General features: G+C 73.4%; 88 protein-coding genes and 2 pseudogenes (1 of these 90 only partly in view). 40 read left to right on the forward strand and 50 right to left on the reverse strand.

Features of this window, described 5'->3' with window-relative positions:
• From mads5 to ACI78Z_RS04225, 13 genes are all read right to left on the reverse strand, one after another.
• Positions 1–719, reverse strand: the 5' portion of a protein-coding gene (gene mads5 / locus ACI78Z_RS04165; protein WP_457035257.1) for a methylation-associated defense system restriction endonuclease subunit S MAD5. It extends 694 nt beyond the left edge of the window; the window shows 719 of its 1,413 coding nt (coding positions 1–719); its start codon is at positions 717–719; its stop codon lies beyond the left edge, outside the window.
• The gene (gene mads2 / locus ACI78Z_RS04170; protein ID WP_457035258.1) at positions 716–2,890 is read right to left on the reverse strand and encodes a methylation-associated defense system DNA methyltransferase MAD2; all 2,175 of its coding nucleotides are present in this window, start codon (positions 2,888–2,890) and stop codon (positions 716–718) included. The genes mads5 and mads2 overlap by 4 nt, the downstream gene beginning before the upstream one ends.
• 762 nt (positions 2,891–3,652) lie before the next feature.
• Positions 3,653–4,591: a hypothetical protein gene (locus ACI78Z_RS04175; protein WP_457035259.1), complete on the reverse strand. Its 939-nt coding sequence runs from the start codon at positions 4,589–4,591 to the stop codon at positions 3,653–3,655.
• Positions 4,582–5,739, reverse strand: a complete 1,158-nt coding sequence (locus ACI78Z_RS04180) for a hypothetical protein (RefSeq protein ID WP_457035260.1) — start codon at positions 5,737–5,739, stop codon at positions 4,582–4,584. Before ACI78Z_RS04180 ends, ACI78Z_RS04175 begins: the two co-directional genes overlap by 10 nt.
• Positions 5,736–7,079: an HsdM family class I SAM-dependent methyltransferase gene (locus tag ACI78Z_RS04185; RefSeq protein WP_457035261.1), complete on the reverse strand. Its 1,344-nt coding sequence runs from the start codon at positions 7,077–7,079 to the stop codon at positions 5,736–5,738. Before ACI78Z_RS04185 ends, ACI78Z_RS04180 begins: the two co-directional genes overlap by 4 nt.
• A gap of 353 nt (positions 7,080–7,432) precedes the next feature.
• A complete protein-coding gene (locus tag ACI78Z_RS04190; RefSeq protein ID WP_457035359.1) occupies positions 7,433–9,136 on the reverse strand; it encodes a GTPase domain-containing protein in 1,704 nt (567 codons plus the stop codon).
• 5 nt (positions 9,137–9,141) lie between these two features.
• Positions 9,142–10,950: a GTPase domain-containing protein gene (locus ACI78Z_RS04195; RefSeq protein WP_457035262.1), complete on the reverse strand. Its 1,809-nt coding sequence runs from the start codon at positions 10,948–10,950 to the stop codon at positions 9,142–9,144.
• 694 nt (positions 10,951–11,644) lie between these two features.
• A complete protein-coding gene (locus ACI78Z_RS04200) occupies positions 11,645–12,793 on the reverse strand; it encodes an ADP-ribosylglycohydrolase family protein (RefSeq protein WP_457035263.1) in 1,149 nt (382 codons plus the stop codon).
• A gap of 31 nt (positions 12,794–12,824) precedes the next feature.
• Complete coding sequence (locus tag ACI78Z_RS04205; RefSeq protein WP_457035264.1) at positions 12,825–14,786, reverse strand: AAA family ATPase; 1,962 nt, start codon at positions 14,784–14,786, stop codon at positions 12,825–12,827.
• A complete protein-coding gene (locus ACI78Z_RS04210) occupies positions 14,783–15,019 on the reverse strand; it encodes a hypothetical protein (RefSeq protein WP_457035265.1) in 237 nt (78 codons plus the stop codon). Before ACI78Z_RS04210 ends, ACI78Z_RS04205 begins: the two co-directional genes overlap by 4 nt.
• Positions 15,019–15,648 (reverse strand): hypothetical protein, encoded by a 630-nt coding sequence (locus tag ACI78Z_RS04215; protein WP_457035266.1) that lies wholly within the window; start codon positions 15,646–15,648, stop codon positions 15,019–15,021. The genes ACI78Z_RS04210 and ACI78Z_RS04215 overlap by 1 nt, the downstream gene beginning before the upstream one ends.
• A gap of 103 nt (positions 15,649–15,751) precedes the next feature.
• The gene (locus ACI78Z_RS04220) at positions 15,752–17,227 is read right to left on the reverse strand and encodes a sugar porter family MFS transporter (protein ID WP_457035267.1); all 1,476 of its coding nucleotides are present in this window, start codon (positions 17,225–17,227) and stop codon (positions 15,752–15,754) included.
• Between the two features lie 91 nt (positions 17,228–17,318).
• Complete coding sequence (locus ACI78Z_RS04225) at positions 17,319–18,263, reverse strand: ROK family glucokinase (protein WP_457035268.1); 945 nt, start codon at positions 18,261–18,263, stop codon at positions 17,319–17,321.
• Positions 18,264–18,603: 340 nt separating this feature from the next.
• Here ACI78Z_RS04225 and glgC point away from each other — a divergent pair, with 340 nt between their 5' ends.
• The 3 genes from glgC to ACI78Z_RS04240 all read left to right on the forward strand — a co-directional run bounded on the left by glgC (position 18,604) and on the right by ACI78Z_RS04240 (position 23,674).
• Positions 18,604–19,842 (forward strand): glucose-1-phosphate adenylyltransferase, encoded by a 1,239-nt coding sequence (gene glgC, locus ACI78Z_RS04230; RefSeq protein ID WP_457035269.1) that lies wholly within the window; start codon positions 18,604–18,606, stop codon positions 19,840–19,842.
• Between the two features lie 533 nt (positions 19,843–20,375).
• The gene (locus ACI78Z_RS04235) at positions 20,376–21,287 is read left to right on the forward strand and encodes a polysaccharide deacetylase family protein (RefSeq protein WP_457035270.1); all 912 of its coding nucleotides are present in this window, start codon (positions 20,376–20,378) and stop codon (positions 21,285–21,287) included.
• Between the two features lie 44 nt (positions 21,288–21,331).
• Positions 21,332–23,674, forward strand: a complete 2,343-nt coding sequence (locus tag ACI78Z_RS04240) for a penicillin acylase family protein (RefSeq protein ID WP_457035271.1) — start codon at positions 21,332–21,334, stop codon at positions 23,672–23,674.
• Positions 23,675–23,901: 227 nt separating this feature from the next.
• On the opposite strand, the gene ACI78Z_RS04245 is transcribed toward ACI78Z_RS04240, so the two are convergent.
• The 6 genes from ACI78Z_RS04245 to ACI78Z_RS04270 all read right to left on the reverse strand — a co-directional run bounded on the left by ACI78Z_RS04245 (position 23,902) and on the right by ACI78Z_RS04270 (position 30,965).
• Complete coding sequence (locus tag ACI78Z_RS04245) at positions 23,902–24,090, reverse strand: hypothetical protein (RefSeq protein ID WP_457035272.1); 189 nt, start codon at positions 24,088–24,090, stop codon at positions 23,902–23,904.
• A gap of 592 nt (positions 24,091–24,682) precedes the next feature.
• A complete protein-coding gene (locus tag ACI78Z_RS04250) occupies positions 24,683–26,638 on the reverse strand; it encodes a glycoside hydrolase family 2 protein (protein ID WP_457035273.1) in 1,956 nt (651 codons plus the stop codon).
• Between the two features lie 602 nt (positions 26,639–27,240).
• A complete protein-coding gene (locus tag ACI78Z_RS04255) occupies positions 27,241–27,741 on the reverse strand; it encodes a phosphohydrolase (RefSeq protein ID WP_457035274.1) in 501 nt (166 codons plus the stop codon).
• A 715-nt stretch (positions 27,742–28,456) separates the two neighbouring features.
• Positions 28,457–29,365 (reverse strand): NAD-dependent epimerase/dehydratase family protein, encoded by a 909-nt coding sequence (locus ACI78Z_RS04260; protein ID WP_457035275.1) that lies wholly within the window; start codon positions 29,363–29,365, stop codon positions 28,457–28,459.
• Positions 29,366–29,750: 385 nt separating this feature from the next.
• Positions 29,751–30,284 (reverse strand): DoxX family protein, encoded by a 534-nt coding sequence (locus tag ACI78Z_RS04265; RefSeq protein ID WP_457035276.1) that lies wholly within the window; start codon positions 30,282–30,284, stop codon positions 29,751–29,753.
• Between the two features lie 327 nt (positions 30,285–30,611).
• Positions 30,612–30,965, reverse strand: a complete 354-nt coding sequence (locus ACI78Z_RS04270) for a hypothetical protein (RefSeq protein ID WP_457035277.1) — start codon at positions 30,963–30,965, stop codon at positions 30,612–30,614.
• A 418-nt stretch (positions 30,966–31,383) separates the two neighbouring features.
• Between ACI78Z_RS04270 and ACI78Z_RS04275 the strand changes: the two genes are divergently transcribed.
• On the forward strand, positions 31,384–34,095 hold the full coding sequence (locus ACI78Z_RS04275; protein WP_457035278.1) for an ATP-binding protein: 2,712 nt from the start codon (positions 31,384–31,386) through the stop codon (positions 34,093–34,095).
• Positions 34,096–34,742: 647 nt separating this feature from the next.
• Here ACI78Z_RS04275 and ACI78Z_RS04280 read toward each other — a convergent pair.
• The 3 genes and pseudogenes from ACI78Z_RS04280 to ACI78Z_RS04290 all read right to left on the reverse strand — a co-directional run bounded on the left by ACI78Z_RS04280 (position 34,743) and on the right by ACI78Z_RS04290 (position 38,864).
• Positions 34,743–35,543: an alpha/beta fold hydrolase gene (locus ACI78Z_RS04280; protein WP_457035279.1), complete on the reverse strand. Its 801-nt coding sequence runs from the start codon at positions 35,541–35,543 to the stop codon at positions 34,743–34,745.
• 301 nt (positions 35,544–35,844) lie between these two features.
• Positions 35,845–36,195: pseudogene (locus ACI78Z_RS04285) on the reverse strand (WapI family immunity protein); the annotation flags it as partial.
• Positions 36,196–36,971: 776 nt separating this feature from the next.
• Complete coding sequence (locus ACI78Z_RS04290; protein ID WP_457035280.1) at positions 36,972–38,864, reverse strand: DUF4407 domain-containing protein; 1,893 nt, start codon at positions 38,862–38,864, stop codon at positions 36,972–36,974.
• A gap of 241 nt (positions 38,865–39,105) precedes the next feature.
• On the opposite strand from ACI78Z_RS04290, the gene ACI78Z_RS04295 reads away from it, so the two are divergent.
• Both ACI78Z_RS04295 and ACI78Z_RS04300 read left to right on the forward strand, forming a co-directional pair.
• A complete protein-coding gene (locus tag ACI78Z_RS04295; RefSeq protein ID WP_457035281.1) occupies positions 39,106–39,873 on the forward strand; it encodes a ParA family protein in 768 nt (255 codons plus the stop codon).
• Positions 39,870–40,163, forward strand: coding sequence for a hypothetical protein (locus ACI78Z_RS04300; protein WP_457035282.1), 294 nt, complete (start codon positions 39,870–39,872; stop codon positions 40,161–40,163). Before ACI78Z_RS04295 ends, ACI78Z_RS04300 begins: the two co-directional genes overlap by 4 nt.
• Positions 40,164–40,284: 121 nt before the next feature.
• Here ACI78Z_RS04300 and ACI78Z_RS04305 read toward each other — a convergent pair whose 3' ends face one another.
• Both ACI78Z_RS04305 and ACI78Z_RS04310 read right to left on the reverse strand, forming a co-directional pair.
• Positions 40,285–40,932, reverse strand: coding sequence for a response regulator transcription factor (locus tag ACI78Z_RS04305; RefSeq protein WP_457035283.1), 648 nt, complete (start codon positions 40,930–40,932; stop codon positions 40,285–40,287).
• Positions 40,920–42,659 carry a sensor histidine kinase gene (locus ACI78Z_RS04310; RefSeq protein ID WP_457035284.1) on the reverse strand — a complete coding sequence of 580 codons (1,740 nt, stop codon included), beginning with the start codon at positions 42,657–42,659 and terminating at the stop codon, positions 40,920–40,922. Before ACI78Z_RS04310 ends, ACI78Z_RS04305 begins: the two co-directional genes overlap by 13 nt.
• A gap of 160 nt (positions 42,660–42,819) precedes the next feature.
• On the opposite strand from ACI78Z_RS04310, the gene dacB reads away from it, so the two are divergent.
• The 4 genes from dacB to ACI78Z_RS04330 all read left to right on the forward strand — a co-directional run bounded on the left by dacB (position 42,820) and on the right by ACI78Z_RS04330 (position 50,954).
• Positions 42,820–44,424 (forward strand): D-alanyl-D-alanine carboxypeptidase/D-alanyl-D-alanine endopeptidase, encoded by a 1,605-nt coding sequence (dacB, locus tag ACI78Z_RS04315; protein ID WP_457035285.1) that lies wholly within the window; start codon positions 42,820–42,822, stop codon positions 44,422–44,424.
• An 83-nt stretch (positions 44,425–44,507) separates the two neighbouring features.
• Entirely contained in the window at positions 44,508–45,776 is a 1,269-nt protein-coding gene (locus ACI78Z_RS04320; RefSeq protein WP_457035286.1) for a serine hydrolase domain-containing protein, read from the forward strand.
• A gap of 286 nt (positions 45,777–46,062) precedes the next feature.
• Positions 46,063–47,244 carry a serine hydrolase domain-containing protein gene (locus ACI78Z_RS04325; protein ID WP_457035287.1) on the forward strand — a complete coding sequence of 394 codons (1,182 nt, stop codon included), beginning with the start codon at positions 46,063–46,065 and terminating at the stop codon, positions 47,242–47,244.
• Positions 47,245–47,774: 530 nt separating this feature from the next.
• Positions 47,775–50,954: a M14 family zinc carboxypeptidase gene (locus ACI78Z_RS04330; RefSeq protein WP_457035288.1), complete on the forward strand. Its 3,180-nt coding sequence runs from the start codon at positions 47,775–47,777 to the stop codon at positions 50,952–50,954.
• A 247-nt stretch (positions 50,955–51,201) separates the two neighbouring features.
• On the opposite strand, the gene ACI78Z_RS04335 is transcribed toward ACI78Z_RS04330, so the two are convergent.
• Positions 51,202–51,984: an SDR family NAD(P)-dependent oxidoreductase gene (locus tag ACI78Z_RS04335; RefSeq protein WP_457035289.1), complete on the reverse strand. Its 783-nt coding sequence runs from the start codon at positions 51,982–51,984 to the stop codon at positions 51,202–51,204.
• Positions 51,985–52,120: 136 nt separating this feature from the next.
• On the opposite strand from ACI78Z_RS04335, the gene ACI78Z_RS04340 reads away from it, so the two are divergent.
• From ACI78Z_RS04340 to ACI78Z_RS04355, 4 genes are all read left to right on the forward strand, one after another.
• Complete coding sequence (locus ACI78Z_RS04340; RefSeq protein WP_457035290.1) at positions 52,121–52,348, forward strand: hypothetical protein; 228 nt, start codon at positions 52,121–52,123, stop codon at positions 52,346–52,348.
• 395 nt (positions 52,349–52,743) lie between these two features.
• Positions 52,744–54,243 carry a hypothetical protein gene (locus ACI78Z_RS04345; RefSeq protein ID WP_457035291.1) on the forward strand — a complete coding sequence of 500 codons (1,500 nt, stop codon included), beginning with the start codon at positions 52,744–52,746 and terminating at the stop codon, positions 54,241–54,243.
• A 192-nt stretch (positions 54,244–54,435) separates the two neighbouring features.
• Positions 54,436–54,876: a VOC family protein gene (locus ACI78Z_RS04350; protein WP_457035292.1), complete on the forward strand. Its 441-nt coding sequence runs from the start codon at positions 54,436–54,438 to the stop codon at positions 54,874–54,876.
• A 641-nt stretch (positions 54,877–55,517) separates the two neighbouring features.
• The gene (locus ACI78Z_RS04355; RefSeq protein WP_457035293.1) at positions 55,518–56,168 is read left to right on the forward strand and encodes a hypothetical protein; all 651 of its coding nucleotides are present in this window, start codon (positions 55,518–55,520) and stop codon (positions 56,166–56,168) included.
• Positions 56,169–56,290: 122 nt separating this feature from the next.
• Here the strand turns inward: ACI78Z_RS04355 and ACI78Z_RS04360 are convergent, their stop codons facing one another.
• The 7 genes from ACI78Z_RS04360 to ACI78Z_RS04390 form a co-directional block, all read right to left on the reverse strand.
• The gene (locus ACI78Z_RS04360; protein ID WP_457035294.1) at positions 56,291–57,196 is read right to left on the reverse strand and encodes a universal stress protein; all 906 of its coding nucleotides are present in this window, start codon (positions 57,194–57,196) and stop codon (positions 56,291–56,293) included.
• Entirely contained in the window at positions 57,193–57,441 is a 249-nt protein-coding gene (locus ACI78Z_RS04365; RefSeq protein WP_457035295.1) for a universal stress protein, read from the reverse strand. Before ACI78Z_RS04365 ends, ACI78Z_RS04360 begins: the two co-directional genes overlap by 4 nt.
• A gap of 88 nt (positions 57,442–57,529) precedes the next feature.
• On the reverse strand, positions 57,530–58,528 hold the full coding sequence (locus tag ACI78Z_RS04370) for a zinc-dependent alcohol dehydrogenase family protein (RefSeq protein WP_457035296.1): 999 nt from the start codon (positions 58,526–58,528) through the stop codon (positions 57,530–57,532).
• Positions 58,529–58,550: 22 nt separating this feature from the next.
• Entirely contained in the window at positions 58,551–59,555 is a 1,005-nt protein-coding gene (locus ACI78Z_RS04375) for a universal stress protein (RefSeq protein WP_457035297.1), read from the reverse strand.
• Between the two features lie 579 nt (positions 59,556–60,134).
• Positions 60,135–60,761: a DUF305 domain-containing protein gene (locus ACI78Z_RS04380; RefSeq protein ID WP_457035298.1), complete on the reverse strand. Its 627-nt coding sequence runs from the start codon at positions 60,759–60,761 to the stop codon at positions 60,135–60,137.
• A gap of 93 nt (positions 60,762–60,854) precedes the next feature.
• On the reverse strand, positions 60,855–61,325 hold the full coding sequence (locus tag ACI78Z_RS04385) for a hypothetical protein (protein ID WP_457035299.1): 471 nt from the start codon (positions 61,323–61,325) through the stop codon (positions 60,855–60,857).
• 67 nt (positions 61,326–61,392) lie between these two features.
• Positions 61,393–63,846 (reverse strand): heavy metal translocating P-type ATPase, encoded by a 2,454-nt coding sequence (locus tag ACI78Z_RS04390; protein WP_457035300.1) that lies wholly within the window; start codon positions 63,844–63,846, stop codon positions 61,393–61,395.
• A 48-nt stretch (positions 63,847–63,894) separates the two neighbouring features.
• On the opposite strand from ACI78Z_RS04390, the gene ACI78Z_RS04395 reads away from it, so the two are divergent.
• Both ACI78Z_RS04395 and ACI78Z_RS04400 read left to right on the forward strand, forming a co-directional pair.
• Positions 63,895–64,137: a hypothetical protein gene (locus ACI78Z_RS04395; protein WP_457035301.1), complete on the forward strand. Its 243-nt coding sequence runs from the start codon at positions 63,895–63,897 to the stop codon at positions 64,135–64,137.
• Between the two features lie 567 nt (positions 64,138–64,704).
• Complete coding sequence (locus ACI78Z_RS04400; RefSeq protein ID WP_457035302.1) at positions 64,705–65,229, forward strand: DUF4395 family protein; 525 nt, start codon at positions 64,705–64,707, stop codon at positions 65,227–65,229.
• 225 nt (positions 65,230–65,454) lie between these two features.
• Here ACI78Z_RS04400 and ACI78Z_RS04405 read toward each other — a convergent pair whose 3' ends face one another.
• Positions 65,455–66,432 (reverse strand): universal stress protein, encoded by a 978-nt coding sequence (locus tag ACI78Z_RS04405; RefSeq protein WP_457035303.1) that lies wholly within the window; start codon positions 66,430–66,432, stop codon positions 65,455–65,457.
• A gap of 227 nt (positions 66,433–66,659) precedes the next feature.
• Between ACI78Z_RS04405 and ACI78Z_RS04410 the strand changes: the two genes are divergently transcribed.
• The 4 genes from ACI78Z_RS04410 to ACI78Z_RS04425 all read left to right on the forward strand — a co-directional run bounded on the left by ACI78Z_RS04410 (position 66,660) and on the right by ACI78Z_RS04425 (position 70,545).
• Positions 66,660–67,328, forward strand: coding sequence for a CBS domain-containing protein (locus ACI78Z_RS04410; RefSeq protein ID WP_457035304.1), 669 nt, complete (start codon positions 66,660–66,662; stop codon positions 67,326–67,328).
• A 10-nt stretch (positions 67,329–67,338) separates the two neighbouring features.
• Positions 67,339–68,259, forward strand: a complete 921-nt coding sequence (locus ACI78Z_RS04415) for a universal stress protein (RefSeq protein WP_457035305.1) — start codon at positions 67,339–67,341, stop codon at positions 68,257–68,259.
• A gap of 21 nt (positions 68,260–68,280) precedes the next feature.
• Positions 68,281–68,703 carry a pyridoxamine 5'-phosphate oxidase family protein gene (locus ACI78Z_RS04420; RefSeq protein WP_457035306.1) on the forward strand — a complete coding sequence of 141 codons (423 nt, stop codon included), beginning with the start codon at positions 68,281–68,283 and terminating at the stop codon, positions 68,701–68,703.
• Positions 68,704–68,823: 120 nt separating this feature from the next.
• Positions 68,824–70,545, forward strand: coding sequence for a GAF domain-containing protein (locus ACI78Z_RS04425; protein ID WP_457035307.1), 1,722 nt, complete (start codon positions 68,824–68,826; stop codon positions 70,543–70,545).
• 14 nt (positions 70,546–70,559) lie between these two features.
• On the opposite strand, the gene ACI78Z_RS04430 is transcribed toward ACI78Z_RS04425, so the two are convergent.
• Positions 70,560–71,231 (reverse strand): response regulator, encoded by a 672-nt coding sequence (locus ACI78Z_RS04430; protein ID WP_457035308.1) that lies wholly within the window; start codon positions 71,229–71,231, stop codon positions 70,560–70,562.
• 237 nt (positions 71,232–71,468) lie between these two features.
• Between ACI78Z_RS04430 and ACI78Z_RS04435 the strand changes: the two genes are divergently transcribed.
• The 4 genes from ACI78Z_RS04435 (at position 71,469) to ACI78Z_RS04450 (ending at position 75,860) form a co-directional block, all read left to right on the forward strand.
• A complete protein-coding gene (locus ACI78Z_RS04435; RefSeq protein WP_457035309.1) occupies positions 71,469–72,485 on the forward strand; it encodes a hypothetical protein in 1,017 nt (338 codons plus the stop codon).
• 69 nt (positions 72,486–72,554) lie between these two features.
• Positions 72,555–74,978, forward strand: coding sequence for a phosphoketolase family protein (locus tag ACI78Z_RS04440; RefSeq protein ID WP_457035310.1), 2,424 nt, complete (start codon positions 72,555–72,557; stop codon positions 74,976–74,978).
• On the forward strand, positions 74,975–75,442 hold the full coding sequence (locus ACI78Z_RS04445; RefSeq protein WP_457035311.1) for a pyridoxamine 5'-phosphate oxidase family protein: 468 nt from the start codon (positions 74,975–74,977) through the stop codon (positions 75,440–75,442). The genes ACI78Z_RS04440 and ACI78Z_RS04445 overlap by 4 nt, the downstream gene beginning before the upstream one ends.
• 40 nt (positions 75,443–75,482) lie before the next feature.
• The gene (locus ACI78Z_RS04450; RefSeq protein ID WP_457035312.1) at positions 75,483–75,860 is read left to right on the forward strand and encodes a DUF5655 domain-containing protein; all 378 of its coding nucleotides are present in this window, start codon (positions 75,483–75,485) and stop codon (positions 75,858–75,860) included.
• A gap of 345 nt (positions 75,861–76,205) precedes the next feature.
• Here ACI78Z_RS04450 and ACI78Z_RS04455 read toward each other — a convergent pair whose 3' ends face one another.
• Complete coding sequence (locus ACI78Z_RS04455; RefSeq protein WP_457035313.1) at positions 76,206–77,927, reverse strand: RIO1 family regulatory kinase/ATPase domain-containing protein; 1,722 nt, start codon at positions 77,925–77,927, stop codon at positions 76,206–76,208.
• 190 nt (positions 77,928–78,117) lie between these two features.
• On the opposite strand from ACI78Z_RS04455, the gene ACI78Z_RS04460 reads away from it, so the two are divergent.
• From ACI78Z_RS04460 to ACI78Z_RS04475, 4 genes are read left to right on the forward strand one after another with little or no spacing between them, the layout of a single operon-like run.
• Positions 78,118–79,251 carry a hypothetical protein gene (locus ACI78Z_RS04460; RefSeq protein ID WP_457035314.1) on the forward strand — a complete coding sequence of 378 codons (1,134 nt, stop codon included), beginning with the start codon at positions 78,118–78,120 and terminating at the stop codon, positions 79,249–79,251.
• A gap of 41 nt (positions 79,252–79,292) precedes the next feature.
• Positions 79,293–79,610 (forward strand): hypothetical protein, encoded by a 318-nt coding sequence (locus ACI78Z_RS04465; protein WP_457035315.1) that lies wholly within the window; start codon positions 79,293–79,295, stop codon positions 79,608–79,610.
• Entirely contained in the window at positions 79,607–82,000 is a 2,394-nt protein-coding gene (locus ACI78Z_RS04470; protein WP_457035316.1) for a PEP/pyruvate-binding domain-containing protein, read from the forward strand. The genes ACI78Z_RS04465 and ACI78Z_RS04470 overlap by 4 nt, the downstream gene beginning before the upstream one ends.
• Positions 81,997–84,834 (forward strand): alkaline phosphatase D family protein, encoded by a 2,838-nt coding sequence (locus tag ACI78Z_RS04475; RefSeq protein ID WP_457035317.1) that lies wholly within the window; start codon positions 81,997–81,999, stop codon positions 84,832–84,834. The genes ACI78Z_RS04470 and ACI78Z_RS04475 overlap by 4 nt, the downstream gene beginning before the upstream one ends.
• Here ACI78Z_RS04475 and ACI78Z_RS04480 read toward each other — a convergent pair.
• The 4 genes and pseudogenes from ACI78Z_RS04480 to ACI78Z_RS04495 form a co-directional block, all read right to left on the reverse strand.
• Complete coding sequence (locus ACI78Z_RS04480) at positions 84,803–84,985, reverse strand: WS/DGAT domain-containing protein (protein WP_457035360.1); 183 nt, start codon at positions 84,983–84,985, stop codon at positions 84,803–84,805. The two genes, ACI78Z_RS04475 and ACI78Z_RS04480, sit on opposite strands and share 32 nt — an antisense overlap.
• A gap of 412 nt (positions 84,986–85,397) precedes the next feature.
• Positions 85,398–86,180, reverse strand: a pseudogene (locus tag ACI78Z_RS04485) (wax ester/triacylglycerol synthase domain-containing protein); the annotation flags it as partial.
• A 6-nt stretch (positions 86,181–86,186) separates the two neighbouring features.
• The gene (locus ACI78Z_RS04490; RefSeq protein ID WP_457035318.1) at positions 86,187–86,468 is read right to left on the reverse strand and encodes a hypothetical protein; all 282 of its coding nucleotides are present in this window, start codon (positions 86,466–86,468) and stop codon (positions 86,187–86,189) included.
• Positions 86,465–88,060: a DUF4389 domain-containing protein gene (locus tag ACI78Z_RS04495; protein WP_457035319.1), complete on the reverse strand. Its 1,596-nt coding sequence runs from the start codon at positions 88,058–88,060 to the stop codon at positions 86,465–86,467. The genes ACI78Z_RS04490 and ACI78Z_RS04495 overlap by 4 nt, the downstream gene beginning before the upstream one ends.
• 279 nt (positions 88,061–88,339) lie before the next feature.
• Here ACI78Z_RS04495 and ACI78Z_RS04500 point away from each other — a divergent pair, with 279 nt between their 5' ends.
• On the forward strand, positions 88,340–88,939 hold the full coding sequence (locus tag ACI78Z_RS04500) for an Rv1733c family protein (RefSeq protein WP_457035320.1): 600 nt from the start codon (positions 88,340–88,342) through the stop codon (positions 88,937–88,939).
• A 25-nt stretch (positions 88,940–88,964) separates the two neighbouring features.
• On the opposite strand, the gene ACI78Z_RS04505 is transcribed toward ACI78Z_RS04500, so the two are convergent.
• The gene (locus tag ACI78Z_RS04505; RefSeq protein ID WP_457035321.1) at positions 88,965–89,270 is read right to left on the reverse strand and encodes a hypothetical protein; all 306 of its coding nucleotides are present in this window, start codon (positions 89,268–89,270) and stop codon (positions 88,965–88,967) included.
• A 182-nt stretch (positions 89,271–89,452) separates the two neighbouring features.
• Between ACI78Z_RS04505 and ACI78Z_RS04510 the strand changes: the two genes are divergently transcribed.
• The 4 genes from ACI78Z_RS04510 to ACI78Z_RS04525 all read left to right on the forward strand — a co-directional run bounded on the left by ACI78Z_RS04510 (position 89,453) and on the right by ACI78Z_RS04525 (position 93,925).
• A complete protein-coding gene (locus ACI78Z_RS04510) occupies positions 89,453–89,668 on the forward strand; it encodes a PLDc N-terminal domain-containing protein (protein ID WP_457035322.1) in 216 nt (71 codons plus the stop codon).
• Between the two features lie 80 nt (positions 89,669–89,748).
• Entirely contained in the window at positions 89,749–92,160 is a 2,412-nt protein-coding gene (locus ACI78Z_RS04515; protein ID WP_457035323.1) for a phosphatase PAP2 family protein, read from the forward strand.
• A complete protein-coding gene (locus tag ACI78Z_RS04520) occupies positions 92,157–93,236 on the forward strand; it encodes a lysylphosphatidylglycerol synthase transmembrane domain-containing protein (protein WP_457035324.1) in 1,080 nt (359 codons plus the stop codon). The genes ACI78Z_RS04515 and ACI78Z_RS04520 overlap by 4 nt, the downstream gene beginning before the upstream one ends.
• A complete protein-coding gene (locus ACI78Z_RS04525; protein WP_457035325.1) occupies positions 93,233–93,925 on the forward strand; it encodes a phosphatase PAP2 family protein in 693 nt (230 codons plus the stop codon). The genes ACI78Z_RS04520 and ACI78Z_RS04525 overlap by 4 nt, the downstream gene beginning before the upstream one ends.
• A gap of 80 nt (positions 93,926–94,005) precedes the next feature.
• Here the strand turns inward: ACI78Z_RS04525 and ACI78Z_RS04530 are convergent, their stop codons facing one another.
• Positions 94,006–94,509 carry a hypothetical protein gene (locus ACI78Z_RS04530; protein WP_457035326.1) on the reverse strand — a complete coding sequence of 168 codons (504 nt, stop codon included), beginning with the start codon at positions 94,507–94,509 and terminating at the stop codon, positions 94,006–94,008.
• A 168-nt stretch (positions 94,510–94,677) separates the two neighbouring features.
• On the opposite strand from ACI78Z_RS04530, the gene ACI78Z_RS04535 reads away from it, so the two are divergent.
• The 3 genes from ACI78Z_RS04535 (at position 94,678) to ACI78Z_RS04545 (ending at position 97,389) form a co-directional block, all read left to right on the forward strand.
• Positions 94,678–95,547, forward strand: a complete 870-nt coding sequence (locus tag ACI78Z_RS04535) for a hypothetical protein (protein WP_457035327.1) — start codon at positions 94,678–94,680, stop codon at positions 95,545–95,547.
• 116 nt (positions 95,548–95,663) lie between these two features.
• Positions 95,664–96,797 carry an Acg family FMN-binding oxidoreductase gene (locus ACI78Z_RS04540; RefSeq protein WP_457035328.1) on the forward strand — a complete coding sequence of 378 codons (1,134 nt, stop codon included), beginning with the start codon at positions 95,664–95,666 and terminating at the stop codon, positions 96,795–96,797.
• Between the two features lie 58 nt (positions 96,798–96,855).
• Positions 96,856–97,389: a flavodoxin domain-containing protein gene (locus ACI78Z_RS04545; RefSeq protein ID WP_457035329.1), complete on the forward strand. Its 534-nt coding sequence runs from the start codon at positions 96,856–96,858 to the stop codon at positions 97,387–97,389.
• Between the two features lie 68 nt (positions 97,390–97,457).
• On the opposite strand, the gene ACI78Z_RS04550 is transcribed toward ACI78Z_RS04545, so the two are convergent.
• Both ACI78Z_RS04550 and ACI78Z_RS04555 read right to left on the reverse strand, forming a co-directional pair.
• Positions 97,458–99,137, reverse strand: a complete 1,680-nt coding sequence (locus tag ACI78Z_RS04550; RefSeq protein ID WP_457035330.1) for a flavodoxin domain-containing protein — start codon at positions 99,135–99,137, stop codon at positions 97,458–97,460.
• A 44-nt stretch (positions 99,138–99,181) separates the two neighbouring features.
• Positions 99,182–99,325, reverse strand: a complete 144-nt coding sequence (locus ACI78Z_RS04555; RefSeq protein WP_457035331.1) for a hypothetical protein — start codon at positions 99,323–99,325, stop codon at positions 99,182–99,184.
• Positions 99,326–99,490: 165 nt separating this feature from the next.
• Here ACI78Z_RS04555 and ACI78Z_RS04560 point away from each other — a divergent pair, with 165 nt between their 5' ends.
• Positions 99,491–101,920 (forward strand): glycoside hydrolase family 65 protein, encoded by a 2,430-nt coding sequence (locus ACI78Z_RS04560; RefSeq protein WP_457035332.1) that lies wholly within the window; start codon positions 99,491–99,493, stop codon positions 101,918–101,920.
• A gap of 60 nt (positions 101,921–101,980) precedes the next feature.
• Here ACI78Z_RS04560 and ACI78Z_RS04565 read toward each other — a convergent pair whose 3' ends face one another.
• Together ACI78Z_RS04565 and ACI78Z_RS04570 are read right to left on the reverse strand one after the other, a co-directional pair.
• Positions 101,981–104,449, reverse strand: a complete 2,469-nt coding sequence (locus tag ACI78Z_RS04565; protein ID WP_457035333.1) for an HAD-IC family P-type ATPase — start codon at positions 104,447–104,449, stop codon at positions 101,981–101,983.
• A 4-nt stretch (positions 104,450–104,453) separates the two neighbouring features.
• Entirely contained in the window at positions 104,454–104,621 is a 168-nt protein-coding gene (locus ACI78Z_RS04570; protein ID WP_457035334.1) for a hypothetical protein, read from the reverse strand.
• A gap of 426 nt (positions 104,622–105,047) precedes the next feature.
• Between ACI78Z_RS04570 and ACI78Z_RS04575 the strand changes: the two genes are divergently transcribed.
• Complete coding sequence (locus ACI78Z_RS04575) at positions 105,048–105,587, forward strand: flavodoxin family protein (RefSeq protein ID WP_457035335.1); 540 nt, start codon at positions 105,048–105,050, stop codon at positions 105,585–105,587.
• 170 nt (positions 105,588–105,757) lie between these two features.
• Positions 105,758–106,867, forward strand: a complete 1,110-nt coding sequence (locus ACI78Z_RS04580; RefSeq protein ID WP_457035336.1) for an SRPBCC family protein — start codon at positions 105,758–105,760, stop codon at positions 106,865–106,867.
• A gap of 318 nt (positions 106,868–107,185) precedes the next feature.
• On the opposite strand, the gene ACI78Z_RS04585 is transcribed toward ACI78Z_RS04580, so the two are convergent.
• From ACI78Z_RS04585 to ACI78Z_RS04600, 4 genes are all read right to left on the reverse strand, one after another.
• A complete protein-coding gene (locus tag ACI78Z_RS04585; RefSeq protein WP_457035337.1) occupies positions 107,186–108,304 on the reverse strand; it encodes a hypothetical protein in 1,119 nt (372 codons plus the stop codon).
• Positions 108,301–109,053, reverse strand: a complete 753-nt coding sequence (locus ACI78Z_RS04590) for a DUF6544 family protein (RefSeq protein WP_457035338.1) — start codon at positions 109,051–109,053, stop codon at positions 108,301–108,303. Before ACI78Z_RS04590 ends, ACI78Z_RS04585 begins: the two co-directional genes overlap by 4 nt.
• Positions 109,054–109,102: 49 nt before the next feature.
• Positions 109,103–109,906, reverse strand: a complete 804-nt coding sequence (locus ACI78Z_RS04595; protein ID WP_457035339.1) for a hypothetical protein — start codon at positions 109,904–109,906, stop codon at positions 109,103–109,105.
• A 368-nt stretch (positions 109,907–110,274) separates the two neighbouring features.
• The gene (locus ACI78Z_RS04600; RefSeq protein WP_457035340.1) at positions 110,275–110,634 is read right to left on the reverse strand and encodes a DUF4234 domain-containing protein; all 360 of its coding nucleotides are present in this window, start codon (positions 110,632–110,634) and stop codon (positions 110,275–110,277) included.
• An 868-nt stretch (positions 110,635–111,502) separates the two neighbouring features.
• On the opposite strand from ACI78Z_RS04600, the gene ACI78Z_RS04605 reads away from it, so the two are divergent.
• Positions 111,503–113,626: a metallophosphoesterase gene (locus ACI78Z_RS04605; protein WP_457035341.1), complete on the forward strand. Its 2,124-nt coding sequence runs from the start codon at positions 111,503–111,505 to the stop codon at positions 113,624–113,626.
• A gap of 672 nt (positions 113,627–114,298) precedes the next feature.
• On the opposite strand, the gene ACI78Z_RS04610 is transcribed toward ACI78Z_RS04605, so the two are convergent.
• Entirely contained in the window at positions 114,299–115,144 is an 846-nt protein-coding gene (locus tag ACI78Z_RS04610; RefSeq protein WP_457035342.1) for a hypothetical protein, read from the reverse strand.
• Positions 115,145–115,343: the final 199 nt, after the last annotated feature.

The raw sequence follows: 115,343 nt of genomic DNA on the forward strand, positions 1-115,343 counted from the left end.
CAACGGTAATCGATGAGCTCAGGAAGGCCGACGCTGCGAAAGAAGTTCTCGCTAGCGCCCACGAGGCCGGCCTGAAAGGCAGCCCGCAGGTGGGCGCTCTGCTCGACCAAGTTGTGAATCCGCTGCTCCAGCGCCAAATCGAATCGGGGCACCGGCAGGTCAACCAGGTGATGGGGCTCGATGTGCTGGATGATCGCGCCATACGCGGAGGAGACGATCATAGGCACGCCGAAGCGACTACGAAGGAACGTGTAGAGGTAGCCCGACGGGATCTTCGCGGGATCGGACTGCACCTTCATCACATGCTGCGAGGTGCAGAACCCTGCCATGTCGGGCCGCGCATATGCCATCCGCCCAATGGTTCCCGAGCAGGAAATTAGCGAGGTCCCGGGCTCGACTTTCAGGTACTCGAGCGCATTTGCAATGGGCTTGCTAAGCCTGGGCAGGTAGCTGAAGTCGGCCTCGAGCATGTCCGTGCTGCCCAGGAAGGGCACGCTCTGTTCAGGGTCGTCCAGGTACACGCGGCTGAACTTGGGGCCGTTGAAGATGCCGCCGTTGTGGCCAGCCGTGACTTGGTCGAGACGCACCGTGTTCGGAAGAGCTTCCAGTCGCTTACGTGCCTCCAGTGCACCGGACAGATACGGCGATGCGTCGAGTCGGAGGCCTTGGTCGAAGAACCAATCGGCTCTGACTGGATTGTCGATGCTGGCGATTTTCACGCGCCGACTCCCCGCGCCTCGCGGGGGTCATAACCGGGAATCGGGTGGCGCTTTCGGAACTCTGAGTATTTCTGTGCGATCACCGGCAGATCGTTGTCGATGACCTGCCGGCTGCGCTTCACCGTTCGGGTGCGCCGCTGGCCACCGATGGTCAGGTACTCAGTCTCCTCGTACGTCTCCATGATCAGGTCACCGTTGGGTGACCTCTTGTAGAGATCGTTGCCGCGACGGTCGAAGCCAACCTTCTCCGCGACTGCCATGAAAACCGGGTAGGAGACCGGGCCGTTGAGCCGCTCGGCGGCCTTCTCCTCGAACGTCTTCCGCTTGAGGAAGAGCAGGGTGGTGAGGATGTTGACGTTGGCGTCGACAATGAAGGTCTCCACCGGCAACTCGACGCTGGCGAGCACCCAACACTCCCGCAGGATGAACCGGCGGATCCCCTCGTCTGCCGGGCCAGGGTTGGACAGGATGCCGTTGGGCAGGACGATGCCGAGTCGGCCGCCGGGCTTGATCCACTCAATGGCTCGCTGAACGAAGAGCTGCTCGGGTGCCATAGAGCCCGGCAGGTTAGGGCTGGCCACAAGTTCGCCGGTCTTCTTGTCCCGCGACCAAGACTTCGCCACGCCCTCGCGGAAATCGCCGAGGACGGACTCGTCGCTGATCGGGATGTCGGCACCGAAGGGCGGGTTGGTGAGCAGCACGTCAACGGCGCCACTGCGGCCGTCCTTCGCGAGTGGGATCCGCTTGATCGCCTCGGCGACCCCGGAAAGGTGGCCGCGCGGAAAGGCGAGGGAGTCCATGTGGAAGACATTGCCGGGGGTGTCGGCCAAGGTCATGATGTTCATCGAGGTGGCGCGAACGAGGAACGGATCGAAGTCGGCGCCGAAGAGTTGCTCGTCGGCGTACTTGCGCAGCCGGTCACGGTAGCGCTCGCCCTGCTCCGGGGAATCCGGAATGCCGCGGGTGCCGTCCTCGTCCTGCATCTTGTGGTGCAGGTGGGTGAGAGTGGCGTGCAGAAAGCCACCGGTGCCGCAGGTCGGGTCGAGGACGGTCTCGTCCTCCTGCGGGTCCAGGATGTCGATCATCAGCTTCACTGCGCCACGCGGGGTGAAGTACTGACCGCGGTCGCCGCGCAGGTTGGTGCCAACCAACTCCTGGTACGCCAGTCCCTTCGCGTCGATGTCGGTCAAGCCGAGGTCGTAGGGGGCCAGCTCGGAGACTATGAAGGCGAGTGCCCGGTCCGAGAGGGTGATCTCGTCGTTGGCCTTGAAGAGCCCAGAGGAGGCGTACTGCCGCTTGACGTCCTCGAAGAGGTCCGTGATTCGCACCCGGATCGCGGTGCGGCCCTCGTCGTCGTACGGCTCAGCCATCGAGGTATAGAAGCGGCGCGGGCTGCCCCTGCGGACGGCCCGCTCGTCATACATCTTCGCGAAGAGCAGGTAGAGGAACTGCCAGAAGGCGGCGTCCTTCGGCATGCCCTCGTTTCCGTGGACGTAGTTGTGGCAGCGCCGGAAGGTGACCTTGAGCATCTCCGGCTCGGCGCGGCGCAGCTGCTGGGCGGAGACCACCTGGCCGCTGCCAACAGTGCCGTCGGCCAGCGGCCAACCCGAGCGCTCGTGGAAGTCCGCACCCCATCGGGTGGTCTCCTTCTCGATGAAGAAGATGTCGACGTTGTCGGTCCACAGGCCCCAGCAGCGCTCGGGATAGTCCTCCGCGCCGAGCAGGTCCTGGACGAACGCCATTTCGGATTTCATCTGGTCGTAGGTGCGTAGCTTGACGACGTTCTTGCCGCGGTTGGGCTCCCTGTTGACAACCACCACGCGGCGCAGGTTGTCGGCGGTGTGCTCGCTGCCCGGGGCGAAGATCGCGATGTCGACCTTGGCGCGGCGCTTGCCCTTCTCGGTCGCGACCTGGACCGGGAAGTCGAGCTCCATGTCCTCCGGGGCGAACTGGTACTCGTGGAAGAGCACCCGCACAATCCGCTGCCGGACCTGCTCCTTCGGGGTGTCCTTGATCGGCCTATCGGTGAGGAAGTCGATGAGGAAGCCCTCGTCGAGGTGGTGGACCCGCGCCTCAGTCTCCGTGTCGGGCCGGGCTGCGCTGTCCAGCGTCGTCGGGTCAACCATTTCGGTTGAGCTCACCATCACATTCCTGTCCGTTGTGCTCGTCACGGGGCAAGGCTGGGCCGCCCGGGGGCGACCAATGCCAAGAGTTGTCGGGCCACACAGGGGGCGACCAGTGCCCCGAGTTGTCGGGCCGCACCAGGACGACCAGCGGCCCCGACTTCCAGTCCTACCTGGCCAGTGCAGGCTAGTGGAGTGGTCCGACACGAGGCGCGGGTGACACCGAGTCGTGACTGATCCGCCCCCGCTCAACTTGCCTAGAACAGGGGCGCCCCCTTGGCACATGTTCGACACCTGTTCCCAGCCGGGACTGGTCTGGTCTCGGCCGGCTCGGCCGCGCACCAGCGGCTGACCGCCGCGCTGGATGGTCGCCGCTTGGACCGGGCGCGCCACGACCGGCGTCCACCTGTGCGTTGTCAGCTCCGCCCTCGCGGCTCGTCGAGGAGGTGATCGACGCCAGCGGCGCCTCTGGGGCATGCCGGGCGGTCCAGGCGTCGGCCGCATCCTGGCACACGTCGCGCCGAGGTCTCAGTACCCCAGCCTGCCGGCCTGATCTGCGACTGGGGATCCGATCCCACGCGGATGGACGGCCCCGACCCGAGCCGGCAATGGCCATAGGGGGCGGGCTCGAGCGCTCCTCGCTGCCACGCCGTGGCAAGTCGCGGACAACAAAGGGGGATCCTTTCGGGTAGCGGTAACGGTCGCTGCGGTGCCCATAGGAGGGCATGCAGATGTTTCTGGCTACGGCTTGCGAAACGGATGTCCACGCCGTCCCTGGCCGAGCGATGAATCGGGCGCCGGCGACCGAAGTCAGAAGTCGATGGCGATGTCTTCGTAGGCATCCAGTTCGTACTCGACGGTTCTCAAGGCCCCCTCCACCGCGCGAGGGTCCTCATCGCTTAGATCCAGTGCAATCTGGTGGCCTACGAAATGAGTCGCACTGGACAGAGCTGTTCGGACGTCGTCCTGGCTACGCATTCGCGTGGCCACCTCGGCGAAGCCGTACTGTCCCCGCTCCCCCGCTGTCACGTGCGTGAAGCCGTCACGAATGCCCTTGAACTCCTGCCATTCCCGGCGCCACCGTTCGAGAGTGGTTGGAGGAACAACCGACCGCATGTCGCGGATCAAGTGACCCACGCTCGTGAGCAGGTTCAACGCCCCGGGCTGCGGGTGAAGCCCGTCGGCGAGTCCGCAAGCTCGCCACAGGATCGAACTACCGAGCATCTCTGGCCACTCGCCGTCACCGGACGGCAGGTCCATCACGTGCTGGACCAAGCCGTCATAGGCCAGCCTGACATTAGGGTTGGACGGCTCGACGGAAAACGCGACCGGCAGCGTCCGGTCGTAGTCGCCGACCACCTGCCCCAGCGCCCAGGCCACCAGCGCCGGCCGGCTGACGCGATCGACGAGGCGGTGTGGCGCTCCGTGGGCACCGACCTTTGGACGGATCCGCTCCAGAATCTCCGTCTCCAGTTCGATGCACGGTCCTGCTCCCCGCAGGCCCGCTGCTATCCAGGCGGCCAGGAACGTGTGCTCATCCCCAGCCGGCTCGAAGAGGGCGTCGGTGGGAAAAGCCTGCTCGATGCGGAGGTCCCACATCCGCTGGTACCGGTCGATCGTGACTTGGAGCCAGTCCAGGTCGCGTCCGAGGGCATCCAGACGGTCCTCCAGCTGCCGTTGGCAGCGCGCACGCAGTCCCCGGTAGATCTCCGCGTAGACGATGGGAACAAAACCAGGCGCTAGCCCCACAGAACCTGCTCCAGCTTCTCGGCCAGCAAACGGCGGTCGGCTGGTTGGAACCGCGCGGGGGCGGTGAAGGCCTCCGCGGGCACGGGCAGCTCCTCGAGCGCGGCCCTGGTCAATCTGGGGATCATCCCGGTGACCAGCGCGGACCGAAGGGCCTGGCCGGTTTCGCTGCCCAGGTATCGCGCCAGCGGGTCCCCGTACTCGGGGGCGCGCGGCCGCAGCAACAGAACGCCGCTCCCCGCGATGGCCGACTCGCGGACGACCGCGACGCGCCCGCGCACCCCCACCTCGACGACGGCTACGTCCCCTGGCTGCGCCTCGATCCCGGTGGAGGGGTCGGCGAAGCGGGTCACCCCGGTTCCATCGACCGACTTGCCGTTCAGCACCGGCCGCGTGCCCGGCCGTGGCACGGGATAGGTGTCCCGCGGATTGCGACCGGTGACGACGTCGGCGTAGGCCTCCAGGGGCGTGCCGTCCTCCAGTGGGCGCGGGTTGGGGGTCGTCAGTTCAAGTCGCCAGTCGCCGGTGGCCGGCAGCCCGGTCACCCGCCACCAGCTGCGTACGACCGGCTCACCAACTTCCGTGGCCACCGCCAGGAACGGCTCCAGCCGGCGGTAGACATCGGCGTTCACGGGCGGCGGCATGGGCACCGGCATCGCCGCCAGGCCCATCAGTGTCGGCCGAGGCACGGTGCCCGCGCTGTGCCCCTGACGCAACTGAAGCCCGCGCTGCGACGACAACACTGCCCACAGCCACGCCGCCGGAACGCCTGGCATGGGGCGCATCGCGGCGAAGTTAGCGAACGCAAGGCCCGAGTGCTCCGCGGAGAGGAGCACGCACGGACGGTCTCCGGCCAGTGGCACCAGAACGTCGCCGGGTCGGGCGCCGCGCCCTGCGGCCTGCACCCGAAGCACGGGTCTGCTCGCCGACGCACGGCGACCGCTGGCGACGGCACCGGTCCGCAGGTTGACGTCACCGGGCCGGATCAGCGGCTCGTCCTCGACCGCCAGGTCGGTGGGCCCGAAGATCTCAGCGACCTCCCCCAGGCGTCGGACCTCGATGTCGTTCCAGAGCAGCGACACATCGGCGGTCAGCAGCCGTGGCACATCCCACGTTCCCTCGCCCCGCAGGTCGACAAGCTGCGACGTCATCGGGACTCCTCATCCCCCTCGGACGCGTCAAGCTGTGCGCCGACAGACATGTCGGAAGGACCGCCGCGCAGATGCGCCAGGCAGGCGCGCAGCACGTCGCTGTCCTCGTCCAGCTCGGCCGCCCAATTGGCCTCCAGCTGGGCGACGAAGGTCTCCCCTGGGGCGGCTCGATCCACCACCAGGACGACCGACGGGATCGCGGTTCCGCTGAAGGCGCCGCTGGGCAGGCCGATCAGGGCGGCCACTCGCCAGTTCTGCGCGAGGTAGGCCCGGTAACGCGCCGCCTCGCCCCCACGGAAGGTCCACCCGCGGCTCAGGTGGAGGACCGCGCGGCCACCCGGTCGGAGCTGGCTGAGGCACACGTCGATGGCGGCCAAGTCGCCATCTCGGGTCGCGTCGCCGCTGGCCAGCAGGCGAGGTTCGGGCAGGCGTAGCCCCGCTGGAGGCTGAGAGATCACCGCGTCAACGGGAGCCACCTCGGCGGTGAAGCTGTTCCCGAGCTCGAGGCGGAAGGGAAACGGACACAGCTGAGCGATAGCAGAACCGAGTTCGACGAGGGACGCATTCACGTCCATCCCGGAGAGCTCGACGACGCCGCCGTGAGCCGACGTGCGGTCGGCCGCCGCCCACAGGAACGAGCCGAGTCCGGCGAACGGATCTGTCACGCTGGAAGGCACGGTGTCGCCCAGCAGCCTGACCAGTGGCCCAGCAAGCGACGGTGGGCTCAGGAACTCCTCGAAGTGCGGGGCACGCACGAGGAAGTGACGGATCTCGTCCCTTACGACCTGCCAGACGAGTAGTGGGTCGACCGAGACGACCTGGTCGCCGCCCAGCGGAAGGCGGCCGTGGCCGCTCGCCGTCAGGTCCGCGATCAGCTGCCGGACCGCGGCGAGGGTGGGATGAGCCTCCCCGCCACGGAGTTGCTCGCTGAGGGCCCAGAGCCGGGCGCGAAGGATCACCGACAGCAGACCACGGTCCTGGAGGACGCCATCGGTCCTCTCCGGAAAAGGGAGCGAATCGACGTGAGCGAAGCCGCGCAGTCCCGGATCTGCGGCCAGCCAGCGATCTCCGGCCAACACGTAGTGGTGCCGGGTCCCGAGTACGTCTCGAATGAGTGCGAAGCGGTCGAGAAGGCCCTGCTCATCGAACCGGGCACTGCCCTTGACCTCTATCACGACATAGGGTCGCAGGCTGCCGGATTTATCCGACGTGAATCCAACGGCATCGAGCTCGTAACGCCGATCCCGCAGAGTCAACGGCATCCCCGCCAGCACCAGCGGATAGCCAGCGGATGACAAATCCCTTTGAGCCTTGTCCATCAACCCGCGTTCGTTTATCACTAACTCCCCCGTCTTTGTGGAAAGCCGCACAACATCTCATGGCCGAGCCGGTTGGTCAAGCGGCTCACCCGTATGGCCGACGGACGGCCGGCCGTCCGTCGGCTACGTCGACGTGGTCACGTCCGCCGCCGGGTGACTGTGCTGGGCGGTGAACGCCAGACTCGGCGGATCGGGGCCACGGCTAAGCGCCCGGAGGGCGAAGCGGATAAGTTGCTCGCCGTGCTGGCATACAGCGGTCCACGCGGGTGCCGGTTCGCCGCTTCCGATGAGCGCCGACATAAACCGTCTCCCGGTCTCGCGACTCGTCCCGGAAGCCATTGAGGCACCGAGCCGCAGCACGTGGAGCACCAGACTCAGACGATCCTGCTGAGTTGCTGCTCCGCCTCAGCCTGGATAGCGCGCAGCTCATCTGAGACAGCGCCACGGGCCGCAGCGGTGCTCCGGATTTCCGCGATCATCTGGTCGATCTCGGCGTAAGCCTCTCGGAAGGAGGGATCGATGCACTCTCGAAGGTCTTGGGCGGCCTGTTCGGCGATCTGGTCAGCGAGCGACAAGACGTCGAACACGAGTTGCCTTCGCCGCAGTTGGTCGGCTCGCTCCGCGGCGGCGCGTTGACGGTCGTCCTGCCAAGCCTGGAAGCCGTCCACCGCCAGCATCAGGTAGGGCAGCGCGCTGCTCGCATACCTGCCGATCTTGCCGACTGTGTCGGCGAATCTCACCGCCTCCCAAGGCGCGAATCGCTTTCCAAACTTGTGTCCAATGTTCAGGATCACCCGGTGCCCGAAGGTTCCCGAACTGTCCCGCAGACCAGACCCGGCACCCCACTGTTCATTGAACCGATTTAGCCATGGACCAATTTTTCTCAACCAGGGGGCGCCCTCATGGCTCGACCTCGCAGTCGCCTGGGGTCGAACACTAACGTCTCCAACCCGCGGGGAGGAGATAGCAACCTCAGGCTCACGTAGCGCCAGCGCCCGGGGGCTATCGTCGATTTCGGCGACTTCGGACATAAGGTCGGTCATCTGCTGCTCTACTACCGACTGCAGCTTCGTTCCGTACTCATTGGCGAGCGCAACCAATTGTTGCCGCAAGTCATCGGATAGTCGTTGCATCGCCTGCTCAGCGGCTGCCTCGTCGTTGCTCGATTCGGCGACTGCCTCGTCGCAGCGCACGAGATAGTCTTCGCCGACGCGCTGACAGTTGTACCGGAACTTGGCAGACAGGCTGCCAACCTGGTTGTCGATGCGAAGGCGTCGATCGCTAAGGGCCCGACGCTGACGCCCGAGGAGGCCGAGTGCGGCAGCCTCCGAAGGGTCTGCGACCACTAAGGCCTCGGCCTCGGCACATAGCGACTTGACGAGCTGATAGGGCGCAGCTAACGCCGCGAGTTCACCGGATTGTCGACTCAGTTCGTTCAGTACTTGGCGGAGGTTGTCGATGTTGGACGCCTTGCGCATCTGCTCGCCCCGTGCCGGACGCTCTAGAGATCTCAGGTAGAAGTCGGCATCGGTCTCAACGACAGGGAGCTCGAGGCCCGGGTTCTGCAGCGCCTGGCGGACGGCTTCCTCCCGGACCCCGGGGGCCGCTGGCATCGTTCCCGACTTGGTGATCACAACGATCGTCTGCCTTGCACGATTGCCGTCGATCACAACCCGGCGCAGGTACTGCGCACACGCGTCGTCGAACAGCTCGACCGATACCGCAAACACGACAAAGTGCGCGGTCGCCAGCGCCTCCGTGGCGAGATCGTCGTGATCGCGAATCCCCGCCTGGACTCCGGGAGTGTCGGTCAGGAGGACGACGCCGTCCCAGTCATAGTCCTTGACGGCGTCAGTCGCCGGCCTGGCGTCGATGACCACGTCGGCTGCGCCATCGGTCAGCGCCTTGATCAAGGTCGATTTTCCGCTGCTGAACTGGCCAGTGAACACGATCCGGGGGACTGGCCCTGGGCTGCGGGTCGCTCGCTCGGCTAGGTCTGGAGCCGGGATGTCGGCGAGAAGCTCACGCAGTCTCGCAAGCAGTTCGTCAGCTCTCAGCGCGAGCTCGTGCAAGAGCACCTTGGTCAAGACAGCCCCTCCTGTTGTGGGTCGGTCACGAGCACCGGATGTCGCAGGTGCGCCTGCGCTATGTCGCCCCACGCTTGGCGAATTCCAGCTGTGACTTGGTCTTCCAGGATTGTGATGGTGGTTCTGGCCGCCGAGGGCCGGCGGAGCCCGAGCGGAGAGCTGCAGAGGCCCATGATCACCCGCAGAGCATCGACGGCCGGCGCTGATGCGTTGGCGGGCGTGGCTGTGAGTGGCTCGACGGTTGGCCCGACCAGGCAGAGTGCGACCTCGGTGAAGGCCGGCTCGGACAGCTCCACGACCGTGGCGACTCCCTGCAAGCGCGTCGCCCGTTGCACCGAGTCGGCCGCGCGGAAGTGACCATGGGATCGGAGGATCGCCTTGGCGGTCGCGCTGTCGAGCTCGGAGCGCACTTCGTCCAACTCCTGTCCGCAGGACGCCCACTCTGAGAGGACGAGCTGCAGACGGCACAGTTCTGTGCTCAGGACTGCGTGACTCTCGAGAATCCGATCCGTCCAGGCTTTCCGTGAGTCCGCCAGGCTCTTCTCGGATGAACTGGCGAGCCCGTCCAGTGTCTCTGCAGTCCAGCGTTCAATGCGCTCTCGGCGCCTGCGAAGGACCTCTGCTTCTCCATGGATCACCGTATCGATCCATCCCGCCACCGGACGGCTCAACCGGCTTAGCCCGAAGCCAACCGCCGCCAGCGCCACAGCCGGGACCTGGACCGGCGCCAGGAGGATGAGCGCGGGGGCAAGAGCCAGCCCGACCTTCAGCGCCCGGTTGACCCATACGTTCGAGAAGCTGGGGACTTCATCGTCGCCGAGTCCGCCGGTCGGTGCATGCGCCCATTCGGCGTCGACATCCTTGGCGATGTGATCGAGCCGCTGAACGAGGCGCGCGTGTGCGTCGCCGAAGAGCTTCTCCAGTTCGCCTGAGAGTTCTTGGACTTCACGCTTCCACGCGTCGGCTACCTCACCGTCTAGGTCGACATGCAAGTGCCATGAACGACGGAAGGAGATCGCGTCTGCAACGGCTGCTTCAAGGTTCTCCAGCTCCGCGTCGATAGCACGGAGACTGCGGCCTCGGAGGTCGCTTGCCCGCTTTTCTTCGGCTGCGATGGCCGCGAGGAGGGCGGCGTGGGCGCTTCCTACCCCTGTCAGGGCCTCCAGGATCGGCGTTCGCACGGCGTCGACGTCACGGATGATCCGACGCTGAAGGGCCAGTGATCGTCGTTCCCGCTCTAAAGTGGCAAGGAGACGGTTGACTCCGCTGAGGGTTTCGAGCGTGGCCGATTCACTGCGTGGGCGGTTCCCGCACCTCGCGAGGAACGCGGCCTGGGCGTGGATGGCCAGTTTCGTTACTGGCTGCGCGCCCATGCGATTGAGATGCTCATCGAGCATCGCGAAGTGATCGTCCACCTCACGGAAGGCGATGCCTGGTTCCTCGAGAAAGTCAAGGTAGGCGAACTCATGGGTCAGGTCGAAGCGGCAGTTGAGAGCGACGATGATGGGTTTGCCCAAAGCGGCCAGCTGTTGCAGCGCTCTCGCGGTCTGTTCCTGTGTGGGGTCCGTAGCTGCCACCCACAGGATCAGATCCGCTCCCTGCACTGCCCCGAACGCGCGTTCATAGTCGGCCTGGCCATCGAGAGCGCCGACCCCAGGGGTGTCGATGAGCTCCACCTGCAGATCCGCGATGCGCCGGCTGTAAACATCACGCGAGAAGCGCTGCCGGCCGTCGCCAATGCGAGCGCCGTCCCCGCCGGTCAGAGCTTCAAGCAGTGTACTTTTCCCGGCTTGGGTGCGGCCCATTAGGGCCACTCGGAGAAAATCCTGATGCCCGTCGTGCGAACTTGGGGAGGCGCGGAGCTGGTTTAGCCAGCTCGACATCGGAGCCGCCAACTGGTCTAGCCGCAGCTGAAGTTGACCGGCGCCGTCGACTGGCTCGGCAGGCCGCGTTGCCGATGCCAAGGCGCGAGCGAGGCAGCTACTAGCCGTGGCGGCGGCAGCCGCTATTGCTGTGGTGAGACTCTTCCGAAAGTCGTAGGGATGCTCAGGGCCGAACCACGTCTGGCGAATGGTCGCACTCGTCGGCGTTGGGCTACGTCGCCGGATGGTGAGCTGGAATTCGCCTTGCGTCGCCGGCTCCCGTCGGTCCGGGGTGTCAGGCATAGTCGCCGTGTTCGCTGCGCCGCACGGTTCGGCGATCCGAGAGGGCCTCTGGTAGGCAGTCCGTGTACGCCTTCGTCGACGAAGCACCGGCTGCGCTTGCGGCGGGTGCACGGCGCACTGCATCGTGCACTCGCTGGCGAGGACTCACGTTCACCTCATCGGCAGGGAGCGGCAGCAACTGGAAGGCCAACGGTCCGGGATCGTCCGGAAGGGGAGCCTTCGGCCCGATCCCGGTGCTACAGGAGCTCGCTGGTGGCGCCATTGATCTCCAGACGCGCAGAGCAGTGATGGGCCCGGGTTCGAAGTGCTCTCAGCGTTCTCCGTACCGTCCTGCTCACCAGCCGGGGTAACGCTTGGCCCAGTTCGGCTCAGCGCCGTGGGCCCACGTCGTCTCGTACGTCCCCTTCCTGATCTCGTCAAGGGTCTCGTGGCCGCCGGGAGCCTCGGCGAGCTCGGCGATGAGGTCCCGTGCGAGCGTGTCGGTCACCCAGCCGAGGTCCAGGCGACTCACCACCGCTACTGGGAGTGCATCGACGCCGTGGAACGCCCCGAGAAGCGCTCCGCTCACCGCGGCTACTCCCCCGCCGGCCGTTGATCCCGCGAAGTCCAGCGCCTCGAAGATCTGTTCTGGCCGTCTGAAGGAGGTCATCACGTAGAGGGCGGCGCTGAGGGTGCTGATGGCAGTGCGGTCGACGCCATGGCGGCGCAGCACGGCACCGTCAGCCGGTGCGCGGTCCCCGTCGGCGGCCGCTTCGGCGTAGCGGTCCAGATGATGGGAGTCAGGATCGACGACCTCGATCATGCGGATGGCCTGCGCGATCCCAGCAGAGAGATCGTCGGCCGAGAGGAGCGTGGCTGCGATCAGGGCCGCATCGGCCGCCGTGATGAAGCCGCTCGGTGCTCCGTGCGTCAAGGCAGCGACATCGAGGCCCAAGTCGAACGTCTCGTGAGGTGGAGTTCCAAGCGCTCCTACGGGGAGGGCTCGGATGAGGCCGTGGTAACCCATGCTCTGGGTCACCTGCCTCCGCCGGGTGCCAGGCTGCCCCCGCTGCAGCGCCGCGACCGTTGCTGGCGCTGACCCGCGCCGCTCCCGAAGCGCCGGAACCTCAGCCAGCCAGCCGTCGGGCCAATGGCTTGCCGAGCCGGAGCCCCATTCCGCGTACAGGTGCGGGGCAGGGATCCCCTGGCCATAGGCCCACCGAGCGAGGGCGTGCCAGACGACGCCCGGGGGATGACAGATGCCCCTCTCCCGTTGACGCACGGACGCACGGATCAGCCCATCCACCGTGAACAGGGCGAGTTGCGTTCCAACACCGCTGAGCAGCGGGGCCGCTCCGTCCGGGACAGAGTGCCGTGCCCCCAGAGCCTCCCCGACCGCGAGGCCCAGCATCATCCCTCGCACGCGTCGGGCCCGTAGCCCTGTCGTAGCACCCTCCGTCATGGTGATTCCGCCTTCCGCCCTGCCGCAGTGATCGGTCGCCATCGGGCTCCGTGCCTTTCGATGTCAAGGCCGATCAGCGGACGGCTCGCTGCAGCTCATCCGGCAAACGCTTGGTGTGCAGGACGGCCAGACTGCGGTTTGCTCTCGTCAGGCTGGTGTAGAGCAGCCCATGCCGACCGAGGTTCCGGGGAAAGTCGGCCGGGTCAACCACGATGACGGCATCGAATTCCAGCCCGCGGGCGTCGTGCGGCGACAGGCACCGAATGCTCCTGCCGTCCTTGACATAGGTGTCGCTCCCAGCCGACCTAGCTGCCCAGCCGTGAGTGACGAAGGCCCTGCGTAGCACCGCGGGGTCGACGGCGATGGCCGCCAGTGTTCCGTCGCCATGCGTCTGCAGCAATTGCGACGTCGTGGCGACCAGGTCGTCAGCCAGGCTGCTCGGCGTGGTCTTCCGGATGAGGGGTGAGTCACCGTCGACCTGTACGGGGACTCCGGTCCTCTCTCTGGCAGGAAGCAGCCGCCCGGCGAAGCGCTGGATGGCGGCCGTTGAGCGAAACACGCTGCGGTAATCCTCGACTCGGGCGTGGCCCTCGTCGTCTTCGGCGCCGATGGCTGTGGCGATCTGCGCCCATGTGGCGTAGCAGCAGTCGGATCGGCGTTGGTTCATGTCCCCGAGCAGGGTCCATCCCTGACCGTCGTTGAGGCGGGCCAGAATGCGCCATTCCATCGGCCGCACGTCTTGCGCTTCGTCGATGATCATGTGCTCGTAGAGCCGCCCGGGGGATGTTCGCGCGCTTAGGGCGCAGTAGGCGAGCAGCGGCGTGAACCGTGCCTGGGTCCGGGCGACCTTCCAGTCCGGCAGCTGGCGGAGGTACGCGGCCCACTCCCCCGGTGCTGTCTCGTTGCCGTCCTTGAGGGCGGTATAGAGGCGCTGGGCGAGAAGGCTGGGGTCAACGCCGGGATGCAGCTCGCCGTGGGCTCGTAGTCGAGCCGCGGTCTTGTCGACGAGGGTGGCCAGCTCGTCGTCATAGTCGCGATAGTCCTCGCGGCCCGGCGCTGCGGCGTGCCGCAGGTCGGGTAGGAGCGTTCTGAGCAGGCTGTGGAGACTGTGCAGCTCGACCGCGTCCGTCGTCACCAGGCTAGCCAGCGCCTGTTGAGCGTGTGCCACGTAGTTGGTGGTCGGGCCAAGCAAGAGAATCCGTCCGGCGAGTGGGCCCCCATCCCGTTCGTTGTGTGCCAGGTAGGCGGCGCGGTGGATCGCCACAATGGTCTTGCCGGCGCCGGGATGGCCCTGCACGATGAGCGGTCGCGCCGGATCCCACTTGACCAGGGCGTGTTGGCGCGGCTGGAGCGTGGCGAGGACCTGTTGCAGCGCGGGTTGCCGAGGTGCGGCGAGCGCCTTGCGGAGGGCCGTGGAGTGGCGGAGGTTCGCAGTGTCGGTGGGCTGCGCCTTGGCGGGGGCGACAGGTAGGCGGGGCTGTGGTTGCTGGGGCTGCGTGCCAACCGGACGAGCGGCGGGCTGCGTCGCAGCTTCAGCGGAGGCCGCGGAGGGTCTCGGTGCGGGAATCGGGGGGCGACTGATCCGAAGGGGTGCTTTGCGGTCGAACGCCGTCGGTCCCTCCGAGTTGTCGTGGCGCTCGTCGTCGAAATCGATGATCTCGTCGGCCCGGTGCCGGAAGCTTCGGGTGACCTGCACCTTGCCGGCGAGAGGCGCGTAGACCTCGTCGCCGTAATAGGCATCAGCGATGGGCGCAGCCCAGCTGACGACCTGGACGTCTCCGTCATCCATGCGCCAGGGACCGACGTAGAAGGAGTCGGTGCCTAGATCGTCGAAGGCCCCGCTCAAACCGACCCGGCCGACGATGGGCTGCACCGTGGGGCGATCGAGTCGCGGGCGGCCGGTGCCGGTCCACCGGGCGCTGGCGGGTACGGCGATGGGCACTGTCCTGCCGGACCGTTCTTCCAGCCATTGCAGGTAGCGGCGGTTGCGTGCCTGTTCGTCGGTGAGGGCGCCGACGCGCTGAGGGGTCGTCATGGAGTGACTTCCAACAGGCATACGGCCAAGGGGGTGACCGACAGGTTCGGAGAGCCGATGTGATCCAGCTCCGCCATCATCTGCTGATGGCTCAGATCCGCCCGCTGTAGCTGTCGGTCGAAGAGCGTCGCACCGCGTTCCTTGCCTCGCTCGCGCGCCGTCTGACCGCGCCGCCGGATCGCCTCTCGCCGTCGCTTGTGCTGTTCGCCGAGGAGGACCTTGCGGGACTGCATCAGCGCCTCCGCTTCGGCCCCTCGACGCTCGGCCTGCTCAACCATGCGCTGATCCATGCGTGACTGGAGGTCAGCGACGAGGTCGCTGAGCCCCTGAGGCATGTCCCGGGGACCTTCGTGCCAGTCACCGCTCGCCAGCCGGGAGAGCAGGAGGTCGACGTATTCGTTCGACTGACGATCGTGGTGACCGGCAGACCGAAGCGTCGCTCGACCTGGTGCGGGACATCCGAACCGAGCCAGCGTGAGACCCGCTTGGGCAGGGTCGCCACGATGACCTCGTCGAAGTCGTGGTCGCTGAGGGCCTCCTCGATGCCCTCCAGCGGATGGGGACTGCCCAGATGCCCCTCGGCCTCGACACCCAGCTCGGCCAGTTCGGCCAGGATCCGCGACAGTCGCTCCCGGGCCTCCTCGGTCGCCTCCTCGTCGGTCTCGGGCCCGCCGTAGCTCGTGGCCATGCTCGGCATGGGGACGAGGCCACCGGCGGCCGGCACGACGTGGTAGTGCGCCGCCCGGGTGTTGGGCACGAGCACGTAGAACGAGGACTCACCCGCCACCGCGCGCTTTCGGATCTCCTCCCGGAGTTCCCGCCCACCGAGGGTCTGGTTCGCGACGACGAGATATCTGCGCATGTGATCGACCTCCGCCTGTCGACCTAGGGAAGTCTAGGAACCTGACCTGCCGCCGGGCCAGGGATTCGCCCGCCGTGCGGGGAGACGAGCGTCGGAACGGTCGTCAGCCGGAGTGACCACCACCGCCACGGACTGCCGCGGCGTCGGCGTGCATCTCCTCCAGCTCGACGCCCTTGGTCTCCCGCACCCAGCGCAGAACGAAGACGAAGGACAGCACCGCGCACACGGTGTAGAAGCCGTAAGCCAGGCCGAGGGACGCCTCGCTCAGCACCGGGAAGCTGACCGTGATCAGCCAGTTGGCCACCCACTGGCCGCCCGCGGCGAACGCCAGCGCCGCGGCGCGGATCCGGTTCGGGAACTTCTCGCCCAGCAGTACCCAGACCACCGGCCCCCAGGACATGCCGAACGCGACGACGAACAGGTTCGCCGCGAGCAGCGCGATCGGGCCGGTCGCACCCGAGAGCACCGGGTTGCCCTCGGCGTTCAGCGGTGCGGTCCCGAAGATGACCGTCAGGGTGCCGAGCGTGACCGCCATGCCGACCGAGCCGATGAGCAGCAGCGGCTTGCGGCCGAAGCGGTCGACGGTGGCGATCGCGATGAGCGTGGTCGCGATGTTGACCACGGAGGTGATGACGGTGATGACGAAGGCGTTGTTCTCGCTGAAGCCGACGGCCTCCCACAGGATGTTCGAGTAGTAGAAGATCACGTTGATCCCGACGAACTGCTGGAAGACCGACAGCCCCAGGCCCACCCAGACGATCGGCAGCAGCCCGGTCCGCGGGGCGCGCAGGTCGGCCCACGACGGCGGCTTCTCGCGCTGCATGGTCTCCCGGATCCGGTTGATCTTGATGTCGAGACCGCGCTCGCCGAGCAGGGTGCTGAGGATCCGCCGCGCCTCGGGGATCCGGTGTGTGGCGATGAGATAACGCGGCGACTCGGGGATGGTCATGGTCAGCAGGCCGTAGACGATGGCGGGGACCGCCATTGCGAGGAACATCCACCGCCACGCCTCGAGGCCGAACCAGAACGGCTCCCGCGACCCACCGGCCGCGGCCGCGAAGAGGAAGTCGACCAGCAGGGACAGGAAGATGCCGGTGACGATGGCCAGCTGCTGCAGCGAGCCCAGACGACCTCGGATCCGCGCCGGGGCGACCTCCGCGATGTAGGCCGGGGCGATGACCGATGCGACACCCACGCCCACGCCGCCGATGATCCGCCCGATGACCAGGACCACCAGGTTGGGCGCGAACCCGGTGACCAGCGCGCTGATGAAGAACAGCACCGCGGCCACCTTCATGGTGAACAGCCGGCCGAAGCGGTCGGCAAACCGGCCGGCGGTCAGGGCACCGGCCGCGGCGCCGAGCAGGGCCGAGGCCACGGCGAAGCCCAGTGGGCCGGGGGCCGCGTTGAACCGGTCCTCGACGGCGGCGACGGCACCATTGATGACCGCGCTGTCGTAGCCGAACAGGAAGCCGCCCAGCGCGGCCACGGACGCGATCCGCACCGCGCTGCGACCGCTGCCGGTGTCCGTCTCGTCGTAGATGGACGCGTGCTGATCAAACGAACCGTGCTCGCTCACCGGATCCCCCTCCGCCGTCCCCCGCGCTACACCGTGTGCCGCCTGGCCGTGCCGTCTGACAATCCCCGCGCGTCCTCTCCTCCGTACTGCCTCACCGGCGTCGTGCGAGGTCGGCGGCACCGACGATCCCGGCCTCGGGGCCGAACTCGGCGAGCCGGACGGCCGGCACCTGCCGGTACGCGCGCGCCGTGATCCGCTCCTGCAGCGACCGCTCTGCGGGCTCGCGCAGCAGCTCCCCGGCGGCAGAGACCCCGCCGCCGAGGACGAACACCTCTGGGTCCAGGACCGCGGTGAGGGCGGCCATGCCCTGACCGAGCCAGGTGCCGATCACCCGGAACGCCTCCAGCGCGGCCTCGTCCCCGTCCTGGGCCGCGCGCGTGACATGCAGCCCGGTGATCGCCTCCGGCCGGCCACCGGCCAGCTCCAGCAACCGACCGGCGATGGCCGGCGAGACCGTGGCGAGCTCCTGGGCCTCGAGGATGAGCGCCCGGCCGCTGGCGTAGCGCTCCCAGCAGCCGCGGCCGCCGCAGCCGCACCGCCGTCCGCCCGGCTCCACCGTCACGTGCCCGAACTCCGCGGCGATGCCCTGCCGCCCCCGGTACAGCTCCCCGCCGGTCACCAAGCCACCGCCGAGGCCGGTCCCGACCGTGAGGACGACGAGGTACTGCTGCCCCCGCCCGGCACCGAAGCGGGCCTCGGCCCAGGCCGCCGCGTTGGCGTCGTTCTCCACGATGACGGGCAGGCCGCACCGCTTCTCGACGTTGACGCGCAGCGGCTCGTCGCGCCAGGCCAGGTTGGGCGCGAAGACCACGGTGGACCGGGCGGCGTCGACGAACCCGGCCGCCCCGATGCCGACGGCCTCGACCTCGTGGGTGGCCTGCAGCTCCCGGACGACGTCGGCGATGATCTCCTCGATCCTGGCCGGGTCGTGCGACGGCGTGTCGCGCCGGGCACTGGCCACGATGCCGCCCTGCTCGTCGACCAGACCGGCGGCGACCTTGGTGCCGCCGATGTCCACGCCGATCGCGAGTGCCATGGTCGCCCCCCGGTCGTGGGTGCGGTGTGGTCCAGAGCACTGTGGACTCTGCTCCCTCACCGCACCCGGTGCCACCGGAAGCCCGTCCGGCAGAAGGGCGGCGCGGTCGTGTCCTCGGGCTGCCGGTCCCCCGTCTGGTGGTCGGACCGGAGTGCCTAGGACGGCCGGCTCCGGTGGCTCCCACGGTCGTCCCCGGCTCCGGTTCCGATGAGGGGACCCATGCGAGCATGATGTGACTCGGTTCACAGGACGGCCTCGTTCGAGGCTCGGAGCCATACGTGCGTCCACCACGGGGACAACAGGTCGTCGAGGCCCTCCGGGGTGGCTGAGGAGGTGCGGGATGGCGGAGCCGAGGATCCTCGGGATCGTGCTGGCCGGTGGTGCGGGCACACGGCTCGCGCCGTTGACCGAGGACCGGGCCAAGCCCGCCGTACCGTTCGGCGGCCTCTACCGGCTGATCGACTTCGCCCTGTCCAACCTCGTCAATGCGGGCATCCTCAAGATCGCTGTGCTCACGCAGTACAAGAGCCACAGCCTCGACCGCCACATCACGACGACGTGGCGACTGTCGAACCTGCTCGGCAACTACGTCACCACGGTGCCGGCGCAGCAGCGCCTCGGCCCGCGCTGGTACACCGGCTCGGCCGACGCGATCCTCCAGTCGCTGAACCTCATCAACGACGAGCGCCCCGACCTCGTCGTCGTCTTCGGTGCCGACCACGTGTACCGCATGGACCCGGGGCAGATGTGGCGCCAGCACCTCGACGGGGGCGCCGGGGTGACGGTTGCGGGCATCCCTGTGCCCCGTAAGGAGGCCACCGCCTTCGGCGTCATCCAGACGGCGGACGACGGGCAGCGGATCGAGGCCTTCCTGGAGAAGCCCGCCGATCCGCCCCCGCTGCCCGGCCGCCCCGACGAGACCTTCGCGTCCATGGGCAACTACGTCTTCAGCACCGAGGCGCTGCTCGACGCCCTGCGTACGGACGCCGCCGACGAGGACAGCAAGCACGACATGGGGGGCAACATCGTCCCGATGCTGGTCGGGCAGGGTGCGGCGCAGGTGTACGACTTCAACGGCAACGACGTCCCCGGGGAGAAGGCCGGCACCGAGCGCTACTGGCGTGACGTCGGCACGCTGGACTCCTACTTCGACGCCCACATGGACCTCTGCGCGACGATGCCGGCGTTCGACCTCTACAACGAGCGCTGGCCGATCCTCACCCACATCCCGTCCCGACCGCCGGCGAAGTTCGTGCACGACGATGGCGACCGGGTCGGCCGGGCGATCAGCAGCATCGTGTCGAACGGCGTCATCGTCTCCGGCGGCTCCGTCCGTGAGTCGGTGCTCTCCCCCGGCGTCGTCGTGCACAGCTGGGCGTCCGTCGAGCGGTCCGTGGTCCTGGACGGCACGCACGTCGGCCGCCGGGCCGTGGTCCGCGACGCGATCGTCGACAAGAACGTCCGCATCGGCGAGGGCGTCGTGATCGGCGTCGACAAGGACGACGACCGCGCCCGTGGCCTCGTGGTCTCCGACGCGGGCATCACCGTGGTCGGCAAGGGACGGGAGATCATGAAGTGAGTGCAGACGCCGGCGACCGGCCGGAGTTGCGTCACTGACCCGTCGGTCGACGTCCCCGTGGCCGTCGCGGTCCTGGCGATCGGCGCCGGCGGTGCGCTGACCCCGCTCGAGACGACGGCGCCGATGACAGTGGACGAGACCGCGATGCGCAGGGCCCGGCAGATCGGTTGGCCACCGATGGGCTCACAGCGCGCCCGATGATCCAGCGGCCGGTCGTCCGATGCGTGTGCGTATGTAGCGAGTCGCCCCTCGGACACCGAGTTGAACCCCACGGCTCGCAGCCGTGGGGTTCCATCGTTCATGGAGACACCGCGCTGTTCCTGGTGGCTCCAGCGAGCACCTGCTGCGGACCGCGTTCGGACGCAGTAGCGCAGGCGACTACCCAGTGGGCTCTCCGTCCGCAAAGCCCTGGTGACCTTCGCGTTTGCGTGGTGGGATGCCCGGACCAGAGGAGCCGTGCTCGTGCACCGGTACCCCTGCACGAGTGCGCCAGCCGTCGGTGGGTGCAGTCGCCAGGAGGAGCGGAGGCCGTCATGACCAATGGAACAGCACGGGTATCGGTCTGCCTGGGCTTCGACTTCGACGCGATCTCGTTGTGGATCGGGTCGATGGGGTCCACCAGCCCGAGCATGATGTCCAGAGGCGAGTTCGGCGCGGCGGCGATTCCCCGCATCCTCGACCTGCTGAAGCGTTACGACGTGCGGGCGACGTTCTGCATCCCCGGGCACAGCGTCTACGCCTATCCGGACCTCGTTCGCCGCATCCGCGACAGCGGCCACGAGCTGGGTCACCACGGCTGGGTCCACGAGAACCCGCAGAAGTTCGACCGGGAGGGGGAGCGGCGGAACCTGGAGCGTGGGTTCGAGGCGTTCGACAAGGTGGTCGGCGTCCGCCCGAGCGGCTACCGCTCCCCCGCCTGGGACTTCAGCGAGAACACCATCGATCTGCTGCTCGAGTTCGGGTTCGAGTACGACTCGAGCTGCATGGGTAACGACGTCCACCCGTACTACCTGCGGCAGGGGGACAAGGCGTCCCCGACGGAGCCGTACGTCTTCGGTCAGCCGGTGGAGCTGGTCGAGGTACCGGTAACCTGGGGCCTGGACGACTTCCCGCCCTTCGAGTTCGTGTGGGGCAGTAATTCCGGCCTCACCAGCCCCTCCGACATCGAGGAGATCTGGCGCGGCGACTTCGACTACGCCTACCGGCACGCCGACGGGGACGGCGACGGCGCGGTGTACGCGCTGACGATGCACCCGCAGGTGATCGGCCGGGGGCACCGCATGCTCATGCTCGAACGACTCCTGCAGCACATGTCCGGCCACGACGGCGTCGCCTTCGAGACGATCAGCGAGTTCGTGGACAGGTGGAAGGCCACGCACCCGCTCGACCAGTGGAAGACCGAGCATCCCGAGTACGCCGAGCCCGGACTGCGCGGCGCTTCCTGACGCCGCCACGGACGCGGCGTCCCGTCGTCGAAGGGATGGGTGGCGTGACCACCGACGCGGACTACGAACTGCCCGGTCTCGAAGGCCCGGCCGAGATCCTGATCGACCGCTGGGGCGTCCCGCACATGTACGCCTCCACGCTGTACGACGTCTTCCGCGTGCAGGGGTTCAACGCCGCCCGCGACCGGTTGTGGCAGCTGGACTTCTGGCGCCGCCGAGGGCTCGGCCTCCTCGCAGAGGTGTTCGGCCCGTCGATGATCGAGCGCGATCGCGCCTCCCGGCTCTTCCACTACCGCGGGGACATGCATCCGGAGTGGCTGTCGTACGGCTCGGACACCAAGCGGGTCGCGACCGCGTTCGTCGACGGCGTCAACGCCTACGTCCGCCTGGTCCTGCAGGACCGGGAACTGCTACCGCTGGAGTTCCGGGAGCTGGGCTACGAACCGGCGCTGTGGGCGCCGGAGGACTTCGCGCGCATCCGGTCCAACGGGCTGTACTACAACCTCGACTCCGAGATCGCGCGCGCCCTGATCCTGCGCGACCACGCCCCCCGCGTCGAGGACCTGCGCCGGCGTCGTGAGCCGCCCGTCGATCTGGTGGTCCCCGAGGGTCTGGACCTGTCGCTGATCCCGGACGACGTCCAGCGGATCTACCGCCTGGCGATCGACCCACCAGACCTCACCGGCATCAGGGAGCCGGCGCTGCAGGGCAGCAACAACTGGGTGCTCGCCCCTCACCGGACGACGACCGGGCGACCGCTGTTGGCCAATGATCCCCACCGGGCGCTGTCGGTCCCCTCGTTGCGCTACGTGGCGCACCTGTCGGCGCCCGGCCTGGACGTGATCGGCGCCGGCGAGCCCGCTCTGCCGGGGATTTCCATCGGTCACAACGGACGAATCGCGTTCGGCCTGACGATCTTCTCGATCGACCAGGAGGACCTGTACGTCTACCGGACGAATCCGGAGAACCCGTTGGAGTACCGCTACCAGGACCGCTGGGAGCCGATGCGGGTGGTCCGTGACACGGTCAGGGTCAAGGGGAGCGAGGACATCGAGGTCGAGCTGCGGTATACCCGGCACGGCCCGGTCATCCACGAGGACGCCGAGCGCCACACCGCGTTCGCCGTCCGGGCGGCCTGGCTGGAGCCGGGGACGGCTCCCTACCTCGGGAGCATGGACTACATGCGGGCGACGAACTGGGACGAGTTCCTCGCCGCGATGAACCGCTGGGGTACGCCGCCGGAGAACCAGCTTTTCGCGGACCCGGCGGGGGACATCGGCTGGAAGCCGGCGGGGCTCACCCCGGTCCGGCCCAACTGGAAGGGCACTCTGCCGGTGCCCGGCGACGGGCGCTACGAGTGGGCCGGCTTCCGCGACATGGACGAGCTGCCGGTCGCGAGCAACCCGGAACGCGGTTGGCTGGCTACCGCGAACGAGATGAACCTGCCCGAGGACTACCCAGCGCACGACAAGGTGATCTCGTTCGACTGGTACCCCTCGTCGAGAGCCGAGCGGCTCGCCGAGGTCTTCAGGGGCGACCGGCGGTTCTCCCTGGAGGACTGCGTGCGGCTGCAATCGGACTTCGTCAGCCTTCCAGCCCGCCGGATCCTCCGGCGACTGGCCTCTGTGACGGCCGACGACGACCCCCCGAACGGCGCGCTGCGGCTGCTCACGAGCTGGGACGGCGACCTCTCCCCGGAGTCAGCTCCGGGCGCACTGTTCGAGGTCTGGTATCGACGCCATCTCCGGCCCGCACTGATGCGTGCGGCGGTAGCGCGACTGGTACCGCCCGATCAGGTGGACACCGTCGTGAGGAAGGTGACACCCGAGGAGAGCCTCCTGGCCGACCCCCGGACGGACCTGGCGATCCTCGAGCACCCCGTCGACTGGTTGGGTGAGGACGGCGAGGCGGTGCTCGACGAAATCCTGCAGTCGACCCTGGCACCGGCTGTCGCCGAGGTGGAGGAACTGCTCGGCCCGGACCGCGGGACATGGGCGTGGGGACGGCTGCACGTCTCCCGCCTCGCGCACGCGCTGGCCCCGTTGATGAGCGAGGACACCCGGGCGCGCTTCGCGGTCGGACCCGCGCCGCGCGGCGGAAGCGGTGACACCGTCGGCAACACGGCCTACCTCGCCGACACGTTCGTGCAGACCGGCGGAGCGACCTTCCGCATCGTCGTGGACGTCGGCGACTGGGACGGCTCTCTGGTCATGAACAGCCCAGGGCAGTCGGGCGACCCCGACAGCCCGCACTACTCCGATCTATTCGATGCCTGGAGCCGTGGGCAGGCGTTCCCGCTCTGCTACAGCCGTGCGCGTGTCGAGGCAGTGACCGAGCGGCGTATCCGTTTGCGCCCGCTCGTTGAGCCCGGAGAGCCGCAGAGCTGAGCCCCAGCGGTTCGGCTCGCGGACGATGACCGCTGCACCCATGCGTCCCCGGGCGCAGCGGCTGGTGCGCGTGTTCATGCCGAGGTCCTGAGGCGTGTGCGGATGGAGCAAGTCCCCCCTCGGACACTCTCCCGCCCCGGCGTTCCTGCAGGTGAGAAGCCCGGGGCGTTCGCATGGAAGGACTCTCGAGGCCCTCGTGACACCCGCGTGATACTTCGCGCCACGGATCAGCTCTCGAGGAGCGCGGCGAAGCGGTCGGCCGCCTCGCAGCCCATGCCGGGGTGCACGTGCTGGTGGACGGTGAGCGCGAAGGTGGTGCTCGCGTGGCCAAGGGGCTCCGAGACGACCTTGACCGGCACGCCGCTGGCCAGCAGCAGGGTGGCGTCGATGGGGTGGAGGTCGTGCAGCCGGATCACCGGTGAGCGTTCCTCGCCCAGCGCCTCGGCGACTTCGGGCCGGCGAAGCGGCGGGAGAACCACTCCGGGTGCCGTTGGTGCCGTCGCGGTTGCTGAGAACGCGGGCCCCACAGCGCCTCCGCAACCTGCAGGCCGCTGGCTGCGGTCCGGATCAGCGAGGCGTCTTCACGTTGAGTGACGCCTCAGACGTGGTGTACGCGATCTTCGGTCTGGCAGTGTTCGCGCAGCCAGGTGGCGAACTCCCCGGGGTCAGCGGCGCGGGCGTCAGCGAGGTGAGCCCGCCGACGGTCTCGACCGACCGCTGCTCGCTGGCGGTGGTGCGCCTCCGAACGACCTTGATCCCGCCCGGTACTCAGGTGGTGGAGGAAGGAGGTCACCGGCGACCCCAGCGGATGTCTCCGGCGGCCCTTCACCACCCTGGGCACCGCTTCCAGCACGGCAGTCAGCTGATGATGGGTCCCCCAACCTCCGATGGAAGTCAGGCGCTGTGGCGGATTGCTCCAGATACCGCCTCCGCCCTGCGTCCTCCCGTCGGCTTTCAGCATGTGGAACGCCGCCCCACGGCCACCTGGCCGATGACACCGACGGGCCCTCACCGATCCTGGTCGTGGACCTCGCCGGAGGCGTGCACCCCGTCGAGGCCGGTTGTGCCGGGCCCGGAGCTCGTCGGCGGGACAGCGGGGCGGGCCGCGTTGCGGACGACCGCGTCGTTGACCGCCCGGACCTGGTCGAAGTCCATCTTCTCCACCCGCCGGTCATACGTGAGGAAGCCGTTGACCTCGTGCTCGATGTCGGTGATCTGGGTGTAGACCGCGCCGCTGATGCCGCGCTGCTGCGCGATCGGGATCAGCTCACGCTGGTTTTCCACGTACAGCCTGGTGAGCTCGTCGCTGTTCTGCGCCATCTGGTACCCGTGACCGTCCTCGAACCACATGTGGCCGGGTACCTCGAGCCCGAAGCCACCGTGCTCGCCGTCGACGGCCACGCGGCGGTCGTCGGGCGTGGGGTCGGCGGGACCGGTGTAGGCGTGCCAGTCGATGACGTGGCCGCGGCCGCTGTCGCCGTGCGAGGCGCAGCAGTTCACGCCGCTGTGGGCGTTCACGAGCCGGGTGGGGTCCTGGGCCGCGACCGAGTCGGCGATCCGCCCGGTGGCCTCCCTGCTCCACTCGCCCCAGCCCTCGTTGAAGGGGATCCACCCGATCACCGAGGTCCAGCTGTCGTGCTGGTCGATGATGTCGTGCAGCTGACGCTCGAACTCGGCCTGTGCGTCCGACGGCGGGATCCCACCCGCCCGCATGGACGGCATGTCCTGCCAGACCAGCATGCCGAGCGTGTCGGCGTGGTGGTACCAGCGGTCCGGCTCGACCTTGACGTGCTTGCGGATGGCGTTGAACCCGAGACGCTTGGCCTCGGCCACGTCGAACCGCAGCGCCTCGTCCGTCGGTGCGGTGTATATGCCGTCCGGCCAGAAGCCCTGGTCCAGAGTCGACATGACGAAGAAGACCTCGTGGTTGAGCGTGATGCGGAGGCGGCCGTCCGCATCCCGGACGGTCCCGATCTCCCGCATGCCGACGTAGGACCCCACCCGGTCGACCTCCTGGTCCCCGTCCAGCAGGGTCACCTCCAGGTCGTAGAGGAACGGGTCGTCGGGTGACCACAGGTGGGCGTCCGGGACCTGCACGTCCAGGGGCCGGCCGGGCGCTCCCTCCGCGGTCGCGACCTGCACGTCGCCGTCCCTGACCACGGCGCGGACCGTGAGGCCGGTGGCGTCCCCGCCGGTGTCCACGGTCAGCGTGAGCGTGTCGGTGTCGACGTCCGTGACCGTGTCGAGGTCCGCAACGAACGCGCGGGCGGTGACGGGTTCCATCCACACCGTCTGCCAGATGCCGGAGGAGCCGGTGTAGAAGATGCCGCGGTCCGGAACGTTCCGCTGTTTGCCGACCGGCTGCCACGTCGCGTCGGTGCGGTCCTCGACACCGACGACGATCTCCTGGGGACCCGAGGGCGCCAGGGCATCGGTGACGTCGACGGAGAACCCGCTGTAGCCACCGGTGTGCTCGGCGACCTCGGTGCCGTTCACCCACACGGTGGCCGCGTGGTCGACGGCGCCGAAGTGGAGACGCAGCCGCTGACCGTCCCCGACCTGCCAGGACGTCGGGACCTCGAACGTCCGCCGGTACCACATGTGGTCCTCGTGCCGCTCGATGCCGGACAGCGCCGACTCGGTCGGGTACGGCACCAGGATGCTCTCGGCGAGGTCCTCGCCGACGGGTGGTACCTCCCCCGCCGAGGCGCCGGCGAACTGCCACACCCCGTTGAGGTTCTGCCAACGGGCCCGCGTCAGCTGCGGCCGCGGGTACTCCGGCAGCGCGTTGCTCGGCGAGACCTGGTCGGTCCACGGCGTCGTCAGCGGCGGCTGGCCCATCTGCCAGCCGTTGTCGTCGTCCGACGGCTGGGCCGCCGCGGTGAGCACGAAGGCCGACCCCACCATGCCTGCCGCTGCGAGCAGTGCGGCCGCTCTCCGCCGGAATCGCAAGAGAATCGTCATGCCTCTCCCCTGTCGTCTTCGCGCACCGACGTCTTCGACGCCCCGGACGCCCCGTGGTCCAGGGCCGCTACAGAGACCTGAGATGGGCCTGCGAGCCGGACTTCGAGCGCAGGCCACAGGCCGTGTGGTGGTCTGGAGGTGCGGGGAGGTCACCGATCCCCAGAGGGAGGACCGTGCCCGCGTCTTCATCTCCCCCCGTCCGACCTGCTCGACGTCGTCACCGAGCCCGTCCGCCGGCACAGCGGCGGGACTCGGTCGAGCCGATCGTCCTGCGGCAGGCCCTGTCCCCGGTCCCTGATCCGCGAAGACTCGTGCCGTCGTCACAACCTGCGATCGGCCATGTGCGATCCCGACGACAGGTCCGGCACCGGCGAGCGCGACCACAGAGGGCGGACGGCTCCCACCTCACGCCGACGTCTACAACTGCTGCGCCAGCACTGTCCGAGCAGGTCGCTCAGCGAGCGCTCGAGGACCTTGTGCGTGTGTAGCGAGTCGCCCCTCGGACACGGCTTGTCGCACACCTGTCACGGATCAGCTCGTCGATGCTGAGGTCTGCCTGCGAGGTTCCCTCTCGCGGCCACGGGGGCCGGGGCCACGCGCCCTCAGGCGAGGATGCGCTGCGCGTCGGCGACCTCGGCTTTGAGCAGGATGCGCCGTGCCGGGAGGTAGCGGCCCTCGCGGAGGCTGCGGGCCTTGTCCGGGTCGGTTCCGGCCAGGACCAGCGTCTCATCGAGGCAGCGCTTGTTCTTGAGCAGTGCGATCAAGCGGCCGAGCCGGTCCGCGGCGGAGCGCTGGATGACGCCGCCGAGGAACCGTTCGCCTGGACGCGGGGTGACCGCGTCGATGGCTCGGACGACCTCCTCGGGCACTTCGAGGGCGCGCAGCCGCGCAAAGTCGTAGCGGCGGGTGATGTCGGGGTGGTCGCGGGTGTCCTCGACGATGCGGTGCAGGACCGCGGACATCTCGGCGAGCGCTCCGTACGGCCGGGCCGCTTCGGCGAGCGGGACGAGGTGATGCAGGTAGAAGTCACCCCCTTGCGCCTGGACCTGGCCTGCGTGCGCCTCCATGGCGAGGAGGTGGGCCGAGGCCACCGTGAACAGCACGAGTCAAGGCTAGGTGGCGCGGCGGTCCGGGAATCCGTCTTGTTCCAGAGGGAACAGGTCCGACGGCGGCCTGCTCGCGGCAGGCGGCGCAGCCGCGGCACTGCAAGCCGGCCACGACTGCGTGCTCGGGGGGACAGCGACCTGGCCGGACCGAGGCGCGACTCCAGCACGCCCACGCTCTCGTGCCGCCGGGGGCCGACCGCCGCCGGGCCGACCACCGCGCCGGGGCCCGAGAGCCCCTACGCGCTGGGCTCGACCCGGCGCTCCGCTTCGGCGCCACTGCGCTGCGCGGGCAGGCAGTCGTCGAGCTCGCTGCGACCAGGACGCGTCCTCGTCGTCGGGGGATCCCGCCGCACTCCTCCGTGAACACGTTGGTCATGGACCCGTCACGGCCTCGTCAGGTGACCACTGCCCGCGCGGTCACGCGATGCGCCTGGATCGTGTGCGTGCGTTCCGTGTCCCCCTCGGGCACCGACCTGTAGGTCACCGCCGCGTATCGAGCCGCGTGCGCATGTAGCGAGTCGCCCCTCGGACACCGGGTTGAGCGCCACGGCTTCTGAGCCGGTGAGAGGTCGCTCTTCCTGTGTCGGCACGTCCGGTCGATGTCTGAAGGGCCACGTCGGCCAGCCGGCCCGGAGTCTCGGACACCTCGAACCACCCTGTGTCTGGTCGAGGCACTTTCTGCGCCGGTTGTCGCCGGGCGACCCGGTCGCTGTCACGAACGCGTCGTCAGGCCCTGCCGCAACTCGTCCATGGCTCGCGCGAGGTCCACCCGCGGCGCCCAGCCCCACCGGCGCGCGCGGTCGGTGAGCAGCTGCCCGGTCCAGGCCGGCTCGTCGGTCCACTCCGGCGCGACGCCCAGCGCGTCGGTCACCGTGCCGAGGTAGTCCCGCCACGTCGCAGACTCGCCCGCGACGATGACCGGGGTCGTGCCGCCGGCCACGGGGCCTCGCTCCGGGTCGTCGGCGGTCGCGACAGCGCCCGTGGCGACGTCCGCGATCAGGGCCGCCAGGTCGTCGACGTGCACCCAGGCCCAGGTCTCGGCCGGGTTCGCTCGGCGCTCACCGCCGCGGACCCGCTGCGGTCGCAGCGTGTTCCAGACCGACGTGTCGCCGGCGCCCATGATCGCCGGCGGTCGGACCAGCACGGTCGTGAGCCCGCCGACCTGCGCCAGCGCAGCGTCGGTGGCGTTCTTGGTGTCGGGGTAGTCGCCGCTCCCCTCGGGCAGGAGGGCGCCGTCCTCGGCCACGTCCCCGACACCGGCCGAGCGGTCGTAGACCCCGGCCGTGGACACGTGCACGAACCGGGCGACGCCGGCATCCCGAGCAGCCCGAGCGAGGACCGGCGTGCCCTCGACGCCCACCCGGCGCTGCACCTCGCGGGACGAGCCCATCGGGTGGACCGTCGTGACGACCGCGTCGGCGCCCTGGGTCACCGCGCGGGCGAGGCCCTCGTCGGCGAAGTCGCCGACGTGCTCGGTGACTCCGTCGAGGGCAGGCGCGCTGCCGAGGCGTCGGACGACGGCGCGCGCCCGCCCCGACCGCTCGACGAGTGCCCGGCACACCGCGGCGCCCACCAACCCGTTCGCACCGGTCACCACGACCACGGGAGAGGAGTCGGCCATGTCCTCCACACTGCCAGCGACCACACGACGACGCCCCCTGCGCGGCACGTCGCGGGGCGGGGGTGCTCCGTAGCCGACGGCCGGCCTCCCGCGAGCAGGACGGCCAGCGGTCACCCGACGGGCCGGAGCCGTGTGCGGCGCGTCCCCCTCCGACACCCGTACCGGGATGCCTGCCCTGGACACCGGGGACTCCTCCCTCCCCGGCCGGCCCGCCTCGGTCGAGCCGTCCGGTCGAGCGTCGCGGCACTGCGCGGCTCCGCCGGATGGCCGCGCCCTGGTACCGGCGCGAAGACGCTCGCACGGAACTGCGGCCGTGGGCCGCCCAGGCAGCTCACGGCCGCGTCCCTCCAGCGCGAGTGCAGTGGCGCCGGCGTCCGCCGGACCTCTACCCCTGCGTCCGGGAGGGTCTCGGCGCGCCCTCGTCGGCTCGAGGACCCCTGCCGACGAGCCCGGCGGCGGCCGCGCGCAACTGCCGGAGGTCCCACTCGGTGCACCACAACGCCCAGACGACGAACAGGACCTGGAACGGCAGGCGGAGCCAGGGGTACCAGCCGCCGGGCTGCCCGTCGACCTCGATGCCGGCTACGGCGACATACACGTTCGCCGGGAAGACCGCTACGAGATAGGCGGCGAGCGCGAGGCCGGCGCGGCGCCGCCACGGCTGACGGAGGAGGAGAGCGACGCCGAGGCCGATCTCGACCACACCGGTCGCCAGCACGAGGGCCTCTGCGGCGGGCACCCACGGCGGCAGGTGCTGGACGAACGGTGTGGGCATCAGCCAGTGCGCCACCCCGGCGACGATCATCGCGGTGGCCATGCCGATGCGCGCCGCAGGACGCGCGGAGCGCCGACCGGACGAGGGCCACAGGACCAGCGCAGCCACCGAGGTGGCGAGCGCGAGGACGACGAGGAAGATCACGGGAATCACTCCTCACGGGGAGGTCGGTGAGGACGGACGGGGATGTGGTTCGCGCGGGGCCGGCGGCGACAGTGCGTCGTGGGACGGCGACCCGCTGGGGGCACGAACCAGCGGGCACGCTCGGACAGCCTGGCCTCCTCGACGTAGCGAAGCGCGATCAGGGACAGGAGCAGCAACACACCCGCGTGTGCGTGACCGGCGCGCCACAGGTCCTGCCGGAGCGGGTTGTCGCGGTAGCCCGCGTCACCGATCAGCAGGCTGAGCACGCTCACCCCACCGAGGACGACTGTGGGGAGGACGACCCGGCGACCCGGCGAGACTGCGGGCTCATGCCACACCTCCCGCCGAGGAGGCGGCGGGACCCATCAGCCGCTCTGTGGCCTCGTTCCAGCTGACCGGGAGTGCGGATCCGAGCACGGTCCAGGCGGTGAACCGGGTCGGACCCATCTGTGGGCGCAGGTCCCCCATCACGCCGAGATGCGGCATCTGGCGGACGAATGCGTTCAGCGCGCGGCGGTCGGTCCACGCCGACAAGGTCCAGAACCGCTTCCTGGCCGGTTGCGCGAGCAGGCTGTAGCCAACCAACCCGCCGGGGCGTTCCAGTTGCCTGACCACTGACGAGGTCAGGCCCAGGAACCGGGGGATCGTCCGGTAGGACCGCAGCGGCAGGAAGGTGGCCATGGCCAGGTACTCCTGGCCCGGGAGGACGGGCGCCTTGGCACGCCAGGGAGAAGCCGGCACGTCACACCTCCCACTGTCCGTGGGGCATGTCCGTCCCGGCCCGGTGACGACCGTGTGCCGCGTTCGGGCAGCCGCCGTACCGGCGCGCGAGCGTCTGCCGCCCGGCCGCGTCACGTGGGCGCGCCACCGCGGCAACACCTCCTGAGCGGCTGTTCCGCAGGGTCGGTGCCGAGAAGCGGTTCATCGGGGTCTCCTCCCCTAGCGGGATGACGCGACCGACGCTAGGAGGGCCGGGACCGGCTCGTACCGGTGAAATCACCGGGCCGCTCCGACCGCGCAGCCCGCCCTCCGTGACCAGGCCGGGCGCCCCGTCACGAGACCGCCGTCACCGGGCGATCGCGGGCTACGCTGAGCCGCTGTGCTCTTCGGGCGGGACAGGGAGCGCGGGGTCATCGACGCGGTGCTGGCCTCGGCGGGAACCGGAGGCAAGCCGGCCGTGCTCGTGCTGCGCGGCCCGCCAGGTGTGGGCAAGACCGCGCTGCTCGAGGACGTAGCCTCCCGGTGGCCGGACGTGCGGTTCCTCCGCGCACAGGGCCTGGAGTCGGAGTGCGAACTGCCCTTCGCCGGGCTGCACCAGTTGCTGCGCCCGCTGCTCCGTCACCTGGCCGCCCTGTCCCCACCGCAGGCGCACGCCCTCCGTTCAGCGTTCGGCCTGGAGGCCGGCTGCCATCAGGACCGCTTCCTGACGTCGGTCGCCGCGCTGAGCCTGCTGGCCGAGGAGGCGGCCATCACGCCCGTGTGCTGCCTCGTCGACGATGCGCACTGGCTCGACGCGACCTCGGCCGCAGCGCTGGCCTTCGTGGCGCACCGACTCGGCACCGACCGGATCGCCCTGCTCCTCGCTGTCCGGGACGGCCCTGACCGGCGCTTCCCGGCACCCGAGTTACCGGAGTTGCGTCTGGGCGGTCTGGACGAGGAGTCGGCTCACCTGCTGCTCCGTCACGCGGTCGGCATGGACGTGGACCCAGGGGTCGCTGCCGAGCTGGTGTCGCGGACCGACGGCAACCCGCTGGCTCTCATCGAGCTGCCCGGCGTCCTGAGCCCGGCCGCACTGTCCGGCAGGGACACGCTGCCCCATGCGCTACCGATGAGCGAGCACCTGCAGCAGGCCTTCCTCGACCAGGTGCGGCGGCTGCCCGGACCGGCTCGCCGACTGCTGCTGGTAGCGGCGGCGGACGACACTCAGCGCACCTCCGTGATCCTGGCGGCCGCCGAGGAGGCGGGAATCGACCCGGCGGCACTCGGCGCCGCGGAGCGGTCGGGGCTGGTGCGGGTACATGGAGGTGAGCTGGGCTTCCGTCACCCCCTCGTACGCTCCGCGGTCTACCAGGCCGCGACGACGGACGAGCGTCAGGCCGCCCACCGCGCCCTGGCGTACGCCCTGCATCGCGGGGGCGACGCCGACCGGCTGGCCTGGCACCGGGCGTGGGCTGTGTCCGGTCCGGATGCGGCCGCGGCGGCCGAGCTCGACGAAGCCGCCGGGCGCGTTCTCGCCCGCGGTGGCCACGCGGCGGCCGCAGTGGCGCTGGAGCGGGCCGCCGACCTGACCGCCGATCGTGAGGTCCGGGCTCAGCGGCTGGCCGCCGCCGGGGAGTCGGCCTGGCGGGCCGGGTGGCTCGGCCGGGCCGCCGGTCTGTTGGCGACCGCCGGCTCCCTGACCGATCAACGGCTGTTGCGGGCCGACATCGAGCACCTGCGGGGCGCCATCGAGCTCGGCGCGGGGTCGGCACAGACCGCCGTGAGCATCCTGGTGCCGGCCGCGCGTGAGGTCGCCTCCGTCGACGTGGGGCGCGCGCTGCGGATGCTGGTCCTGGCAGCGGACGCGGCCGGTCAGGCCTCCGATCCCGCTGGGATGGCCGAGCTGGTCGCCCTGGGCAGCAGCCTCTCCCCCGGGGAGGGAGCACGCGAGCAGGCGCTGTCCGCCCTACTGGCTGCCTGCGGGGCCTTCGCCGCCGGGGACTCGTGCGACCTCGTTCGACGGCTGCGCACGACCGTGAGCCTGGCCGAGTCCACGGGGGATGAGGAGATGCTCGTGCTGGCCGGCCGGGCGGCGCTTGGGATCGAAGACACCGCGGCCCACCGCCTGCTGTCCACGGTGGTCGCACGGCAGCGGGCACGGGGTGCCATCAGCGAACTGCTGCCGCCGCTCACGCGACTGGCCCTGGCCGAGATCCTCACCGGACGCTGGAGATCGGCAGACACCACCGCACACGAGGCGCTGCAACTGTCGCGGGCGACCGGCCACCGGGAACTGTCTGCCTTCCCGCTCGCCTGGCTCGCCCTCCTCGCCGGGATCAAGGGACACGCGGCGGACCTCCGGGCGTCGACCGACGCCGCCGAACAGGTGACTGCCACCCACCCGGTCGTCCTCGCAGCCGACACGCTCCACTGGGCTCACGGCAGCTTCGAGCTCGGTGCCGGCCGGCCGGCGGCGGCGCTGGCCCACTTCTGCCGCATCACCGACCCGACGGTGGCGTTCCTCTCGGCCCTGGATCGCATCGAGGCCGCGACGCTGGCCGAGTCCCCCGGCCTCGCCCGCGACTGGCTGCGCCCCCTCGAGCAGTTCACCGCCAGCACCGACCTGGCCTGGGCGGCGGCGCGGGCTGCCTACTGCCGCGCGCTGCTCGCCGGCCCGGACTCGGCCGCACCACTGTTCCAGGAGGCGCTCGCCCATGCCTCCGCGGCCGAGCGCCCATACGAACACGCCCGCATGGAACTGGCCTACGGGAGCTTCCTTCGCCGGCGAAGACGACGTGTGGACGCCCGAGAGCATCTCCGAGGCGCACTGACGATCTTCGACTCGCTCGGTGCCACGCCGTGGGAGGAACGGGCCCGCGTCGAACTCCGCGCGACCGGTGAGCTCCCGCGGCGCAGGAATCCCGCACAGGTGCGTCGACTCACTCCCCAAGAGGTGCAGGTCGCCCGCCTGGTGGCCGACGGCCTCCCCACCCGCGACGTCGCCGCTCAGCTGTTCCTCAGCCCCCGCACGATCGACTTCCACCTGCACAACATCTTCACCAAGACCGGCATCACCTCCCGCACCGAACTGGCCCGCCTACCCCTGGAGTGACCTCCGTGGGCCACGGGCACCGTCCCCGGTTCGGTCGACTCCTTGCCCTGAGCTCCTGCCTCGCGGGGAGGATCAGCATCGTGCCCGAACCCTTCCCGGTGGAGTCGGGTCGTGGCGTCCTTGTGGTGGCCCGCCAGGTGAGGTGGCGATCGCTTCGGGTGTCCGGGACCTCGGGATCTCGGAGTCCTGCCTGCGGTGCCGACTCGCAACCGCTGGTGTAGGAGACAGGATCACGCCGCCGGCTGTGGCGACCGCGGCGGCGGAGGCAAGGACGAGTCGGCGGGCCGATCACGCCGCCCGGTACCGGGCGCTCCGCCCGGCCGACGTGCACGCGCACCTCGACGGCGCGCCTGGGCCGGACGACCGGCCCAGCCCGGTCGTCGCCTCGTGGACGGCTACCGCACTGCGGTCACGTCGCCGCACCGGCCCGCGAGGCGGCAGGTGCCCGGGCTGGCTTCTGCCGCCGACCGTTCCTCGGCACCCCGCCGGACCGACAGCGCGGGTGCGTCGCCTCGCCCGAACTGGACCTCGTACCCGGGGAGCGGGACGACACCGGCCGGTCGCGCGCCTGCAGCGCCACGGTGACGAGTCGACGCCGGACGCGACGTCTCCGAGGACCTCCGGGACGCGCACGGCTGTCGGACTGGTCAGCGGTTCCGATCCAGCCACTCGAGGAGCACCTTCGACACGTGCTCGGGCTGGTCGGTCATCAGCAGGTGGTTCGCGTTCGGGATCATCACGAGCTCGGCGCCGGGGATGCGACCGGCGATGATGCGGCCGTTCTCCGGCGGGACGAGCGCATCCAGTTCCCCGTGTACGACCAGCGTCGGCGCGGTGATGCCCTCCATGCGGCCGTAGCCGTCCCATCGCGACGTCCCGACCACCTGCGCCAGATAACCCTCGTTCGTGGCGGCGAGCGGCAACCGCACCGCCCAGTCCTCCTCGATGCGCTCGCGAGGTGTCCCGGGCGCGTAGTTGTAGGGGATGGAGGCCTCGGCCGCCTCCTGGGGGGTCATCTGGCCGCGCTGCATCAGCATCGCCACGGCCTGGGGGTTCACGACGGCGTGCGCGATGCCCGGGTGTGTGGCGATCAGGCACAGCGAGCGGACCCGCTCCGGAGCGGTGCGCACGATCTCCTGGGCGATCAGGCCGCCCATCGAGAGGCCGACGATGTGGGCGGTGTCGACATCCGCCGCGTCCAACACGGCCAGGGAGTCCGCCGCCATCGTCTCGACCGTGTACGGCGCCCCAGGAACGTCACCGGTGCGGCCGGCACCCCGGTTATCGATCCGGATGACCCGGTAGCTCTCGACCAGAGCGGGCACCAGCCGGAACCACATCGCGGCCGGGTAGGCGAGCCCCATGAGCAGTAGGACGGCGGGAGCGTCCTCCGGCCCGTCGGACTCCCACGAGATGCGGGCTGTGTCAGGACGCTCGATGACCGGCACGGGTCGCTCCCTTCATCGTGAGGTCCCGCGGCCTGGATAGGAGTTGTCGTTCCTCGCGTGCACCGCACCTCGAACGGTCAGGTCGGACCCGGGAACGGCACCACTCTCGAGGGACCGGGACTCGGTCCATCCTGTAGCACGACTCGGCGCCATGTGCAGCCGTGTGCGCATGTAGCGGGTCGCCCCTCGGGACACAGGATCCCTGGCTCACGCCAGTGCCGAACGTAGAGGGCGCCCACTCCGTGCAGGCCCTGTCGTCGTTCACGGGTCAGTCCCGCCGCACGTGGCTGGTGTCGAACGCCTACCGCTCGGGGAACGGCCTGGTGTCCTCGTCCCAGGCCCGTGCGGCGGCGAGCAGCTCCTCGCGCCCGACTCGGAGCGGAACGCTGCAGGTGCAGAAGTCGTAGGGCGCATCCTCCCCCGCCCCAGGCCGATCCACCACCGATTCGTGGGACAGGTGGACACGCACGACGAGAGAGTCGTCCTGCCGGGCGCCGACGCTGAACCCGAGGTTGGGCTCAGTGAAGGTGGGCAGCTCCTCCGAGTCCTCGGTGGGAGCATCCGTCACCGGGACACGCCCGTCAGCGGCCGCCCGAAGCCAGTCCCCGAGCTGCCGCGCTTCCCACGTGGTGAGGCAGGGATCGTCGAACGTCCCTGCTCCCGCTTCCTGATGCTGATGACGACGGGGTGCGTGAACGCCGCAGCGACCTCATCAGGGACCGCGGCCCAGCCGTCACGGCAGCGGTCGCCCAGCTGCGATCGCTTCCTGGTACTGCGCAGCCGTACGGCCCTCTCGCGTTGACCCGACGCAGGCACGTCACTCGTCGAGGCGGAGCCGTAGGACCCGCTGTGCTCAGCCGCCTGCATCGCCGACTCGAGACGGGCTTGTTCGAGCTCGATGTGCTCGTCGATCACCTCGCTCGGGTCGGTGCGCCGGGGCTCGAGGGCGCTGACCCGGGGGTTGAGCAGGGCCGTGGAGGCAGACGCGCGGGCAGCCTCTCGTCGATCGCACGCCTGCCGACGATGGTGGTCGCCTTCGCCGGCTACAGCCGAGACGGAGCTTGGTCGTGCTGCAGGCACCTGACGGTTCGTCGCCGCGATGTCGGCCGGGTCGATCGCCGGCACCGGTCGCCGGCGGCATGCTCGTCGGGGTCGTCCCGGACGTCGTCCCCCTGCCGGTTCTCGCTGGGCGGCTGCTGTCCGCGTCGAGGTCTGGCGGCACCGCTGGTGCGTCGGGCTGGGGCTCGGGTGACGAGGCTGCCGAAGACCACCCTGGGACGGAGGAGATCGAGGCCCAGGCCCCGTTCGGACGCAGCAGGAGGCCCCGCGGTCGGCGACCGCGGGGCCTCCTGCGTCGACGTGACCGACTCGGCCACCGACTTCCGGGCACGACGGGCGCCGCCGAGGTTCACGGCCACCCGCCCGGCGTCAGACCGACGTCGGGATCCGGTTGGAGGTTCGGCGGGCGACCGTCCGGACGGTCCGCACGGCGGCGTCGCGGGCGAAGCCGAAGGGGTCCATGCCCCACGGCCAGCGTGCGCTCCCCTCGGCCGCGGCGTCCCTGGCCGCCTGCTGCTCCAGCTCCAGCCTCGCGGCCTCCAGCTCCGCTCTCGCTGCCTCCAGCGCTTCGGCCGCCCGCCGCGCCTCCGCCGCTTCGCGTGCCTCGGCCGCCCTGCGGGCCTCGGCCGCCTTGCGCGTCTCCGCTGCCCGCCGCGCCTCGGCCGCCTGGCGCGCCTCGGCCGCCTCCCGCGCCTCGGCCGCCCGCCGTGCCTCGGCCGCCTCCTGCCGGGCGAGGATCACCTGCTTCTGACGCTCCACCCGCCGCGCCTCGGCCGCCTCGGCCGCCTCGGCCGCCCGCCGCGCTTCGGCCGCCTTGCGCGCCTCGGCCGCTTCAGCCGCCTGGCGGGCCTCGGCCGCCCGGCGGGCCTCCGCTGCCCGCCGCGCCTCGGCCGCCTGGCGCGCCTCGGCCGCCTCCCGCGCCTCGGCCGCCCGCCGTGCCTCGGCCGCCTGCTGCCGCGCCAGGATCACCTGCTTCTGACGCTCCACCCGCCGCGCCTCGGCCGCCTCGGCCGCCTCGCGCTCCTGGGCCGCCTTCACCGCCTCGGCGGCGTGCTGCCGCGCGAGGATGCCCTGCCTCCTGGTCTCCACCCGTTCGGACTCGTCCATGAGGAGCAGCTCCGCCTGCGCCTGCTCAACCCCCAGCCTCACCTTCTGCCGCAGCCGCATGGCCTCGACGTCGTGGTGGTCGCGCAGCGCGGTGACCTGGTCGTAGGCACTCGGAGGGGCGAAGTTCAGCAGGACCTTCATCAGCACCGGCAGCAGCTCGATGCAGACGAAGAGCAACGAGAGCACCAGGTGTGCCATCTGCAGCGTGCTGTCGCGGTCGCCCAACCGGCTCAGCGCCTGCAGCCGGATCAGGATGCCGTCAGCGTTGTCGTTCGTGTCCTCGAACACGGCCTGCAGGCGGTCCTGCTCCGCGGTGAGGCGGGCGAGGGTGGCCTCGTCGGCGGCGAGGCCGGCCTGTGCCTGTGCAACGCTGCGCGCCCCGGAGCCCTCGGCGGCGGTCACCGCGGCGTCGAGACGGGCCTTCGCTGCGGTCACCACCGTGGCCTGCGCCTCGGCCGCGGCCTTGGCACTCCGGTAGGCCCCACCGTCCCCGGGGTCCCCGGTGCCGCACGTACCGTCCATCTCGCACTGCGCCTTCGCCGCCAGCTGCTGGTAGCTGCTGACCGCCTTGTCGTAGGCGGCCTGCTCGGTCGCCAGCCGGTCGTTCACCGGCTCCACCGCCGGGTCCGCGTACCCGCCACTGGCGACGACCGCCTGGTGGGCGGCGATCCGCTCCCTCAGCGCAGGGAGCTGCCGGAACCGGGCGTCGGACTCGAGGCCGGCCTTGAAGGCGTCCGCCGCCTCCGCCTGGATCGACGCGACCTCCGTGTCGATCTCGGGGCCGAACACCCGCAGGGTCAGCGGCGTCGCGACGACCGCGCCGAGCACCAGCGCCAGGCCGATCCTCGGCACGGCAAGGACGACGTTCCGCCGGAGCGACGGATCGTGCGCCATCCCCACCAGCAGCATCCGGTCGAGGTTGACGATCACCGCACCCCAGCCCAGCCCGATGAGCAACGCCACCGGCCACGAGGCGCCCAGCGCCATGTGCACCGCGAACGACGCCGACAGGACGGCGAGGGCGCCGGTGCTCAGGAGGACGCCGCCCAGCGCGACGAACCGCGCTCGGGCGCGAGGCGCCGCCTCGAGGACGTCCGGGTGGGCGCCGGCGAGCCCGGCCAGCGCGTCGCCGATCCGCCGGACTGGAACAGTCATCGCTGCGCTCTCCCCGGGCGACGGAGGTCGAGGGTCGGTCGTCGCCTCCCTTGCCTCATCGGCAGGCAGTGCCGGGAGCGTGATCGCGCCCGGGGCCGATCCCGGCTCTCAGCACTCGACGACCCGGCGCCGGGCACCCGCTGGTGGTGACATCGAGCACAGTGCGTCGGCTGGGGCAAGGGACACCGCGTCGGCGGCCCGGCACCCGCCCGCGGCCGAGAGCGAGCCGCACACTCCACCCATGCGACTGGCTGTCTGCTCCTCGAAGGGCGGTGTGGGCAAGACGGCGATGGCCGCCAACCTGGCCGTCGCGCTCGCTCGACGCGGCAGGGTGCTCGCCGTGGACGTCGACCCCCAGGACAGCCTGGGCCGGGCCTTCGGGGTCGTTGCCAAGTCCGGCGACGACAGCCTGGCCGCACTCCTCGAGGACCCCTCCGCCGATGCGCGCGCCGTGGTCCGGCACGACGTCACGCCCGGGCTGGACCTGTTGCCGTCCCACCCGTCACTGGAGACGGCGGCCGCCCACCTGGCCACGACCGGCGGGCTGGTGACGAGCGTGCGGCGAGTGCTGCGACCACTGGTGGGCGAGTACGACCACATCGTCCTCGACACCCGTGGGGACCTCGGTGGCCTCACCCTCGCCGCCGTCTGCGCGGCCGACGCTGTCCTCACCGTCTTCACCAGCGACCCCGGCTCCGCGGTCGGCGTCGCACGCGTCGCGGCCTTCCTGGAGCAGCAGCGCACGTACGAGAACACCTCGGCCGTACTCGTCGGGGTCGCGTGTGCGGTCTGGGACCAGCACGGTCGCGCGGCGCGGGAGGTCGCCGGTGCGCTCGACGGCACGGACCTCCCCCTGCTCCGGACGCGCGTGCCGCTGTCCCGTCGCGTACCGGCCAGCACGCTGGCCAAGCGACCTGTCGTGCTCACCCACCCCACGAGCCCGGTGGCGACCGCGTACCTCGCGCTCGCCGACGAGGCCCTGACCGCCGCCGAGAGGGTCCAGCGATGACAACCGCCGACCAGACCGGTCCACGGGCCAAGCGCCCCCGCGCCCTGCAGGACGACCTGCTCGACGACCTGCGCCAGGCTGCGCCGATGCCGGTCCCGCATCCGGCGCACCCCGCGGCTCCCGAGGGGCGCCGCGGCACGGCCTGGGTGCAGGCGCCGACGCCGACGCCGACGCTGGAGCTGCGCGTGACGCTCTGGCGGTGGTCGACGCCCGGCGTCCGGCGTCTGCGCGGTGGCGTCGTACTCACCGCGGGGCCGGTGCGGATCTCGCTGACGGGCCTCGTCCGCTGACTGGTTCCCGCACCGATCTCGCCTGCCGACATGGCGGGGCGACTGATCGGGTGTGAGATCGCGTGTCCCGTCCGTCAACCGCGCGTGTGGCCACACCGTGCTGGGGAGGTTGGTGATCCGCTCATGACGAGAGGTAGCGGATCACCGCCAGCACCCGGCGGTGATCGTCGTCGCTGAGCGCTAGGCCGAGCTCGTCGTAGATGTGGGACGTGTGCTGCACGACCGCCCGTTCCGTGATCGACAGGGTCCGGGCGATCGACGCGTTGGTCCGGCCCTCGGACATCAGGGCCAGCACCTGCTGCTGGCGAGGGGTCAGCCGGTCCAGCGCATCGTGATGTCCCCTGGCGCGGGCGACCATGAGGCTCACGACCTCGGGGTCGAGGACGGTACCGCCGGCAGCGATGCGGCGGAGATCGTCGGTGAACCTGTCGATGTCGGCGATCCGCTGCTTGAGGAGGTACCCGACGCCCGACGAGCGATCGCCCAGCAGCTCGACGGCGTAGGCGCGCTGGAGGTGCTGCGACAGCACGAGGACGGCGATCCCGGGATGCTCCTGGCGGATCGCCACCGCCGCCCGCAGGCCCGCGTCCTTGTGATCGGGCGGCATCCGGATGTCGGTGACCACGATGTCGGGGACGTGCTCCTCCGCGCAGCTGACCAGCTCGTGTGCATTCCCGACCGCGGCGACGACGTCGAACCCGGCCGCCTGCATCACGTGCGTGAGCCCGGTTCGCAGCAGCGCCTCGTCCTCGCCGATCACGACCCGCACGGCAGCTCCACGAGCAGACGGGTGCCTCCGCCGGCCGGGCTCTCGATGGCGAACCGGCCACCGAGGGCGTCGACACGATCGGCGAGGCCACGCAGCCCCACACCACCCTCCTCGGTCGCACCGCCGACGCCGTCGTCGGTCACGCCGATGACCAGCCGCGTGGGCGCGTGCTCGAGCGTCACGGTCAACGTGTCGGCCGCGGCGTGCTTGACCGCGTTGGTCAGCGCCTCCGCGACCACGAAGTAGGCCGTCCTCTCGACCGTCGCGGGCAGGCGCCCGTCGACCGCGGCCACCGCCAGCCGGGTGGGCAGCGGCATGCGATCGACCAGGTCCTCGATCGCCGCGGTCAGGCCCCGCTCGACGAGGGCGGCCGGCATCAGGGCGTGGACTATCTCCCGGAGGTGCCGGGCGGCACCGTCGATGCCGACACGGAGGCGCGTCGCCGCGTCGGGGAGATCGGCCGACCCGCCGATGCGGGCCAGTTGTTGTGCCTCCACCGCCAGCAGGACGAGCTCCACCTGCAGACCGTCGTGCAGGTCCTGCGCGATGCGCTGCCGCGCCCGGTCGCCGGCCTCGACGAGGCGGGCGCGCGACTGCTGCAGGTCGGCATGGCTGGCCCGCAGCTCGGCCGTCAACCGGTCGTGGTCGATGGCGAGGGCGGCCACCTGACCCGCCCCGCGGACCAACTCGGCGTCGTCGATGACCGTCGCGTCGTAGACGATGGCGCCGATCCGTCTCGACCCGAGCTCGATGTCGACCAGGACGCGGTGCTCGCCCAGTGCCGACGTGTCGAACGAGGCGCCGTCGCCGTCCACGAAGGCGCGCCCGTCCCGCGACGCGTAGACGACCTGCAACGACGCGTCCCCGAGGGTGCGCCCGAGGGCATCGGCGAGCAGCTCCGGGGTGGCGGCCGACGACGCCAGCCAGGTACTGAGCTCCTGGATCTCGGCCGTCCTCGCGAACCCGCCGCGCAGCATCGCCGCCGCGAAGGCGACGGGCACCCCGGCCAGCAGGACGATCTGGAGTCCGACCACCTGCACGACCGAGAGACCGGCGGACGGACCCAGGAGAGGACCGAGCGGCGTCGCCAGGACAGCCAGGATCCCGTAGGCGTACAGCGGTAGCAGGACCCTCCGTTGGCCGGTCGTCGCGGTCCGCAGCCGGTCGACGAGGACACCCGCGGTCATCAGCATGACGACCATCCCCGCGCCGCGCTGGAGCCACGTGCCGGCGTGGAGGAGACCCACCCGATGACCGACGGAGAGCATGCCGCCCGGGCTGGCACCCGGATCGAAGAGGTAACCCGGGACCTGCAGGACGAGCGACACCACGAAGCCCCCCACCACCGTCAGGCGGGAGGTGCGCGAGCGGAGGCGGCCGGACGGGAAGGCGTGCAGCAGCCACACCACCACGGCGAGCGGCGTGGTGGCGAGCACGACACCGACCGCCACCAGGACGGGTGTCGCGGTGTTGGCGAGAGCGACCACGAACCACGACAGAGCCCCGGTGACCATGATCGGGCCGGTCCGGTTGCTCGGCCGGCGCCGCCACGCCTCCAGACCTGCGGCCAGGTAGACGACCCCCCCGGCGGGGAACAACGCGAACAGCCACCACAGCTCGACGCGCTGGTCGGCGAACAGGGCGATCTCGACGCCGGCGACGACGGCACCGAACGCGCCGATCAGCCCGAGGCTCACCGTCAGCGCCCGCGCCAGCGACGATCGCACACCTCCCCGATGCGCCATCGGCGCAGCATGGCACCGGCGACGCGCGCTCGGTGCAGCATCGCACCGGTGACGACTCCCGCGAGACCCTGTACCCAGGTCCAGGTGGGCGAGCCACTCCGGTCCATTGCCCGGCGGTCACGGCGTCGCCAGGGTCGCGTACGTGAATCGCCGAGCGGCTGCTCTCCCGTTCCTCGTGTCGACCGTCGTGCTCACCGCGTTCACCTCGTCGACCGAGTCGTCCGCCACGCCGGACGCACAGCCCGGCATCCAGCCGCAGGTCGGCGTACTCCCCGCCGCCGCCGCGGCCGTCATGGCCCAGCCGGAGTTCGAGACGGCCCGGTGGCTCTACTCCGTCGCCGAGGCGGAGACGGGTCGAGTCGTCCTGGCCGGCCGTGCCGGGGAGTCCGTCTTCACCGCGTCGACCGCGAAGAACTTCACCGTCGGCACCACGTACGCCACCCTGGGCACCGACGCCACGCTCACCACGCCGGTGTACGCGACGGCCGAGCCGGCCGGTGGCGTCCTCGCCGGCGACCTGGTGCTGGTGGCGTCGGGAGACCTCGCCATGGGCGGCCGCGGCGCCATGAGCGGCCGCGTGGACCACGCGTTCACCGCCGGCACGATCGACCACGTCTACGGCGACATCGCGCCGAACGCGGCGTTCGTCCCGGACGACCCGTTGGCGGGCCTGGACGATCTCGCCCGGCAGGTGGCCGCCTCAGGCGTCACCGAGGTCGCCGGCGACGTGGTCATCGACACCCGGCTGTGGAACACGTTCGAGGGCCAGGAGGGACCTGCACCCTCGGTCTACGTCAACGACAACATCCTGGACATCACCGTGACGGCGGCCGGGATCGGGCAGCCCGCCGCCCTCGACCTCCGGCCGCAGACCCAGGCCGTCACCGTGACGTCGACGGTGACCACCACCGACGCGGGCACGCCGACGCCGCTCACCGTCACCCCCGATCCCGGCGATCCCACATCGGTCACGGTCAGCGGCACCATCGCGGCCGGCGCGTCCCAGCTCACCATCTACCGGATCCCCGACGCCGCGTCATGGGCGCGCACCCTGTTCGTCGAGGCACTCGGTCGCGCCGGGGTCACGGTCACCTCCCCCGCTGTCGGACCCAACGACCAGGCGGGGTTGCCGCCCTCGGGTTCCTACCCGGCCGAGGACCGGGTGGCTTCCCTGACCTCCCCACCGGTGAAGGCCTTCGGTCGCATGATCCTGGAGACCAGCTACAACACTGGTGCGAACGCCCTGATGTGCTTGCTCGCGGCGCACGGCGGCTCGCCGGACTGCCTCGACGGTCTGGCGGCGGTGCACCACCAGCTGGACCGGGCCGGCGTCGTCGCCGAGGACGTGGTGCTGTTCGACGGGCAGGGCGCGGACCCGGCCTCGACGACCCCGGACCAGATGGTCGCCTGGATGAGGTGGGCCCAGACGCAACCCTGGGGCGAGGAGTTCGCGGCCGACCAGCCCCTCCTCGGGGTGAGCGGGACGCTGGCGAGTACGGGTCAGGACGGTCCGGCCGCGGGCGAGGTGGCGGCCAAGACCGGGACGAGCGTCGACGTCGATCCCACCACGGGCCGCGTCTTGTACAAGGTGCAGAGCCTCGCCGGTTACCTCACCACCGAGCGGGGCGAGCGGTTCGTGTTCTCGCTGTCCATGAGCGGGGCGACGTATCCCGACGTGCCCACGGGTCTGCACGACGCCAACGAGGACGTGGCGGCCGTCGCCGCGGCCTTCCAGCAGGCGCTGTGACACCGGCGGTGCACCCGGCCGGTGAGCCACGTGGTGCGGACACACGGACACCCCTGACCGACTACCCCATCGGAAGGTCGACCATGACAGCTGTAGAGCGCTCCCGCCGGTCGCGTCGGCACCGGCCACCCGGTCGGCTGGCCGCCTCGATCGCGACGACGGCGGTCACGTTGCTGGTCGTGGCCCCCACCCCGGCGAACGCGTGGCCGGGTGGCGCGGCGGCGCCGTGGGAGGGTCCGGCGCGGTGGGAGGTCCCGGCGTACGCCGCGGCGGTGCAGCCCGAACTCGACCGGATCACGAGGGACCTGGCGGTCACCGGCGCCGTCGTCCTGGTGCGGTCCCCGGAGCTCGGCGACTGGGCCACCACGATGGGCACCCGGACCTGGCACGGCACCGAGCCGGTCACGCTCGGCGAACACGTCCGGATCGGCAGCAACACCAAGACCATGACCGCCACGGTGATCCTGCAGCTGGTCGACGAGGGCAGGATCGGCCTGGACGACCCGGTGTCGCGCTACCGCCCGGACGTGCCCAACGGGGAGAACATCACCATCGCGCAACTGCTCGACATGAGCAGTGGGTTGGCCAACTACACCACCGACCTGGAACTGAACGAGCAGATGGACAGCAACCCCGGCCGGGTGTGGAACCCGGAGGAACTGCTCGCGATCGGCCTCGCCGAGCCGCCCGCCTTCCCCCCGGGCGAGGGGTTCCTGTACTCCAACACCAACTACGTGCTGCTGGGCGTGATCATCGAACAGCTCACCGGGGTGCCAGTGGAGCAGGCCTTCCAGGACCGGGTCTTCGACCCGCTGGAGCTGAGCGAGACCTCCTTCCCGGCGTTGACCGACGCCTCGATCCCGGAGCCGCACCCGCAGACCTACACCTTCGGCACGAACGTGCAGACCATCGACAGCCTCGTGCTCTCACCGGAGGTCCAGGCCGCAGCCCGCGCCGGCAGCCTGGAGCCGATGGACGTCACCGACGCCAACCCCTCCTGGGGGTGGACCGCGGGCGCCGGGATCTCCACCGCGCCGGACCTCGCCGACTACGTGGAGGAACTGGTCGACGGGGGCCTGCTCAGCCCGCAGCTGCAGCAGCAGCGGATCGCCAGCGTCCAGCCGCTGGACCCGGACGACCCGGCCAGCCCCGGCTACGGGCTCGGCCTGGCGAGCTTCGGGCCCGTGTACGGACACTCCGGTGAGCTGCCCGGGACCAACTCGTTCATGGGCCACGACCCGGTCCGGGACATCACCGTCGTCACCTGGGCCTCCACCGCCCCGGCACCCAACGGCGACGGCCCGGCCGTAGAGCTGGCCAGGGCGGTGATCACCGAGCTCTACGCCGATTGATCGGCAGGCTCACAGGTCAGGTCAGGACGACGGGGGCGTCGCCTGGCGCAGTTCAGGGGGCAGGCCCGCCGCAGTGGGCCCGAGCGGACCCCGGTGGCCGAGCGCGCCGCTGGTCCCGGCGTCCCGCCGGCGCAGGTCGTGCGACCCGGCGACGGGACGGTCCCGCCACGGCCACGACATGAGCTCGTGCAGCAGGCGGGACGCTCCACAGGTAGTGCCGTCAAGGCCATGGTGGCCCGGCCACGGGGACACCACACCGTCACCTCCACGGGAGGAGCTCTTCCTCATGCGCCGATGGATGCGCCCCGCCGCCCTCGCCCTCGCCGTGCTCGCCGGAGCCGGGACGACCGGCTTCACGGCCACCCCTGTTCTCCCGGCCGAGTCCGCTCCTCCCCCGGCCACGACCCTCGACCCGGACCTCACCGCACAGATCGACGAACTGGCCCAGGCCGCGCTGTCCAACGGCGTCACCGGTGCCGTGGTCGGCATCTCCGACCCGGTCCGGGGGGACTACCTCCAGGCCTACGGGACCGCGGACACCGCAGGGACCCCGATGACCACCGACATGCACTACCGCATCGCCAGCGTGACCAAGACCTTCACCGCGCAGGCGGCGCTGCGCCTCGCCGAGCAGGGGAGGCTGTCCCTCGACGACCCCCTGGAGAAGTACGTCCCCGACATCCCTCACGGGGACGAGATCACCGTCCACCACCTCCTGGGCATGCGCGGCGGCGTGTACAACTTCGTCGCGGACGAGGAGTTCATGGCGCGGTACGTCGCCGATCCGCTCCTGCCGGGGTGGTCCCCTCATGACGTTCTCGAGATCATCCGCGCGCACGCCGACGAGGCCACCCCACCCGACCAGGCGACCGTGTACTCCGACTCGGAGTACGTCCTGCTGGGGCTGGTCATCGAGCGGGTCACCGGGCGTTCGGCACAGCAGTACACCACCTCGGTGATCAGGGACCTCGGCCTTCCGGAGACGTCGTATCCCACGACCGCGGCCCTGCCGGAGCCGTTCACCCACGGCTACATGAACACCGACAGCGAGCCGGCACCGGCGGACCCTGCCGCGGAGGAGCCACGGGACGTCACGTTCAGCAACCCCGTGGTCCCGTTCACCGCCGGTGCGGTCATCTCCACCGTGCCGGACATGATCCGCTACGCCGAGCAGCTGGCGACCGGGGCGGGCCTCGCCCCGGAGACCGCCCGGCTGCGCCAGGAGTGGACGCCGCTGGGCTCGACCGGTGTGCGGGCGCAGTACGGCCTCGGCGTCATCCAGCTCGGTGACTGGGTAGGCCACAACGGCTCGATCTTCGGCTACAGCACCACGGTCTTCCACCTGCCGGAGGAGGAGGCGAGCGTGGTGGTGATGGCCAATGCGGCCGACGCCGAGGCCGTCCCCGCGATGGACCTCTGGGATGGGATCGTCAGGCTGCTGTACCCCGACAGCCAGCCGACCTGGTGACCGTCAGGGCACTGCGGACATCACGCAGGCCACAGGCGTGTGCGTACGTACGGTGTCGCCCCTCGGACACCGAGCTGGACCCGTGCCTCTGCCCTCGGTGAGGGTCCTCCCGTCTCGTGTGTCGGCACGTCTGTCGCCTGCCTTCAGGCGCAGATCAGCACCGCCGGCGACGTTCCCGAGGAGCCAGCTCCGCTGATCGCTCGAACCGGTGGCGCCGAGCCCCGTGCGTCGTCCCGCCCCACAACGGCACGTTCCTCGAGGACGCCGCGGGGCCGGGTCTCCCCGTACCGAACTCGGGGTCGTACGCCCGAGCAGTGCGACGGTCGAGGGACCGCGACGGCGCTGGAGCCCCGAGCCCAGCCCCAGCCATCACGCTCTGTGGCCGACCGCGGCCGCTGCGGCAGCACGCCCCGGGGGTGCGGCCGCCTCGCCCGGGCCGCGCGTGGATGTGGGACGTGAGGGCTCCCGTGCGGAGGGTCATGCAGGGCACGCTGTGCCGCTCCCCCTGCCACGCGGTTTGGACGGTCGACATGGGACGTGCGGCTGAGCACCCCACCGGCGGGCCCGTTCCCGCCCTTCTCACGACCCTGCTGCTCACGCTGGGGCTGGTGGTCGGCACGGGGACGGCCGCCACCGGCGCACCTCCGGCCGACGGCGGAGGGCCGAACGCTCACACGGCCGACGGCGGGGGGCCGGACGCTTACACGGGCGAACTGACGCGCGAGCAGCTGGCCATGGTGCTGGACAGCGGGCTCGACCGCCGTGAGGTGCTGACCGCACCCGGTGGGGCTCCCGGCTGGGTACGGGTGGAGGTCGTGCTCGGCGAGCGCAGGGCCAACGCCTTGATGGCGCAGGGCGTGCCGCTGCGGGTACGGACGGCCGCCGCGCAGACCTCTGCCGCGACGGCCGCCGTCTTCCGTCCGTGGAGCGGTGCGGGCGGGTTGCGCGAGGAGTTCGTCGCGCTCGCGGGGTCGCATCCGGACCTGGTGAAACAGGTCGTGATCGGTCGATCCGTCACCGGGCAGGAGATCCTGGCCTTCAAGGTCACGGCGGGCGCCGCCCGGCTCCCGGACGGGCACCGTCCCGCGGTCCTGTACGCCTCCGCCCAGCACGCGCGCGAGTGGATCACCCCCGAGATGACCCGGCGGCTGATGCGCCACGTGCTCGACGGCTACGGCACCGACCAGGAGGTGCGCAGTCTGTTGGACCGCACCGAGCTGTGGTTCGTCCCCGTGGCGAATCCGGACGGCTATGACCACACGTTCACCACCGACCGCTTGTGGCGCAAGAACCTGCGGGACAACGACGGCGACGGCGTGATCACCGAGGTCGACGGCGTCGACCTCAACCGCAACTTCCCGACCCGCTGGGGCTATGACAACGAGGGCTCCTCCCCGTCGCCGGACAGCGAGATCCACCGGGGCCCGGCGCCGTCGTCCGAACCCGAGACGCGCGCCCTGGACGGGCTCATGCGCCGGGTCGACGTCGACTTCCTCGTGAACTACCACTCCGCGGCCGAGCTGCTGCTCTACGGCACCGGCTGGCAGGTCGCCACCCCGACGCCCGACGACGTCATCTACGAGGCGATGGCCGGTGACGACGCCACCCCAGCGGTGACCGGTTACGACCCGGACCTCTCCGCCGAGCTGTACACCACGAACGGCGAGACGACCGAGCACGCCCAGGAGGCGTACGGCACGCTCGGTTTCACCCCGGAGATGTCCACCTGCCAGACGGCCAGCGCAGCCGACCCCGGTGACGCCTTCGAGCCCGATGCCTGCGGGAGCGTGTTCGAGTTCCCCGACTCGGAGCCGCTGGTCCAGGCGGAGTTCATCAAGCACCTCCCCTTCGCGCTCGCGGTGGCCCGATCGGCGCAGGATCCGTCGAACCCCGTCTCGGTCGTGGGCCGCACGGTGCCGGACTTCGTGCTGGACCCCTTCCCCGTCTCCTACGGCACCCCGCAGCCGGTCGCCGTCACGGCCCGGCGCGACCTGCGCAACCTCGAGCTGCGCTTCCGGGTCGACGGCGGGCCGGAACAGCGCGCGACCGTGCGCGAGTGGGCCGGCGGCGAGCGCTACGGGGACGAGGGGGACGTCTACTACGCAGAGTTCCGCGGGGAGGTCCGCGGGGCGAGCGTGGGACAGGACGTCGAGGTGTGGTTCACCGGCGTGCGGCCCGGTCGCGGCCCGGTGACGAGCGAGCGGTTCACCTACACCGTGGGACACGACGGCGGGTCGGTCCTGGTGCTGGCCAACGAGGACTACGAGGGCTTCAACCCCGGCCCGCCGGGTGCGACGACCGCACCCCGGTACGCGCAGCAGTACGTCGACGCGCTCACCGACGCCGGGATCGGCTCCGCCGTGTGGGACGTGTCCGCCCAGGGCGTGCCGCACGACCTCGGGGTGCTCGGTCACTTCGACAGCGTGGTCTGGTACCTCGGCGACAACCGGCTCACCCAGGACGCCGAGGACGTGCTCACCGACGTCCTCGGCGCACCGCTGGAGGACGCGGCCGTCGCCGAGCGGCAGCAGTTCCTGACCCTGGCGGTCCGCGACTACCTCAACGGCGGCGGCACACTCGCACTCGCCGGGGAGACGGCGGGCTACCACGGCGCGCTGGGCACGGGGCTCGGCGGCATCTACTACGGACTGGACGGCGCGCCCGATCAGGACTGCGTGGTGACGGCCGACCCCTTCAGCGACTGTCTGCTGCTCGCCGACGACTTCACCCAGTACTACCTGGGCGCGTTCACCCGGTCGCCGCGCTCGGCGCCGGAGTTCCTCGACGGGACGGGCGCGCCGATCAGGGCCACGAGTACGGAGCTGGGGCCCACGGACAGCAACCCGATCGACGAGGCCGGGACGTTCCTGCCGACGAGCACCGTCCTGCCCGCAGACCAGTTCCCGCAGTTCACGAGCGCCGTCTCCGGCGAGTACCGGGGCGGCCCGCCAGGCAACCTCGAGACCTTCGAGGGCGACTGGTTCGCCGCGGCGGCGCACGCGGACGGCTCGTACATGCGGCTCACCCGAACCGTCGACCTCACGGGCGTCACCGCGGCGCAGACCCCGGCGCTGCAGTTCGCGCTGTCCCACGACGTGGAGGCCGGCTACGACAACGTCATCGTCGAGGCCCACCCCGTCGGCACCGACGCCTGGACGACGCTGCCGGAGGTCGGCGGGCTCAGCGACAGCGGACCGCCGACGGCCTGCGAGGCCGGGGTCCTGCTGGAGCTGCACCCGTTCCTCTCGCACTACCTCACCGGCGGCGACACCTGTCAGCCGACCGGGACCACGGGGGCGTGGAACCGGATCACCGGCACGTCGGAGGGCTGGCAGCAGGTCGGCTTCGACCTGTCCGCCCACGCGGGCGGCCAGGTCGAGGTGGCGATCAGCTACGTCACCGACCCGGCCACCGGCGGGGCCGGGGTGTTCGTGGACCAGACGCGGCTGGTCATCGGTGGCACGGCCGTCGCGCCGGAGGGCTTCGAGAGCGGCCTCGGGCCGTGGACGGTGCCCGGTGCGCCCGAGGGCAGCCCGCCGAACGTCGGGGACTTCGGGCGTGCACAGTCCCAGGTCGGGGCCGCGATCACGACCGAGGACACCGTGCTGCTCGGATTCGGGATCGAGCAGGTGCCCGACCCGACGGCCCGTGCGGCGCTCCTCGGAGGGATCGTGCGCGGCCTGACCGAGGCGTCACCGACGGCGGGCTGAGACGCCAGCACTGCAGCGCCGGGGAGCCCCCTCCGCAGCGACCGTTGCCCTTGACGTCGTGGTGGCCGACGCGAAACCTGGCTGCCCGACCGGTTGGACGCCGCGGCCGATACCACGGCCGCCGAACAGATGGCGGCGTCCGTCGCCACCGGCCGTCCCTACCCAGGTCCGCGCCGAGCCGTCAACGGCGCACCTGCCACCGAGACGGCGAGCCGCCCGGCCGCGTGGCAGCGTGACCGATCCGGGCTCAGCGGCCCGAGGGAGCGGGCGCGCGGCGCACCTGGCCGGTCACCGATCCACCGTCCACGACGAACTCCGATCCGGTGGAGAAGCTGGCCTCCTCGCTGGCGAGGAACACGACCAGCGCCGCCACCTCCTCGGGCTCACCCATCCGCGGGATCGGCTGGACGGCGAGCACCTGGTCGCGCACGGCGGCCATGGCCGGGTCGGTCACCTCGGTCATCGGCGTGCGGGTGACTCCCGGGTGCACCGAGTTGACGCGGATGCCGTCCCGGGCGAGCTCGAGCGCGGCGCTCTTGGTCAGGCCGCGCACACCCCACTTGCTGGCCGTGTACGCCGCCTGCATGGGGAGTCCCACCAGCCCGGACACGGAGGAGATGTTGACGATCGCCCCGCCGCCGGCACGACGGAGCGACGGGATCGCCGCGCGCATGCCGAGGAAGACCCCGGTGAGGTTGACGCCGAGCACCTCGTGCCAGGCCGCCGGATCCATGCCGGCGAGCGGTCCCCAGCGCATGATGCCGGCGTTGTTCACGAGCACACCCACGGGCCCGAAGGCGGACTCCGCGACGGCGACCGCGTCGCGCCACTGGTCGGGGTCGGTCACGTCCAGGTGCACGAAGCGCGCCCGCTCCTCGCCCAGCTCGGTCACGACCTTGGCGCCCTCGACGTCGAGCACGTCCCCGATGACGACGTGGCCGCCTTCCTCGACGACCCTGCGCGCGACGACCGCGCCGATGCCTCGTGCGCCGCCGCTCACCAGAGCCGTCCGACCGTCCAGCTTTCCCATGGTCCCTCCCGGCAGGGCTGCGGGGTCGTACCCGCCGGGGCCCACTGCTGCGGTCGGCCGAGCGGGTCTGATCCGACAGTCTCGGCCCCGGCGCCGTGCCCGACCAGGTGTACCCGCGCCCGGACCTCACAGGCCGGTGTCCGGATCCCACGACGGCGAGCAGGACCGGGGTAGGGGTCCGGCGACGTCGGCGGTCGCGGCGAGTGCGGTCATGGTGCTGCTCGCGCGGCTGGGACACCCGACGATCGGCCTGGTCGTCGCGACCATCGCGGGCGCGGCGCTCCCCCTGCTCGCGCGGTGGCGCGGCTGGCACCTGCCCGAGGCCTACGTGTGGCGGGCCCGGCGGCGTTCGCCCCGGCGGTGACGGGCGTCGGGCTTGGCACCGCAGGTGGACGGCGCAGGACCCCGGCAGCTGTCCCATCGCAGGCCCGTCGGGGTGCATCTCGGGAACCCCACGGGGGCGCAGAGCCGATTAGCCTGACCCCTCGAGCCCAGCTCGATGGGGGCATCTGACATGGTGAGCGTGCAGGCCAGAACGGACACCCGGCATCGACGAACGACCTGCGTGCGCGCCTGAGACGCGCCGTGCTCTCCGGGGAATGGGTGGACCTCGGCTGCGACGACGACCTCCTCCCCGCTCCGGCAGAAGGCCCATGGGGCCCACGGACGTGGATTCCTGCGGAGCTGGTCCGGGAGCTCCTGACACGGCCGGCATCCGATGAGGTCCCGCGAGTCCTGAGGATCAGGCGGGCTGAGATCGTGGGCGACCTCGACCTGGAGTTCGCCGAGCTGACCTGCCCGGTGCAATTCCTGGAGTGCCGCCTCGGTGCCGTGAACCTCTCCGGAGCACAGGGCTCCACGATCTCGTTCGACCGGAGCCTGCTCTCCTCTCTCTGGGCGCGCGGCCTCCACGCAACACAGGACGTTCGGCTCACGGGCGTTCAGTGCATCGAATCCGTGCGCCTCGGTGACGCGAAGGTCGACGGCAACCTGTGGTGCAACGGGACCACCTTCTCGCTGCGGGATCGGAGCAGCCGACCCCTGCGGGGCAGGGGCCGGCTGCCGACGGAGGAGAGCGCTCCGGCGCTGGAAGCGGACAATCTCCAGGTAGGCCACGACATGCTGTGCAACGACATGTCGACGAACGGCAGAGTCCATCTGACTGGCGCCCACGTCGACGGCCGGCTCGTGTGCACCGGCGCCAGACTGCGCGGGAGGCACGGTGGCCCCGCCCTGCTCGCCGACCGCTTGACGGTCGGCGTGGCGATGTCCTGCAACGACGGCTTCGAAGCACGTGGCCTGGTCAGCTTGGTGGGCGCCAGCGTCGGCGGGCACCTGGACTGCGAAGGCGGAACCTTCATCAACCCCTGGGGCCAGGCAGCGCTGTACGCGGACTTCCTCACTGGGGACGGCAACATGTACTGCTCACAGGGCTTCCGCGCCAACGGCGCGGTTGCCCTGGTGGGAGCCAAGATCAGGGGAGACCTGGATCTCAGCGGAGCCGGCCTCGGCTCCGATGCCGAGAGCCCCGCTCTGTACCTCGGATCGTTGGAGGTGGGCGAGAGGCTCGTGATGTGCCCGGCACACTGCGAGGGAACGGTCGACCTCCGAGACGCTCGGTGCAGGACCTTCGTCGACAACCACGTGGCCTGGCAGTCGGAGATGCTGCTCCGCGGCTTCACCTACGTCGACATCCTGCGGGCGCCCGCTGACGATCCCGAAGGTTGGCGCTCGGCCGTCATCCGTTCGACCCTTCGCCGCAGACCCGAGGACAGGGTCGCCTGGTTGTCACGTCAACCTGGGGACTTCATCCCACAACCCTACGAACAACTCGCCTCCGTCTACCGAGCCCAAGGGCATGAATCGATGGCGCGGAGAGTCGGTCTGGCCAAGCATCGCCATCGGCGCAGAACGCTTCCGCCGATGTCCAGAGTCGGCAGTGCGGTACTGGATGCGACGGTCGGATACGGCTACCGCGCCTGGCTGGCCGGCCCGTGGCTCCTCGGGGTGTTCCTGGCGGCGAGCATCTCCTTCGCAGCCCTGTATCCCGACGGCTTCACCACCAAGAGAGGAGCCGGAGAATTCGACCCCTGGCTGTATGCCGCGGACCACCTGCTACCGGTTCTGTCCCTCAGCCAGCACAACGACTTCGCCCCGCAGGGGCTCGCCTCTGTGCTGGTGGTGACCTGCACCGTCGTCGGGTGGCTGCTGACGTCCGTGTTCGTCCTGTCCCTCACCGGCGTCATCCGGCGGGATTGAGCACGTCGGTCCTGCTGCGACCCGAGGTGGTCCACACCGTGGACCACCTCGATCGCCGGCCGGGGCAGTCCCTGACGCCATGAGTCCTGGGGAGAACTCAGCACGTTCCGGGTTGTCGAGAACGTGGCGCCGGCGCCGTCCTGGGGACATCAGTGGCCACGACAGGCCGCGCGACGGAGAAGGAGAACCACCATGGCGATCCAGCGGATGGAACACGTCAGCGTCGTCGTCGACGACCTCGAGGCCGCCAAGGCGTTCTTCTTCCAGCTCGGGATGGAGCTGGAGGGCGAGGCGCCGATCGAGGGACGTTGGGTGGACCGCGTCAACGGGCTCGACGGCGTCCGGGTCGACATCGCGATGATGCGGACCCCGGACGGCCACGGCCGGCTCGAGCTGACGAAGTTCCACACCCCGAAGGCGATCAGCGCTGAGCCGGAGAACGCACTGGGGAACACGCTGGGCCTACGTAGCGTCATGTTCGCCGTCGACGACATCGACGCCACTGTCGCCGGCCTGCGGGCCCACGGCGCGCAACTCGTCGGCGAGGTGGTGCAGTACCAGGACAGCTACCGGCTCTGCTACGTCCGCGGTCCCGAGGGGATCATCGTCGCGTTGGCCGAGCAGCTCAGCTGACCCCGGGCTCGCACCGCGCGCCGCTGCCGTAGTGGTGCCAGCTCGGGCACTGCGGCGGTCCCGGGACCACCCAGGACGCCGAGCGCCGCAGCCGGGAGGACCAGCACCGACAGCAGCCCGCCGAACGCCAGCACTGTGGCCTTGGGAGCGGACGGCCGGCCGGTCTCCGTGCCGGTCGCGCGGCCGTGACCAGGAAGGGCAGGGAGGTGGCCTGCAGCAGCCCGGCGGCGACGGCCCGCCCGCCCCCGGGGAGCGGCGGTACAGCACCGCGGGCAGGCCGCGGACGACGAGCAGCGCGACCAGGAACACCGGCACCTGCAGCAGCCCGTCGGCTCCTCCAGCCGGCCCCGCAGGTCCAGCCGCACCCCTGGACGCGCCGTCACGGCCTGACCGGCACCGGACGCCCGACGTCGAGGGCCCCGGAGCGGCAGGCGAGCCGGAGCCGTGACCCGGTGGGCCGAACCGGCCTCGCCGCGGCCCCGCCCGTCCGCCGGAGGACCTGTCGCAGCGCGCCTGCCCGGGACGGATCTCGCCCCGTCGACTCCGTCGGGTGACCACGGAGTCCGGTCCCCTCGTGTATCAGGGCTCGGTTCGGCCGTCTCTTGTCCGTGTTCTCGCCCCGTGCTCACCCGGAGATGGTCATGCAGACTCCGTCCACCGTCCTCGCCCCTGCGCCGCGCCGCGCCGCCGACCAGGAGGTCCGTCTCCCCGGGGACCTGGTGGACCGGATCGTCCGCACGACGACCACGGTGCACGCTGCCGGGCTGAAGTCCTTCGGGCTGCTCGTCGCGGACCCGTCGGCCCCCGGCTTCCCCTTCACCGCGACGGATGTCGTCTTCTTCGACCCGGCGAGGAACCAGCGGAACGACCCGGAGCTGCGGCCTGCCTTCGAGGCGCAGGGCGCGTACTTCCGCACCTACGACGACGCCGGTTTCGTCGCCGACCCGGCCGAGGTGCTGGAGGTCCACCGCTGGTTGGACGCCTCCGCCCTGGAGGCGGTCGCCCTCTTCCACGTGCACCGCCGCCAGCCGGCCAACTTCTCCCTCATCGACTTCCGGCTGCACAACCCGGCCTACGCGTGGCACCTGATCATCTCGCTGCGCGATCCGGCGCACCCGGACCTGCGACCGTTCGCGGTGCGGAAGGACCCCCTCTCCGAGTTCGGCATCGGCGCGCAGGACGACAACGAGAGCAGCGAGCAGTCCTACACGGGCCCCGAGGTCACCGAGCTCCGGCTCGTCGTCGACGCCACGGGGGACGTCGGTGCACCGGTGTCCCCGCCTGCCGCCTGACCCGCTCCGGGCTCGGGATCCCGCGCCGTCGGTCCGCCCCGGAGCGCCGGGCGCGTGCGTGCGGGACGCGACGGCTGCGTGGCGGTCGGTGTCCGGGGTGCGGCAGGGTCCAGCGGTCCGGGTCATCTCCGCGTTCCGGGAGACCGGACCACCATGACGGGGCAGGGCGCGGCCGTGACGGCGTGCAGACCGACCGACCCGAGCAACAGCCCGGCCCACCCCGAGCGCCCGCGCGACCCCACGACCAGCAGGTCGGCGCCCTCGGCGACATCGAGCAGGACGTCCCAGTCGATCCCCTCGCGGGCTTCCGCGCGGACCCGGTCGCCGGGGCGGGCGTCCAGCCCAGCACCCCGCAGGCTCTCGCGCAGCGTCGCCTCCGCCTGCTCCGCCAGCGTGCTGTCCGGTACGACCCAGGGCAGGCCGCCGTACCCGGACACGGTGTCGGCCCAGGCATGGACGACGTGCAGTTCCGCGTCGCGCAGTTCCGCCTCGGCGCGGGCGAGGCGGACCGCGGCGACCGAGTGCTCGGAACCGTCCACGCCCACGACGACCCGCCGGAGCTCCGGGGTCCTCTCCCCCGGGTCGTCGCCGCGGACGACGACGACCGGGCACGCCGCGTACTGGGCGCACTGCTGGCTCACCGAGCCCACCAACAGCCCCCGCACGCCGCCCAGGCCGCGCGAGCCCACGACCAGCAACCCGTCGTCCCCGGCGAGGTCGATCAGCGACCCCGCGGGGTGGCCGTACCGGACCTCGGTGGCGACCGGTGTCGCCGAGGTCCCCGTGGCCTGTGCCGCCTCGGCGGCGTCGCTCCGCATCCGGTCCTCGACGGCCCGCTCGAACTCCGAGACGGTCGTGGGCCCGTCACCGTCGTCTCCCGGCCGTCCGCCGCTCCAGACCGTGACCGCGCGGACCCCGACCCGGCGCAGTCGCGCCTCTCGCAGCGCCCACGCCAGCGCCCGGCCGGACCCGTCGGATCCGTCGACGCCCACGACGACCTCACGGACGTCGTCGCCCCGCTGCGTCATCGGGCGCGAGAGGGGGCCGACGCCGATCCGGCACCCGAGCGCACCACGGCGACAGGGCACGGCGCGTGCCGGACGCCCCGGTCGCTGACCGAGCCGAGCACGAGCCCTGCGGAGCCGGCACGGGCGGCCGACGGCAGCGCCTCCTGCGCGCACCGCGACCCGTCATGCCCGACCAGTACCTCACCGGGGCCGTCGGCCACCCGGGTCCCGCCCTCGTCCCACTCTTCGTCGCTCTGCTCGGTCACGAAGCGAACCTAAGGTCATCGGGAGACGACGTCCCGTGACCCAAGGACCCGTGGGCCCGGGCCCTTGGTCCCAGGTCCCGCAGTCGACTCAGGTGTGCAGGACCGCCGCACCGCCGAAGCGCCCGTGGGCCAGGTCCGACAGCGCCCGCGGAGCGTCGTCCATGGCGTAGGCGACGGTGGTGGCACGGACGCCCAGGCGGCCCGCCAGCCGGAGGAACTCCTCGCCGTCGCGGCGGGTGTTGGCGGTGACGCTGCGCAGCCGGCGCTCCAGGAACAGCTCGGCGGTGTAGTCCAGCGCCGGGATGCGGGAGAGCCAGATGCCGGCGACGGCGAGCGTCGCGCCGCGGTCCAGTGCCCGCAGTGCGACCGGGACGAGGTCGCCGGCCGGGGCGAACAGGATGGCGCCGTCCAGCGGCTCGGGGGGCGCGTCGGTGGCACCGCCGACGGAGTCGACGCCGAGCTCGGCGGCCAACCGGCGGTTGTGTTCCCCCCGGGTGAGCACGTGCACCCGCAGGCCCTGCGCGAGCGCGACCTGGGCGGTGAGGTGGGCGCTGCCACCGAAGCCGTAGATGCCGAGCCGGCCGCCGGGTGGCACGTCGGCGCACCGGAGGGCCCGGTAGCCGATGAGGCCGGCGCACAGCAGCGGCGCGGCCTGCTCGTCGTCCAGCCCGTCCGGGAGCGGGTAGGCGAAGCCCTCGTCGACCAGGCAGGCGTCGGCGTAGCCACCGTCGAGGTCCCAGCCGGTGAAGACCGGTGCCGTGCAGAGGTTCTCCGCGCCGCGCCGGCAGAACCGGCAGCTGCCGTCGGTACCGCCCAGCCAGGGCACCCCGACCCGGTCCCCCACGGCGAACCGGGCAGTGCCCGGGCCGAGGGCCGCGACCCGGCCGACCACCTCGTGCCCCGGCGTCACCGCGGGCCGCCGGGGTGGCAGGTCGCCCTCGGCCAGGTGCAGGTCGGTGCGGCACACGCCGCAGCAGACGACGTCGACCCGCACCTGCCCCGGCCCGGGCACCGGCTCGCCCCGATCGACGCGCCGCAGGGGGCCGCCCTCGACCGGGCCCGGTACACCGACCACCCAGGCACGCACCGCTGTCCCCCTGCCTACGGGGTCAGACCCGCGCCGGGACGCCGGACGCCTGCTCGGGGACGGCGACGCGCGAGGGCTCGGGACGGACCACCAGCACCGGGCAGGAGGCGTGCACGGCGCAGTGCAGCGCCACCGAGCCGAGCACCATGCCGGTCAGGCGACTGCGGCTCCGGCTGCCCACGACGAGCAGCTCGGCGCCCTCTGCCCGGCGCACCAGCACCTCACCGGCCTGGCCCACCTCGGTGACCACGGAGACGTCCTGACCGAGCGGCGCGCCGAGGACCTCTGCCACGAGACGCTCGACACGCCGCCGGAACTCCGGCATGGACTCGTCGAAGGTCGGCGGCGGGACGACGGCGGCCACGTCGCTCCAGTACACGACCGGCTGGTACGTGGCGACCACCTCGAGTGCCGCTCCACGCCGCCTGGCCTCCTCGGCCGCCCGCCCCAGCGCGGTCCGGGACACCGGTGAGTCGTCGAACCCCACGACCACACGGGCGGCGACCGGCTGCAGCGGCGCGTGCACCACGACGACCGGACAGGGAGCGTGCGTCGTGCAGTGCAGTGCGACGGAGCCCAGCAGGGTGCTGCGGACGCCGCCCCGCCCGCGGCTGCCCACGACCAGCAGGCGCGCACCCCGGGCCAGTCGCACCAGGTGCTCGGCGGGCTCCCCGGCCGCGACCTCAAAGAAGACCTCGACGGCCGCGACCCGCGGCACCGCGGTCACCGCCGGGTCGCTCATCGCCCGGGCGACGAAGGCGCGGGCGCGGGCCCCGGTGTCCGACCGGAGGGTCTCGATCCGGCGGGCGTCGATCAGGAGCGGGTCGTGCCAGTAGTCGTCGACCGGGAAGGCGCTGACCACCTCGACGTCCGCGCCGGAGCGGGCGGCCTCCGCCAGGGCCCAGACCAGCGCGGCGAAGGCACCCGGGGAGCCGTCGACGCCCACCACGACCCGGGCGCTGTCCGGTGTCCCCGCCTCGCTGCCCACGCGTCGTGCCGTCCCCGTGTCCGTCGGCTCACTGGTCACGCCGCCCACCCCTGCCCTCTGCTCCGCTGCTGCCCTCTGCTCCGCTGCCTGGTTGCCGAGCCTGGCGCGGCACACCCGACGGGGGCTGCGGTCGGTCGGCCCCACCCCGCAGGACCTTCTACCCACGCGAGTGCGGCGCGAGCTCGGGCACGCAGGCGTGAAGACCCGTCCCCGGGCGGCAGGCGGATCGCGGACTCGAACCTGGCACGGCACCGTGTGCCGCTCCAGGGCCGGCCGGCGGCGGTTCCCCGGATCCCGCCGTAGCCGTGGCTACGGCCGGTCTGGCCGATGGCGACGGCCCCCCGGCTGCCCCTCCGCCCGCCGGAACGGGGCCGGGGGCGATTCCCCGTGCACGCGTGCGGCGGCGGCGTGCCGTTCCGACCCGCCGACGACGGCGCGGCGGTCGGGGTCGGAGGCGGCGCAAGCGGCGAGCAGAGCGGCGAGCGCGGTCGCAGCGGCGGCGAGGACGCGGTGGGCGCGGCGTGGTCAACGCACGGGGGTCTCCGAGACGGTGCAAAGGGCCACGCGGCAAGGCTGCGGCGGAACGGGCCCGCAGGCCCGCCCCGCCGCGGCATCCGGTCAGCCGCCGAGCTCGGTGAGCATCTGCTGCATCTCGGTGATCTCGGCGGTCTGGCTGTCGCGGATCGACTCGGCCAGTGCGATCGCGTCGGCGTTCCGCCCGCCGGCGATCTCGGTCTCGGCCATCTCGACCGCGCCCGTGTGGTGCTCGATCATCTGCTCGAGGAACAGCCGGTCGAAGTCGGTGCCGGTGGCGTTCATCAGCGCGTGCATGTCCTGCTCGGACACCATCCCGCCGTCCATGCCCACCATCCCGTCGTCCATGTGATCGGGGTCGGCGTCCCACTCGCCGAGCCAGCCGGACAGCGTCTCGATCTCCGGCTGCTGGGCCGCCTCGATGCGGGCGGCAAGGTCGAGGACGCGGGGGTCCTCGGCTCGATCCTCGGCCAGCCGGGCCATCTGGATGGCCTGCTGGTGGTGCGGGATCATGTTCCGGGCGAAGGCGACGTCGGTGTCGTTGACGGTGGCCTCGGCATCGTCCGGGGCGCTGGTCGAGGCGTCGGTGGTGCCCATCATCGGGCCGTCGTGCGCGGCGTCGGGATTGTCGTCGCCGCAGCCGGCGAGCAGCAGGGTGCCGGCGACGAGGGCGGCGGCCAGGCCGCCGAGGCGTGCGGTGGTGCGGTTCATGGTCGTGCGTCTCCTGACTGGTGCGTGGTCGAGGGTGTGCGCGGACCGCCTCCCCGCCGGCGGGTGCCGGGACGGGGCGGTCGGGCGGTCGGCCTAGATCCGCAGCAGGCAGAGCGCGGACAGACCCGGGGGTCGCGGCGTGCGCGACCTGAACCGGGCGCGGGCGTGCGTCAGCGCGGGCGAGGTCAGGTGCGCCAGTCGGGGTGCGAGCACGGCGAGCAGGACGGCGAGGCCGGCGGCGAGCACCGCCAGGCAGGCCGTCCACAGGTGTCCGGCCGCGTCGTGTGGCGCTCCACCGTGCCCAGCGGAGGCTGGAGCCGCGGTGACCGCGGTGTCGGGCGGTCCGGCGTGGCCGGCGCCGGTGGCGTGCACCGTGTCCGTCGGATCGGCGAGGATGGTGGGCGCTGTGGCGGGCAGCTGGGAGTGGATGGGGCCGAGCCCGGTCGCCCCGACGGCCGGATGGGAGGCGGAACCGGCGCCCTCGGCGGCCGCGGTGCACTGGGCGCCGTGCACGGTGAAGACGGCGGCCAGCAGCAGCAGGGCTGTCCACAGACGTACGGTCACGACTCCCCCTTCCTCAGAGGCCGGGCGGCCTTCCCGGTGGGTGCCGGGGAGGCCGCCGTCGCCGTCGTCAGCGGGCCACCGGTTCGGGCGCCGGCACAGCGGTGGTGGTGGCCGCGGGCGCCGGCGGGGCCGCGGGCAGCCGTAGCCGCTTGAGCAGCAGCGCGTTGACCGCGACCAGGACGCTGGACCCAGACATCGACAATGCCGCGATCTCCGGTCGCAGGACGAGTCCGAGCGCCGGCTCGAACACCCCGGCGGCGATCGGCAGCGCGATGGCGTTGTAGCCAACGGCCCAGCCCAGGTTCTGCCGCATCTTGCGCAGCGTGCCGCGGCCGATCGTCAGCGCGGTCGGGACGTCGAGCGGGTCGGAGCGCATCAGGACGACGTCTGCGGTCTCGATCGCCACGTCGGTGCCCGCCCCGATGGCGATGCCCAGGTCGGCCTGCGCCAACGCCGGAGCGTCGTTGACCCCGTCGCCGACCATCGCTACCCGCTTTCCGGCCCCCTGCAGCTCGGTGATCTTCGCGGCCTTGTCGCCGGGCAGGACCTCGGCGATGACGGTGTCGATGCCCAGCTGACCGGCGATCCGCCGGGCGGTGGCCTCGTTGTCGCCGCTGAGCATGACGACCTCGACGCCGGCCTCGCGCAGCGCGGCCACCGCGGCGGCCGAGGTCTCCCGCGCGGCGTCGGCGAGGGCGATCACACCGACGGCCCGGCCGTCGACGGCGACCAGGACCGCGGTGCGCCCGCTGCCCGCGAGCTCGTCCCGGCGCACACCGAGCGTCCCGAGGTCGACGCCCTCGTCGGCCATCAGCTTGGCGTTGCCGACCAGCACCCGCCGGCCGGCGACCTCGGCGGACGCGCCGTGGCCGGGCACGTTGCGGAACCCGGTGGCGGTCAGTGCCGGAACGTCGAGGGCGTCGGCGTGCCGGGCGACGGCGGCGGCGAGCGGGTGCTCCGACTCCCGCTCCACGGCGGCGGCCAGGGCCAGAACGTCGTCCGGCGCCATCCCGTCGACGACGACGTCGGTGAGCTCCGGCTCGCCCTTCGTCAGGGTGCCGGTCTTGTCCATCACCACGGTGTCGATGCGGGCCGAGGTCTCCAGTGCGGTGGCGTTCTTGAACAGCACGCCGCGCCGGGCGCCCAGCCCGGTGCCGACCATGATCGCCGTCGGCGTGGCCAGGCCCAGCGCGTCCGGGCAGGTGATCACCACGACCGTGATCGCGAACAGCATGGCCATGGCGAATGTCGCCCCGGCCAGCAGCCACACGGCCAGCGTGAGACCGCCGCCGATCAGTGCCACCAGCACCAGCCAGAACGCGGCCCGGTCGGCCAGCCGCTGACCGGGTGCCTTCGTGTTCTGCGCCTGCTGCACCATGGCGACGATCTGCGCCAGCGCGGTGTCGGCACCGACCTTCGTCGCGCGGGCCCGCAGCGTGCCGGTGGTGTTCACCGAGGCGCCGATGACCTCGTCGCCGGTCGCCTTGTGCACCGGCAGGCTCTCGCCGGTGACCATCGACTCGTCGACCTCCGAGTCGCCGTCCTCGACCACGCCGTCGACGGGGATCTTCGCGCCCGGCCGGACCAGCAGCAGGTCCCCGACCGCTACCTCGGCAGTCGGCACCTCCACCGGCTGCCCGTCGCGGATCACCACCGCGCGCGGCGGTGCCAGCTCCAGGAGCGCGCGGATGGCGTCGTTCGCCCCGCCGCGGGCGCGCATCTCGAACCAGTGCCCGAGCAGCACGAAGGCGGTGAGCACGGTGGCGGCCTCGTAGAACACCTCGCCACCACCGGTGAGCGTGATGACCAGGCTGTACAGCCATCCGGCCGCGACCGCGACGGCGACCAACACCATCATGTCTAGCGTCCGGGCGCGGAGCGCCCGCCAGGCCCCGTCGAAGAAGATCCAGGCCGAGTAGAAGACCACCGGCAGCGAGAGGACCAGCGAGAAGACGTCGTCCCGCAGGCCGAACGGCGCCGGGGTGGTGAAGCCGAACACCTCCCGGCCGATGGGTGACCACAGCAGGATCGGCACGGAGAGCACCGCTGCGACCAGGAAGCGGTTGCGCATGTCGCGGACCATGTCGTCCATCGACATGCCCGCGTGGTGCCCGCCGTGGCCCATCGCCTCCTGCGGCGTCATCCCGGCGGAGCCTTCGTGCCTCGCCTGGTGGCCGCCGTGGTCGGCGTCGTCCGGCGTCGCCTCCGCAGGGGCCTCCGTGGTGCGGTGGCGAAGGTGACCGGCCGCGCCGCCGTGTCGGGGTTCGATGGCCGGATCGCAGACGTGCTGCGGCACCGACTGGCCGGCGCAGTGGTAGCCGCACTCGCGCACCCAGCCGGACAGCGCGGCGACCGAGGCCTGCCGCGGGTCGTAGGTCACGACCGCGGTCTGCGCGACCGGGTTGGCCGCCACCGCCAGCACCCCGGGTCGCCGGCCGAGGACCCGCTCGACGACCGCCTTCTCCGTCGCCCAGTGCACTCCGGCGACCTCGAGCACGACCGTCTGCTGTTCCGTGCCCATCACCGCTCCTCGCTCGCGTCCGGCCTCTCGAGCCCTGCCCGCCATACCGTGCCCCGGGAGGGTATAAAATCCAAGGGGCACCGCCCGACCGCCGGGTACGCGCCGCCCGCCCGGTGGGGTTCCGTCGCGCAGTTCGTGGACGTCGGACGGCGGCCGGCGCCGGTCGACGTCGGCCGCCGGCTGCGGCCCTCGTCCTCGCTGATCTCGCTGCAGGCGAGGCGCTCGGCGAACAGCTCCTCCGAGGACACCGGCCGCCGCCGCGGTCGGCCGTCCGGGGCGACGCGGCGGTGAGCAGCCGGTCGGGGCGCAGTCGGCCACTGGTTCGACTCCGATCGAAGGACCGGCCATCAGGCCTCTCCTCCTGCCCGCACCGGTCAGCCGGACACGCTGCCCCCGGTCGGCCGGGAGTCGACAGGGCCGGACGGCCCCACGTGGAGGGGCCGTCCGCGGGTCACGCGGGACCGGCCATGGCCGAGCCCACCCGACAGCTCGTCCGCCCGGCGGGCACCTGCGCCGCTCGACCCCCTTCACGCAGCGCCGGAGGACCCGCGCGATCGGGCGCATCGACTCTGCTCCGCCGCACCGGCCGCACCTAGCGTCGGGCCTCGTCCTCGGGGTTCCAGCGCAGACGACGTGAGGTGGACTCGAATGGTCAGCGCGCCGGCGGACGTCCGCCAGAACCGGTCACCCCGGACCACCCGTCACCCCGGACCACCCGGAGCCGATTCGCACGTCGCGGGGGCGCTGAGCGGGGTCCGGGGCCGTCGAGCGCAGCACACCCCGACACATCGAGGAAAAGCCACCACCTCGTGACACCTCGATCCCCCGCCGGGAGTTCCACACGGAGAGGACCGTGAGATGGGAACGATCAGTCCCTTCACGGACAACAACCTGAACGAGCAGGGTTTCGAGTATCTCGACCAGGAGGCCAAGTCCCGGTATGCGTTGCCTCTGCGGTTCACACCGGCCGTCGCCACCACGCTGGTCGTGATCGGCCTGGTCCTCCGGTCCCCGGCCTGGCTCGCGTCAATGGCTCTGGTCGCCCTCAGTGGAGCTCTCTTCCCCCGCGGCATGGTCATCGACCTGGTCTACAACTTCGGCGTTCGCCACCTGTTCGGCGCCCCCCCGCTGCCGCCGACACCGAAGCCGCGACGGTTCTCCTATGTCCTCTCCGCGAGTGCGTTGACGGGCTCCGCCCTGTCCTTCGCGTTCGAACTGCCGGTGTTGGGGTTCGTCCTCGGCGGATTCGTCGTCCTCGGGGCCGCGACCCTGACCACGACGCTCTGGTGTCTCGGCTCGTGGATCTACAGGATGGTCTTCGGCCGTCGTTCCGCAGCCGATCCTCGGTTCACCGTCCACCTCGGTCGGGCTCCCGTCGGGTAGGGAGCCTCGGCCACCGGACAGCGGGCCGAGGGAGCGACACCCCGTCGCGGTGTCGGACCTGAGCTCCGCTGAGTCAGTGCTCGTGCGGGGCGACCACCAGGGGCCGCTTGCGGGCGCCGTTCTGCCCGTCCGGATGCATACGCGGCGGAACGACGAAGGTCCCCTCTCCGGGCCTCACAGCGGGGGGGCGGCCGGATCAGCTGCCGGGCGGACGCGGCCGGCACGTCAGGCGGTCGCAGCCTCGAGGGACGACGTCCGGCTGCCCGCCGAGCGCACCACCATGACCGGGCACGGTGCGTGCATGGCGCAGTGCAGGGCCACCGAGCCCAGCAGGATGCCGCGCACCGGGCCGTGCCCGTGGCTGCCGACCACCAGCAGGTCCGCGCCGGTGGCCATGTGCACCAGCACGTCCTGCGCCGCACCCTCGACGACCTCGAGACGGACGTCGGGCACGGATGCGCCGGCCGGCCGCTCGGCGAGCACCTCGCGCACCACCACCTCCGCGGCGGCGCGGACCTCGGCGCGGACCTGCTCGGCCGTCGGGGTCAGGACGGAATAGAGGTCGGTCCAGTGGTCGGCCAGCACGTACGAGGCCACGACGTCCACTTCGGCCGTGGCCCGAGCGCCCTCGTCCACGGCCGCGGCGAGGGCCGCCCGGGCGGCGTCCGACCCGTCCAGGCCGACCACCACGCGGGCTCCTCCGCCGGTCCCCTGCGGCGTCGGGTGCACGACCACCACCGGGCACCGCGCATGGGTGACGCAGTGCAGGGCCACCGAGCCGAGCAGTGCGCTGCGGACCGCGCCCCGCCCACGGCTGCCGACCACGAGCAGGCCGGCGTCGTCGGACCGCTCGGTCAGCTCGACGGCGGCCGGGTCGGGAGCGGCCACGATCCGCGTCCGCACCGAGCCCGGGCCCCCGTCCACCGCGATGTCCTGCTGCCCGGCCACGTCGTGCAGCAGGTCCAGGGCCCGCTTCTCGGTGTCCTCCCGGATCCCGGCGAGGTCCCGGAAGGCGACCGGGGCACCGGTCATCCAGTACAGCTCGGCGGCGTAGCTGGCGACGAGCTCCAGGTCCGCTCCGCGTCGGGACGCCGCCGTCAGGGCGTACCGGAGGGCGTCCCGCGAGCCCGGCGAGCCGTCCACCCCCACGACCACCGTGCCGGTGCCCGCAGGTGGGGTGGCCGCGTCCGCGCCGATGTCCATGGGTCCTCCTCGGTCCTGCCCGGCGGGTCGCCGGGTCGTCGTCCCGCGACCCTGGACCGAGGCAGCCGGCACCGTCCGGGGCCGTGCGTCCCGCCCGGCAGGGACACACGTCCCTCCCCTGCGGAGGGAGGGACGGAGGTCCCGCCCCACGCCCGTCCGCCGACCCTGGGAGCCGACCGGCCGGGCTCCTAGCGTCCGGCGCAGGAACCCGCCGTGGAGGAGGAGCCGTGCAGGCCAGAGACGTCATGACCCGCGAGGTCGTCACCGTAGGACCGGAGACCCCTGCCAAGTACGCCGCTGAGGTCATGGCCGAGCACGGCTTCGCCGCACTGCCGGTCGTCGACGACGACGGCCAGCTCGTCGGCATCGTCGCCGAGGCCGACGTCCTGCGGGACCGGATGCCGCCGGACCCCCGGCTCCACCTGCGCCGGGACGACGGAGCGGAGGACAGGGCCGTGTCCCTGCTGGTGTGCGGGGTGATGACCTCCGACGTCCGGTGCGTCGAGCCCGTGGCGGACGTGGCCGACGTCGCGCGGGTCTTCGTCGACGAGCGGCTGCGCAGCGTGCCCGTGGTCGACGGTGGCCGGCTGGTGGGCATCGTGAGCCGTCGTGACCTGCTGCGGGCCCTGGTCCGCCCGGACGAGGAGATCCGCCACGAGCTGCTGCGCCTGGTGGAGGGCTACACCGGCGCCCTCGACGCCTGGGAGGTCACCGTCACCGAGGGCCTGGCCACCATCCGCCGCATCCGTGGCCGCCCCGAGCCGACGGCCGAGGTCGAGCAGCGGGCGCTGTCCGCTCTCGCCCGGACGGTCCGCGGGGTCGTGGGCGTCCGGGTCCTCCCGGCCGTGGACGTGCCGGCCCGGGACACCACCCGTGCCGCTGCCACGAACGCCTGAGGAGACGACGATGACGTCCCTCCCACGGTCCCGTCCCGTGGTCGTCGGCATCGACGACTCCGACGGCAGCCGGGCGGCTCTCGCGTTCGCGACCGAGGAGGCGCGGCGGCGGAACGCGCCCCTGCGACTGCTGCACGCGCTGTCCTGGCCGTTGCGCGGCACCGCCGCCGTCTCGCCGGACGCGCGACTGCGGGCGGCGCTCGAGGCCGGGGCGCAGACGCTCCTGCGCACGGCCGCGGGCGAGGCGGCCGACGTCCTCGGCCGTGACCGGGTCAGCTGGTCGGTCGCCGACGGCGATCCGGTCACGGCCCTGCGCACGGCCTCCTCCCAGGCGCAGCTGCTCGTGGTCGGCAGCCGGGGCGTGGGTGGCGTCGCCGGCCTGCTGCTGGGGTCCACCGCCAACGGGCTCGTGACCGACGCCGCCTGCCCGGTGGTCGTGCTGCCGGACCCGACGTCGGTCGTCGTCTCCCCGCGCACCTCGGTCGTCGCCGGTGTCGAGGGCCGTCCGGGGGACGAGGCGGTCCTCGCCTTCTCCTTCGCCGAGGCGGCGGCTCGCGGCACGGACCTGGTGGCGGTGCACGCCTGGCAGGACGCGGCCCTGGAGACGTCGTTCGAGTCGATGAGCCCGCTCGTCGACTGGGCCGGCGTGCTCCTCGACGAGGAGCGGGTGCTCGCCGAGGCTCTGGCCGGCTGGCGCGACAAGGAGCCCGACGTGCCCGTCCGGGAGGTCGTGATCCGGGAGCGCACCGCACGGGCGCTGGTGTCGGTGTCCTCGACCGCGGAGCTCCTGGTGGTGGGGCACCGCCACCGCCGGCCACTGGCCCGGCTCGGGTCGACGACCCACGGCGTCCTGCACCGGGCCGGGTGCCCCGTGGCGGTGGTCCCGGTCGCCACCGACGGCCACCGTGGCGCTGCCCGGGGCTCCGGCTGAAGATCCCGCCCGGAGGACCCCATGCCCACCACCGACCCCGACCGGGTCGTCGTGCCGCTCGACGACGACGAGTGCCGGGATCTCCTGTTCGGCGGCCGGCTCGGCCGGCTCGCCTTCACCCGGAACGCCCTCCCGGCGATCCAACCCGTCTGCTACTGCCTGCACGACGGCGAGGTGGTCATCCCGGCGCTGCCCGACAGCCCGTTCCTGCCGAGGACGCCGGGCACGGTGGTCGCCTTCGGGGTCGACACCCTCGACGGGGACACCGGGACGGGGTGGAGCGTGACCGTGGTCGGCCCGTCCCGAGCGGTCGACGACCCGGCAGAGACGGCGGTCCTCGACGCTCTGCCCTGGTCCCCCGCGAGGTGGACGGGCGACGGCCGGTACGTCGCACTGGAGATCGGGTTGCTGAGCGGGTGGCGTGCCGAGCCCCGTGCCACCTGACCGGCGTCCCCGGAGTCGCGCGCCCGGCTCTCCGGTGACCGGCGTCCCAGCCCTCCGCGGTACGACCGGGTTCCTCCCTGCGCCGCGACGTGCCAGTCTCGGTGGGGGGGTGACCACACGATGCCGACCCGGCAGCACGCCACTGGTCCGAACGGTCCGACCACCGACTCGCCGCTCGCCGGCATGCGGCTCACCGAGCTGCTCGAGGAGGTGCAGGACCGGCTGGCGGCGGTGTCCCGGAACCAGGCACGCGTCCAGCACCTGCTGGACGCCTTCCTCACCGTCTCCACGGGACTGGACCTCGAGGCGACCCTGCGGCGCATCGTCGAGGCGGCCACCGACCTCGTCGATGCACGCTACGGGGCACTGGGCGTGCTGGCGCCCGAGGGCGGGCTGGCGGCCTTCATCCACGTGGGCATCGACGACGAGCTGGCCGCACGGATGGGTCACCTACCCGAGGGCAAGGGCGTGCTCGGCCAGCTGATCACTGCGCCCTACCCCCTGCGCATCGCCGACCTCAGCCAGCACCCGGCCTCCGTGGGCTTCCCCCCGCACCACCCCGCGATGCACACCTTCCTCGGCGTCCCGGTCCTCGTCCGGGGCGAGGTCTTCGGCAACCTCTACCTGACGGAGAAGCGGAACGGCGAGTTCACCGCCGAGGACGAGGCAGTCCTCACCGCGCTCGCCGGTGCGGCCGGCATCGCCATCGACAACGCCCGTCTGTACGAGGAGGCCGAGGAGCGTCGGCGGTGGACGACCGCGATCTCCGAGGTGCGGGCCGGCCTGCTCGACGCCCCGTCGCCCGACGAGGCACTGCGCTTGGTGGCCACGCGGATCTGCGAGCTCACCCGAGCCGAGGGTGTCTGGATCGTCGTCGGCCCCTCCCCTGACGACGGCGCCTTCGACGTCCGGGTCCAGGTCGGAGAGGGCCTCGACGACCTGACCGGTCAGCGGTTGTCGGCCGAGGACAACCCGGTCCTCGAGGCGGTGGGGGCAGCCGATGGCGTCGTGGCCGTCGATCTCCGGGGGGTCGACCACCGGGGGCCCAACGCCCACGTGGACTGGGGGCCCTGCATCGCCGTCCCCCTCCGCGGCACCCACAGCGAGCAGGCCGTCGTCATCGCGGCGCGCCGTGCCGGGGCCCCGGCGTTCGACGCGACCACCACTCCCTTGGTCGCCGCCTTCGTCGACCAGTCGGCCGCCGCGCTCGACCTCGCCGCGCGTCAGCGGTTCGCGCGCCAGCTGGACGTGTACGAGGACCGCGACCGGATCGCCCGTGACCTGCACGACCACGTCATCCAGCGGGTGTTCGCCGCGGGCCTGAGCCTGCAGTCGGTCGTCCCCCGCATCCAGGACCCCGACGTCAAGCGCCGGATCGGCCAGGTGGTCGGACAGCTCGACGAGACCGTCCGGGACATCAGGACGACGATCTTCGACCTGCACAGCACCGCGGACGTCGACCGGTCGGCGAGCCTGCGGCGACGGGTGCTCGACATCGTCACCGAGACGGCCGAACCCGACCTGCGTCCGACCGTGCGCATGTCCGGCGCCGTGGACAACCTGATCACCGGCGAGCTGGCCGCCGACGTCGAGGCCGTCACCCGGGAGGCGGTGAGCAACGCCGCCCGGCACTCCGGCGCCGACCACGTCACCGTCACCCTCGACGTCACCGACGAGGTGGTGCTCGAGGTGACCGACGACGGGCGCGGCATCGACCCCCGCGCCGCCCGCAGCGGCCTGCGCAACCTGGAGGAGCGCGCCCTCCGGCGGGGCGGTGGGGCGAGCGCGGAGGCGCTGCCGGACGGCGGCACCCGGCTGCGCTGGTGGGCGCCCCTGCGCTGAGAGGGCCAGCCGGGTCAGCTGTGGTGCGACCCCGTAGAGGAGCCCCGCAGCTCGGTGGCGAGCACCGCAGCCTGGGTGCGGCGCTCCAGGCCGAGCTTGGCCAGCAGGTGGGACACGTAGTTCTTCACGGTCTTCTCGGCGAGGAACATGCGCTCACCGATCTGCCGGTTGGTCAGCCCCTCGCCGATGAGCTCCAGCACCGTGCGTTCCTGCTCGCTGAGCGCGGCCAGCGGGCCGGCCGGCTCGGCGGCCCGGCGCAGCCGCTCCATCACCGCGGTCGCGGCCGTGGGATCCAGCAGCGAGCCGCCGGCCGCCACCGCCCGCACGCCGCTGACGAGGTCCTGGCCGAGGATCTGCTTGAGCAGGTAGCCCGAGGCACCGGCCATGATCGCCTCGAAGAGCGCCTCGTCGTCGCTGTAGCTGGTCAGCATGATGACCTTGAGTTGCGGCATCTTCGAGCGCAGCTCGCGACAGACCGAGACGCCGTCCCCGTCGGGCAGCCGGACGTCGAGGATGGCGACGTCCGGCTTGAGGGCGGGCACCCGGGCGAGGGCCTCCGAGGCGTTCTTCGCCTCCCCGACCACGGTGATGCCCGGGTCGCCCTCCAGGATGTCGGCCACACCGCGACGGACCACCTCGTGGTCGTCGAGCAGGAAGACCTTGATCGCACCCGTTCCCTCGGTCACCAGCCACCCACTCCTCGCACCACCGCAACCGTGCCTCCCGCCAGCACGCTGCCGCGAGGCCGTCGCGACAGGCTAGGCCCGGCGACCGGCCCGGGCGGCAGGGACCAAGGTCCCTGCCGGGTAGGGACCCGCGCCCCTCCGTGCCGTCCCCGGGCCCACCTGTAGGGCCCTTGGTCACCAGGCGAGGAGGACCCTGGCCCTCGGCGCCCTGCTCGTCCACCGCGCACCGTCACGCCTGTGACCGAGCCGGATCTAGCCGCCCTCCGCCCGATGGGCGCGCACCCGGGCCGGGCCGTCTCCCGCCGGTCGGACGGACGCCCCCGAGCTGGGCGGCTGTCCGCCGGAGCGGCTCTCCTGGGAACCGGCGCGGTGGTCCTCGCGGCCCACGACCTGCCGGCCCCGGGGCACATCGGCTCCTCGGCGGTCACCACTCCCCCTGGCGCCGGAACCGTCACCCTCGCTGTCCTGGCCGTCGTCCTCCTCCTCGCCGCCCGGTCGATCCGCCACCGGCCGGCGGCCGGCCCGCTGGTGACCCTGGCCGCGTCCTCGGCGGTCGGGTACCTCGCGGTGGGAGCCGCGCTCGGGCCCGACCGGGCCGGACCGACGGACGACGTCGCAGAGACCCGGCCCCTGGCCCTGGCCGTCGCCTTCCTCGCCGCCGTCATGGCCGTCACCTCGTGGCGCGCGCTACCGGCCGGCTCGGTGACCCTGGAGCGCAGGACCCGGGTGCTGGTGGGCGTGCTCCTGCTCACCGCGGTGTGGGGGCTGCTCCTGGCGCGGCACCTCACGGTGCGGGTCCCTGCCGAGGGGATCCCCGTCCGGAGCGCCGACGCCCTCGCCGATCTGGTGGTCCTCCCCGCCGCGACCGCGGCCGGCGCCGCACTCCTGGCCCGTGTCGCCTGGGCCGCCGCAGCGGCGTTCGCCTCCTCCGGGTGCCTTGCTGTCGTCGGTCTGGTCGCGCTGGTCGAGGCGTGGTCCCGGAGCACGGGGACGCCCGCGGGTACCCCGTGGTCGGTCACGGCCCTGGCGGTCACCGCCGCCGTCCCCGCCGCGCTGTGCTGGACCGCTGTCGTCCGAACCGGGCGGCAGTTCTGGCGCGAACTGCCGGCCACTCCGGCGGTGCCGGTCCCCGCTCCGCGGCCCCGGCTCCTCCCCGTGCCTCGGAGCTCCCTGGACGACTCCGTGCCCGTGCCGGCGCCGACGTCGACCTCGACGTCGACGGTGGAGCGAAGGGCTCGCCGATCCGGGACCTAGGGCCCCGTCGCCGCAGGGCCGCCGTCCGCAGGATCGGCGTCAGTCCCGACACCACGCAGGAGCCTCACGATGACCACGGTCGAGACCCCCAGGGTCGGCGCCGAGCCCTACCCGGACGAGGAACTGGACCTCGACCTGCGGTGGTGGGCCACGGCCAACCACCTCACCGCCGCCCAGATCTACCTCCTGGCCAACCCGCTGCTGCGCGAGCCGCTGCGCCCGGAGCACGTCAAGCCGCGGCTGCTGGGCCACTGGGGCACCAGCCCCGGGCTGACGTTGGTCTACACGCTGCTCAACCGGCTGATCCGCCAGACCGGGCAGCAGGCCCTGCTCGTCACCGGCCCCGGCCACGGCGGCCCCGCGGTCCTTGCCGGGGCCTACCTGGACGGCACCTACAGCGAGGTGCACCCCGACGTGTCGGCCGACCTGGCCGGGCTGACCCGGCTGGTGCGACAGTTCTCCACGCCGGGCGGCGTGAGCAGCCACGCCGGCGTCCACGTCCCGGGCAGCATCCACGAGGGCGGCGAGCTCGGCTACGCGCTGCTGCACGCGGCGGGCGCCGCCTTCGACGACCCCGACCTCCTCGTGGCCTGCGTGGTCGGGGACGGCGAGGCCGAGACCGGGCCGCTGGCCGCCTCGTGGCGCCTGCCGGCGTTCCTGAACCCCCGCCGCGACGGCGCCGTCCTGCCGATCCTGCACGTCAACGGCTACAAGATCTCCGGTCCCACCATGCTCGGCCGCAGCAGCGACGCCGACGTGAGCGCCTACCTGCACAGCCAGGGCTGGGACCCGGTCGTCGTCGCCGGCGACGAACCGCGCGCCGTGTTCCGCGCGTTCGACGCCGCGCTGTCCGCCGCCTCCGCGCGGATCCGGGCCCTCCAGGACGAGGCGCGCGCCGGCCACGGCCGGGTGCCACTGCGCTGGCCGGCGATCGTGCTCCGCACCCCCAAGGGGTGGACGGGGCCGCGCACCGTGGACGGTGTCCCCGTGGAGGGGACGCACCGGTCCCACCAGGTGCCGCTGGGCCGCGTGCGCGAGGACCCGGCCCACCTGGCCCAGCTGGAGCGGTGGCTGCGCTCGTACCGGCCCGAGGACTCCTTCGACGCGGCGGGGCGGCTGGTGCCCGAGCTGGCCGCGCTCGTCCCGGACGGCGACCTCCGCCTCTCCGCGACGCCGCGCGCGGGGGGTCCCCGCTTCCGGGTCCGTCCGCTCCCCCTGCCCGACCTCGCCGACCACGCCCTGCCGGTGGCGGACCCCGGCGTCCTGCAGCACGAGACCACCCGGCCGCTGGGCGAGTACCTCCGCGACCTGCTCGTCCGCACGGGACGGGCGGACGGCGGTGGTGACTTCCGGCTGTTCTCGCCGGACGAGACGAACAGCAACCGGCTCGGCGCCGTCTTCGAGGCCACGGACCGGTGCTCGATGCTCCCGGTGCAGCCGGGCGACGAGGCGATCGGCCCGGACGGCCGGGTGATGGAGGTCCTCAGCGAGCACCTGTGCGAGGGCTGGCTGGAGGGCTACACCCTCACCGGCCGGCACGGCCTGTTCGCCACCTACGAGGCGTTCGCCATGGTCAGCGCCTCGATGGTCGTGCAGCACGCGAAGTGGCTGCAGACGGCGGCCACCGAACCCGGCCGCAGCCCGGTGCCCTCGCTGAACGTCCTCCTGACGAGCACGACCTGGCGCAATGACCACAACGGGTTCTCCCACCAGGGCCCGGGCCTGATCGACACCGTGGCGCCGCTGTCGCCCGATGTCACCCGCATCTGGCTCCCGCCCGACGCCAACAGCACGCTGGTCGTCGCCGAGGAGTGCCTGCGCAGCCGGGGCCGGGTGAACCTGGTCGTCGTCGACAAGCAGCGGCACCTGCAGTACCTCGACCTGGACGCCGCCCGGACCCTGGTCTCCGCAGGGGCGGCGGTGTGGGAGTGGGCCGGGACCGAGGACCCCGACCGCGCGCGTTCCGACCTGCCGGACGTCGTCCTCGCCGCGGCCGGCGACGTGCCCACGATGGAGGTGCTCGCCGCGGCGCAGTTGCTGCGCGCGCACGTCCCGCACCTGCGCATCCGGGTGGTGGACGTCGTCGACCTCATGGGGTTGCTGCCCCCGGGCGAGCACCCCGCGGCGTTCTCGCCGGAACGCTTCAGCGAGCTGTTCACCGACACCGTCGACGTCGTCTTCGCCTTCCACGGTCACCCGCGGGCGATCCACCCGCTGGTGCACGGCCGGCCGGACGTCGACCGCTTCCACGTCCGCGGCTTCACCGAGCACGGCACCACCACCACGCCGTTCGACATGGTGGTCCTCAACCGGATGAGCCGCTACGACCTGGTCCTGGAGGCGCTGCGCCGCTCGCGGCGGGTGCCGGAAGGTGGGGACGACCTGGCCCGGCTGTGCCGCGAGCAGCTGCGGCGGCACCGCGAGCACGTCGTCGAGGCGCTCGAGGACCTGCCCGAGGTCCGCGACTGGACCTGGCGCGGCGGCGACCGGTGACCGGCCCCGAGACCAGGGACGACCGGGCGGCGCTCGAGGAGATCCCCGTCGACGAGTGCTACCGGTTGCTGCGGACCCAGCAGGTCGGCCGGCTGGCCGTGAACGGCGAGCACCACCCGCTCGTCTTCCCGGTCAACTACGGCATGGACGGCGACACGATCGTCATCCGCACCGCACCGGGGACCAAGCTGAGCGCCGCCGCGCACGCCAACGTCACCTTCGAGGTCGACCAGATCGACCAGTTCGCCCGCCGGGGCTGGAGCGTGCTGGTCCGCGCGCTCGCCGAGGAGGTCACCGACGCCCACGGCCCCGACCTGGTGCGACGCACGCACGCCACGGACGTGCGCCCCTGGGCGCCCGGGGAGCACGGTCACTGGCTGCGGCTGATCCCCCACGACGTGACCGGCCGGCGGATCGTCCCCGGGGAGCTGCCGCCGCCCGTGGACCCTCGGGCGTACCTCTGAACTGCGAGCAGCAGCCCGGCGGCCCGCCGCGACCCGGCCGGTGGCCCCCGGTGCGCCGGCCGGCGACCCCGAGGCCTTCTTCGCCGGCAGCCCGGTGGGCAGGTCGGTCCTCCACCGGGTGACGGCGGTGCTCGACGCCGCCGGCGGCGCGGGAGTCCGCACCTCGTCCGGTCAGGTCGCGTTCCGTCGTCGGCGGGGCTTCGCCTGGCTCTGGCTGCCGGGCCGGTACCTCCGCGATCCCGCGGCGGAGGTCGTGCTGTCGATCGCGCTCGGCCGGCCGGATCCGTCCCCGCGGTGGAAGGAGGTGGTGCACCCCTCCCGGCGGCACTGGGTGCACCACCTCGAGGTCGGTGACCCGTCGGAGATCGACGACGAGGTGGCCGGCTGGTTGCGCGAGGCCGCCGACCGGGCCGAATGACCGACGGCGGACTCCCCAGCGCCGGCGGGTGGCCCGGCGGGCTGCTGCTGGGCGTCCTCTCCGAGGTGTGCAGGTTCGCTGGTCGGCCGGTGCGAGGTGCGGTGAGCGCCCAAGAGCCGGCCGGTGGTCCACGGAGTGACCACCGCGCTGTGCCGGCTGATTGCGTGGACTGCCGACTCGATTGCGCCCGCAGAGCGCGGGAAGAGCCGGCAGTGGAGTCGGGTCAGCCGACTCCGAAGCGCTGTGCGCGCGGTCGCTCGGGCCGGTGGTGGCCTCGCTCCACCGACCTCGGCGCATCGGCGGGGATGTCCCGAGCCTGTCTCCGGTCCATGACCCACGTCCCGCTCAGAGCAGCCCGCCGGCCCGAAGGTTGAGCACCAGCAGCAGCGTCACGAGCACCGCGCCGCCGAGGGTGGCCACGGCCAGCAGCACCCGGCGCACGCTCCAGCGCTGCACCCGGATCGGCGGGTGCGGTGGCAGCAGCGCGCGGAACTCCTCGACCATGTCGCCGTCGGCGTCGGTCAGCCTGCGGGCGAGCTGCCGCGGGATGGTCATCGAGCTGGTCGCGGCCAGCGCCTCGGCCAGCTCCTCCGGGGTGAAGAACGCCTGCGCCCGCTCGACGACCCGGCGGGGCCCGGCGACCAGGGCCAGGGTGAGCGCCATGTTGGCCAGGTCCACGGCCTGGCGCCACCACGACGGGCGTAGCTCCCCGAACGAGACGTCGACGAGGTAGACCCGGTCGCCGCGGGCCAGCACGTTGGAGGGCTTGATGTCGCGGTGGGCGGCACCCACCGCCCACAGCCGGCGGACCTGCCGCAGGGCGTCGTCGACGACCGCGTCGTCCACCCCGGAGTCGAGGACCTCGACCGCGTCGGGGACCAGCTCGGTCACCAGGAGGTACTCCCGACCGGGCACGACCTCGACCACGCCCACCGGCTCGGGTACCTGGACGCCGCCGTCCCGGAGCAGGCGGAGCATGTAGTCCTCGTGCTCGACGAGCCTGCGGACCGAGGAGAACGGCGCCTCGTCCTCCAGCCGGCCGTACCGGAGGACCCGGGCCCACTTGTACCAGCGGTCCGAGCGCAGGTGGGTGCTGGAGTAGAGCTTGCCGAACAGGTACTCCGGCGGCCCGTCCGCCAGCCGCAGCCGGCACGGGGTCGACCCCGCGGAGCCGTTCAGGCGGTAGGGCCGGATCTCGTCGATCTGGAGCCAGAGCTGGTCCCGGACGGCGGCGAGGATGCGCTGGGTCCGCGCCGGGTGCAGCCGCAGGTGGGCCCTGACCTGCCGGCGGTAGGTGACCGGGAAGGCGTGCTCCGGCGCGAAGAACCGGAACGCCAGAGCCGCCGCGGCGCAGCCGACGACCGCGCTGAGGAGGGCATCGGCGGGGGTGTCGAGCAGCAGCGCCACCCGGACCGTCGCCAGACCGCCGACCAGGCCGGCGACGACGAGCCAGCCCCAGCGGCGCGCCGGTCCCGACGGGGTCAGCACGAACAGACTCCCGGCAGCCACCGTGGCCAGCACGATCACCGGCCAGGCCGGGAGGACGATGCCGACCGCGGAGCCGGTCACGCCCTCCCGGACGTCACGGACCAGCGCCGCGTCGCCGGCGACCACCTGTGCGGTCGCGGCCACGAGCGAGATGCTGCCGACGTAGACCAGCAGGTGCCGCCACCGCGCCGTCCACACCAGGACCAGCACGGTCGGGATCCACAGCACGCGGTACCCCAGCACCTCGCCGATCCGGCCCACGTCCGTGGCCCACCCGGGCGGCCGCCCCAGCGGTGCCAGGAACTCCCGGACGGCCTGGTCGAGCCCGCCCAGGGCACGGGCCCATCCGCCCCCCAGCGCCAGCAGCACCACGGCGACGGCGAGGGCCGCCGTCCACGCCCAGGTGCCGGGGGGCGGACGACGGGGACGCAGCCGGTCCTTCCCGGACGGGCGACGGTGGCGGTCCTCCTCGGGCCAGGCCGGTCGCCGCGCGCCGATGACCGGGACGGGCGGCCGCCGGGGAAGGGTCCCCTCGGTCGCCGGCCCCACCTCCGCTCCCACCGCCGCGTCGCCGGTCACCGCGCCATGGTCCTCCGCCACCCGCCTGCATCCCAGGACCGGCGACACCCTTCGCCAGGGACGGAAGTCCCTGCCGGGGTGCCGGCCGGGCTCTCCGTCCCCTCCTGGCGGGACCTCCGGTACTGCGCCGGGTGCCGGCCGACCGGCCGCGTGGGACCGGCACCCGACGGTCCCGTCCCGAGGAGCAGCCATGACCACGACCGCGATCCGCAGCCCCGGCACCACGAGGACGTGGGTCTGCGAGCGAGGCGCGGCGGGTGTGCTGTCGCCGGTCGTCCCGGGCAGCTCGCCGCCGTCGGCGCAGCCGGCTCCGACCCGGGGGGGCGGACAGGTGACGACGGCGCGGACGGCACTCCGCCGGCTGCCCGCGCTGGTGGCCGCCACGGCGGCGGGGGTGGCGGCGGTGGGCCTGCTGCGGCGGCCGTCGGAGGTGCCCGTGCCCGTGGTGACCCCACGGGGTCAGGTGGCCCGGCTGGCCGGCAGCGGCCTCTACCGCCACGACACCGTCTTCACCGCCGCCGGCAACACCGCCGTCGACGCCGTCGTCCTCGCGCTGGGTGTGCCGCTGGTGGTGACCGCGTGGCTGCGGCAGCAGGCCGGCTCCCCACGGGCGTCGCTGCTGCTCACCGGCACGCTGGGCTACCTGCTGTACGTCTACGCGAACTATGCACTGGGGGTGGCCTACAACCCGCTCTACCTGGCCTACGTGACCCTGCTGGCGGCCGGCCTCTTCGGCTTCGTCGCCGCCTGCGCCGCCACCGACCGGGCCGTTCTGGCGATGGCCGCCGCGGACCCCGCCGTCCCGCACCGGGCGCTGTCCCGGTTCCTGTTCACCTGCGCGGCGGTGACCGCCGTGGTGTGGCTGCAGCCACTCGTCGCGGCGCTGCTGCAGGGCCGGGCCCCCGACCTGCTGGACGTCTACACCACGCCGGTGACCTACACGCTCGACCTCGCGGTCATCACCCCGGCGTCGGCGCTCGCCGGGTGGCTGGTGCGCCGCCGGGACCCCGTCGGGTACCTGCTGGCCGCGCCGCTGCTGGTCACGATCGTGCTGCTGCTGCCGACGATCACGCTGAGCACCGCTCTGCAGGCGGCCGCGGGCATCTCCTTCACCACCGCGGAGGTGATCGGCCCGATCGCCGGCTTCGGGTTCCTCGGCGGCGTCGGGACGTGGCTGCTGGTCCGCCTGCTCCGCGCCCTGCCGGCATCCGCGGTGCCGGCCAGCGGGGAGGCCGCGGCCGTCCCGCCGCGGAGGACGCCGAGGGCCGGAGGTCCCGGCCACGAGGGTCCCTCGGCACCGGGCGGGGCCGGTTCTCCCGCCTAGCGTCCGAGGACGTCCCCTCCCCCGGCTCCTGGACGGCAGACGTGCAGCGCATCGTGGTCCTGCTGGTGATCGCCCTGATCGGCGTGGCCGTAGCCCTGGTCGACGCCCTGCGCGACACCGACACCGACCTCGCCCTGCTCATGGGCGCGGTGGCGCTCGTCCAGGTCGCCGCCCTCCTCTCCGGCGTCCGGGGCCGGTCGGCCGTGGCCCTGCGCCCGGACCTGACCCGGTGGCTGCACCGGCAGGCGGCGGCCACGGGCGAGCCGGTGGAACGGCTGGCCGACCGCTGCGTCGCCGCCTACCGCGCGGGGCTCGTCGGGGACGAGGGGCTCGTCGGCGACCCGTCGAGCCGGTCGTGACCGTCCAAGCCGGCGCGACGACCCGCACCGCGGTCGTCCGGCTCTCCCCCGGCTCCCCGGCCCCACCCGGGCAGCTGGGCGGCAAGGGCGCCTCGCTCGACCGGCTCGTGCAGGGGGGCTTCCCGGTCCCCCCGACCGCCGTCGTTCCCGCGGACGCCTACCGCGCCGTCGCCGCGCACCCCTCCCTCGCCGGCCTGCTGACCCGGTTGCGCGACGGCGCGGTGGTCCCGGCCGCCGAGGTCGACGCCGCCTTCCGTGCGGTCCCGGTGCCCGCGGACCTGGCCGCGGACGTCGTCGCCGCGGCGCGGGAGGTCGCTGCCGGCCGGCGCCTGGCGGTGCGCTCCTCGGCGACGGTGGAGGACATGGCCGGCGCCTCCTTCGCCGGCCAGTACCGCTCCTCCCTGGACGTCGACCCCGACTCCGTGCTGGACGCCGTCCGGCTGACCTGGGCGTCGCTGTGGCACCCGGCGCCGTGCGCCTACCGGCGCGCGTGGGGCATCCCGAGCGAGGACGTCGCGATGCCCGCCGTGGTCATGCGGATGGTCCCCGCCCGGACGGCCGGCGTCGCCTTCACCGTCGACCCCGGAGGTGCGGCGGACCGGGTGCGCGTCGAGGTCGTGCCCGAGCTCGGTGAGGCGCTGGTCTCCGGCGCCCGCACCCCCGACGTCCACCTCCTCCCGCGGGACGGCTCCCCGGACGGCAGCTCTCCCCACGACAGCGTGCCCGCCGAGGTCCGGGAGACCGCCGCACTGGCCCTGCGCATCGAGGCGGCCGAGGGCGGCCGGCCGCAGGACGTGGAGTGGGCGTGGGACGGCGACCGCACCTGGGTGGTGCAGGCCCGCCCCATCACCACCGGCTTGGCGCGCGCCGACGACGGCTGCGACACCGCGCCCGACGACGCCGAGCTGACCACCGCCGGGATCGGCGAGACGCTGCCCGGGCTGCTGCCCCCGCTGGTCTGGGACGTCGGCTCCTTCCTCGTGGAGGAGGCCCTCCGGGAGGTGCTCGGCCGGTTGTGGGGGCTGCCGGCCGACCGGATCGGCCCGCACGAGCTGGTACGACGCGTGCACGGCCGCGCCGCCCTGGACCTCGGCCTGATGGAGGCGGCCGCCCGCGCGGTGCCCGGCGGGTCCGAGGCCGAGCTGGAGCGGCAGTACTTCGGTGCCGCGCTGCCCGGTGCGGACGAGGGGCGGCGGGCGCACTGGTGGCGCACCGTGCGCCCGGCGCTGCGGGCCGGCGCCGCGCGACGCCGGGCCGTTCCCGAGGCGGCGGTCGTCCTGGGCGCCGCCGACGCCGTCCTCGCCGATCCCCCGGCGCTCGAGGAGCAGCCGGACGACGCGCTGCTGGCCTACCGGCGCCGGCTGGTGGACGTGGGTGCCCGGGCCACGACCGTGGAGCTGGCGGTGGCGGCCGCCGCCGTCGGCACCTACCGGGAGCTGGAGGCCACGCTCGCCGGCCACCTCGGCGAGCAGGAGGCGGCCGCGGCGGCCCAGCGGGTCACCGCCGGGGCCGGGGGCTCCCGGAGCCGGTCGGTGGCCGCCTCCCGGTCGGTCTTCGCCGGGCCGACGTGGGCCGAGACCGGGACGGGGACGCCACAGCGCCGGGGGCCCGGCCACGCCGACCGGGAGACCGGCCGTGACGCCGCCCGCGAGGAGCTGGAGGAGCGGCTGCGCAGCCGGCCGCGGTGGCGGCGGGTCCGCGTCCTCACCGGGCAGGTGGTCGACGTCCGGATGCACGTGCTGCGCCGCCTGGTCACCGACGCCACCGAGGGCCTGGCGCGACGGGAGGACGTCAAGTCCGCCGTGCTCGCCCTCGGCGGCGAGGTGCGGCGCGTGCACCTGGAGATCGGACGGCGGCTCACCGCCGCCGGCGTGCTGCCCCACCCCGCGGACGTCGACCTGCTGCGGGACGCGGAGCTGCGGCCGGCGCTGGCCGGGAGCCCGCCCGCACCGGCCGAGCTGGCCCGCCGCCGCCGGTGGCTGGACCAGCGCGCACAGGACCCCCCGCTGCCGATGCGCTTCACCGGCGTCCCCGTGCAGGCGCCGCCCGAGGTGCCGCACGGGGACCGGCTGACCGGCTGGGCGGCCAGCCCGGGGCGGCACACCGCCCGGGCCCGCGTGCTCCGCGAGCCCGACCCGGACCGGCTGGCGCCCGGGGAGGTGCTGGTCGCCGCCGCCACCGACGCCGGCTGGTCACCGGTGTTCCTGCGCGCCGGGGCGATCGTGGTCGAGCGCGGCGGCCCGCTGTCCCACGCGGCGATCGTCGCCCGCGAGCTGGGGCTGCCGGCCGTGCTCAACCTGCCCGGTGCCACCGCCGTGCTCGACGGCCGCACGGTGACCGTGGACGGCGACACCGGGACCGTCGTCCTCCACCCGGAGGAGACCCCATGACCCGGCGGGTGCGGGAGGACTGGTGGGACGAGGGCGAGGGCGCGCAGATCTTCGTCCCGGCCATCATGGGCGCCGGCCTGCTGATCTCCGGCGTCACCCTGCTGCGCGACGCGCTGCACGGCCGCCGGCACCGGGGACGGGACCGGCAGACGGCCCTCCAGGCCCGCGCCGCGGCGCACTTCGTCCGGACCGGGCAGCCACCCGACACGGCCCTGGTCGCCGGGCTGCGCCCGCGCGTCCACTACCTGCTGCTGGCGCTGTCCGCGGGCGGCCTCGCGGTCTACGGCGCGCGCGGCGCGACCAAGAACTACGCCCCCGCCGAGGGGATGTTCGCCGGGCTGGCCTGGATGTACGCCGCGCTGCTGGTGCTCGTCGCCGGGCTGGCCGCGGTGGCGGCGTACTCCGCGGTGGCGCTGGTGACCTGGCCGGACCCGCCCCGCTGGGCGCGCCCGCTGCTCGCGACCACGCCGCTGGGCCAGGACCCCGCCGGCGAGCACCGCCGCGGCGTGCTGCTGCTGGGCTGGGCCGCGGTCCTCACGGCCGCCGCCGCGGTGCAGTTCCTGTTCACCACGGCCGGGGCGCCCCAGCTGCTGGCCGAGATCGACGACGAGGTCACCGCCCCGGTCGACCCGGCCGTCCCCTGGGAGCTCCTGGGCAGCGTGCCGGTCGCCGTCGCGGTGGCCGTCGTGGTCGGGTTCGCCGGAGGGCGCTGCCTCCCCTTCGCGCTCGGCCAGCTGGGGGTCGTCGCCGCCGCGCTGGCGGGGCACGCGCTGTTCGCCGACCGGCTGGAGCGGGCCTTCCCCCCCGACGGCCCGATGGCCGGGCTCACCGGGTCGCTGCCCAGCGCGCCGGTGCTCCAGGCGACCCTGGTCGCCGGGTTCCTCCCCCTGGCGGTGTACGTCCGCACCCGCCGCCGGGGTCCGGCGCTGGCCACCCTCGCGGCCACCGCGGCCGGGCTGCTCGTCGTATCGGTCCAGGTGGTGCGCGGCCGGCTGGCGTGGCCGTCCGACGCCTTCGCCGGTGTGCTGATCGGCGGCGCGCTCGTGCTGGCCACCTGGTGGGCGCTGGAGCGGCGCACGTGGCACCGTGCCTGCTCGGCGTGCCCGTGGGAGCTGCCCGGCGACGTCGTCCGTGGTCCCGGGCTGCTGCGGCTGGGGCCGGGCGAGGAGACCGCCGTCCGGCGGCTGGCGCGCGGGTGGCTGGCCGCGGCGCTCGTGCTGTTCGTCGGCCTGGCCCTGGTGGAGGGGCTGCCCACCGGTCCGGAGGGCGTCGCCATGGGCCCGCAGCTCGCGCGCACCCTCCAGCTGGCCCTGCTCGGTCTGGCCGCCGTCGCGCTGCTGGTGGCGCTGCGCTGGGAGGCCGCGGGTGCGGCGCTGGCCGCGTTCGCCGGCACCGGCCTGGCCGTCTTCGCCGCACTCGCCTACCAGCCGTGGGTCAGCCTGCTGGTCGCGGGGGTCTTCCTCGTGCCCGCCGTCGGGTTCTGGTTGGCGTGGCAGCACCGCCGCACGATGCGCTCGGTCGTCACCCTCGCGATGGTCACCGCGCTCCTCCTCGGCGGGATCCTCGGCGCCTCCGCCGAGGTGCACGACCAGTTCTTCGGGCCGGTGCACCCGCGCTCACCGCTGCTGGCGCTTCCCGCCGACGACGTGCGTTGGGCGTGGTCCGGCGGGGTGACCGGCCGGTCGGCCCAGGTGGTCGCCGAGCTGGACGGGCCGGCCGGGCGGGTGGGCCTGGTCGTCGAGCCGGAGGACGGCGGGCCCGTGGTCCGGTCGGCGGAGGTCGCACCGTCGGACGAGCACGTCGTCCGGCTGGCCGTCGACGGCCTGACCCCGGGTACCGCGTACCGGTGGGCGGTGGAGGTAGACGGCGCCCCCGACACCTCCCGCGGCACCGGCCGGTTCACCACCGCGCCGGAGGGGCCGGCCTCGTTCACCCTCGCGGTCGCGTCCTGCGCCCGCACGGGTTCGAGCGGCGCGGTCTTCGACGCCATCCGGGCGGTGGACCCGCTGCTGTTCCTGCACACCGGCGACTTCCACTACGGCAACGTCGGGACCGACGATCCCGCGGTGTTCGGCGACCGGTACGGCGACCAGCTCAGCGCGCCCGCGCAGGCGGCGCTCTACCGCGCGGTGCCGGTGGCCTACGTCTGGGGCGACCACGACTACGGGACGAACGACGCCGACGCCTCCTCCCCGTCCCGGCCCGCGGCGCGGGCGGCCTACCGCACGTACGTGCCGCACCACCCGCTGGCCGAGGGCGACGGCGGCGCCATCTACTCCGCCTTCACCGTCGGCCGGGTGCGCGTCGTGGTGACCGACAACCGCTCGGAGCGCACCGGCACCACGATGCTGGGCGCCCGGCAGCTGGCCTGGCTGCAGGAGGAGCTCGTCACCGCCGGCCAAGCGCACGCCGTCGTGCTGTGGGTGAACCCGGACCCGTGGGTCGCCCCGGCCGAACCCGGCCGCGACGACTGGGGCGGCTACGCCGACGAGCGGCGGCAGATCGCCGACACGATCGCCGCGGCGGGGATCGAGAACCTGGTCATGGTCAGCGGCGACGCGCACATGGTCGCGATCGACGACGGTGCGAACACCGACTACAGCAGCACGGGAGGCGGCGGCTTCCCCCTGCTGCACGCCGCCGCGCTGGACTCCCCCGGCGACGTGAAGGGCGGGCCGTACAGCGAGGGCACCTTCCCGGGCGCCGGGCAGTTCGGCACGGTCACCGTGACCGACGACGGCGGCGGCACGGTGCAGGTGGAGCTCGCCGGACGCACCTGGGACGGGCGGGAGCTGGTCTCCCTCACGACGACGCTGCCGGCGCCGGCCGGGTGACCAGCCGCGCGAACTGGTCCTCGAGGGCCGCGACGAGGAGCGGCAGGTCGGGGACGGCGTCCGCGTCCGCGACGGCGGTGACGGCCAGGGTGCCGGCGTAGGAGAGGGCCACGAAGGAGACGGTGACGTTCCCGGCGTCCCCGACCGCCACCGGGAGGATCTGCTCGACCGCTGCGCCGGCGCAGGGTGACCGGCCGGTCGGGGCCGCGCACGTCGCTCACCAGCGTGTGGAACCGCCGCTGGCGCCGCAGCCACCAGCGGTAGAGGCCGGTCGTCGCCAGGAACCGGAACAGCCGCCCCGCCGTGGCGATCAGCGGCGGGCCCGAGGCGGCCGCCCGCCCGGCCCGCACGGTGCCGGCGAACCGGCGCAGCCGGTCGGCCGGGGGCCCGCCGGTCGGGACGGCGACCACCAGCGGGGTCACCGCGTTGCCCAGGTCGTCCACCCGCGCCGTCCGGCGGGCGGCCACCGGGACCGCCACCGACAGGCCGTCGACCGACTCCCCCCGTGCCGCGAGCAGCGCCGCGAGTGCGCCGGTCACCGCGACCAGCAGCGCGTCGTTCACCGTCCCGCCGCAGTCGTGCGCCGCGGCCCGGAGGGCGGCGAGGTCGGCCCGGACCACGGCGAGGCGCCGGTGCCGTCCGGTCCGTGCCAGCAACGAGCAGCCGGCGGCGCGCGGCGGCACCATCCCGCCCGCGGCCGTGAGCGCCGCCCGCGCCTGCCGGGCGGTCGTGCGCCAGCGGGCCGCGCCGACGGCTCTCGAGCGCGCGGCGTCGGCAGCCAGCCGCCGCCAGGACGGCCGCGGGCGGGGGAAGCCGTCGACGGCGGGCGGGGGCGCCGCGCCGTCGACCAGGGAGGCCAGGACCGCGAGCCCTCCGACGCCGTCCACCAGCAGGTGGTGCAGCACGACCACCCGGCCGATCCGGCCGCCGGTCGGTCCGGTCACCACGACCGCCGCCCAGAGCGGCCGGTCCGGCGGCAGCGGCTCCGTGGCGACGGCGGCGGCCACGTCGAGCAGGGCCTGCTCCACGCCCGGCGCGGGACACGGGATCCGCCGGACGTGCCGGCCGGCGTCGGAGGATGGGTCGTCGACCCAGACCGGTCGGCCCCTGCCCGGGGGCACCCGCTGCAGCCGCTGGCGCAGCCGCGGCACGGCTGCCAGCCGCTCGGCCACCGCACGCTCGACCGCGAGCGGGTCGGCGCCCGGACCGAGGAGCTGCCCCCGGCCGGACCACGCCGGCCGGGGGCGCTCCGGCGTGATCCCGCCGAGGTACACCAGCGGCGGCCCGGAGCCCACCACCAGGTACGGCAGTCCCGGCGGGAGGACGCCGCTCCGTACCGGGCCCACGGCCGGTCAGCCCGCCGCTGGACCGGCCACCCCCGGCCCGCGCAGCGGCTGGTCGAGGGTCAGCTCGCCGACGTGCAGGCGCGCGATGTGCAGGTCCCCGACCTCCGCGCGACCGAGCGCCAGGCGACCCACGGCGAGCGCGCCGACCGCGAGCGCGCCGACGGCGAACGCCCCGGCCGCCAGTCCCCCGGTGGCCAGCGCGCCCATCGCCGCGGCCCGCAGGGCCACGGCCCGCAGCTGCACGTCCGGCTGTCGGGACCGGGACCGGACCCGCGGGCGGCGGGTCACCGCTCGTTCCCCGGGGTCGTCGTGCCGACCTGCGGCGTGTCGGCCGGGGCCGGGCGCGGCAACGGCGGCATCGCTGCCGGGCCGGGGGCCGGAGCCGGCGGCGGGCCGTATGACGCGTACGCCGGCCCGGCCGGACCCGAGCGGGCCCCGTGCACGGCCAGCGCGACGAGCAGTGCCCCGACGACTGCGAGCACCCCGCCGGTCACGAGCAGCCCGATCCAGATCCACGTCAGCGCGGGCACCGTGACGCCGGCGCGCGCGTCGACGTCCAGCCCCGCCGCGCCGTCGGCGCGCATCACCACGACCGTCCAGTCGCCGTCCGACGGCGTCCACTGCAGGGTCTGGGTGCCCGTGCCCTGCGCCCGGGCGATCCAGAAGTCCTCGTCCCCGGGGAGGGACGCCGGTGCCCCGCCGCGGATCTCGGTGGCGGTGCCGGGACCGCCGTCCGGGCCGAGTTCGTCGACCCGCCCGTGCCCGACACCGGCCAGGTACCGGTCGACGTCGGAGGCGCGGGCCACGCCCAGGAAGACCTCGGTCGCGGGCTCGGCCGCGGTGACCTCGACGCGGACGTCGCCGATGAACTCGTCGACCACCCACTCCTCGCCGGTGGTGTCCAGCGTGATGTCGTCGGAGACCAGCGCGTGGCCGGCGGTCGAGAGGTCGTCGGTCGCGGACCAGACGTAGCCGTCCTCGCGCTGGCTCGTGTCGGCCCACGCCAGCCCGACGCCGCCGACGAGCGGGCCCGTGGCGGCCAGGAGCAGCACCGCGCCGGCCACGACGGCCACCACCCGCCCGGCGGTCCACCGCTCCGGGGTCCGGTACCGCGGGGGCTGCGGCACGGGGACACCGGTGGCCGGCGGCGGGGCCGCGGGGCTCACCGGCGGCGGCCCCCCGGTCGGGCCCACGGGTCGCGTGCCGGGGTCGGCGCCGCCCATGTCGAGCCGGAACGGCGGGTACCGGTCGGTCATCAGGGCCACGTAGGCCGCGACCCGCAGCACCCACCGGTCCATGCCGAGGATGAAGTCGTACAGCGGCGTCGGATAGCGCCCGGTGAACAGCAGCACGATCCCGACGACGAGCGCCAGCAGCCCGATCAGTCCGCCGGCGCCCCAGCTGCTGTCCCAGCGCACCTCGTCCGCGTAACCCGTGCTGATCCAGATGCCGCCGCCGGCGAAGACGGCGAGCACCAGCCAGTGCGGGATGGCCAGCAGCCACGACTTGACCAGCACCAGCCCGCGGGACAGCCGCTCGGGGTACGGGACGTCCAGCCGGGCCGGGTAGTCCGGCACGTCGGCGAGGGTGAACGGCGGGTACCTGTCGGTGCCCAGGGCGGAATAGCCGTAGTAGTGCACCCGCCAGCTCCAGCGGAGCACCCCGACGTTGAAGTCGAACAGCGCCCGGGGGTAGCGCCCGGTGATGAGGATCGCGAACCAGGCGACCACGGTGAGCACGACGAAGGCGATCCAGAGGAACGCCAGCACGACGTAGTGCGGGATCAACAGGAACCACTTGACCAGCCACAGCCAGCGCGACAGCGGCGCGTCCATCGACGCGTCGACCCGCACCGGGTAGGGGGGATGGGTCTCGGTCACGGCACTCCTCCTCGACGTCGTCCGCTCGGACCGCGCGGTCACGGCGTCCGTCGGCGGACTGCCCTCGAGCCTTCGGCGGCTCCCGCGGCCCCGACACCGCCCTCGGTCCATGGGACGGCAGGCCGGAGGTCCCTGGCCGGTGCGGTGCACGCGCCACCGGGACCTGCGGGGTCGGCCGCGACGGGTCCACCGCCGCCGAGGACGGGACCTGCGCCCCTCGCCGCCGCGCTGCCGTGCCAGGACGCTCCGTACCGGCTGGCCCGGCGAGAGGAGCGCACGATGGCTGCCGAGGTCCCGTCACCTGCGTGGCGCCGGGTCCGGGCGTTCACGCTGGGCCGCGGTCCACTTAAGCGGAGCTCGGACCGCCTGCAGTTCGCCGCCCGGCTGGTGCTCGTCCTGCTCGTCCTCGTGTCGGTCCCGGTGGCGCTCACCGCCGGCACCGTCGTCCACGAGCAGCTGCAGTCGATGGCGGAGCGGCAGGCTGCTGAGCGCATCCGGGTGACCGCGGTCGCGCTCGAGGACGCACGACCCGTTCCGGAGGCCCGCTCGGGTGGGGGGCGACCCGAGACGGCGGTGCGGTGGGCGGCACCGGACGGCAGCCCCGGGGAGGGGCGGGTGTGGGCCCCGGCCGGCACGCGCGCCGGGGACACGGTCGACGCCTGGACGACCGCCGACGGCCGCCCGGCCGCCACGCCCTTGACCACGTTGCAGGTGATGCGCAGCACGATCGTCCTCGTCGGCCTCGGCTGGGCGGGCTCCGCCCTGGCGGTGGGGACGGCGTACGCGGTGCTGTGCTGGGCGCTGGACCGGCAGCGCGACCGGCGCTGGACCCGGGAGTGGGCGGCGATCGAGCCGACCTGGAGTCGCCGGGTGCCCTGACGGCTCCAGTCCGGCCGGACTCTGCCTACCGGCGGCGGAGGAGCCGGCGCAGCCACCCGCGAGGGCGGTCGGCCGTCCCCGCCCGGCCGGAGCGCGGCGCGGGTCGCTCCGACGGGGTCGCGTGGACCTCCTCGGCACGCGGCTCGGGGTGGGTGAGCCGCTCGTGGGCGAAGTAGTGCTGCAGGACGTCGGGGCCGGCGCGGTGGCCGCGTGCGGCCACGTCGTGCCGGGCCTCCCACTCCGCCATCCGCTTCTCCGCCTCGGTCATCTCGCGGGGCTCCCGCCGGGCGGACCGGTCCGCGGGCTGCTCGGGTCCGTCGAGCGTGGTCATCGGATCTCCTCGGGTGGTGCTCGTGAGCCCAGGCTCACCCACGGCGCCGGGCGCTCCGCAGGGCCCGAGGTCCCGCCCCGGGAGGCCCGACGCCCTGCGGTCGCGGCGGCCTGCGCCCCTCCCGGCCCGCGCCCGGGCCGAGCAGGCTGACCAGGACCGCTCGACGACGACGGGAGGCCGCGGTGGCACAGCGCCGTTGGAGTGACCTGGGGCCGCGGCAGCGGACCGTGGTGCTGACTGCGGGCGCCCTCCAGCTTGCGCTGGCCGTTCCCGCCTGGGCCGACCTGGCCCGCCGCCGGCCGGCCGAGGTGGTCGGGCGCAAGGGCGTGTGGGCCGCGGTGATCGCGGTCAACTGGATCGGCCCGCTGGCCTACCTGCGCTGGGGCCGCCGACGCTGAGTCCCGTCCGGGACGCCAGGCACACCGGACTGGACCGGAAGACCCTGCTCCGCCTGCCCCCCCGCGTGTGGACTCCCACCATGACCTCCGGCGCGGTCACCACCGCCGACCCCGGACAGCGAGCTGACCGCCCACGCCGGCCGGGACCGCGGCCGGTGCAGCGGCACCCGGTCGACCTGGTGCGGGTGGCGCTCGGGCTCGCCGTCCTGGGACTGGGCTTCCTCGTCGCCCAGCGGGGCCGGCTGCCGGTCTTCGAGCGGGACCTGTTCCAGCTGGTCAACGACCTGCCCGCGATGCTGTTCCCGGTCGTCTGGGCGGTGATGCAGCTGGGCAACGTCGTCACGGTGCCGGTCGTCGCCGGGGGGGCCGCGCTGACCCGCCGGTTCCGGATGGCGCGGGACGTGCTGATCTCGGGCGTCCTGGCCTACGTCGCCGCGGACCTGGTCAAGAGCGTGGTGCAGCGGGAGCGACCGGTGGGGTTGGTCGTCGAGGTCAACTTCCCGGAGGGGCCGGTGACCGGCCTCGGGTTCGTCTCCGGGCACTCCGCGGTCGCCGCGGCGGTGGCCACCGCGGCCGTGCCGTACCTGTCCCGCCGGGGCCGGCGGGTGGCGTGGGCGCTGGCGTGGACGGTGGCCCTGGGGCGCATCTACGTGGGCGCGCACCTGCCGCTGGACGTCGTCGGGGGGCTGGCCGTCGGGTGGGCGATCGGCTCGCTCGGGCACTGGGCATTCGGCGTGCCGCGGCGCGAGGTGCCGGCCGCCCGGGTGCAGCAGCTGCTCGAGCGCTTCGGCCTGCCGGTCCGCGAGCTGCGGCCGGCCTCGGTCCGGGCGCGCAGCTCGCACCCGTTCGAGGCGGTCGACGAGCGGGACGTGCGGCTGTACGTGAAGTTCCTCGAACCCGACCGGGCCGAGCGCGACTGGCTCTACCGGCTCTGGCGGCTGCTGGCCGTCCGCGACGTGAAGGACGCCGACGCCATCGCCCCGCTGGGCCAGCAGGCCGAGCACGAGGCGTTCGCGGCGATGACCGCCCGGCAGCGCGGGGTGTCCACCCCGCCCGTGCTGCTGGCACGGGGCACCGATCGAGGCGCGGTGGTCGTGCAGGACCACGTGACCGGCCGGGGGCTCGACGAGCTACCGGCCGGCGACCTCACGCCGGACCTGCTGGCCCGGGTGTGGCACCAGGTGGCGCTGCTGCGGGCCGCCCGGGTCGCCCACCACGACCTGGAGGCGTCCAGCGTCCTGGTGGACGCCCAGGGGCGGCCGTGGGTCGTCGACTTCGGCAACGCGCAGACCGGGGCGGACGACGACGCGCTGGCCGATGACGTCGCCGAGCTCATGGCCTCCCTCGCCCTGCGGGTCGACCCCGCGCTGGTCGTGGACTCCGCCGTCGACGCGCTCGGCCCCGACGCCGTCGCCGCGGCACTGCCCGGGCTGACTCCGATGAGCCTGTCGGCGGTCACCCGGGCCGGGATCCGGGAGGACCGCTCCCGGCTGGACCTGCTGCGAGGAGCGATCCGCCGCCGGCTGGACCTGCCCGACCCGGACCGCCCGGAGTACGGACCACCCGGGGCGGCCGCGCGGCTGGCCGTGGCGGCCGGGTCGGCCCTCGTGCTCGTCGGGGTGCCGCTGCTGGCCGGTGCGCCCGCGCTCCTGGAGTCGGTCGAGCGCGGCGGGTGGCGCTGGCTGGGTGCGGCCCTCGCGCTGGCCGTCCTGGCCCGCGCGGCGACCGCGGCCGCGGCGCTGATGACCGTGGACCGCCGGCTGGCGCTGGGCCGCACCTACGGCGCGACCACGGTGGCCGAGGCCGCGTCGTTGCTGCACGGCGGCGAGGGCTGGCGCCGGTCGGCCGCCCGGTTCCTCGAGCGGGCCGGCGTGTCGCCCGAGGAGTCGCGTCGGGCGGTCGACCGGTTCGTCGCGGGCGCGATCGTCGCCGCGGTGCTCGTCGCCGTCGCCACGCTGGTGCTGGCACTGGTGGAGGGGCGTCTCGGCGGCTGGCGGACCCCCGAGGCGCTGGTGCCCGCCGTCGCGGTGGGGCTCGGCGCCTGGGCGCTGGTCCTGGCCGGCCAGTGGCTCGCGCGCCGAGCGGACACCGGTCCGCACGTGCGCCGCCAGGTGACCCGGGTGCTGGGCGCCGGGCTCACCGCCCCGCGCCGGGCCCCGTGGCTGCGCGGCACGCAGCTGGGCTGGACGGTGGTCGGTGTGGCGCTGGAGGGCGCGGCCCTCGCCGCCGCGGTGCACGCCGTGGGCGGCTCGGTGCCGTTGCTGGCCACCGCGGCCGTGTACGGCGGGCTGCACCTGCTGTGGTCGGTGCTACCGGTGACCGCGGCACCCGGCGCCGCCGAGGTCGCTCTCGTCCTGGCACTCACCACACTGGGGGCTCCGCTGGCCGGCGCCTGCGCCGCCGCGCTCGTCTTCCGGCTGCTGGTGTTCTGGGTCCCGGCCGTGGTCGGCGCACTGTTGACCGCCCGGTTCGAGCACCGCTTCGGCGCATGAGCGCCGCCGCGCCCCCGGACCACCGGCGCCGTCCACTCCGCCAGGTGCTCACCGGGCCGGTGGGGCGATCCGTCCTGACGGTCGGTGTGGTGGTGGCGGTCTTCGCCGGCGTGCTGCCGCAGATCGCCGACTACTCCGCGGCCTGGGGACTCGTGCGCGACCTCACCGCGCTCGAGGTCGCCGGCATCGGCGGGATCGCGCTGGTCAACCTGTTCTCCTACGCGCCGCTCTGGATGGCGGCGATGCCCGGGCTGTCCCTCGGTCGCGCGGTGCTGTCCGACCAGGCCTCGACGGCGGTCTCGAACACCGTCCCCGTCGGTTTCGCGTTCGGCGTCGGCACCAACGTGGCGATGTACCACTCCTTCGGCTTCTCGCCCGCGGCGATCACCCGTGCCGTGGCGCTCACCGGCGTCTGGAACACCCTGGTCAAGCTCGCCACCCCCGCCGTCGCGCTGGCCGGGGTGGCGCTGGTCGGGGACGTCGACCCCTGGCTGGGCACCGCCGCCCTCGTCGGCAGCGGCGTCCTCCTGCTCGGCGTCGGCGCGCTCGTGGCGGTCCTGAGCCACGGCCGGGCCGCCGCGGTGCTGGCCGCGGCCGCCGAGCGGGCAGCCGGCCGGGCCGCTCGAGCGGTGCGCCGCCGGCCGCCGTCGGGCTGGGTGGCGCGCACCGACCGGTTCCGCAGCGACTCCCTCGACCTCGTCCGGCACCGCTGGCTGCACCTCACGGCCGCGGCGGTCGGGAGCCACGCGGCGCTGTTCCTCGTGCTGCTGACGTGCCTGCGCGCCGTCGGGGGGCCGGGCACGGACGTCCCCTGGGTGGTCGTCCTGGCCGTCTTCTCCCTCACCCGCCTGGTCACGCTCGTGCCGATCACCCCGGGCGCCCTGGGGGTCGCCGAGCTCAGCTACGTGGCCGGGCTGACCGCCGTCGGCGTGGACCCGGCCGCGGCCGCCGGAACGGTGCTGCTGTTCCGCTTCCTCACCTGGTTCCTCCCCATCCCGACGGGCGTCGTCACGTGGCTGCTCTGGCGGCACGGCGTGGGGCACGACCGGCCCGCACCGGTCGGGGCCGGCCCGTGAGCCCGCGACGGGCACCGGGAACGACCAGGGGGTACGGGAGGCGCCGGAGCGACGCCGTCACCCTGCTGGTCGCCACGGCGCTGACGGTGCTGTGCTCCTGGGCGGTCTCCTCGGGGGACGTCGGGCCCGTCGAGGAGGCGGTGTTCGACTGGGTGAACCAGTGGCCGGACTGGCTGGAGGAGCCCCTGTGGCTGGTCCAGCTGGTCGGGGTCCTGGGGATGCCGCTGCTGGTGGCGATCCCCGCGCTGGCGCTGCGCCGCTGGCGGCTGGTCCTCGCCCTGGCCCTGCTGGTCCCGCTCAAGCTGCTGGTGCACGGCGAGGTGGTCAAGGGCCTGGTCCAGCGGCAGCGGCCCGGGAGCACCCTCTCCGACGTGGTGCTGCGGGACGTGCCGTCGGCCGGCGTGGCCTATCCCTCCGGGCACGCGGTCATCACCGCGGGCATCGTCGTCGTGCTCGCTCCCTACGTGCGGCGGCGCTGGCTGGCCGTCCTGGTCGCCCTGGCGCTGCTGAACGCGGTGGCCCGGGTGTTCCTCGGCGCCCACGCACCGCTGGACGTCGTGGGCGGCGCCGCCCTCGGCGTGGCGATCGGCGCGGCGCTGAACCTGCTGGTCGGGGTGCCGGCGTCGGGCCGGGGTGCCGCTCGTCCCGGGACGGGGAGCCGTGCGTCCCTGCCCGCCCGGGGGGCGTGAGGGCTGGACCCGACCGGGAACCGGACCAGGCGGAGGACGGCCGAGGTCCGCCACACCCACGGGACCGTCGTGCCGCCGGGTCAGCCCAGCACCGACTCCAGTGTGGTGGCCGCGAGCAGCCGGGCCCACCACGGCCGTCGCGGGAGGGGGCCCGTCACGGCAGGGCGGGTACGGCGCCAGGCCCGCCGGGCCGGCCGGACCGCCATGGCGCCGCCCTTCATGCTGACCCAGCCGCCGGGGCCCATGGTCACGGTGGCCTTGGCCGCACTGGGCCGGCCGGCCAGGCGGCGCGCGATGATCACCCCGCCCACCACCAGCTCCGCCGTGGTGATGACCTTGGTGACGTCGACGACGGGGTGCCACCGCACCCGGCCGTCGCGGAGCACGAAGGCGCCCATCGGGCGACTGCCCGACATCTCCGCGTCGAAGCCGCTCCCCTCCCTGCCCACCCCGGCGCCGCGGGTCGCGGTGTGGCTTCGGGCCGCCGTCGCGGTGATCACGCTCGTCCCGTCCCGCTCGTACGGCGGGGCGAAGGCGAGGACCTGCCGCTCACTGCGGTCGGGAGCGGGAGGGGGCACGGCCATGGGATCTCCAGGTGTCGGGCGGTCACGGCCACGCTGGCAGAGCACGGCGGGGCCCGTACGGGCCGGAGGTCCCGACCCCGGACGTCCTTCGACCGGTGTGGGGAGTCGGCCTGCCCCGGAGCATCGCCGGAGCCCGAGACAGGCCGACCACGGAGAGGGGCGAGCGGCATGAGGATGCACACGGGGATCCTGGCGGTCGACGTGGTTCGAGCGGACGTCGTCGACGCCGGCCGGGTGGACCTCGTCGTGTCCCTCGCGGCCGGGCGGGACGTCCTCGTGGACGGCGGTGAGGCCGAGCTGGTCCGCACTCGGGCCCTCACCCGTCGGGAACGGAACTGGAACGGCGCCCGCTCCACCGTGAGCAGGCGGACGGAGTCCGTGCTCGGCCGGGTGGACCTCGGTGCGCCGGGCTCCCTGGCGGCCGGGCAGACCCAGCACGTGCACGCCGTGCTACCCGTCCCGGGGAGTGGCGAGGCCTCCGTGGCCGGCCGGCTGGTCCAGCAGGACTACGCCGTACGGGTGCGGTTCCGGACCGGGGAGCACGCGGTCGAGGCGACGAGGGGCATCCACGTCCCCCTGGCGCCCGACCCGTCCTCGCTCGGGGACGCACTCCCCGTGGTGGACGACGCCGGGGCCGCCGTCCTCGGCATCGAGGACGTGCCGCAGCGCCGGCTCCACGGCGGGGTCCCGGTGAGGGGCACGGTCGCGGTCGCCCCGATCGTCCCCGGGCACGCCCGCGGCGTGCGCGTGGACCTCCTGATGGTCGAGCACGTGTCGGCCGGGTCCGGGGAGCCGCTGCATGAGGACCTCGAGACCTCGACCGCGGTCGCCTCCGTACCGCCGGCGGAGCGCGTCGAGCTCGTGCCCGGCGAGGTCCTGCGGCTGCCGTTCACCCTGCACGTGCCGGACCACCTCCCGGCGCCGACCGTCCGGACGCCGGAGTTCGAGGTGCGCTGGGTGCTTCAGGCCGTCCTCGACCGCGCTCTGCGCCGCGATCCGCGCGTGATCCTCGACCTCGTGGCGACCACCACGGACTGACCCACCGTCCCGAGGCGGTCGACGGACCTCCGTCCCTCCCGTCCGGGACCCACCGACCCTGTGCCCGGCCGCGCCGCAGGCCGAGGCTCCTGGCGTACCGAGCCTCTGGAGCTGCCATGGACCACGTCACCACCCCGTTCCCGTACGCCCCCCGGGCGGACGCCCGGACCGTCGCACTCGAGGCAGCCGTCGACCAGGCGGTGCTCGCTCCCTCGGTGCACAACACGCAGCCGTGGACCTTCGTCCTGGGTCCCGACCGCGTCGAGGTGCGTGCCGACCGCAACCGGCAGCTCACCGTCATGGATCCGCTCGGCCGCGAGCTGGCGCAGAGCGTCGGGGCGGCGCTGTTCGACCTGCGCGTCGCCCTGTCGGCCCGCGGGTGGGCCGTGGCGGTGGACCGTCTCCCGCGGCCCGACGACCCGGACCTGCTGGCGGTGGTGCGCGCTGTCGAGGGTGCGCCCGACGCCTCCCTCGCCGAGTACGAGGCGGTCATCCCCCTCCGGCGGACCAACCGGCGTCCGCTGACCGGCGACCCCGTTCCCGACGACCTGCTCGGCCTGCTGGCGGCCCTCGCCGCAGCGGAGGACACGGTGCTGGTCCCGGTGCTGCGGGAGGACCAGCGCCGTCTGGTCGCCCGGCTGACCCAGCAGGCCGACGAGCTGCAGAACGCCGACCGCGCCTACCGGGCCGAGATCCGGCACTGGACGACCCGGCCGGCGGGGGAGGGCGACGGCGTGCCCGTGTCCGCGGTCCCGCGCGTGGAGGGCCTGTTCCGCGTCGACATGCCGCAGCGGGACTTCGACACCGGGGGTGAGGGCAGGCTGCCCGCGGATCCCGGCGACAGCGCCGAGCGCACGCTGGTGCTGCTGGCGACCCGCGCCGACCACCCGCTCGGCTGGCTGCGGTGCGGTGAGGCGCTGCAGCACGTGCTGCTCGAGCTGACCCGGCGCGGCTGGGTGGCCAGCCCGCTCCCGCAGGCCATCGAGGTCCCGCTCACCCGCACCCAGCTGCGGGCGGCCCTGACCTGGGACGCCCACCCGCAGATGCTGCTGAGGATCGGGCACGCCGAGGACCTCGTGGCGGCTCCGCGACGACGCCGCGGCGACGTCGTCCGCAACAGCACCCGGCCGCCCGAGCCACGCCGCGTCCGGACGGTCCCGACGCCACCGACCTGGCCGCCGGGACGACGGGAGCCCCGGCCCCCGCACCGCCCGGTGTCCGACGGCCGCGGGGGGACGACGTGGATCTGACGTCCCTCTCCTCTCCTGTGGCGGGCCGACGCGCTCACCGGCGTCCGGGTGGCAGGCGATGACGCGGGCGCGGCCGCGGGTGCTCGTGACGGCGGCGAGCAGGCACGGGTCGACCCACGAGATCGCCGACGCGCTCGCCCGCCGGCTGCAGGAGTCCGGGCTCACCGCGGGTGCCCTGCACGCCGAGAACCGACCCGACCCCGCCGCGTACGACGCCGTCGTCCTCGGGAGCGCCGTCTATCACGGCAGCTGGCTGGAGCCGGCCAAGGACCTCGCCCACCGGCACGCCGCCGTCCTGCGGGCCCGGCCGCTGTGGCTGTTCTCCAGCGGCCCGATCGGCGCGCCGCCGTACCCGCCGGACGAGCCGTACGACACCGCCACGCTCACCGCGCTGCTCGCTCCGCGCGGGCACCGCGTGTTCCCCGGGCGGCTCGAGCCGGCGCGGCTGAGCGCCCCCGAACGCGCCGTGGTGACCGCGATGCGGGCCCCGGTGGGTGACTTCCGGGACTGGGACGCCGTCCGGAGCTGGGCAGCGGAGATCGCGGCGGCGCTCTCCGGTGCCGACCTCCCGACGCCGGGGGCGTCGCGCTGACACCGCACCCGCTGCCCGTGGGGGACTCGCCCCCGGCGACGCCCGGGCGGGTGGGGACGCGGCGCTGGTCAGGGCCCGCCCACGACGGACGGCGCGGCCAGGGACGCGCCGATGGCGGCGCCCCAGGCCGTGGCCGCCGGCAGGTCGCGGAAGTCGCCCTCCGGTGCGTGCAGGGCCGCGACGACGGCCCGCTCGGGGAGGCCGAGGAGGGACCGCACGAGCCGCCCGGGGAACACCCGGTGCTCCCGGCACCGCGTCAGGGTGAGCATCTCGCCGACGTCCAGCAACTCCTCCGGTGGTCGAGGGGGCGTCCCCACCGGGCCGCTGGAGAACGCCCACACCGGGCGGTCCCACAGGTCGATGGCGCAGCGCAGGACGAACTCGCGGGCCTCCGCCAGCCAGTGCCCGTGGTAGACGGCGCTGCCGACCACGACGGCGTCGTAGCCGCGGATGGAGTCGACCTCGCGCGCGGCGCGCACCTCCACGGTTCCGCCCCCGGCCCGCCGGATCCCCTCGGCCACCGCCTCCGCGACGCCCTCCGTCCCCCCGTGCCGACTGGCGGCCGCGACCAGCACCCGAGTCGGGGCACCGCCGTCGTCCTGCCCCCCGGGCCCGTCCGACCGTGCAGGGAGCCGGTCCTCCCGGACGTCCACCAGCCGGGCCAGGCGGTCCATCACGGCCTCCTCGTCGACCGGGACGGCGAGCACGCGCAGCCCCGTCGCCACGAGCCGCTCGCTCGGCGACCCGGGGAACCGGGTGCTGCCGGGACGCAGCGGCAGCAGGCGCGCGCAGACCCGTTCGCGCACCTCGGCCGAGTTGACCCCGATGCCACCGGTGAACACCAGCGAGTCCCAGCCGTCCAGGGTCGTCACGGCGGCGGCGACGGCCATGGCCACGTCCCGGACGAACACCCGCACCGCCAGGTCCGCGGCCGCGTCCTCCGCCTCGAGCAGGGCCCGCAGGTCGGTCCGGCCGCCGGAGAGCCCGGCGACGCCCGACCGCCGGTTGAGCAGGTCCCGGACAGCCGCCGTCGAGCCCTCGCGGTGCACGAGCCGGAGCACGACCTCCGGGTCGAGGTCGCCGCTGCGGGTCAGCGACGGCACGCCCCCGGCCGGGCTGAGCGCCATGGTCGTGTGCCGGGGGATCCCGGAGTCGACGGCGGTGACGCTGCAGCCGCTGCCCAGGTGCACCACCACGGCGCGACCGAGGCCGGGCACCAGCTCGACGACGCTCTGCACGGCCAGCCCGTGGAACCCCCACCGCCGCAGCCCCGCACCGCGGGCGTCCGCCGGCAGCGGCAGGGCCACGGCCTCGTCGGGCAGCCGGTCGTGGACGCCGCTGTCCGGGACGAGCACCACCCGCGCCCGCGGCCACTGCCGGCCCGCCGCGTCGACCACGTCCAGCTGCCGGGGCAGGTGCAGCGGGTCGAGGTCGGCCTCGGCCCGCAGGCGGGCGAGCAGTGCGCCGCCGGCCGGGGCTACCCGGCGCAACACGGGGCTGCCGTGGACGATCCGGTGCGCCACGACGTCGGGCCGCAGGCCGTGCCGGGCGAGTGCCGCGGCGACCGCGGCGAGGACGTCGTCCCACCCGGCGCAGGAGCCGGCGTCCTCGAGGGGTGAGCCGGGGACCTCCACCGTGATGCGCCCGGCGCTCCCGTCGAGACCGGCGGCGTGCAGCCGCAGCCGCAGGGCCGGGTCGCGCACCGCCGCCTTGAGCGAGCTGGAACCGACGTTCAGGGACAGCACCACGGCGGTCCTGTCGGTCGTCGGGGTCGACACGGGCGCCGTCCCGGTCACCGCAGGACGGCGACCTCGAGCGCCCCGGAGGCCACCGGGTCGTCGAACAGGTCGTAGGCCTCGGCCACCTGGTCGAACCGTGGGTGGGGGACGTCCTCCCAGGACCGCTTGCCGGGGCCGTGGTAGGCCAGCGCCTTCATCGCATCCTCCTCGGGTGGCGGGGGCAAGTGCACGCCCGGGGCGCTCGGCTCCACCACGTCCGGTCGTCCCCCGGGAGAGGGTCGGAGGTCCGTTCCGGACACCGGGAGCCCCAGGGACGGTGACGGTGGTCCGGCGGGGTCGGCCAGGCCAGACGGGAGCACGCGATGGCCCCTCCACCGGAGAGCCGCTGGGTGCTTCGCTACGAGGGTCTCGATCCCGCCGCCGAGGCGCTGCGGGAGAGCCTCTGCGCGTTGGGCAACGGCCGGTTCGCCACCCGGGCCGCCGCACCCGAGTCCCGCGCCGACGGGGTCCACTACCCGGGCACCTACGCCGCGGGGGTGTTCGACCGGCTCTCCGACGACGTCGCCGGGCGGACGGTGGCGAACGAGAGCATCGTCAAGCTGCCCGACTGGCAGTTCCTGACCCTCCGCACCGAGGACGGCGACTGGCTGGACCTCGGCGTCTCGACGGTGTCCGAATACGTGCAGGAACTCGACCTGCGGCGGGGCGTGCTCACCCGCCGCTTCGTCGTCGAGGACCGGCGGGGACGGCGGACGCGGATCGCCCAGCGGCGGCTGGTGTCGATGGCCGACCCGTTCCTGGCGGCGCTGGAGTGCACCGCGGTGGCGGAGAACTGGTCCGGCCGGCTGACCGTCCGCTCGGGGCTCGACGGTCGGGTCACCAACTGCGGCGTGGCGCGCTACCGGAGCCTCTCCGGGCAGCACCTGGTCGTGGAGGAGACCACGTCTGGCCCCGACCTCCTGGGCCTCGTCGTCCGGACGGTCCAGTCGCACGTGCGCATCGGGCTGGCCGCCCGCCACCGGGTGCTCCTGGACGGCGCCGAGCACGCTGCCGAGCGCCGTCCCGCAGGGCAGGCGGGGGTGCCCGCCGTGGAGCTCGGCGTCGACCTGGTCCCCGGCCGGGTGGTGACGGTGGAGAAGGTCGTGGCGCTGTGCACGTCCCACGACCGGGCGATCAGCGAGCCCGGAGAGGCCGCCCTCGAGGAGGTCCGCCGCGCCCCCGACCTCGACGTCCTCCTCGACCGGCACGTCCGGGCGTGGGCGCACCTGTGGCACCGGTGCGACGTGGAGATCGACGGCCCGCCGCGCACCTCGCTCGTCCTGCGGCTGCACGTCTTCCACCTGCTGCAGACCGTCTCCCCCCACAGCATCGACCTCGACGCCGGCATCCCGGCCCGCGGCCTGCACGGCGAGGCCTACCGCGGCCACGTCTTCTGGGACGAGGTCTTCGTCCTGCCCTTCCTGGTCCTGCGCCTGCCCGCCGTGGCGCGCGCGATGCTGCTGTACCGGTGGCGTCGGCTGCCGCAGGCCCGGGCCGCCGCCCGGGCAGCCGGCTGCCGCGGGGCGATGTACCCGTGGCAGAGCGGGTCGAGCGGCCGGGAGGAGTCCCCGACCGTCCACCTCAACCCGCGCTCGGGCCGCTGGCTGCCCGACAACTCCGCCCTGCAGCGCCACATCGGCCTCGCCGTCGCCTACAACACCTGGCGCTACCACGAGGCCACCGGCGACCTCGACTTCCTCGTCGACCACGGCGCCGAGGTGATCCTCGACGTCGCGACGTTCTGGGCCGACCTGGCCCGCTACGACCCGGTCGACGACCGGTACGACATCTGCGGCGTGATGGGGCCCGACGAGTACCACGACGCCCTCCCCGACCGCGCCGAGCCCGGCCTGGACGACAACGCCTACACCAATGTCATGGCCGCGTGGACCCTCGCCCGGGCACTCGACTGCCTCGAGCTGCTGCCACCTCGTCGGCGCGGGGAACTGCTCGACGGGCTGGGGATCGGAGAGCGGGAGCTGGCGCGCTGGGAGCACGTCAGCCGCAGGCTGCGGCTGTGCTGGCACTCCGACGGCGTCCTCAGCCAGTTCCGCGGCTACGAGCAGCTGGCCGAGTTCGACTGGGCCGGCTACCGGCAACGGTACGGCGACATCAGCCGGCTGGACCGCATCCTGGAGGCCGAGGGGGACTCACCCAACCGCTACAAGCTGTCCAAGCAGGCCGACGTCCTCATGCTGTTCCACCTGCTCACCGCCGACGAGTTCTACGACGTCCTGGACCGGCTGGGCTATCCGCACGACCGGTCGACGATCCCCCGGACCGTCACCTACCACCTGGACCGGACCAGCCACGGGTCGACCCTCTCGCGGGTGGTGCACGCCTGGGTGCTCGCACGCAGCGACCGTGCCAGGGCCTGGCGCTTCTTCCTGGAGGCCCTGGAGAGCGACGTCGACGACGTGCAGGGCGGCACCACCGGCGAGGGCATCCACCTGGGCGCGATGGCCGGGACCCTGGACATCCTCCAGCGGGGGTTCACCGGTGTGCGGACCCGGGGTGACGCGCTCGGCTTCGACCCCTGTCTCCCCGAGGCGCTCACCGGCATGCGCTTCCGGCTGCGCTACCGCCACCACCCCGAGGTGGAGGTGGCGATCACCCACCAGACCCTGACGGTGGGCGGCGACGGTAACGGGATCCCCCTGCTGCCGGTCCGCGTGCGGGACGACGCCTACCGCACCGACCCGCGCGGCACCCTCGAGGTACGCCTGCACCGCCGGCGCACCGAGCGGTCGTGATCCCGCAGATGCGCTCCCCGTCGCGTCGGCGGGACCCGGGCCCAGCCGGCCGCACCGACGTCAGGCCGCCGGGGAGTCCTCAGGCCGCCGGAACCACCCGCCCACGCGGTGCAGCAGCTCCACGACGAGCGCGCCGAGGGCACCCACCACACCGGCGATCAGCAGCCCCTCTGCGGTCACCTCGAACTGGAAGACCCGCTCCCCGAGCGCGGGCGTCGCCGTCACGGCGGCCGCGACCACCGCCATCGCGGCGACGAGCCCGAGCTTCCACGCCGTCAGCGGCCGGGCGAGGACCAGCAGGGTCCAGAGCGCGACCACGAGGACGACGAGGGCCGTGGTGCCGCGGGCCCCGTCGAGTCCCGACTCCGGCTGCTCCGCGCGCGTGATCGCGTACCCTGCGTACGCCGCGGCGCCGGTGGCCACGCCGACGGGGACGGAGAAGAGCAGCACCCGGCGGAGGAAGCCGGGCACGTACCTGCGCCGGCTCGGTCCGAGTGCGAGGAAGAAGCCGGGGATGCCCACGGTGAGCCCCGCGATCAGGGTCATCTGCACCGGTGCGATGGGGAACGCCTCCAGCGTGACCACCGTGACGAGGGCGAGCAGCAGGCAGTAGACGTTCTTGACCAGGAACAGGTTCGCCGCCCGCTCCATGTTCGCGATCACCCGTCGGCCCTCGGCCACGGCGTGGGGCAGGTGGGCGAACCGGCCGTCGAGCAGGACCAGCTGGGCGACCGCGCGGCTGGCGGGCGAACCGCTGCCCATGGCGACGCCGATGTCGGCGTCCTTGAGGGCCAGGGCGTCGTTGACGCCGTCGCCGGTCATCGCCACCACGTGGCCGCGCTGCTGCAGGGCACGGACCACGGCCCGCTTCTGGTGGGGGGTCACCCGGCCGAAGACGCTGTGCGTCTCGACGACCTCCGCGAGCGCGTCGGCGTCCTCGGGGAGGGTCCGGGCGTCGACGGCGTCGTCCGCTCCCGACACCCCGGGCACGCCGACGGAGGCCGCGACCATGCCGACGGTGCGGGGGTTGTCCCCGGAGAGGACCTTCAACGCGACGCCCTGCTCGGTGAAGAAGCGCAGCACCTCGGCCGCGTCCTCGCGGATGCGCTCGGCCAGGACGACCAGCGCCACCGGCACCAACCCGCCGGGCAGCCGCGGGTGCCCGTCTCCGGCGGCCCAGCGTTCCTGCGCACGGGCCAGCAGGAGGACGCGGCGGCCCTCGGACGCCAGGGTGTCGGCCAGCTGCCGCGCGGCGCCGTCCTCGGCGCGGACGGTGCCGGACAGCACCAGCTCCGGCGCGCCGAGCACCCAGGTGGCCTCCTCCGTGCGCACGGCCGACCACTTGCGGGCGGAGGAGAACGGCACCGTGTCCTCCGCAGGCCGGTCGGGGGCCGGGAAGGGGGCGCCCAGCGCGAGCGCCGTCGCGCTGTGCCGGTCGTCTGCCGCGAGCAGACCCAGGGCCGTCTCGACCTGGCCGTCCGGACACGCGCTCGCCCCTGGCAGGCGGAGCAGCCGGTCGAACCGGACGTCGCCGTGGGTGAGCGTCCCCGTCTTGTCCAGGCACACCACGTCGACGCGGGCCAGGCCCTCCACGGCGGGGAGCTCCTGGACGAGGACCTGCTGACGGGTCAGGCCGAGGGCGGCCACCAGGAAGGCCAGCGTGGTCAGCAGTACCAGGCCCTCGGGGGTCATCCCCACCAGCGCGGCGACGGTCCCCGTGACCGCGTCCTGCCAGCCGTCGTTGTCCGGGCTCTGGAACTGGCCCCACAGGACCACCGGGCCCACCACGACGAGCAGGACGGCGATCCAGCGCAGGATCCGGTTGGTGCCGGCGACGAGTTCCGACCACGTCCGGGTGAACTGCCGGGCCTCCGCCGCCAGCCGGGCGGCGCAGGAGTCGTCGCCGACCGCGACGGCCTGCACCTGCCCCCGCCCCGCCACGACGATCGCCCCGGACCGCACCTGGTCACCGGGCGCTCGGACCACGGGCTCGGACTCGCCCGTGAGCAGCGACTCGTCGACCGCCAGGCCGACGGCCGACCGGACGACGCCGTCCACCGGGACCTGGTCGCCGGCGGACAGCTCGACGAGGTCGTCGAGGACGAGGTCGGCCGCGGGCACGTCCCGCTCCGCGCCACCCCGAACCACCCGCGACCGGACCGCGTGGAGGAGGGCCAGCCGGTCGAGCGTCCGCTTGGCGCGCACCTCCTGCACGACCCCCAACCCCGCGTTGAGGATGACGATCCCGATGAACAGGCCGTTGTACAGGCGGCCGGTGGCGACGACGACGACGAAGAGCGTCGTCAGCAACCCGTTGAAGAACGTGAAGACGTTGGCCCGGAGGATCTCGGGGACGGTGCGGCTGGTGCGGACCGACGTGCGGTTCGTGCGGCCGGCGGCGACCCGCTCGGCCACCTCGGCGTCAGTGAGCCCACCCGGTGCCGTCCGGGACCGGCCACCCCCGGGGCCGGCGTGCGGGAGGTCCTCGCCCGCCACACCGACCGCGTGCGGATCGGAACTCAGCCGCACGACGTCACCCGCCACGACGGCCGAGCCGCGCGGAGCCCCACGAGGCACCCGTCGCCGGGGCGAGGCGGACGGACGCGTCCTGCGGGCAGCCGTCGGCCACGCAGGGCCCTCCGCGGTAGGCCCGCGCCGTCGACAGCGACGCGCCGGCGATCCGGGCGATCCAGCGGGCCATCCGGGCCTCCCTCGGTCGTGGCGGTGCCCACCGTCGTCGCCGGGGACCTGCGCGCGCAGGGACGGAGGTCCGGTCCTGGCGGGCCTTCGGTCGCGCTCGGCCTCAGGACCCGGCCTGCACTCCTCCGCCGGCTCCCAGCCCGCCGGCGACCGGACCTGCCTCGAGCGCCCGCTCCCCGACGACGACTCGTCGGGTCGGGCCCGTGGACCCTGTGACCCGCCGCCAGAAGGCAGCGGAGGGATCCGCTGTGCGTCACGGTCGTGCGCCGTCCCGGCTCGGCATCGGCGAGGTCACACCGGAGGGGGATGGCCCGAGCGGTCCCGGACCTTCGGCCCTTCGCGCGGGTCCTTCGCCAGTGGGGGTCCCACGCTGCGGATCCGTAGCGTCGCCGGTGTCAACGACCCGAGCGTCCGAGGTGGTGAGCGCGTGATCCGCGCCCTGGTGGTCTACGAGTCAGTGTTCGGCGACGCCCGCACGATCGCCCAGGCGATCGCCGAGGGGCTGTCGGCCGGATCCTTGCCGGCGGACGTCGCCGCCGCCGGCGAGGCGCCGGCCGAGATCGGACCCGACGTGGGGCTGCTCGTGGTCGGCGGCCCCAACCACGCCTTCGGCATGCCCCGACGGTCCACCCGCGAGGGGGCGGTGACGCAGTACGGCGCCGACATCCCCGACACCGGCGCCGGACTGCGCGAGTGGCTGGAGACCGTCCGGCTCGCCGGCCGCGGGATCCCCGCGGCCGCGTTCGACACCCGCGGCAGCGGCCACCCGGTGCTGTCCACGATGGACCACGCGTCGCGGACCGAGGAGAAGCTCCTCACCAGGCTGGGCGCGCACATCGTCGCGCCCGCCGAGCACTTCTCCGTCGTCGACACGAAGGGCCCGCTGGTGGAGGGCGAGGAGGACCGTGCCCGCACCTGGGGTCGGACCCTCGCCGAGCGCGTCGCCTCCCCAACCGCGACCCCCTGAACCGGAACGCCCGCCCGGCCGCGCGACGCCTGCGGGCTCGGAGCCACCGATCGGCCGTCCGCGGCTGCTCGACCGGCGCCCCACCGAACACAGGACGAGGAGCAGCAGATGACCGCCGTGCAGCAGCAGGCTCCCCGACGAGACAGCACCGGCCGACCACGGTGACCGGCGTGCGCACCGAGGCGCGTGCCGCGGCCGACGTCCGGCCCGCTCCCCCACCGCCGGGGTGGGCGCCGCAGCGGCCGACCGCGGCCGACCTGGCCCGTCAGGTCCGCGACGTCGCCGCCGACCTGCCCCGGTTCGCCACCGCGCCGCTGCTGCGGCCCTGGCACCGCCGCTGGGGCGCGACCCGCACCGAGATCGCCGCCACGATGCCCGGCGACGACGTGTTCCCCCGGGCGCAGCTGCAGGCCACCCGCGCGATCACCATCGCCGCGCCGCCGGAGGAGGTGTGGCCCTGGCTGGTGCAGGTCGGCTGCCTGCGCGCCGGCTGGTACGCCGACGACCTGCTCGACAACCTCGCTCACCCCAGTGCCCGGGAGATCCTGCCGGAGCTCCAGGACATCGAGGTGGGCCGCTGGCTGCCGATGGTGCCGCAGCCGACCGAGTCGACGGCGTTCGTCGTCGACTCCTTCCAGGCGCCCGAGTGGATGCTGTGGCGGACGCCGACCAGCACCTGGGCCTGGCGCCTGACGCCGCTGCCCGACGGCCGGACCCGGCTGGTCTCCCGGCTGCGGTTCGCCTACGACTGGCGGCACCCGGCCGGGATCTTCCTCCTGGAGCTGGGCGACTGGCCGATGATGCGCCGGATGCTGCGCGGCATCCGGGAGCGCGCCCAGGCCGAGCACCGCCGCCGCGTCCCGCCGCCGGTCCGCCCCCGCCGGCTGGCCACGATCAAGGCGGTGCACACCGCGGCCTGGGCGTCGATCGAGTTCTGCGTCGGCTACCTGGTCTGGTCGGGCCTGCGGGGCCGCAGCGACCGGTGCGCGGCCGCCGCGGCCGCGGTCGTCGCCGGCGAGTGCCTGGTCTTCGCCGCCGACGGCTTCCGCTGCCCGCTGACCGGGCTCGCCGAGCGCGCCGGCGCGACCAGCGGCTCGGTCACCGACATCTACCTGCCCCGCTGGTTCGCGGCGAACCTGCCGGCCATCCACCTGCCGGTGCTGGTGCTCATCGGGTGGCTGCACCGGCGCGCCCTCGTCCCGGGGCCTGGTGGGGTCACGCCCGCGATCGTGCTCATCGGCGGGTTCGCAGAGGAGGCCGGCCGGCGCGCCGGCCGCTGAACGCCGGGAGAGGAAGTGACCGGCCAGACGGGCCGGACGGTGGATCCTCGACGCCGCCGCCTCCGGTGCCCTGCTGCCGACCGCGTCGCCGGCAGCAGGTCGGCCGAGCGGCGTTCGCGGTTCGCGGACGACGACGCCCTCAACCAGGTCGGGAGCGGGCCAGGAGGAAGAGGGGTCCATGCGGGTCGCCGTCGTCCACGGGCGGCTCTTCGGCGGACGGGTGAGATCGCCGAGGACGGACGGGCGGCCGGCGCCACGGTCGTGCTGCTGAGGGTCGCCACTGTCCGCGACTGGCTGCACCTTTGCCTCACGACCTCGTCAGGACGTCGGCCAGCGGACGGGAGGGGCCGGACGCGGTGGAGCATGGGCCGGCCGAGGCGGAGCACGACCTGCGGCTGGCCGGGGATGCGCAGCACCTCGCGACCGCTCGCGGTGGGTGTGCCGCGCCGGGATCGCCGGCGCCAGCTCCTCGTCCGCCGGCTGCGCGCCGGGAACCACGATGATCCGGGCCAGGAGGTCGGGGTCGTCAGGGTCGGGCAGCACCGCGACATCCGGTTCGAGGCCACGTGTCCGCGCGGCCACCAGCAGGGTCATCAGGGCTGCTCCGCAGCTGATGGTGAGCTCCCGGTCGAACGGGTCGTTGACCGGGAGCGCGCGGGTGCGGTCGGCGTGCAGCTCGACGGTGTGCTCACCGACGCGGAACCACCATGGCTGGGTGTTGTGGGACGACGGTGCCAACACCGCGGCCTCGACGAGGCCGACGATGTCGATGCTCCCCCCGTTCACGACCGGACCCGCGCCGGCCGGCGTTCGGCCCTCTGTTCGATCCCGTGCAGCACCCGCCGGGCCATCCCCAGCGTCACCGGCTCCCCCACCCGGGTCGCCAGTCGCAGGCCGACCTGTGGTGCGACCTCGGTGCGGGAGCGGGCCAGCAGCCGGCAGCGGCCGTCCCCGGTGGGGACGACGTGGGAAGGACCACACGCCGTTCCACCGGTGCTCCGGGGGCGCCCGGGGCAACACGAGCGTCCGAGGGGGCTCGACCCGGGCGACGGTGAAGGCGTAGCCGCCCGGCATCGGGCCGTAGCCCTCGGGGACCACCACGACGCGGTCGCCGACGGCGAGGTGCTGCCACTCCTCCCGGATCTCGTCGGTGCTGTGGATGCGGAGACCGATCAGGTTCTCGAGCCGGTCGTAGCTGTACATCCCGCCGCGGTCCTGACCGACCTGCACCAGCCACGCCCAGACCTCCCCGGCCGGCGCGTGCACGGTCACGGCCAGGGTGGTGTCCTCCGCCGGCTCGGGCACCAGCTCGTCACCGGGCAGCGTCGCCGCCGCCTCCTCGCCGGTGGCGCCCCGGTCCCGCCGGACGTGCACCGCCTGGAGACCCACTGCCCCGGCAGCCACCACGAGCAGGCCCCCGCGGAGCGCTGGGCTCACGGGCCCGGGGGGACGTCGAGGGCCAGGTCGACCAGGTCCATCTCGCCGTAGGCGTACTCGCCGTCGGGCAGGTGCCAGACGGCCGCCCCACCGGTCATCCGGGGGCGGCCGTCGATGACCGCCCAGCCCTGCACGGGGGTGCTCCACGGGGTCCGCACCGGCCCACCGGGGAGATCGGCCCAGCGGTCCTCGGTGTGGAAGTCCCGGGGCAGCCCCCCGTCGTCGAGGAACACCTCCGCGCTCACGGTGCGCCCGGCGTCGGTGACCCCCACCCGGAAGCTGTCGTCCCCGAGCGGCTCCCAGGTGGTGCGGGGGTGCAGCAGCATGCCCGGCGCCAACAGGACGGCGTCGTTGAGCCAGGTGGTCAGCTCGCCGGTGTCGAACTCCGGCCCGGACCCGTCGGCGACGGTCACCAGACCCAGGGCCTTGCCGAGCATCCGTCCGGTGCCGGCGCGGTAGGTGTCCCAGCCCCACATGGGCACGACCCGGGCGACGGTCAGCCGCATCCGGAACAGCCGGGACACCTCGACGGCGGAGTTGTACTGCCAGGCGTCGCACGGCAGCCACGGCTGGCCCGGCCCGCGGCGGAACCGGCCGGTGACATGGGCCCGCAACGACCACGTCCGCGGCCGGCCGACGACCCCCATGGCCCGCAGGTAGCGGGCGGCCGCGGGCGGCAGCCCGGCCAGGTCGGCCTCGGTCACCGGCTCGGTGGACACCGGCCCCGCGGGGAGCCCTTCAGCGGCCACGCGCCGGAGGAACGCCCGGGGCGGCCGGGCAGCGCCGGGGGCGGTGCGCTCAGACGTGGACGGGGGCACCGGAGGCCTCCGGGTCGGTCGTGGGGACGGCGCGCAGCAGGCGGACCAGCAGCCGGGTGCCGATGGTCCCCAGGACGCCGAAGCCCGCGATCGGGTCGATCACCTGCGCGGGCGTGAACGAGATCCCGGCCGCCACCTGCAGCGCGGTGCCCAGGGAGATCGTCGGGAGCATGAGCACGATGGTGACCAGCAGCGGCGCGGCAAGCAGGTAGCCGAGCGGCTCCTGACGGCGCACCAGCAGGCCGGCCAGCGCCGCGGCCGGGGTGATGACCGCGAGGTCGAGGGAGTAGGTCACCGTCGTCGTGTAGACGTCGAGCAGCTCCGGAGCCCGGCCCTGCAGCAGGGCGGTGACCAGGGGCTGCAGCCACACGACGGCGGTCACCGCGGCCGAGGCGAGCAGGAAGCGCGACAGGGCCCTATGGGGCAGGTCGGGGTCCGCGGCGGCCGCGGCCAGGGCCGCCCGGTCCGTCTCGCCGAACGCGGCGAGGAACCCGAACAGGGAGGCCGACAGCAGCGTGACGTAGGCGAGGTAGAGCGGGTTGTACGCGACCCCCAGGGCGTAGTTCGCGTAGACGTACAGCAGGTAGCCCAACGAGCCGGTCATCAGCAGCGTCCCCCGCGGGGACCCCTCGCGGTGCTGCAGCCAGGCCCGCACCACCAGCGGGATGCCGAACGCGAGCACGACCGCGTCGACGGCGACGTTGTTCGCGGCGGTGAACACCGTGTCGAACCGGTACAGCCCGTCCCCGGCCAGCTCCGCCACCTGCCCGCGCGGCGTCGTCACCGGCACCGTGCTGCCCGACGGCCGCCACAGCAGACCGACCGTCGCGGCACCCGCACCGAGGCGGCCACCAGGCCGGGCAACCGGCGCAGCGCTCCCCGCATCCCGCACTCCTCGCTGTCACGCCCACGGTGGGAGGGCATCGGATCGGTCCGGCCGTTGAGACCTCATCGGCACTCAGCGGCAGGCAGCCGGCGCTGGACAGGCTCGGGCACCCGTGCGAGGTCACCCTCGGTCACGGTGCCACGGCAGCCGGCCGCGCATCCGCGCAGCGCACGGTGCCGGCGTGCATCCGCGGTTCGACGGCGATCCGGCGGACGACGCCGGCGACCGCGCCGGCGGCGACGAGGACACCGCCCCTCCTCGACCGTCTAGACGAGCGTCGTCTCGCGGACGCCGAGGCTCTGCCAGTACTCGTTGAGCGCGTTGTTCGTCCTGACGAACCAGATGAACGGGCCGACGAGGATGAACACGCCCGGGAAGAACCACAGCGCGGTGAGCGCGCTGACCGGCTTCTGCCGACCGCGCTGCTCGTAGAGCTGGCCGACCTCGTTGCTGAGCAGGAACGGGGAGACGACGCCGAAGACGATCGAGATGACGAGCGCCCAGACGCCACCGAGCCCTCGCCCGGTGTGCCGCCGCATCTCCTCGTGGACCTGGAAGTAGTAGACGAACCCCCAGATCCCCAGGGTGACGAAGAAGAGCAGGATCGTCATGCCGGTCGGGCGCATCCGGCCGAGCTCCCCGGTGGACGGGGCGGCGGCCGCGTAGGGCGGGACCTGCGGCCGGGGGGCGTATCCCGGAGGAGCGTGTCCCGGGGACGGCTGCGGACCGGGACCCGCCTCGGCAGCGTACGGCCGTGCCGTCTCCTGCTGCCCGGACTGCGGTGGTTGTGACGGCGGTGCTGGTGTCGACATGTCGGTTCCCATCGGGCGGCCCCGCCGGTCGTTCCGACGGTCCCCGACACTGGACACCCCGCAGCCGGTCGCCGTCTGCGGACGAGGGTCCCTGGTCACCCGGGCCGGAGGACCGTCGACCAGCAGGGACCGGCCCGACCTCCGCGCGGTGAAGGACCGTCCGGTTCCGGGACCTCGTGCCCTGCAGCCTCCGCCCGGCGGCCACCGACAGTGGTCCCTCTCGCCACCGAGGGGGCCGCGATGCCAGGAGGACGAGTCCGCACCACGGGCGGCGTCCGCACCCGCCGTCGGCACGCTGTTGCTGGCCGGGTCGGGCGGTGCCGTTCAGCCGGCCGGCTACGGCCCGTTCGCGTGCTCCTCGCGGGAGCGGGGACCGCGTTGTGGAGTGCCGCGCGCGCTCGGCGGAGGACCGGCCGCCGGAGCAGGACGTGACCGCGCCGGACGACGCGTCCGCCGAGGTGCTGTGGGACGTCTGGGGTGTCCCACACGTGTTCTCCTCGGACGCCGGCCTCGGAGGGGCGGATGCACCCGGCGTGGCGAGCCCGGGCGGACATCGAGTGGCACCCGGCGCGCCCGGACGTCGTCGGAGCGTCCATCCCGGTCCGGAGCTGCCCGTGAGCGCCGGTGCCCCGCTCGACGGCTGCCCGCGGACGGACGAGCACGCGGGCCCGTCCGTCCGGGCGTGACGGGCTACCGAGAGGTCCGCGTGGACGAGATCCGGCTGTCCGGCTCCGACGCCGTCATGCTGGCGGGCATCCTGCTGCTGCACCTGTACCTCTGGTGGCGGCTCGTGCGGAGCACGACGCACCCGGACCGGGCTCGCCGCTGGCTCACGGTCCTGCTCGTCGTCCTGGCCCTCCTGCTCACCGCGGCGTTCGTCGTCCCCTATCCCCCGGTTCCCCTGGTGCCTGTGCAGTGGGTGGGTTTCAGCTGGCTGGGCCTCTCCCTCTACACCGCTCTGTCGCTGCTCCTGCTGGAACCGGTTCGCGCGGCCGTCGGCATGCGGCTGCGCCGTCGGGCCCACGCTGCCGTCCCGGCGCCCATCGTCGGCCCGACGACCGGCCCCGCACCGCAGCCGCCGGAGGAGTCACGACGCCTCTTCGTCGCCCGCGGCCTCGCCGCCGGCACCGTCGCACTCGGGATCGCGGGCAACGGTGCACGCGATGCGGCCTCCGCGCCCGTGGTCCGGAGGCTGCCCGTCACCCTGACCGGGCTCGACCCCGCGCTCGACGGGATGCGCCTGGTCACCTTCTCCGACGCCCACCTCTCATCCACCTACCGCGGACGACGCTTCGAGCGGGTCGTGGAGACGGTGAACGCACAGCGCCCCGACGCCATCGCGATCGTCGGCGACCTCGTGGACGGAGAGCTCAACCGGCTGCGCGAGGAGGTCGCACCCGTCGCCGACCTGTCGGCCGATCAGGGCGTCTACTTCGTGACCGGCAACCACGAGTACTACGTCGACACCCTGGCCCTGCTGCGCCATCTCGAGACCCTCGACGTGCGGATCCTCCGCAACGAGCGGGTGCCCATCCGTCGCGGCGGTGCCTCCTTCGACCTGGCCGGGGTCGACGACGTCTCCGCGGCGGAGTCGGGCCTCGCCGGTCACCGCGCGAACCTGGACGCCGCGCTGGACGGCCGCGATGCCGCCACGCCGGTGGTGCTGCTGGCGCACCAACCCGTGCAGATCCGGGAGTCGCGGTCCGCCGGGGTGGACCTCCAGCTCTCCGGGCACACGCACGGGGGTCGACTGTGGCCCTTGGACTACGCCGCGCGGCTCACCCAGCCCGAGATCGAGGGATACAGCCGGCACGGCGACACCCAGCTGTACGTCACTTCCGGGAGTCGGCTACTGGGGACCGCCCATGCGGGTGGGCGCCCGGCCCGAGGTCCTCGTGGTGGAGCTGCGCGCCCCTGTGACCGCCCCGAGGCCGGGCCCGGTCAGGAGCCGGCCGGGGTCCGCTCCTCCGATGGCTCCGGGTGGTGCTTGAGGCCCTCCCAGCAGGCGCGCTCCTGCTGCCGGCCGAGCAGACCGCCGAACGGGCTCAGCACCCGCGCCGGCCCGCGCAGGCGCACGTCCCGGTCCCAGCGCGTCCGGGTGCCGGCTCCCAGGGCCTCGAAGGTGACCGCGCCGCTGACCTCGCCCACGGGCGTCCGCAATGTCGAGGCGATGCGGTGGGGGGCGGTCGGAGCCGGTCAGCTCGACGACCACCTCCAGCGGGCCGCGGCTCGACTCGTGCACCGCCCGGTACCTCGTTCCCACGCCCGGCGGGCCCTCGGTGAGCTGCTCGACGTTCAGCACCGCCGGGTTGTACCGGGGCTCGTTGCGCTGGTCCGCGACGACGTCGAACACCACGTCGACGGGCCGGTCGATGCGGATCTCCCGGAGACGTGCGGGGTGAAGGCGGACGTCGGCCAGGGCCGGCGGGCCAGGTGGAGGGCGCCGGCGGCCAGCACCGGGTTGGCCAGGGTGAAGCGGCCCAGGGGCGTGATCCCGATGGCGAACACCGCGGCGCCGAGCAGCCCGAGCCGGGCGGCCCGGCCCCGGCTCAGGACTGCCGCGGCCAGTGCCGTCTCGCCGACCGTCATCGCGGCGCCGAAGGCCCGGGGCGCCGGGTCGGTGAGGGCCGTGCCGACCCGCCGGTACCACCCCCACGGAGCCCGCCTGGCCAGGGCCGGGTACTGGTGGGGCGACACCAGCGTGAGGGTGCCGTTCCACGCGAGACCCGTGGTCGCGAACAGGAGGCCCAGCGCCCGCCGTCCGGCGGCCGGCCTCAGCCAGGCCAGCGCCGTCAGTCCGGTGTAGACTAGGGCTGCCAGGGTCAGTTGCGTGACGTCCTCGGCTCGCCGGTCGTCCCCGCGGTATCCCGGGGACGCCGCGCGTCGAGGCAGGCCGGTTGCGGACACGCGGGAACGGCGATCGGCGGTCATGCGCTCCTCCTCGTCCCGGGCCGGCGGCGGGCTCGCCGCCCGTCCGCGGCGAGCTTCCGGCCGGAGGAGCACCGCCCGGCAGGAGCGTCGGTCCCCACTCCGGGACCTCCGCCCCCTCCCCGCGACCGCCGGCGGACAGCTCGGCGGAGCCGGTTCGGAGCCACCCGGTCCGGTCGACCGCGCCCGCGGAGGTCAGCCGCGAGCGTCGACCCCGGTGGCGATCCGCACCGTCCGGGCGCCGATCCGCACGGGAGCCCGACGGACCACCGGCACACCCGGGATCGCGACGCAGGTCCCCGGGCGGCGGTGCCCCACTCCTCTGCTCCGGTGCGCACCGGGCGCTGCGTACTGGGGCCCTCACCGCGGACGTCATCGCGGAGGACACCTTGTACGCACGGGATCGGTCCATGGAGTGGCCGCAGGCCCTGGCACTGGTCGTCGGGGCCGTCCAGGGCCTGTTCTGCTGATCATGTGAGCCGCGACTGCTGCGGTGTGCCTGAGCGGCCCGTTCAGGGACCGTCGGGGTCGGGCGTCCGCCAGTTCGGCATCACGAGAGCGCGTCGCGGTCCGCTGCGGCCGCGGCTCGGTCACGGGCGTCCTGCTCACGGTCGGCGCGGGCGGCTGCACGGTCCCGATCCGCCCCCAGGCGGTCCTGCTCAGCCGCGCGGCGGTCGGCCACGTCGGCCGCCCGGTCGTCCTCAGCCTGCGCCCGGTCGGCCTCGGCCCATTCTCGGTAGCTCGCGTCGACCTCGGCGTCGATGGCCCGCTGCTGTTCAGCCTCCTCGCCCCGCGTCCGGCCGGCCGGGCCAGCCCGGTCCGGCCGCCGCGCCTGTTCGGCCCGGCGCTCGTCGGCAGCCGCCTCCCGGCGGCCTGCGGCCACGGCCCGCTCTGCGGCCCGCCGATCCCGCTCGGCAGCCACCTCGTCGCGCTGCTGCGCAGCCTGCTCACGTTCCAGAGCCGCCTCATCCCGCCGGCGAGCGGCCTGCTCCCGACGACGGGCCGCATCCTCCAGCGCCCGCTCGGCCGCGAGCCGCCGCTGCTCGACACGCGCCGCGTCCGAGGGATCGGGCGTGTTGTCCACCGGCCAGCTGTCCGCCCGCAGCCGCTCGTGCTCAACGGCCTGCAGTGCCGCCGCGGCCTCGCTCAACAGCCCTCGCGCATCCTCGAGACGGCCCTCCTGGAGAGCCCGTTCGGCCAGGGCGAGGTTCGTGGCGGCGACGCCGCTCTCGGTTGCGGCCACCGCCTCGGCGCCCCGGGTCACTCGCTCCTGGAGCCGCCGGATGCTCTGCCGGAGGCGCTCGGAGGCCTGCTCGGCGTGACGGTACTGCTGTTCCCGGCGTGCCCGTTCGCCCGGCACGCGCTCGTCGGCGGCCCGCTCATCGGACCCGTTCATGTGCCGAGGGTTCCCCCGACGTAGGCCACGGACAAGAGCCGGTGCCGGCGACGTTCGAACCTGCTGACTCACCAGCCCACAGCACCCTTGCTGCCGAACGCAGGCATCCCGGGAGCCGCCTCGAGGGACGTGGTGCCGCGATCGCCCTCGGACCGGTCCGCAGCGGGGTGGGCAACCCGTCGACGCGGGTCTGAGACGG

This window comes from Geodermatophilus sp. SYSU D01176, from assembly GCF_054050015.1.

Coding starts and splice junctions, on each gene's coding strand:
- ACI78Z_RS04355 (WP_457035293.1), top strand. CDS start 55,518: ATGCAGACTCCGTCCACCGTCCTCGCCCCTGCGCCGCGCCGCGCCGCC.
- ACI78Z_RS04500 (WP_457035320.1), top strand. CDS start 88,340: ATGGCTGCCGAGGTCCCGTCACCTGCGTGGCGCCGGGTCCGGGCGTTC.
- ACI78Z_RS04250 (WP_457035273.1), bottom strand. CDS start 26,638: ATGACGATTCTCTTGCGATTCCGGCGGAGAGCGGCCGCACTGCTCGCA.
- ACI78Z_RS04180 (WP_457035260.1), bottom strand. CDS start 5,739: ATGACGTCGCAGCTTGTCGACCTGCGGGGCGAGGGAACGTGGGATGTG.
- ACI78Z_RS04200 (WP_457035263.1), bottom strand. CDS start 12,793: ATGGCGACCGATCACTGCGGCAGGGCGGAAGGCGGAATCACCATGACG.
- ACI78Z_RS04335 (WP_457035289.1), bottom strand. CDS start 51,984: ATGGGAAAGCTGGACGGTCGGACGGCTCTGGTGAGCGGCGGCGCACGA.
- ACI78Z_RS04475 (WP_457035317.1), top strand. CDS start 81,997: ATGACCCGGCGGGTGCGGGAGGACTGGTGGGACGAGGGCGAGGGCGCG.
- ACI78Z_RS04460 (WP_457035314.1), top strand. CDS start 78,118: ATGACCACGACCGCGATCCGCAGCCCCGGCACCACGAGGACGTGGGTC.
- ACI78Z_RS04330 (WP_457035288.1), top strand. CDS start 47,775: ATGGGACGTGCGGCTGAGCACCCCACCGGCGGGCCCGTTCCCGCCCTT.
- ACI78Z_RS04270 (WP_457035277.1), bottom strand. CDS start 30,965: ATGGCCACCTTCCTGCCGCTGCGGTCCTACCGGACGATCCCCCGGTTC.
- ACI78Z_RS04225 (WP_457035268.1), bottom strand. CDS start 18,263: ATGGCACTCGCGATCGGCGTGGACATCGGCGGCACCAAGGTCGCCGCC.
- ACI78Z_RS04195 (WP_457035262.1), bottom strand. CDS start 10,950: ATGGGCCGCACCCAAGCCGGGAAAAGTACACTGCTTGAAGCTCTGACC.
- ACI78Z_RS04295 (WP_457035281.1), top strand. CDS start 39,106: ATGCGACTGGCTGTCTGCTCCTCGAAGGGCGGTGTGGGCAAGACGGCG.
- ACI78Z_RS04600 (WP_457035340.1), bottom strand. CDS start 110,634: ATGCGCCCGACCGGCATGACGATCCTGCTCTTCTTCGTCACCCTGGGG.
- ACI78Z_RS04520 (WP_457035324.1), top strand. CDS start 92,157: ATGAGCGCCGCCGCGCCCCCGGACCACCGGCGCCGTCCACTCCGCCAG.
- ACI78Z_RS04555 (WP_457035331.1), bottom strand. CDS start 99,325: ATGAAGGCGCTGGCCTACCACGGCCCCGGCAAGCGGTCCTGGGAGGAC.
- ACI78Z_RS04405 (WP_457035303.1), bottom strand. CDS start 66,432: ATGGACATCGGCGCGGACGCGGCCACCCCACCTGCGGGCACCGGCACG.
- glgC (WP_457035269.1), top strand. CDS start 18,604: ATGGCGGAGCCGAGGATCCTCGGGATCGTGCTGGCCGGTGGTGCGGGC.
- ACI78Z_RS04210 (WP_457035265.1), bottom strand. CDS start 15,019: ATGCAGTCCCGCAAGGTCCTCCTCGGCGAACAGCACAAGCGACGGCGA.
- ACI78Z_RS04570 (WP_457035334.1), bottom strand. CDS start 104,621: ATGGCCCGCTGGATCGCCCGGATCGCCGGCGCGTCGCTGTCGACGGCG.
- ACI78Z_RS04505 (WP_457035321.1), bottom strand. CDS start 89,270: ATGACCACGCTCGACGGACCCGAGCAGCCCGCGGACCGGTCCGCCCGG.
- ACI78Z_RS04260 (WP_457035275.1), bottom strand. CDS start 29,365: ATGGCCGACTCCTCTCCCGTGGTCGTGGTGACCGGTGCGAACGGGTTG.
- ACI78Z_RS04205 (WP_457035264.1), bottom strand. CDS start 14,786: ATGACGACCCCTCAGCGCGTCGGCGCCCTCACCGACGAACAGGCACGC.
- ACI78Z_RS04425 (WP_457035307.1), top strand. CDS start 68,824: ATGCCGACCCGGCAGCACGCCACTGGTCCGAACGGTCCGACCACCGAC.
- ACI78Z_RS04350 (WP_457035292.1), top strand. CDS start 54,436: ATGGCGATCCAGCGGATGGAACACGTCAGCGTCGTCGTCGACGACCTC.
- ACI78Z_RS04400 (WP_457035302.1), top strand. CDS start 64,705: ATGGGAACGATCAGTCCCTTCACGGACAACAACCTGAACGAGCAGGGT.
- ACI78Z_RS04420 (WP_457035306.1), top strand. CDS start 68,281: ATGCCCACCACCGACCCCGACCGGGTCGTCGTGCCGCTCGACGACGAC.
- ACI78Z_RS04320 (WP_457035286.1), top strand. CDS start 44,508: ATGACAGCTGTAGAGCGCTCCCGCCGGTCGCGTCGGCACCGGCCACCC.
- ACI78Z_RS04300 (WP_457035282.1), top strand. CDS start 39,870: ATGACAACCGCCGACCAGACCGGTCCACGGGCCAAGCGCCCCCGCGCC.
- ACI78Z_RS04545 (WP_457035329.1), top strand. CDS start 96,856: ATGACGCGGGCGCGGCCGCGGGTGCTCGTGACGGCGGCGAGCAGGCAC.
- ACI78Z_RS04610 (WP_457035342.1), bottom strand. CDS start 115,144: ATGAACGGGTCCGATGAGCGGGCCGCCGACGAGCGCGTGCCGGGCGAA.
- ACI78Z_RS04560 (WP_457035332.1), top strand. CDS start 99,491: ATGGCCCCTCCACCGGAGAGCCGCTGGGTGCTTCGCTACGAGGGTCTC.
- ACI78Z_RS04540 (WP_457035328.1), top strand. CDS start 95,664: ATGGACCACGTCACCACCCCGTTCCCGTACGCCCCCCGGGCGGACGCC.
- ACI78Z_RS04530 (WP_457035326.1), bottom strand. CDS start 94,509: ATGGCCGTGCCCCCTCCCGCTCCCGACCGCAGTGAGCGGCAGGTCCTC.
- ACI78Z_RS04360 (WP_457035294.1), bottom strand. CDS start 57,196: ATGACGCAGCGGGGCGACGACGTCCGTGAGGTCGTCGTGGGCGTCGAC.
- ACI78Z_RS04390 (WP_457035300.1), bottom strand. CDS start 63,846: ATGGGCACGGAACAGCAGACGGTCGTGCTCGAGGTCGCCGGAGTGCAC.
- ACI78Z_RS04215 (WP_457035266.1), bottom strand. CDS start 15,648: ATGCGCAGATATCTCGTCGTCGCGAACCAGACCCTCGGTGGGCGGGAA.
- ACI78Z_RS04235 (WP_457035270.1), top strand. CDS start 20,376: ATGACCAATGGAACAGCACGGGTATCGGTCTGCCTGGGCTTCGACTTC.
- ACI78Z_RS04380 (WP_457035298.1), bottom strand. CDS start 60,761: ATGAACCGCACCACCGCACGCCTCGGCGGCCTGGCCGCCGCCCTCGTC.
- ACI78Z_RS04515 (WP_457035323.1), top strand. CDS start 89,749: ATGACCTCCGGCGCGGTCACCACCGCCGACCCCGGACAGCGAGCTGAC.
- ACI78Z_RS04325 (WP_457035287.1), top strand. CDS start 46,063: ATGCGCCGATGGATGCGCCCCGCCGCCCTCGCCCTCGCCGTGCTCGCC.
- ACI78Z_RS04440 (WP_457035310.1), top strand. CDS start 72,555: ATGACCACGGTCGAGACCCCCAGGGTCGGCGCCGAGCCCTACCCGGAC.
- ACI78Z_RS04415 (WP_457035305.1), top strand. CDS start 67,339: ATGACGTCCCTCCCACGGTCCCGTCCCGTGGTCGTCGGCATCGACGAC.
- ACI78Z_RS04535 (WP_457035327.1), top strand. CDS start 94,678: ATGAGGATGCACACGGGGATCCTGGCGGTCGACGTGGTTCGAGCGGAC.
- ACI78Z_RS04290 (WP_457035280.1), bottom strand. CDS start 38,864: ATGACTGTTCCAGTCCGGCGGATCGGCGACGCGCTGGCCGGGCTCGCC.